The sequence below is a fragment of the Pseudomonas chlororaphis subsp. aurantiaca genome, assembly GCF_013466605.1.
GTDB classification, from domain to species: Bacteria; Pseudomonadota; Gammaproteobacteria; order Pseudomonadales; family Pseudomonadaceae; genus Aquipseudomonas; species Aquipseudomonas chlororaphis_I.
Window position 1 is genome coordinate 55,872 of sequence record NZ_CP059162.1, and the last position, 115,343, is coordinate 171,214.

Here is a 115,343-nt window from a genome sequence, read left to right on the forward strand (position 1 = left end):
TTGGCTGGCGTTTTACCAGGACGTGGAGAAGCTCGGCGCGCTGTCGGCTGAAAAGCGCAAGGCGGCGCTAAAAGCATTGATGGATGGCGCCTGAAAGGTCTCTATCGCGGGCAATCGAGCGTCGACCGGCCGCTCCTGCAGAGGCTCCGCGATAACTATCGGCTCAGCGTTGCAAGAACGCCTGATGCAACTCATCCAGGGTCTGGAAGTGATAGGCCGGCGCCTCGGCGCTCAGTTCTTCGTGGCTGCCGAAGCCATAACCCACCGCCGCCGCATCCAGCCCGTTGCGGCGGGCGCCGATCAGGTCGTGCTTGCGGTCGCCGATCATCAGGGTATCGCTCGGGTCCAGGCCTTCCTCGCTGACCAGGTGGCGAATCAGCTCGACCTTGTCGGTGCGGGCGCCGTCCAGTTCGCTGCCGTAGATCACCTTGAAGTGCCGGGCGAAATCGAAGTGCCGGGCGATCTCGCGGGCAAACACCCACGGCTTGGACGTCGCGATGTACAGCTGGCGGCCTTGCCCGCCGAGGGTTTCCAGCAGGGGCGTGACGCCATCGAATACGCGGTTCTCATACAGGCCGGTGACCTTGAAACGCTCGCGGTAGAAATTCACCGCCTCCCAGGCTCTGGCTTCGTCGAACCCGTAGAACTGCATGAATGCCTGCAACAGCGGCGGGCCGATGAAGTGTTCCAGTTTGCTCAGGTCGGGTTCGTCGATGCCCAGCTTGCCGAGGGCGAACTGGATCGAGCGGGTGATGCCTTCGCGCGGGTCGGTCAGGGTGCCGTCGAGGTCGAACAGAACGGTTTGGTAATGCATGGGGATTCCTGGGCAGTGGGTCGGGGGCTCAAGCCTGGTCGTAGCCTTCGGCCAGGTGCAGGTCCTTGAGCTTCACGTAGTTGGCGGCGCTGTAGGTGAAGAAGGCGCGTTCCTTGTCGGTCAGCGGGCGGGCCTGTTTCACTGGGCTGCCGACATAGAGGAAGCCGCTTTCCAGGCGTTTGCCCGGCGGCACCAGGCTGCCGGCGCCGACGATCACGTCGTCTTCCACCACGGCGCCGTCCATGACGATGCTGCCCATGCCGATCAGCACCCGGCTGCCGACGCTGCAACCGTGCAGCATCACCTTGTGGGCGATGGTCACGTCGTCGCCGATCAGCAGCGGGAAGCCGTCCGGGTTGAAGGGGCCAGCGTGGGTGATGTGCAGCACGCTGCCGTCCTGCACGCTGGTGCGGGCGCCGATGCGGATGCGGTGCATGTCGCCGCGGATCACCGTGAGTGGCCAGACCGAGCTGTCGGCACCGATTTCGACGTCGCCGACCACCACCGCCGAGCTGTCGACGAAGGCCCGCGGGCCAAGGATGGGTGTGTGATTCTGATAGCTGCGAATGGCCAAGTTGGATACCTGCTTTGACATTTATTAATGGGGTCGATAGCTGCGGTGGGCGTCGATTGTAATTAAGATGGCTCAATGTTTCTTCCAGCCAAGGTGCCAACCGTGAGTGTGAACAACCCTCTTCTGCAGCCCTACGACCTGCCGCCGTTTTCGGCGATCCGCGCCGAGCACGTACAGCCGGCCATCAAACAGATCCTGGCTGACAACCGCGCCGCCATCGCTGAAATCCTCAAGAACCAGGGCGCGCAACCGACCTGGGCCGGCCTGGTTCTGGCCATGGACGAACTCAACGACCGCCTGGGTGCGGCCTGGAGTCCGGTCAGCCACCTCAATGCCGTGTGCAACAGCGCCGAACTGCGCGAAGCCTATGAGTCCTGCCTGCCGGACCTGAGCGCCTACGCCACCGAGCTGGGGCAGAACCGTGAGCTGTTCCAGGCCTTCGAAGCCCTGGCGAGCAGCCCGGAAGCCGCCGGTTTCGACGTGGCGCAGAAAACTATCCTGGAACACTCCCTGCGTGACTTCCGCCTGTCGGGTATCGACCTGCCGCCAGAGCAGCAGAAGCGCTACGCCGAAGTGCAGAGCAAGCTTTCCGAGCTGGGCAGCCGCTTCTCCAACCAGCTGCTTGACGCCACCCAGGCCTGGACCAAGCACATCACCGACGAAGCGGCCCTGGCTGGCTTGACCGCGTCGGCCAAGGCGCAGATGGCTGCCGCGGCCCAGGCCAAGGATCTGCAAGGCTGGCTGATTACCCTGGAATTCCCCAGCTACTACGCTGTGATGACCTACGCCGAAGACCGCGCGCTGCGTGAAGAAGTCTACGCCGCCTACTGCACCCGCGCCTCGGATCAGGGCCCGAACGCCGGCCAGAACGACAACGGCCCGGTCATGGAAGAAATCCTCGACCTGCGCCAGGAACTGGCCCAGCTGCTGGGCTACGCCAACTTCGCCGAGCTGAGCCTGGCCACCAAGATGGCCGAGTCCAGCGACCAGGTGCTGAGTTTCCTGCGGGACCTGGCCAAGCGCAGCAAGCCGTTCGCCGCCCAGGACCTGCAACAGCTCAAGGCCTATGCCGCCGAACAGGGCTGCCCGGACCTGCAGAGCTGGGACAGCGGTTTCTACGGCGAGAAGCTGCGCGAGCAGCGCTACAGCGTGGCCCAGGAAACCCTGCGCGCCTATTTCCCGATCGACAAGGTACTGGGCGGCCTGTTCGCCATCGTCCAGCGCCTGTACGGCATCGAGATCGCCGAACTGAAAGGCTTCGACACCTGGCACCCGGACGTGCGCCTGTTCGAGATCAAGGAGAACGGTCAGCACGTGGGCCGCTTCTTCTTCGACCTGTATGCCCGCGCCAACAAGCGTGGCGGTGCCTGGATGGACGGCGCCCGCGACCGTCGCCGCACTTCCGACGGCGTGCTGCAAAGCCCGGTGGCCAACCTGGTGTGCAACTTCACCCCGGCCGACAGCGGCAAGCCTGCCCTGCTGACCCACGATGAAGTCACCACCCTGTTCCACGAATTCGGCCATGGCCTGCACCACCTGCTGACCCGCGTCGAACATGCCGGTGTTTCCGGCATCAACGGCGTGGCCTGGGATGCGGTGGAGCTGCCGAGCCAGTTCATGGAGAACTGGTGCTGGGAGCCGGAAGGCCTGGCGCTGATCTCCGGTCACTACGAGACCGGCGAACCGCTGCCCCAGGACCTGCTGGAAAAAATGCTCGCGGCGAAGAACTTCCAGTCCGGCCTGATGATGGTGCGCCAACTGGAGTTCTCGCTGTTCGACTTCGAACTGCATGCCACCCATGGCGACGGCCGTGCCGTGCTGCAAGTGCTCGAAGGCGTGCGCGACGAGGTCTCGGTGATGCGTCCGCCGGCCTACAACCGCTTCCCCAACAGCTTCGCTCACATCTTCGCCGGCGGTTACGCAGCGGGTTACTACAGCTACAAGTGGGCCGAAGTGCTGTCGGCCGATGCCTTTTCGAGGTTCGAGGAAGAAGGCGTGCTGAATGCCGAGACCGGTCGCGCGTTCCGCGAAGCGATCCTGGCCCGTGGCGGTTCTCAGGAGCCAATGGTGCTGTTCGTCGACTTCCGCGGACGCGCACCGTCGATTGACGCACTCTTGCGCCATAGCGGCCTGACCGAGGACGAAGCGGCATGAGCGAGGGGCCAGTGAAGACGAAAAAACGCTTTATCGCCGGGGCGGTCTGCCCGGCGTGCAGCGAGCAGGACAAGTTGATGATGTGGAGCGAAGACGACATTCCCCATCGCGAGTGCGTGGCCTGCGGCTATTCCGACACCCTGAATGAACAGGGCCTGTCGGTGCCCAAGGAGCTGGGTACGCGGGTCAACACCACGGCCCTCAAGGTGCCGGATGCCAAGGTCCAGTCGGTGCAGTTTTTCCCCAACCCCAAGTTGAAGAAAAAGACCGACGACGCGAAGTAACCCTCAGACTTCCGTAGGAGCCAAGCGTGCTGGCGATCAAGGCGCTGCGGTGTGTCTGATGCACCGCCATCGCCAGCAAGCGATGCTCCTACAGGGTCAACGCTGAAAAAACACGCAGCCGGTCAATTCGCCGGCTTGCTGACGCTCACTGTCTCGAACCAGCTCTTCACCGAACAGGTGGCGAACACGCTGGTGCTGCAATCGCCATTGGCCAGGGCGGTGCGCAACTTGTCGACATCGGCCTGCATCATGTAGCGAATGCCGTCCTTGAAGTGGGAACTGTCGCCAAACCCGCCTCCGGTCATTTCATTCAGCGCCTCCTCCTTGCTCCAGCCCTGAACCACCACTCGATACATCGCCGACATCAGGCCGGTGCGGTCCGAACCGTGCTTGCAGTGCATCAGCACCGGGCCGTCACTTTCGGCGCTCTGGATCGCGCGCAAGGCCGCCAGCACGTCGGCGTCGTCCACATGATTGGTCCGGTAAGGCAATTGCACCTGCTTGATTCCCGGGGCCTGCAGCCAGCTGGCGTCGGACTCCGGCAGGAAGTTGATCACCGTGCCCACCTTGAGTTTTTCCAGCAAAGGCACGGCGCCGCCGTCCGGCAAGGCGCTGCGGTAGAGCGTCGGTGACATCTGGTACAGGTTGTAGTGGGTTTCCACGGGCTGGGCCCACTGGGCCGGGCGGGTCGCGCCGGTTTCGGCGGCCTGCGCCTGGGGCCAGGCAAGCAGCGTCAGCAGGGACAGGCAGAGGGCGGGAAGGGTACGAAAGTTGTGCATGCAGAAGGTCGTGACCGGAAATGGGGTGGAGGGAGCCTAGCTTCCATCCGGACCGGTCAACGCCCTGTGAGGCGCTCGTCAAAGAAACGTGAAGCCGCTGCGATAGAGGTTTTTTCTCGGTAATCGCGACTTTTTTGCAACGCAAACGATTTACTCGATTGCTTAGCCTGCTACCATTTGTAACCAAAATTTGCTGAACTGTGTTTCCCCGGCGCCCCCAATCGCCGCCAGAACGACAAGCCACGCCATGACGCGGCTGCCCAACCCGTGAATGCCTAGTGTGAGGTGCACCCCATGTCTGATCACGATCAAGACAACCCGCGGCGTGAGTTTCTGCGCAAATCCCTGACCTTGATCCCGGTGGTCACGGTCGCCAGTTCCGGCCTGGGCAGCTCGATGCTGATGGCTGCGCCCGAAGCGCCCAAGCCGGTCGAGCCGGCCCGGACCACGGTCAGCACCGAGGCTGACGCTTACCAGCCAAGCTATTTCACCACCGAAGAATGGGCTTTTGTCCAGGCCGCGGTAGAGCGCCTGATCCCGGCCGACGAACAAGGCCCGGGCGCCCTGGAAGCCGGCGTGCCGGAATACATCGACCGGCAGATGAACACCCCCTACGCCGCCGGCGCCCTGTGGTACATGCAAGGCCCGTTCAACGCCGACGCCGCGCCGGAGATGGCCTGGCAGAGCAAGCTGGTACCCAAGGAGATCTATCGCCTGGGCATTGCCGCGACGGATGCTTGGTCGAAAACCTTCAACGGTAAAACATTTGCCGCGCAAGACAGCGCTACCCGAGACGATTTGCTCAAGCAGCTCGAAGCGGGAAAACCCCAATTCGACAGCGTTCCGCCGAAGATTTTCTTCAACCTTTTGCTGCAAAACACCAAGGAAGGGTTCTTCTGCGACCCGATCCACGGCGGCAATAAAGGCATGGTCGGCTGGACGTTGATCGGCTTCCCCGGCGCGCGCGCCGATTTCATGGACTGGGTGGAACGCAACGAGCAATACCCTTTCCCGGCAGTGTCGATTCGCGGCGAGAGGGCTTGAGCATGGCAACGGTAATGAAGAAGGTCGACGCGGTGATCGTCGGGTTTGGCTGGACCGGAGCGATCATGGCCAAGGAGCTGACCGAGGCCGGGCTCAACGTGCTGGCGCTGGAGCGCGGGCCGATGCAGGACACCTACCCGGATGGCAACTATCCGCAGGTGATCGACGAGCTCACCTACAGCGTGCGCAAGAAACTCTTCCAGGACATCTCCCGGGAGACGGTGACCATTCGCCACAGCGTCAACGACGTGGCCCTGCCGAACCGCCAGTTGGGCGCTTTCCTGCCGGGCAACGGCGTCGGCGGTGCCGGCCTGCACTGGTCCGGCGTGCATTTTCGCGCCGACCCGATCGAGCTGCGCATGCGCAGCCACTACGAAGAGCGCTACGGCAAGAACTTCATCCCCAAGGACATGACCATCCAGGACTTCGGCGTCACCTACGAAGAGCTGGAGCCGTTCTTCGACTACGCGGAAAAAGTCTTCGGTACCTCGGGTCAGGCCTGGACCGTGAAAGGCCAGCTGGTCGGTGAAGGCAAGGGCGGCAACCCTTACGCGCCGGACCGTTCGGACCATTTCCCGCTGGAGTCGCAGAAGAACACCTACTCCGCCCAGCTGTTCCAGAAAGCCGCCGGCGAAGTCGGCTACAAGCCGTACAACCTGCCGTCGGCCAACACCTCGGGGCCGTACACCAACCCCTATGGCGCGCAAATGGGGCCGTGCAACTTCTGCGGGTTCTGCAGCGGCTATGTCTGCTACATGTACTCCAAAGCTTCGCCGAACGTGAACATCCTGCCGGCCCTCAAGCCGCTGCCGAATTTCGAGCTGCGCCCCAACTCCCATGTGCTCAAGGTCAACCTCGACAGCACCAAGGCCCGCGCGACTGGCGTCACCTACGTCGACGGCCAGGGCCGCGAGATCGAGCAGCCGGCGGACCTGGTGATCCTCGGTGCCTTCCAGTTCCATAACGTGCGCCTGATGCTGTTGTCCGGCATCGGCAAGCCGTACGACCCGATCACCGGTGAAGGCGTGGTGGGCAAGAACTTCGCCTACCAGAACATGGCCACCATCAAGGCCTACTTCGACAAGGACGTGCACACCAACAACTTCATCGGCGCCGGCGGCAATGGCGTGGCGGTGGACGACTTCAACGCCGACAACTTCGACCACGGCCCGCATGGCTTCGTCGGTGGCTCGCCGTTCTGGGTCAACCAGGCCGGCAGCCGGCCGATCGCCGGGACCTCCAACCCGCCGGGCACCCCGGCCTGGGGCAGCGCCTGGAAGAAGGCCACCGCCGACTACTACACCCACCAGGTGTCGATGGACGCCCACGGCGCCCACCAGTCCTACCGCGGCAACTACCTCGACCTCGATCCGGTGTACCGCGACGCCTACGGCCTGCCACTGCTGCGCATGACCTTCGACTGGCAGGAAAACGACATCAAGATGAACCGCTTCATGGTCGAGAAGATGGGCAAGATCGCCGAGGCGATGAACCCAAAGGCCATCGCGGTGCTGGGCAAGAAGGTCGGTGAGCACTTCAACACCGCGTCCTACCAGACCACCCACCTCAACGGTGGTGCGATCATGGGTACCGACCCGAAAACCAGTGCCTTGAACCGTTACCTGCAGAGCTGGGACGTGCACAACGTGTTCGTCCCGGGCGCTTCGGCCTTCCCCCAGGGCCTGGGCTACAACCCGACCGGCCTGGTGGCCGCGTTGACCTACTGGTCGGCCCGCGCGATCCGCGAGCAGTACCTGAAGAACCCCGGCCCGCTGGTTCAGGCATAAGGAGCGATGACCATGAAAACCCTCGTTATCGCGACCCTGACCCTGCTCGGCAGCGCTTCCCTCTGCGCCGCCGAGACCGATCGGCAAGCCTTGATCAAACAGGGCGAATACCTGGCCCGCGCCGGTGACTGCGTGGCCTGCCACACCGCCAAGGACGGTAAGCTGTTCGCCGGCGGCCTGCCGATGGAAACCCCGATCGGCACGATCTATTCCACCAACATCACCCCGGACAAGACCGGCATCGGCGAGTACAGCTTCGACGACTTCGACAAGGCCGTGCGCCATGGCGTAGCCAAGAATGGCAGCAGCCTGTACCCGGCCATGCCCTACCCGTCCTACGCGCGGGTCAGCGATGCCGACATGCAGGCGCTGTATGCGTACTTCATGCAAGGCGTGGCGCCGGTGGTCCAGGAGAACCGCGACAGCGACATCCCCTGGCCGCTGAGCATGCGTTGGCCGCTGGCGGGCTGGCGCTGGATGTTCGCGCCGAGCGTGGCGGGCCTGCAAGGCAGCGGCCAGGCGCAGGCTGCGCAAGACCCGGTGGTCAGCCGCGGTGCCTACCTGGTGGAAGGTCTCGGCCACTGTGGCGCCTGCCATACGCCGCGCGCCCTGACCATGCAGGAGAAAGCTCTGAGCGCCAGTGAAGGCAACCACTTCCTGGCCGGCAGCGCGCCGCTGGAAGGCTGGATTGCCAAAAGCCTGCGCGGCGACCACAAGGATGGCCTCGGCAGCTGGAGCGAAGAGCAGCTGGTGCAGTTCCTCAAGACCGGTCGCAGCGACCGCGGTGCGGTGTTCGGCGGCATGAGCGACGTGGTGGTGCACAGCATGCAGTACATGTCCGCGGACGACCTGACGGCCATCGCCCGTTACCTCAAGTCGCTGCCGGCTGTGGATGCCAACGACCAGCCGCACCAATACGACAAGGCGGTGGCCGAGGCGTTGTGGAAAGGTGACGACAGCAAGCCGGGGGCGTCGGTGTACGTCGACAACTGCGCGGCGTGTCACCGTACCGACGGCCATGGCTATACCCGGGTGTTCCCGGCGCTGGCGGGCAACCCGGTGCTCCAAAGCGCCGATGCCACGTCGCTGATCCATATCGTGCTCAAGGGCGGCACCTTGCCGGCGACTCACACCGCGCCATCGACCTTCACCATGCCGGCCTTCGCCTGGCGGCTGTCGGACCAGGAGGTGGCCGATGTGGTCAACTTCATCCGCACCAGCTGGGGCAACCAGGGTTCCGAGGTGAACGCCGCGGATGTGGCGGGGCTGCGCAAGGGCGACCTGCAAAGCACCTCGAACGACGATCTGGGGCAAGTGACGAAGCGTAGCGGCGGTTGATCGTGTAGGAGCGAGCGGGCGGCGATCCCACTTGCCCGCGATGCGCGCCGCCAGGCGCGCGCTTCCAGCCCAGCGGCGCTAGGCAGATCCATCTCGCTCCATTACTGTATATGGATACAGTAATGGAGCGCCTCCCATGTTCAGCCCCCTGCCCCCACGCGGCCGTGGCACCGCGACCAACCCGCACAACCGTTTTGCGCCCCGGCGCTCGGTGGCCTTCGACGACGGCTGGTACCAGGAAGCCCCACTGACCCAGGGCACCGAGGTGCGCCTTGAGACGGCGAAATCCATCATTACCCGCAACAGCTCGCCGGACCTGCCCTTCGACCGCTCCATCAACCCCTATCGCGGTTGCGAGCACGGCTGCATCTACTGTTATGCGCGGCCCAGTCACGCCTATTGGGACATGTCGCCGGGGCTGGATTTCGAGACCAAGCTGATTGCCAAGACCAATGCCGCGGAGATGCTGGAACAGCAGCTGTCCAAGCCCGGCTACAAGTGCGTGCCGATCAACCTGGGTTCCAACACCGATCCCTACCAGCCCATCGAGCGCGAACACCAGCTGACCCGCCGGACCCTGGAGGTGTTGCTGCGCTACCGGCACCCGGTGACCATCGTCACCAAGGGCTCGCTGATCCTGCGCGATCTCGATCTGTTGGTCGAATTGGCCGAGCAGCGGCTGGTGGCGGTGATGATCAGCCTGACCACCCTGGACGACGAGCTCAAGCGCATCCTCGAACCCCGGGCGGCAGCACCCAAGGCGCGGTTGCGGGCGATCCGGGTGATGCGCGAGGCGGGGATTCCCGTGGGGGTGCTGTGTTCGCCGATGATTCCGATGATCAACGATAGCGAGCTGGAAAGCCTGCTCGCCGAGGCCGATGCCGCGGGCGCGCAAAGCGCGGCCTACATGATGCTGCGCCTGCCCCTGGAAGTGGCGCCGCTGTTCGAGGAATGGCTCAACGCCCATTACCCGCAGCGGGCGGCCCATGTCCTGAGCCTGATCCGCCAGTGTCGCGGCGGCGAGCTGTACGACAGCCGTTTTGGTGCACGGATGCGCGGCGAAGGCCCCTTCGCGGCCCTGCTGGCGCAGCGTTTCGCCAAGGCCAGCAAACGCCTGGGGCTCGATCGGCGCGAAGGCTACAACCTCGATTGCACGGCCTTCTGTCCGCCGGGTGGGCAGATGTCGTTGCTATAGAAGGTATTGGCCTATGGTGGAGTAGTGCCGGTGCACCTGGCTCTATAGGCTGGTCACCTTTTTGTATCACCAATAGTGGCGTTTTAGAGCGCTCCGTTCAGTTTGAGTTAAGTTTGGAAGGCTACCTTGTTCACCAAGTGACCGATGGGTCGCTGTCAGTGGTCTGGTTGTTTTTTGATCAATCGCTGGCGTCGTGCCGGATAAAACTGGAAAATTCACCTAATCCGTCAAAAGGGGATGAATCATGAGTGACAAGGATAAACAGCCGTTGGCTGCGTCGGCTTCAGCGTCTACAGAGGTCGCCGAAAGCGCCGATGCAGCGCTGCAGATAATCGTTGACGGCTTTTTGCATTTTCACCACGAGGTCTTCCCTCAGCAGGAAGAATTGTTCAAGAAACTCGCCACGGCCCAGCGGCCGCGGGCGATGTTCATTGCCTGCGCGGATTCGCGCATCGTTCCCGAACTGATTACCCAGAGCGCCCCGGGCGACCTGTTCGTGACCCGCAACGTCGGTAACGTGGTACCGCCTTACGGGCAGATGAACGGCGGCGTGTCCACGGCCATCGAATACGCGGTCATGGCGCTGGGTGTGCACCACATTATCGTTTGCGGCCATTCCGACTGCGGCGCCATGCGCGCGGTGCTCAACCCGCAGAGCCTGGAAAAGATGCCGACGGTCAAAGCCTGGCTGCGCCACGCCGAAGTGGCCAAGACCATGGTCCAGGAGAACTGCGACTGCGCCGACGAGAACGCCAGCATGCATGTGCTGACCGAAGAGAACGTCATCGCCCAGTTGCAGCATTTGCGCACCCACCCTTCGGTGGCTTCGCGCATGGCCAACGGCCAGTTGTTCATCCATGGCTGGGTGTACAACATCGAAACCAGCGAAATCAAAGCCTACGACGCGGATCAAGGGTGTTTCCTGCCGTTGGACGGACGCCATCCGATCCCGGTTGCGACGCCTAAAGCGCGCTTCTAAATCCTCCTAAATCCCATTGGGGTTCAGCCATGACTGCCGTCTGCGTGGTCAGGCTTTGCCACGCCTGAAAAAAGTTCGGGAGAATCATCATGCGTGCAGCACAACTGAAAGCTGTTTTGCCACGGGAGCTGCTCGCTTCCGTGGTGGTGTTCCTGGTGGCCCTGCCCTTGTGTATGGGTATCGCCATCGCTTCTGGCATGCCGCCGGCCAAGGGGCTGATCACCGGGATCATCGGTGGCCTGGTGGTGGGCTGGCTGGCGGGCTCGCCCTTGCAGGTCAGCGGTCCGGCCGCGGGCTTGGCGGTCCTGGTGTTCGAGCTGGTGCGCCAGCACGGCATCGCCATGCTCGGGCCGATCCTGCTGCTGGCGGGTTTCCTCCAGCTGGTGGCCGGGCGCCTGCGCCTGGGTTGTTGGTTCCGGGTCACGGCGCCGGCGGTGGTCTACGGCATGCTCGCCGGGATCGGGGTATTGATCGTGCTCTCCCAGGTGCACGTGATGCTAGACGCCCAGCCCCAGGCGTCCGGCCTGGATAACCTCGCGGGCTTCCCTGAGGCGGTGACGCAGGCCCTGCCGAGCCTGGGCGGCGGTTTTGGCTGGCAGGCCGGGTTGCTCGGCCTGTCGACTATGGCGGTGATGTTCCTGTGGGAAAAACTGCGTCCGCATTCGCTGCGCTTTATCCCCGGCGCCCTGCTGGGTGTCGGCCTGGCGACCTTTGCCAGCCTGCTCCTGGCGCTGCAGGTCAAGCGGGTTGAGGTACCGGAAAACCTTGCCGAGGCGATCGACTGGCTGCGCCCGGCCGACCTGCTCAACCTGGCGGACCCGACGCTGCTGGTCGCAGCCTTTGCCGTGGCCTTCATCGCCAGCGCCGAAACCCTGCTGTCCGCCGCCGCGGTAGATCGTATGCACAGCGGTACGCGCTCGGATTTCGACCGTGAACTGTCGGCGCAAGGTATCGGCAACATGCTCTGCGGGTTGCTCGGCGCGTTGCCGATGACCGGGGTGATCGTGCGCAGTTCGGCCAACGTCCAGGCGGGCGCGACCACGCGGTTGTCGGCGATCTTCCATGGCCTGTGGCTGCTGGCGTTCGTGCTGTTGCTGTCCAGCGTGCTGCAAAGTATTCCGGTGGCCAGCCTGGCGGGCGTGCTGGTGTACACCGGGTTCAAGCTGGTGGACCTCAAGTCGTTCCGCAAGCTGGGCCGTTATGGGCCGATGCCGATGCTGACCTACGGCGTGACCGCGCTGGCGATTGTTTTCACCGACCTGCTGACCGGTGTGCTGATCGGTTTCGGCCTGACCCTGGTGAAGCTGGCCTGGGGCGCTTCACGGCTGAAGATCAGCCTGGTGGACCTGCCCGCCGAAGGCGAAATGGAGCTGCGCCTGGTAGGCGCCGCGACCTTCCTCAAGGTGCCGGCCCTGACCCAGGCGCTGGGCAATATCCCGCCGGGTACCACGGTGCATGTGCCGCTCAATAACCTGGGCTACATCGACCATGCCTGTCTGGAACTGCTCGAAGAGTGGGGACGGGCCAATGCGGCCAAGGGCTCGAAGCTGGTGATCGAGTCGCGCGGGTTGAAGCGTCGGCTGGAGGGGCGCTTGCACACCAACGTCGGCGTGAGCCCGGCCTCGAAGCTGGAGGCGAAAGGCTTGAGCCGGGCGTAAGTCTGTAGCCCTGTAGCCGCTGCCGAAGGCTGCGATAAGGTCCGAAGGGCCTTCAGCGTCGGTGATGTCGCTGCGACCGTGCCGGTCGATCGCAGCCTGCGGCAGCGGCTACAGGGCCGCCACCTGCAATCCTCAAGCAGCCGGTTGGTCGAGTTCCAGCTCCACGCCCAGCTGGCGCGACAGGCACGGCCAGCGTTTCCAGGCGGCGTCGGTGTCGGGGCTGTTGAGCTTCTCACGATAGGCCTCGACCGACTCCAGGGCGAAGCTCTCTTCGTCGAGCATCGCGTCGACCGCATGGTGCACCGCTTCGTCCAGCTGGTTGGCGAAGGTTTCGCCGATCAACTGGTGAGCGATCAGGTTGGCCACCGTGGTGTCCAGCGGGATCAGCGGCTGGCCGAAATGGGTGATGTACAGGTCGTTGACCTCTTCCACCAGGCGATGGGCCAGATAGGCTTCGTCCAGCAGGCTGTCCAGGCCTTCGTGGCCGGCCATGATGGCGGGCGGCTGGAGGAAGAACTGCTCGGCGATCTTCAGCACCGGCTTGATCTGCGACTCGATACCGGCTTCGCGCGCGACTTCGTTGGCGGCGTCCAGCAAGTCTGGAACCTGATCGATATAAGCGGCGACAAAACGGGTCATCACCCCCTGGGCGTCCAGTTCGGGGAGCTGGATGGCGGGGTGCAGGTGTGGCAATTGGGTTTCCAGCTGGCGGCGCAAATGCCCGGTGCTGGACTCATGTTGATGGGCTCGTTGGATCTGCTCGCGCAATGCGGCGGTGTTCATGAATACTCCAGGAAACAAGGGCAATTAATTAGGGAAGACATAAGTTAGCCTGCTCACGAAATCGCTTAAGACGTATTTCTCATAATTATTCCATGGTTAGTCGTCTGGGTTATATCGCTTCGCCATCATTCATCCCCTATCCCTTTCCAACCGTGGCCTATAAGGCCGCGGCAAACTGTTTCAGCAGATTTACGGCACCGCGTTGCGAGGTCGAAGTCGCTGTCTATACTCGGGGCTGTATGAAGTTAGCTGATGACGCCCGACTGCATGTGCAGCGAAGGCTCGGCGGTTTAAGTTCGTAGTCTGGGCAGCCGATCCCTTGGCCGCAGGTGAAAGCCGGCGGGATAACAAGAACGATAAGGGGAACCCGCAATGATGCGACATCCACAAGTCTGGATGGGCCTCCTGTTGTGGTCGGTATTCAGCCAGGCGCATGGCGCCTGGACTGTGAATATGGCGCCTGGAGCGACTGATATAAGTCACGCGGTATTCGACCTGCACATGACCATCTTCTGGATCTGTGTGGTGATCGGGGTCATTGTCTTTGGCGCCATGTTCTGGTCGATGATCCTGCACCGCCGCTCCACCGGCCAGGTGGCCGCCAAGTTCCACGAAAGCACGACGGTGGAAATCCTCTGGACAGTGGTGCCGCTGCTGATCCTGGTGGCCATGGCCGTGCCCGCCACCGCGACCCTGATCAAGATGTACGACGCCAGCGAACCGGATGTGGACATCCAGATCACCGGCTATCAGTGGAAGTGGCACTACAAATACCTGGGCCAGGACGTCGAGTTCTTCAGCAACCTGACCACGCCCGCCGAACAGATTCATAACCAGAGCGCCAAGGGAGAGCATTACCTGCTGGAAGTCGATCAGCCGCTGGTGCTGCCGATCGGCGCCAAGGTGCGCTTTCTGGTGACCTCCGCCGATGTCATCCATTCCTGGTGGGTACCGGCCTTCGCGGTCAAGCGCGATGCGATCCCCGGTTTCGTCAACGAAGCCTGGACCCGGGTCGACAAGCCCGGCCTGTATCGCGGCCAGTGCGCCGAGCTGTGTGGCAAGGACCACGGTTTCATGCCGATCGTGGTCGATGTGAAGACCCAGGCCGACTACGACACCTGGCTGGGCGAACGCAAGGCCGAAGCCCTCAAGCTCAAGGAACTGACCAGCAAGGAATGGACCCTCGAAGAGCTGGTCGCCCGTGGCGACAAGGTCTACCACACCACCTGCGTGTCCTGTCACCAGGCCGAGGGCCAGGGCCTGCCGCCGATGTTCCCGGCGCTCAAGGGCTCGAAGATCGCCACCGGGCCGGTGGCGGATCACTTGAATATCGTCTTCCACGGCAAGCCCGGCACCGCCATGGCAGCCTTCGGCAAGCAGCTGTCGGAAGTCGACCTGGCAGCAGTGGTCACCTACGAACGTAACGCCTGGGGCAACAACAAGGGCGACATGGTGACGCCCAAGGATGTCCTGGCTCTGAAACAGGCGGAAAGCAAATGACCCGGTCCATTGCGTGTTCCCGCAGCCGCTCGGGGCGTGCTGCCCTCGATCGTCCAGCCCAACCGTTTACAGGAGACAGGCCATGAACGCTGTGAGCGATGAGCACGGTCATGCAGTCGTTGGCGATCATGACCACACCCACGGCCCCGCCAAGGGCCTGATGCGCTGGGTGCTGACCACCAACCACAAGGACATCGGCACCCTGTACCTGTGGTTCGCCTTCTCCATGTTCCTGCTCGGCGGCTCGTTCGCCATGGTGATCCGCGCCGAGCTGTTCCAGCCCGGGCTGCAGATCGTGCAGCCGGAATTCTTCAACCAGATGACCACCATGCACGGCCTGGTGATGGTCTTCGGCGCGGTGATGCCGGCCTTCGTCGGTCTGGCCAACTGGATGATCCCGCTGATGGTCGGCGCGCCGGACATGGCCCTGCCACGGATGAACAACTTCAGTTTCTGGTTGCTGCCTGCGGCGTTCCTGCTGCTGGTCTCGACCCTGTTCATGCCCGGTGGCGGCCCCAACTTCGGCTGGACCTTCTACGCCCCGCTGTCCACCACCTACGCGCCGGAAAGCGTGACCTTCTTCATCTTCGCCATTCACTTGATGGGCATCAGCTCGATCATGGGCGCGATCAACGTGATCGCCACCATCCTCAACCTGCGCGCCCCCGGCATGACCCTGATGAAGATGCCGCTGTTCGTCTGGACCTGGTTGATCACTGCGTTCCTGCTGATCGCGGTGATGCCGGTGCTGGCCGGCTGCGTGACCATGATGCTGATGGACATCCACTTCGGCACCAGCTTCTTCAGTGCCGCCGGTGGCGGTGATCCGGTGCTGTTCCAGCATGTGTTCTGGTTCTTCGGTCACCCCGAGGTGTACATCATGATCCTGCCGGCCTTCGGCGCCGTCAGCGCGATCATCCCGGCCTTCTCGCGCAAGCCGTTGTTCGGCTATACCTCGATGGTCTACGCCACGGCGAGTATCGCCTTCCTGTCGTTCATCGTCTGGGCGCACCACATGTTCGTGGTCGGCATTCCGCTGGTGGGCGAGCTGTTCTTCATGTATGCCACGATGCTTATCGCGGTGCCGACCGGGGTCAAGGTCTTCAACTGGGTCAGCACCATGTGGCAGGGCTCGCTGACCTTCGAGACGCCGATGCTGTTCGCCGTGGCCTTCGTGATCCTGTTCACCATCGGCGGCTTCTCCGGGCTGATGCTGGCCATCGCCCCGGCGGACTTCCAGTACCAGGACACCTATTTCGTGGTCGCACACTTCCACTATGTGCTGGTGCCGGGGGCGATCTTCGGCATCTTCGCCTCGGCCTATTACTGGCTGCCGAAGTGGACCGGGCACATGTACGACGAAACCCTGGGCAAGCTGCACTTCTGGCTGTCCTTCGTCGGCATGAACATGGCGTTCTTCCCGATGCACTTCGTTGGCCTGGCGGGGATGCCACGGCGGATCCCGGACTACAACCTGCAGTTCGCCGATTTCAACATGGTGTCGTCCATCGGCGCGTTCACCTTCGGCGCCACGCAGATCTTCTTCCTGTTCATCGTCATCAAGTGCATCCGTGGCGGCCAACCCGCACCGGCCAAGCCTTGGGACGGTGCCGAAGGGCTGGAGTGGAGCGTGCCGTCGCCGGCGCCTTACCACACCTTCACCACGCCGCCGGAAGTGAAATGAACAGTCTGGTGCGCTGCCCGCTCGCCTCTGAAACAGCAGGAGGTTGCTGATGGCCGAGGTTTCGATGAAGAAGCTGGTCACCCGCCTGTTGCTGGTGGTGGCGGCGATGTTCGTCTTCGGTTTTGCCCTGGTGCCGATCTACGACGTGATGTGCAAGGCGCTGGGCATCAACGGCAAGACCGGCGGGCAGTATTCCGGCGAGCAGCAGGTGGATGTCTCGCGCCAGGTGCGCGTGCAGTTCCTGTCGACCAACGCGATCGACATGGTCTGGGACTTCTATCCCAAGGCCGACGACATCGTGGTCCATCCAGGCGCGGTGAACGAGATGATCTTCATCGCCCGCAATCCCAGCGACCGCCCGATGAGCGCCCAGGCGATCCCGAGCATTTCGCCGAGTAGCGCCGCGATGTTTTTCCACAAGACCGAATGCTTCTGTTTCACCCAGCAAGTGCTGCAGCCCGGTCAGCAGATCGAGATGCCGGTACGTTTCATCGTTGACCGCGACATGCCCAAGGATGTGAAGCACCTGACGCTGGCTTACACGCTGTTCGATATCACCGCGCGTCATCCACCGGTGGCCCTGAGCACCAACACCGGCGGCTAAGACGTTCAAGCGTGCCCGATAAGGAGAACAATAAATGGCAACTCATGAGCATTATTACGTTCCCGCCCAGAGCAAGTGGCCGATCATCGCCACCGTGGGCATGTTCGTTACCGTGTTCGGCCTGGCCACCTGGTTCAACGACCTCAAGGCCGCGCGCCCGGAATCCCATGGCCCGCTGATTTTCTTCGTCGGTAGCCTGCTGCTGGCCTACATGCTGTTCGGCTGGTTCGGCGCGGTGATCAAGGAGAGTCGCGCCGGCCTGTACAGCGCCCAGCTGGATCGCTCGTTCCGCTGGGGCATGAGCTGGTTCATCTTTTCCGAAGTGATGTTCTTCATCGCCTTCTTCGGCGCGCTGTTCTATGTGCGCCAGGTGTCCGGCCCGGCGCTGGGCGGTGAAGGCAGCAAGGGCATCGCGCACATGCTCTGGCCGAACTTCGAGTTCGTCTGGCCATTGCTCAACAACCCCGATTCCAAGCTGTTCCCGCCGCCCAAGGAAGTCATTAGCCCCTGGGGCCTGCCACTACTCAACACCGTGCTGCTGGTGAGCTCCAGCGTCACTGTGACCATCGCCCACCACGCCCTGAAGAATGGCCACCGCGGCGTGCTGAAAATCTGGCTGGCGATCACCGTACTGCTGGGCTGCGCGTTTCTCGGCTTCCAGGCCGAGGAGTACCTGCACGCCTACCACGAGCTTGGGCTGACCCTGGGTTCGGGCATCTATGGCGCCACCTTCTTCATGCTCACGGGCTTCCACGGCGCCCACGTGACCATCGGCACGCTGATCCTGTTCGTGATGCTGATGCGCATCATGAAGGGGCACTTCGACGCCGAGCATCAGTTCGGCTTCGAGGCGGCCAGTTGGTATTGGCACTTTGTCGATGTGGTGTGGATCGGCTTGTTTGTCTTCGTTTACGTGCTCTGAGCGCGGCGTTACCAGGGCGCGTGCGACACCAGCTGGCCGCTGAAGAAACCCCAGGCGATCAGGCCGACGGTGAGCGCGGCCAGGCACACACGCACGGTCAGCGACCTGACCAGGCGATGGGAGCTGCTGTCGTCCTTGACCAGAAAGAACAGGCCGCTGAACAGGCTGATGAGCGTGGCTATCAGCAACAGGACGATTGCCGCTTTAAGCATGGTGGGCTCCGGGAGAAACGCGATGCGCTTGAGTATAGCCAGTCGATCTCGCCACTTTCGGGCGCTGCCATGAATGGCTTTCGCCCGGGCGTGCTGCCGACCCTGGTGGTGCTGGCGTTGCTGCCGGTGCTGGTGACGCTCGGGTTCTGGCAACTGAACCGGGGCGAACACAAGCGCGAGCTACTGGCCAGCTACGCCGAACGGCGCGTGGCCGAACCTTTGACCGTGGATGAACTGCAGGCTGCCCCTGATCCGGCGTTCCGTCGGGTGCAGTTACATGGCCGCTTCGATGCGGCCCACAGTCTGCTGCTGGATAACCGCATGCATGAGGGCAAGGTCGGGGTCGAGCTGCTGCAACCCTTTCTCGACCAGGCCAGCGGCCAATGGCTGTTGCTCAACCGGGGCTGGCTGCCCTGGCCGGACCGGCGCACGCCACCCGCATTCAACACCCCAGAACAGTCCCTGAGCCTCGACGCCTGGGTCTATGTCGCCCCCGGCGCGACCTTTCAACTGCACGCCGACCCGCTGAATGCCCAGTGGCCGCGGCTGGTGACGACGGTCGAGCCGGCCAGGCTCTGGAGCGAGCTGGGACGCAGCGGCTTTGCCTACGAGCTGCGCCAGGAGGGTGGCCCGGGCGCCTACCTGACCGAATGGCCGGTGGTGGCCATGGGGCCGGAAAAACATCTGGGCTACGCCGTGCAGTGGTTCGCCATGGCGCTGGCCCTGTGCGCTTTGTACCTCTATCTCGGATGGCATAACGCAAGGGAGAAACACCATGGGAGCGGCCATGAATCCACCCAACATTTCTGAGGCCCAGGCGCCGCACAACCGGCGCCGCGGACGCTGGCAACTGCTGCTGATCGTGGCCATGGTGATCGGCCCGATGATCCTCGCCACCGGCATGTACAAATTGCAGTTCTGGGTGCCGGAAAGCCGCAGCTATCACGGCGAACTGATCGGCAACGGCCAGAGTCGCGCCGACATCGGGGTCCAGGCCGACGACAAGCGCTGGCAGATCCTGGTCACCGCACCCCAGGACTGCGCGGTGGATTGCCAGCAACTGGTGTACCTGGCGCGGCAGATCCAGATCTCCCTGGGCCGCGACGCCTCCCGGGCCAGCCACGCCCTGGCCGCCGCCCAGCCGCTGGACGCCGATTACCAGGCCAAGCTGCAGCGCGAATACCCGCAATTGCAGCGTTATCCACTGGACCTGCCGACCTTCACCAAGGGCGCCAGCGACCAGAGCGCGCCGCTACTATGGATAGTAGATCCGCACGGCAACCTGGTCCTGCGCTACGACGCCCGGGTCAAGGGCAAGGACCTGCTCAACGACCTGCGCCATCTGTTGAAACTGTCGAACATCGGATAAGGGCATCGTCATGGCCAAACCTGGATTTCGCCTCGCCTTGTTTGCCACCTTGCTGGCACTGATCGTGGTGCTGCTCGGCGCCTACACCCGACTGACTCACGCCGGCCTCGGCTGCCCGGACTGGCCGGGTTGCTACGGCTTCATCAGCGTGCCGAAAAGCGAAGCCCAGCTGGCCCATGCCGAGCTGCATTTTCCCGACACCCCGGTGCAAGCCCACAAGGGCTGGAACGAGATGATCCACCGCTATTTCGCCGGCACCCTGGGCCTGTTGATCGTATTGCTGGCGGCACGCTCCTGGACCCATCGGCATCATCCCGGGCAACCGTTGAAGTTGCCGCTGTTCCTGCTCTCGGTGGTGTTCGCCCAGGCCTTGTTCGGCATGTGGACGGTGACCCTCAAGCTGTGGCCGCAGGTGGTCACCGCGCACCTGCTGGGCGGCTTCGCCACCCTGAGCCTGCTGTTTTTACTGACACTGCGCCTGTCCGGGGTGCTGCCGGCGCTGATCGTGCCGCGCCGTCTGCAATACTGGGCCACGGCCGGGCTGGTGCTGGTGATCGGGCAGATCGCCCTGGGCGGCTGGGTCAGCTCCAACTACGCGGCGGTGGCCTGCATCGACCTGCCGACCTGCCACGGCCAGTGGTGGCCGGCGGCGGATTTCGCCAACGGCTTTCACCTGACCCAGCACATCGGCCCCAACTACCTGGGCGGGCAGCTCGACAGCGACGCCCGCACCGCCATCCACCTGACCCATCGCATCGGCGCGTTGCTGGTGACCCTGGTGTTGCTCGGCCTGGCCTGGCAACTCAAGCATGTGGGCATGACCCGCCTCGCCGGGCTGGTGCTGGTGGCGCTGGCGGCGCAGATCGGCCTCGGCATCAGCAACGTGCTGTTCCACCTGCCGCTGCCGGTGGCCGTGGCGCATAACGCGGGTGGGGCGGCGCTGCTACTGGCCCTGGTGCTGGTCAACTATCACGCCCGCACCAGCCTGGTCCGCTCCCGCTCGCACCTGCCGCTGGGCTGGCGCCTGAGCCCGCGCAAACACGCCGCCGGGCCCATAACCATTAAAGGAGAAATGCCATGGCGACTCTGATCGGCGAGCGTCACAGCCAGGCGATCTGGCGTGACTACCTGGAGCTGACCAAGCCCAAGGTGGTGGTGCTGATGCTCATCACTTCGTTGGTGGGCATGTTCCTCGCCACCCGCGCCGGGGTGCCGTGGACGGTGCTGGTGTTCGGCAACCTGGGCATCGCTCTGTGCGCCGGCGCGGCGGCGGCGGTGAACCATGTGGTGGACCGGCGGATCGACGCGGTCATGGCGCGCACCCATAAACGGCCGCTGGCCGAAGGCCGGGTATCGCCGGCGGCGGCACTGGGTTTCGCCCTGCTGCTGGCCATCGCCGGGCAAGCCTTGCTGCTGGCGTTCACCAACCCGCTGACTGCCTGGCTGACCCTGGCGTCGTTGCTCGGTTATGCGGTGATCTACACCGGCTTCCTCAAGCGGGCGACACCGCAGAACATCGTGATCGGCGGCCTGGCCGGCGCCGCGCCACCGCTGTTGGGCTGGGTCGCGGCCACCGGCCATGTGACGGCTGAACCGCTGCTGCTGGTGCTGATTATCTTCGCCTGGACCCCGCCGCACTTCTGGGCCCTGGCCATTCACCGCAAGGAGGAATACGCCAAGGCCGATATCCCGATGCTGCCGGTGACCCACGGCGAGCACTACACCAAGGTGCATATCCTGCTCTACACCTTCGCCCTGCTGGCGGTCAGCCTGCTGCCCTATGCGATCCACATGAGCGGCCTGCTCTACCTGATTTGTGCCCTGGGCCTGGGCGCGCGCTTTCTGCAATGGGCCTGGGTGCTGTACCGTGGCAGTCGGCCGCACGCGGCGATCAACACCTTCAAGTACTCTATTTATTACTTGTTCCTGCTGTTTATCGCGCTGCTCGTAGACCACTACCTATTGTTGAACCTATGACTCGAACTCAGAAAACCGTCTTTATTCTCGTGGCGCTGGTGGCCCTGGTGCTGGGGCTCACCGTCAACAAAGTGCTGACCGGCAAGAACCAGGGGGACCCGACCGCACTGATCGACGCCGGGATCATCCTGCTGCCCCAGAGCCGCAACCTGCCGGACGTGAAGATGACCGACCAGGAAGGCCAGCCGGTGGTACTCAATGAGCTCAAGGGCAAGTGGAGCCTGCTGTTCTTCGGCTACACCTTCTGCCCGGACATCTGCCCGACCACTCTCGCCCAGCTGCGCCAGATCAAGAGCGAGCTGCCCAAGGAGGCGGTGGACAACCTGCAGGTGGTGCTGGTCAGCGTCGACCCGAACCGCGATACACCGCAGCAGCTGAAACAGTACCTGGGCTACTTCGACAAGGACTTCAAGGGCCTGACCGCGACCTCGGTGGCGGATGTGCAGAAGCTCGCCAACGCGGTGAGCATCCCGTTCATTCCGGCGGACACCAGCAAGCCCAACTACACCGTCGACCACAGCGGCAACCTCGCGGTGATCGGCCCGGACGGCACCCAGCGCGGCTTCATCCGCGCGCCGCTGAACAACCAGAAGCTGGTGGCCCAACTGCCGGTAATGTTGCAGCGCAAGTAATCCGGGACGCCTGAATCCTGTAGCCGCTGCCGCAGGCTGCGATCGGCTCCGCAGGAGACGTGCTCTTGGGCCTGGGAAGGAGCTCCGCACCTTATCGCAGCCTGCGGCAGCGGCTACAGGGAGCGCAGCAGGTAACGGCAACTGAAACGAAACGGGGCGCCTTGAGGCGCCCCGTTTGTGTTTCTGCAACCGATCAGAACGCCGGAACCACGGCGCCTTTGTACTTCTCGAGAATGAATTGCTTCACCTCCGGGCTGTGCAGGGCGGCAACCAGTTTCTTCATGGCGTCCGAATCCTTGTCATCAGGACGGGCTACCAGGATGTTCACGTAAGGCGAGTCCTTGCCTTCGATCACCAGGGCGTCCTTGGACGGGTCCAGCTTGGCTTCCAGGGCATAGTTGGTGTTGATCAGCGCCAGATCGACCTGGGTCAGCACGCGCGGGATGGTCGCGGCTTCCAGCTCACGGAATTTCAGGTCCTTGCTGTTCTCGGTGATGTCTTTGACCGTGGACAGGATGTTGTTGGAGTCCTTGAGCTTGATCAGGCCGGCCTTGGCCAGCAGCAGCAAGGCGCGGCCGCCGTTGGTGGCATCGTTGGGGATCACTACGTTGGCGCCGCCTGGCAGTTCTTCGAGCTTCTTGAACTTGTTGGAGTAGGCGCCCAGCGGCTCCAGGTGCACGCCGGCGACGCTCACCAGGTGGGTGCCCTTGGCCTTGTTGAACTCATCCAGGTACGGCTGGTGCTGGAAGAAGTTGGCGTCCAGGCGCTTTTCGGCGACCTGTATGTTCGGCTGGATGTAGTCGGTGAAGACCTTGACCTTCAGGTCCACGCCTTCCTTGGCCAGCGCCGGCTTCACGAACTCGAGGATCTCGGCGTGAGGCACCGGAGTGGCGGCCACGGTCAGGGTGTCAGCGGCGTGCGCGGAGAACGCGGCAACGGCGGCGAAAGCGACGAGTAGTTTTTTCATCCAGCTAGCTCCTTGTGAGGCGCCCGGTGCCGGACGCCTGCCGGCCAGGGCCGACTTATTTTCGGGAAAAGTGCACCACCAGCTTGTCGCCGACGGTTTGCAGAACTTGAACCAGCACCAGCAACAGCACCACGGTGACCACCATCACATCGGTCTGGAAGCGCTGGTAACCGAAGCGGATCGCCAGGTCGCCGAGACCGCCCGCGCCTACCACGCCCGCCATGGCGGTGTAGGAAACAAGGGTAATCGCTGTCACGGTAATTGCCGCGAAAATACCCGGACGGGCTTCCGGCAGCAGGGCGTTGGTGATGATCTGCCGGGTGGTCGCGCCCATCGACTGGGTGGCCTCGATGATGCCGCGGTCCACCTCGCGCAGGGCGGTTTCCACCAGGCGGGCGAAGAACGGCGTGGCGCCGACCACCAGGGGCGGGATCGCTCCGGCCACACCCAGGGAGGTACCGGTGATCAGAACGGTGAACGGGATCATCACGATCAGCAGGATGATGAATGGCAGCGAGCGCAGGATGTTCACCATCAGCGACAGCAGGGCGTAGAGGCTCTTCTGCTCCAGCAGCTGGCGTGGGCTGCAGAGGAACAGCAGCACGCCCAGGGGCAGGCCCAGCAGCACGGTGAACAGCAGCGAGCCACCGAGCATCAGCAGGGTGTCGCCGGTGGCCAGCCAGATTTCGTACCAGTCGATATTGGCGAAGAAACTTGTCAGCAGTTCCATTAGCGCAGCACCTCCATATGGACGTCCGCCGCGGTGAAGTGGGCGAAGGCCGCCTCCATGTCACCGCCGGTGATAGCCAGGGTCAGTTGCCCGTAAGGGACGTCTTTGATGCGGTCGATGCGGCCGGCGAGGATGCTGTAGTCCACCCCGGTTTCGCGGGCCACGGTGCCCAGCAGCGGCGCGTAGGTGGCGTCGCCCTGGAAGGTCAGGCGCACGATGCGGCCCGGTACGTGGGCGAAGTCGTCGCGCTGTTCGCTTTCGTCGATCTGCTCGTCTTCCTGGACGAAACGCTTGGTGGTCGGGTGCTTGGGATGCAGGAACACCTCGGCCACCGAACCCTGCTCGACGATCACCCCGGCGTCCATCACCGCCACCTGGTCGCAGACGCGACGGATCACGTCCATCTCATGGGTGATCAGCACGATGGTCAGGTTCAGTTCACGGTTGATCTCGGCCAGCAGTTGCAGGACCGACGCGGTGGTCTGCGGGTCCAGGGCGCTGGTGGCTTCGTCGCACAGCAGGATCTTCGGCTTGGTCGCCAGGGCGCGGGCGATGCCGACGCGCTGCTTCTGCCCGCCGGACAGCTGGGCTGGGTACTTCTTGGCGTGATCGGAGAGGCCGACGCGGGCCAGCAGCTCGGCCACGCGCTGGTCGATCGCGCTGCGCGACAGCTCGCCGGCCAGGGTCAGCGGCAGCGCGACGTTGTCGGCCACGGTCTTGGAAGCCAGCAGGTTGAAGTGCTGGAAGATCATCCCGACCTGCTGGCGGAAGCGGCGCAGGCCGTTGGCGTCCAGGGCGGTGACTTCTTCGTCGTCGACGATGATCTTGCCGCCGCTGGGGTTTTCCAGGCGGTTGATCAGGCGCAGCAGGGTACTTTTACCCGCGCCGGAATGGCCGATCAGGCCAAATACCTGGCCATTCTCGACCTTCAGGCTGGTCGGATGCAGGGCGGGAATATCCTTACCGGCGACCCGGTAGGTTTTATGGACGTTTTGAAACTCGATCACGTAGCGAACCTTGTGGGGCGCGTTAGAAAAGGATCAGCGGTTAGCCGGGCGCGCATTTTAGCCTGTCCGTATAGAGGTTCTTAGCATTTATTTTGTATTCATCCTTCGATTTGGCAATAACGCGATCAAAGGTCATAAAAAAGGAACGGCGCCAAACCTCATCAGTCACTGATTAAGCCACTCGAAAAAAACCAGGTGCCGTGCCTGGAGATTTTGACCGATGGAGCCCCGTCCCGCCGGGGCTTCGCCAACGAGGAGTTTTGCCTGATGAGTAGCAAGAAGCCAAGCGCATCGAAAAGCCAGCTGGCCGGGACCGATACCCTGGATCGCGGCAACACCAACAGCAAGCTGCACAGCCTGGAGACCTTCCGCTCCGACGCCACGGAACAGGCATTGCGCACCAACCAGGGGGTCAAGGTCGCCGATAACCAGAACACCTTGAAGGCCGGCGCCCGCGGGCCATCGCTGCTGGAAGACTTCATCATGCGGGAGAAGATCACGCACTTCGACCATGAGCGGATCCCGGAGCGTATCGTCCATGCCCGCGGCGTGGGTGCCCATGGCTACTTCCAGACCTACGAGAATCATTCGGCCCTGACCAAGGCCGGTTTCTTGCGCGATCCGGGGAAGAAAACCCCGGTGTTCGTGCGTTTCTCCACGGTGCAGGGACCGCGCGGATCCGGCGACACAGTGCGCGACGTGCGTGGTTTTGCCGTGAAGTTCTTCACCGACGAAGGCAACTTCGACCTGGTGGGCAACAACATGCCGGTGTTCTTCATCCAGGACGCGATCAAGTTTCCCGACTTCGTCCATGCGGTCAAACCCGAGCCGCACAACGAAATCCCCACTGGCGGCTCGGCCCATGACACCTTCTGGGACTTCGTGTCGCTGCAGCCGGAATCGGCGCACATGGTGATCTGGGCCATGTCCGACCGGGCGATTCCGAAAAGCCTGCGCAGCATGCAGGGCTTTGGCGTGCACACCTTTCGTTTCATCAATGCCGAAGGCACCTCCAGCTTCGTCAAGTTCCACTGGCGGCCGACAGTGGGGACCTGTTCCCTGGTCTGGGACGAGGCGCAGAAGCTGGCGGGCAAGGACACCGACTTCCATCGCCGCGACCTGTGGGAGTCGATCGAGAGTGGCGATTACCCGGAATGGGAGCTGGGCGTGCAGGTGATAGTCGAGGAAAACGAGCACAAGTTCGATTTCGACATCCTCGACCCGACCAAATTGATACCCGAGGAACTGGTGCCGATCACGCCCCTGGGCAAGATGGTGCTCAACCGCAACCCGGACAACTTCTTCGCCGAGACCGAGCAGGTCGCCTTCTGCCCGGGGCATATCGTGCCGGGTATCGACTTCTCCAATGACCCGCTGCTGCAGGGCCGGCTGTTTTCCTACACCGATACGCAGATCAGCCGCCTCGGCGGGCCGAACTTCCATGAGTTGCCGATCAACCGCCCGCTGGCGCCCTTCCACAACGGCCAGCGCGACGCCATGCACCGCACCACCATCGACAAGGGCCGGGCGTCCTATGAACCCAACTCCATCGATGGCGGCTGGCCGAAAGAGACGCCACCCGCGGCCGAGGACGGTGGTTTCGAGAGCTACAACGAGCGCATCGACGCGCACAAGATCCGCCAGCGCAGCCCGTCCTTCAGCGACCACTTCTCCCAGGCGCGACTGTTCTTCAAGAGCATGAGCACGCATGAGCAGGAGCACATCATCGCCGCCTACAGCTTCGAGCTGGGCAAGGTCGAGCGCGAGTGGATCCGCGCGCGCCAGGTCAACGAGATCCTGGCCAATATCGATCTCGAACTGGCCAAGCGGGTCGCGCAGAACCTCGGGCTGCCGGTGCCCAAGGCAGGCACTGTCGAGGTGCCTGAACCGGCCCTCGATCACTCGCCGTCCCTGAGCCAGGCCAACCTGCTGTCGGGGGATATCAAGACCCGCAAAGTGGCGATCCTGGCGGCGAACGGGGTCGACGGCAAGGCGATCGACGCCTTGAAAAAGGCCCTGCAAGCCGAAGGCGCCCACGCCAAGTTGCTGGGGCCGACCTCGGCGCCCGTGACCACGGCGGATGGCAAGAGCCTGCCGGTGGATGCTTCCATGGAAGGGCTGCCGTCAGTGGCGTTCGACGCGGTGTTCGTGCCGGGTGGGGCCAAGTCGGTACAGGCCTTGAGCGGCGATGGCGTGGCCCTGCATTACCTGCTCGAAGCCTACAAGCACCTCAAGGCGATTGCCTTGCAGGGCGAGGCGCAGCAATTGCTGGATGTGCTCAAGCTGGAAGTGGATGCGGGGTTGATCGTCGGCGGGGATGCCAAGGCGTTGAAGGCGTTCTTTAATGCGATTGCCCATCATCGGGTCTGGGAGCGGGAGCCGAAGGTCAAGGCGATTCCCGCCTGATGCTTTGACGCTTCTGTAGAAGCACAGCTTGCGTGCGAAAGAGTTTGGCTGACACCGCGTCAGCGTTTATCGCGGGCAAGTCGGATCGTCGCCCGCTCGCTCCTACAGACGCGGGCTTGCGGGCGATGGACTTATTGGGGCTTGCGCGGGCTCAGCACCATCTGTGCCGGGATGTGGCGCAGGATCTGCCGTTCGATCTGCAGGTCGTAGTCGGCATCGAGCTTCTTCACCCGCTTGCTCAGCAGGGTCTTCAGCCAGGGGTAATCCTCGGTGCGCGGCGCCTGGATGCTCACGTCGCACTGGTAATTCACCACATCGGCGGCGATCGCATCGAGTTGCCGACGCAGTTGCTTGATATCGCTGAGGTTCAGCGCAATGGTGGTGCTCTCGGCGGCCGGGTCGATCAGCTTGGCCGGGGGCCGGGCTTCAGCGGCCTTGAGCGCGGCTTCGGCTTTTTCCAGCTCGGCTTTACGGGCCTGGGTGATGGCGCCATCGACGCCACCGGTCAGGGCCGGTGCCTTGGGCATCAGCGCGCGGGCGCGGCTCAGGGCCGTGGCGGCGGCGTTGACATCACCCTTTTGCAGCACGATCTGGCTGCGTTGCAGGTAGGCTTCGGCCAGCTGGCGCTGGTATTGCTCGAGCTGCGGGTCGTTGGGCGACTGGGCCTGCAAGGCGCTCAACTGGTCTTCGGCGGTGGCCAGTTCGCTGCTGGCGATATTGTGCTGCAGCTGTGCGATGGCCGTGGCGCGGGCGTCGGGCACTTCAGCCGGCGGCGTGCTCTGGCAGGCGCCCAGCAGCAGGGAAAATGCGACAAGGAGCAGATAACGGGAGGCGAACGGCTTCATTCCTGCGACTCTCTAATTGCGCAAAAAGCGAGCAAGTCTACACCCCTCGACGGGGCAGGACAAAACTCAGCAGAAACAACGCGGCCGCCGTGACCACAATCGACGGCCCCGCGGGGGTGTCCTTGAACCAGGACAACGCCAGCCCGCCACAGACCGCGAGTATGCCCAGCAGGCTTGCGCCCAGCGCCATCTGCTCCGGGGAGCGGGCGTGACGTTGAGCCGCAGCCGCCGGGATGATCAGCAGCGAAGTGATCAGCAATACCCCGACGATTTTCATCGCCACCGCGATCACCACCGCGATCAACAGCATCAGCGCCAGGCGCAGCGACGCCACCGGCAAGCCTTCGACCCTGGCCAGCTCCTCGTGCACGGTGATCGCCAGCAACGGCCGCCACAGGGCCACCAACAGCAGCAGGACCGCGGCGCTGCCGCCGAGAATCCACGCCAGGTCGCCGGGGCTGATCGCCAGCAGATCGCCGAACAGATAGGCCATCAGGTCGATCCGCACGTCATGCATGAAGCTTAGTACCACCAGCCCGAGGGAGAGTGTACTGGGGGCGAGAATCCCCAGCAGCGTATCGGAAGCCAGCGGCTGGCGCTGTTGCAGGGTAACCAGCAGCACCGCCAGCAGCAGGCAGCCGACGGTCACCGCCACCGCCGGGCTGACATCCAGCAGAAAGCCCAAGGCCACGCCGAGCAAGGCGGCGTGGGACAGGGTGTCGCCGAAATAGGCCATGCGCCGCCAGACCACGAACGATCCCAGGGGACCTGCCACCAGCGCCAGCGCCAGACCTGCGAGCAGGGCGTAGAACAGAAAATCAGCCATGCTTGCAGCTATCTCCGTGAACATGAACGTGACCGGCCGCGGCCCCGGTGACTACCGAGCCGTGCAGGTCGTGGGCGTGGTCGTGATGGTGGTGGTAGATCGCCAGGCTCGGCGCGTTCTGGCCGAACAGCTCGACGAAGGCCGGGTCGCCGCTGACCTGTTCCGGGTGGCCGGAGCAGCACACGTGGCGATTGAGGCAGACCACCTGGTCGGTGGTGCTCATCACTAGGTGCAGGTCGTGGGAGACCATCAGCACGCCGCAGCCGTGGCGATCGCGCAAACGGGTGATCAGGCTGTACAGCTCGGCCTGGCCGGCGACGTCCACGCCTTGCACCGGCTCGTCCAGTACCAGCAGTTCCGGCTCGCGCAGCAGGGCGCGGGCCAGCAGCACACGCTGCATTTCTCCACCGGAAATGCTCTGCACCGGGCTGTCGATCACCTGTTCGGCGCCGACTTCGTTCAGCGCGGCCAAGGCTGTCGCGCGGTCCACGCCCGGCACCAGGCGCAGGAAACGCAGCACCGACAGCGGCAATGTCGGATCGACGTGCAGTTTTTGCGGCATATAGCCGACCCGCAGCTTCGGCTTACGCCAGACACTGCCGCTGTCGGGCTTGAGCAGGCCGAGCACGGCGCGCACCAGGGTGGTCTTGCCGGCGCCGTTGGGGCCGATCAGGGTGACGATCTGCCCTGGTTCGACACTGAGCTGGATGTTGTCCAGCACGGTCTGCCCGGCAAAAGTCACCGCGACCTGGTCGAGGCGGATCAAGGCAGTGCTCATCAAGCCCCCTGGCAACCCGAGCAGAGGCCGACCACTTCGACGGTCTGGCCTTCGACGACGAAGCCGACATCGCGCGCGCTGCTGATGATCGCGTCGCTGATGGATTTCTGCTCAAGCTCGATGGCCGCGTGGCAGACGCGGCAGATCAGGAACTGGCCCTGGTGCGCGTGTTCCGGGTGGTTGCAGCCGACGAAGGCGTTGAGCGAGGCGATGCGGTGCACCAGGCCGTTTTCCAGGAGGAAATCCAGGGCGCGGTACACGGTTGGCGGCGCGGCGCGACGACCGTCCTGTTCGCTGAGCACGGCGAGGATGTCGTAGGCACCCAGCGGCTTGTGGCTTTGCCAGACCAGCTCCAGCACCCGGCGACGCAGGGCGGTCAGGCGCAGGCCTTGGCGCGCGCACAGAGCATCGGCCTCGGACAGCGCGCTGTGCACGCAGTGAGAGTGGTCGTGGGGGCGACTGGCGAGGGGGGTTTTAGGCATGAGCGGCGACGATAATTGTGAGAGACGTTATTATGTTACCCGTTCTCGCCTCTTCGAGTGGTCATCGTGTCCCGACTTTTTGCCCTTTTTGTCGCTTTTACCGCCAGTTTGTTCGTGATCAGCTCGGCCCAGGCCGAGGTCCGGGTCCTGACCAGCATCAAACCCCTGCAATTGATCGCCGCCGCCGTCCAGGATGGCATCGCCGTGCCCGAGGTTCTGCTGCCGCCGGGCGCCTCGCCGCACAACTATGCGCTGCGCCCTTCCGACGTGCGCAAGGTGCAGTCGGTGGAGTTGCTGTACTGGATCGGCCCGGACATGGAGAGCTTCCTGCCGCGGGTCCTCAAGGGCCGCACGTTGCCATCGCTGGCGGTGCAAGATCTTCCAGGCCTGGAACTCCGCCATTTTGCCGAAGATAACCACTCGCATGCCGAAGAAGCCGACGAACATGACCACGATCATCGTCCGGGCAGCCTCGATGCGCACTTGTGGCTGTCGCCGGTCAACGCGCGGGTCATCGCCGACCGCATGGCGGCCGACCTGAGCGCCGCGGACCCGGCCAACGCCGCGCGTTACCAGAGTAACGCCAAGGCTTTCGACGCACGCCTGGATGCTCTGGATGCCCGTTTGAAAGCCCGCCTGGCGCCGATCGCCGGCAAGCCTTACTTCGTCTTCCACGAAGCCTTCGATTATTTCGAAGACGCTTATGGCCTCAAGCATGCGGGCGTGTTCAGCGTCGCGGCCGAGGTGCAGCCGGGCGCGCAGCACGTAGCGGCGATGCGCACGCGCTTGCAGGAAGTCGGCAAGACCTGTGTCTTCAGCGAGCCGCCATTGCGCCCGCGCCTGGCCGAAACCCTGGTGGCGGGCTTGCCGGTGAAACTGGCGGAGCTCGATGCGCTGGGCGGCTACACGCCGGCCACCGCGCAGGGGTACGAGCAGGTGCTGGAGAAGCTGGGCAACGATCTGGCGGGCTGCCTGGAATCGCTTTAAAGGCTGCCGATGCTATTGCGGGCAAGCCTCGCTCCTACAAGAGATCGTAGGGGCGGGCTTGCCCGCGATGCTTTCAGATGGCGAACGGCAATGGTGCGCTGACCTGCTGGCGCTGGGCCAGGCGCAGCTGGAACTCCATCGGGTCGTGAATCAGCACGTCCTGTCCGGCGAAGGACTCGGCAGCGATCAGGCGTGACAGCCAGAAGCGCACGCAGGCCACCCGCAACAGGGTTGGCCACAGCTCGGCCTCGGCGGTGGTGAACGGGCGCAGGGCCGCGTAGGCGCCCAGCAGGGCCCGGGTGCGCGAGCCGTCGAGCAGGCCGTCGGCGTCGGAACACCAGTCGTTCAGGGCAATCGCCACGTCATACAGCATCGGCCCGGAGCAGGCGTTGTAGAAGTCGATCAGCCCGGTCAGGTGCGTGCCTTCGAACATCGCGTTGTCGCGGAACAGGTCGGCGTGGATGTTGGCCCGTGGCAGCGCGAGGATCTTCACCTTTTGCTCGGCGATTTCATCCAGCGCCCGCTGCAGCAGATCCCGCGCCTGCGGATCGAGATGCGAGAGCATCCGCGAGCCTTCTTCCTGCATCCAGTCCAGGCCACGATCGGTCTTGCGCTTGATCATGTTGTCCTTGGTCGCCAGGTGCAGATGAGCGAGCAGCTCGCCGACCTGCGCGCAATGCTGGGCATTGGCTTCCTTGATGTGCTTGCCGGCCAGGCGCGGCTGCAGCAGCGCCGGCTTGCCGGCCAGCTCGCGCAGGGCCACGCCGTCGGTGGTGCGCAGGGCGTAAGGCACTGGCAGGTCGGCGTCGTGCAGCACGTCCAGCAGTTCGATGAAGAACGGCATTTCCTGGACCGGGCCGCGCTCGACCAGGGTCAGGACGAACTCGCCCTGTTCCAGGCTGATGAAGAAGTTGGTGTTTTCGCTACCAGCGGCAATCCCCTGGAAGTCAAGCAGGCGGCCGAGCCCGTAAGGGGCGAGAAAGGTTTCCAGCTCGGGCCGAGCCAGGGGAGTAAACACAGACATGGTTAAAAACTGCCAGTACGGGCGCCGCTGTCGAGCCAGCGCCGGTTGAAGTTAGGAGTGGTTTACCACTCGAAAATTTTCCACGCCGGAATCAGCATATCCGGCTGGTCCGAACGAATGAAGTTGCCATCGGAACCGTCGGCGCGCACCAGAAAGTAGGGTTTGCCAACCTTCGGTGTGACCTTGATGGCGTACAGGAAACCGTTCTGGCGGTACTCCTGGATGGTCTTGTCGCCCTCCGTGCGAATGGTCACTTCCGGATCCGCCGATGGCGCATCCTCCGCCGCAATCACGGCCATCGGCGCGATTGCAATCAGGCTGGCCAGCAGCAAGCGATTTAGTGTGCGCATGATAACCTTGTCCCTTTGTCGTCAACGGTCCCGCTATTCTAGCGCCGGACCCGCCGAAAAGGTTGATCCTGCTCATGAGCCAAGCCCCCCTCGTCCTGGTGGACGGTTCGTCCTACCTGTACCGCGCCTTCCACGCGCTGCCACCTTTGACCACTTCCAAAGGCATGCCGACCGGTGCGGTCAAGGGCGTGCTGAACATGCTCAAGAGTCTGCGCAAGCAGTACCCGGACAGCCCGTTCGCCGTGGTGTTCGATGCCAAGGGCGGGACTTTCCGCGATGACATGTACGCCCAGTACAAGGCCAATCGCCCGAGCATGCCCGACGACATGCGGGTGCAGATCGAGCCGCTGCACGCCAGCGTGATCGCCCTGGGTTTTCCGCTGCTGTGTGTCGAGGGCGTCGAGGCGGATGACGTGATCGGCACCCTGGCCCGCAGCAGCGCGGCGGCCGACCGGCCGGTGGTGATCTCCACTGGCGACAAGGACATGGCACAGCTGGTGGACGGGCACATTACGCTGGTCAACACCATGTCCGGTAGCAGCATGGACGTGGAGGGCGTGAAGGAGAAATTCGGCGTCGCTCCCGAGCAGATCATCGATTACCTGGCACTGATGGGCGACTCCTCCGACAACATTCCGGGTGTACCGGGCATCGGCCCGAAGACCGCTTCCGGCCTGTTGGTGGGCGTCAACGGTGGCCTGAACGAGCTGTATGCCCAGCTCGATATCGTCCCCAGCCTGCCGATTCGTGGGGCCAAGACCCTACCGGCCAAGCTTGCAGAGCACAAGGAGATGGCTTTCCTCTCCTATCAGTTGGCGACCATCAAGGTCGATGTGCCGCTGGATATCGGCCTGGACGACCTGCATCTGGGTGAGCCGGATCGCGACAAACTGCTCGAGCTGTACAGCCTGCTGGAGTTCAAGAGCTGGCTCGACGAACTGCAGCGCGATGCCAAGCGCCTGGAGCTGAGTGTCGCCGAGGCGCCCGAGCCGGTGGCCGACCTGTTGACCCAGGCCGAGGCTGAGGTCGAAGCGCCGATGGCCGTTGAAGCGCAGTACGAAACCATTCTCGATCAGGCGCGTTTCGATGTCTGGCTGGAGAAATTGAAGAACGCCAAGCTGTTCGCCTTCGATACCGAAACCACCGGTATCGACGCCCAGCAGGCTCAGCTTGTGGGGCTGTCCTTCGCCGTGCAGGCCAACGAAGCGGCTTATATTCCGCTGACGCACTCTTATATCGGCGCGCCGGAGCAGCTGGACCGCGACACCGTCCTGCGGGCCCTGAAGCCAATTCTCGAAGACCCGAACAAACTCAAGGTCGGCCAGCACGCCAAGTTCGACATGAACATCCTGGCCAACTGCGCCATCGGCGGCGATCAGGCCAACGGCATCACGGTGCGCGGGGTTGCCTTCGACACCATGCTCGAGTCTTACGTGCTCAACTCCACCGCCACCCGGCACGACATGGACAGCCTGGCGGAGAAGTACCTGGGCCATACCACCGTGAGTTTCCAGGACATCGCCGGCAAGGGCGCCAAGCAGCTGACGTTCGATCAGATCGCCCTCGAGCAGGCCGGGCCTTATGCGGCGGAAGACGCCGATGTGACCCTGCGCCTGCATCAGGTCCTGCATGAAAAACTGGCTGCGATCCCGAGCCTGGCCAGCGTGCTCAGCGATATCGAAATGCCCGTGGTGCCGGTACTGGCGCGGATCGAGCGCCAAGGGGCGCTGGTGGATGCAGACCTGCTACGTGTGCAGAGCATCGAGCTAGGCGACAAGATGGTGGCGCTGGAGCAGGAAGCCTTCGAGATCGCCGGCGAAGAATTCAACCTGGGTTCGCCCAAGCAACTGGGAGTGATCCTCTACGACAAGCTCGGCCTGCCGGTGCTGAAAAAGACCGCCAAAGGCCAGCCGTCCACTGCTGAAGAAGTGCTGGCCAAATTGGCCGAGGACGACTACCCGCTGCCCAAGGTGCTGATGCAGTACCGCTCCATGAGCAAGCTCAAGAGCACCTACACCGACCGCCTGCCGGAGCAGATCAACCCGCGTACCGGGCGGATCCACACCTCCTACCATCAGGCGGTCGCGTCTACCGGGCGTTTGTCTTCCAGCGATCCGAACCTGCAGAACATCCCGGTGCGTACCGCCGAGGGCCGGCGCATCCGCCAGGCCTTTATCGCCCCGCCTGGCTACAAGCTGCTGGCGGCGGACTACTCGCAGATCGAACTGCGGATCATGGCGCACCTGTCCCGTGACGAAGGGCTGCTGAATGCCTTCCGTAATAACCTCGACGTGCACACGGCAACCGCGGCCGAAGTGTTCAAGGTCGAGCTCAAGGACGTCAGTTCCGACCAGCGTCGCAGTGCCAAGGCGATCAACTTCGGCCTGATCTATGGCATGGGCGCGCAGAAACTCGGCAAGGACATCGGCGTCGATACCAAGACCGCCAAGGCCTATATCGACACCTACTTCGCCCGCTATCCCGGCGTGCGCGAATACATGGACCGTACCCGCGCCCAGGCCGCGGAACAGGGTTATGTGGAAACCCTGTTCGGGCGCCGCCTGTACCTGCCGGAGATCAACTCCAACAAGCCGCAGGAACGCGCCGGCGCCGAACGTACGGCGATCAACGCGCCGATGCAGGGCACGGCGGCCGACATCATCAAGAAGGCCATGGTGGCGGTGGATAACTGGCTGGCGACCTCAGGCCTGGATGCCAAAGTCATCCTGCAGGTGCACGACGAACTGGTGCTGGAAGTGCGCGAAGACCTGGTGGACCAGGTAAGCGAGGAGATTCGCGGCTACATGAGCAAGGCCGCGACCCTGGATGTGCCGCTGCTGGTCGAGGTCGGGATGGGCAGCAACTGGGATGAGGCGCACTGAGGCGAGAAGGCAGCACTTTGGCCGCGGCATAGTGCCGCGGCGAAGACTGGCGAAGAGCTATTGGTGCGGAAAATTTCATCGACTATTGCCAATAGTTTTTGAAAGCTCCCGGAACTTAATCCGTGAAAGCCCACTCAGAGTAACTGAATGGCTGGTGAAGCCCTTCGATGCTCCTATGTTGTGTTAAGTGTTGGCAGATATCTGGACCCCGCCCTAGCGGTCCGGAACTTGGACCCCGAACTTCCCCTCCCCATACGAAGTCCGGGGTTTTTTTTGCCCTAAAATTGCCTGTGGCGCGATCAGGCAGTTTTACGTATGTCTTTCAGGCTTCGATTTCGGCGCCTTTGTCCGCCAGTTCCATCCAGCCCGCCAGTACAGTGTAGGCCTCTTCCAGGCCCATGCGTTTTGGCGCCGAGAACAGTTGGATGGTGACGTTGTCGCCCCAGCCTTTACGGATTTGCGACTGCACCTTGAGCAGGGTGTTCTTGGCCGCGCCGTAGGTCAGTTTGTCGGCCTTGGTCAGCAGGATGTGCATCGGCATGCCGCTGGCGACGGCCCAGTCGAGCATCAGCAGGTCGAAGTCGGTCATCGGATGGCGGATGTCCATCATCAGAATCAACCCTTTCAGGCTCTCGCGGCTGCCCAGGTAGGCTTCCAGGTGACGCTGCCAGTGTTGCTTGAGCGGGATCGGCACTTTCGCGTAACCGTAACCCGGCAGGTCGACCAGACGGCGATCGTCGTCTAGCTTGAAGAAGTTCAACAGCTGCGTGCGGCCCGGGGTTTTCGAGGTGCGTGCCAGGCTGGCATGGGTCAGGGTATTCAGGGCGCTGGATTTGCCGGCGTTGGAACGCCCGGCGAAGGCCACTTCGAAGCCTTCGTCGTCGGGGCATTGATCGACTTTGGCGGCGCTGAGCATGAAAGTGGACTGTTGGCACAGGCCAAGAATGGGATTTTTGAGTTGCATGGGATTTCCGATAGGGGCGGTGCCGAGAATGGACGCGGCGAGCGGTGTCGTTTCCGTTTCAGTAGCGCCAGTATATAATGCCGCAGATTTTGTGTGCGCTTTGTCCCAGCGTAGGATGAAGTTCACGAGAGCGATAGACCTTGATTGCGCATTAGAACGCAGCACGCTCTCAACCCTGAAAAGGTCGTTTTATGACGAAATGGCTGCTAGCTGCCGGTGTCCTGATACCGCTTTACAGCGCTCAGGCTACACAGGATCCGGAAGCTGTGTACGACCGTGTTTGTGGGGCTTGTCATTCCGGCCAACTACCAACGGCTCCCCGCAAGGGGGACCAGGAAGCTTGGGCGCCGAGGCTGGCGCAAGGTATGGAGACGCTGGTGCAACACGTGACCCAGGGTTTCAAGGCGATGCCGCCGCGTGGTTTGTGCATGGACTGCAGTGCCGAGGATTACCGAGCCATCATCCTTTGGATGAGCGAGTGATCCCGGTCCATAACTCTTAACCCTTAGCCGTAGTTGGATTAGCTGATGAACAAATTACTCGTGAGTCTGCTGTTGACCTTGGGCATCACAGGTGTCGCCCATGCTGCAGGCGACGCTGCTGCCGGTCAGGCGAAAGCCGCCGTATGTGGCGCTTGCCATGGTCCGGATGGGAACAGCATGGCGCCTAACTTTCCAAAGCTGGCGGGTCAGGGTGAGCGTTACCTGAACAAGCAGTTGCACGACATCAAGTCCGGCAAGCGCCAGGTGCTGGAAATGACCGGCCTGCTGACCAACCTGAGCGATCAGGACCTGGCCGACCTCTCCGCCTACTTCGCCAGCCAGAAAGGCAGCGTCGGCGCGGCGGACCCGAAAGTCGTGGCTCGCGGTGAAGAATTGTTCCGTGGCGGCAAGCTGGATCAAGGCATGCCTTCCTGCACCGGTTGCCACTCGCCAAATGGCACGGGTAACGCCGCTGCCGGCTTCCCGCACCTGAGTGGCCAGCACGCTCAGTACGTAGCCAAGCAGTTGACCGACTTCCGCGAAGGCAACCGCACCAACGACGGCGACACCATGATCATGCGCAGCATCGCCGCCAAGCTGAGCAACAAGGACATCGAAGCAGTATCCAGCTACGTCCAGGGTCTGCACTGAGGCCGGCGATCATGTTGCGAAAGGGTCTATCTTGCGCAACGTTAATGATCGATTAATCTGTCGATGAAAGCATAAAGGGTGGCTCAGGCCGCCCTTTTTTATGGCGTCTGCCGCTACACTAGCGAACTCAAGCCCCGCCATGACCTGTCTGCGAACAGGCCGCGCGAGGCGACCTTACTTGTTCAGGAGTAAAGCATGCGTAATCTGATTCTCAGCGCCGCTCTCGTCACTGCCAGCCTGTTTGGCATGACCGCTCAAGCCGCCGAACCCCTTGAAGCCGGTAAACAATACGTAGAGCTGAGCAGCGCCGTTCCGGTTGCGGTGCCTGGCAAGATCGAAGTGGTCGAGCTGTTCTGGTATGGCTGCCCACACTGCTACGCCTTCGAGCCGACCATCAACCCATGGGCTGAAAAACTGCCGGCCGACGTCAACTTCGTACGCATCCCTGCCATGTTCGGCGGTATCTGGAACGTTCACGGCCAACTGTTCATCACCCTGGAAGCCATGGGTGTCGAGCACAAAGTCCACAAAGCCGTATTCGAAGCCATCCATGGCGGCAAGAAACTCGCTTCCCCAGAGGAAATGGCCGAGTTCCTGGCCGGAGAAGGCGTCGACAAGGACAAATTCCTGAGCACCTACAACTCGTTCGCCGTCAAAGGCAAGGTCGAGGACGCGAAGAAGAAGGCCCAGGCCTATCAGATCTCCGGCGTACCGACCATGGTCGTCAACGGCAAGTACCGCTTCGACCTGGGCACCGCCGGTGGTCCTGAAGGCGCCCTGAGCGTCGCCGACCAGCTGATCGCCAAAGAGCGGGCGGCCAAGTAAGCGAGCCCCTGCCATGCGACGTTGGGGTACGGAACGCATCGTTGGCCTGCATGATCCGCGGGTCAACGAGCACCATGTGGCGTCCTCCGGCCTGCCGGCAGACAGCCGTCTGCGGCTGCTCAGTTTCAATATTCAGGTCGGTATCAGTACCGAACGCTACCGGCATTACCTGACCCGTGGCTGGCAGCACCTGCTGCCGCACAACGGGCGCGCCGACAACCTGCAACGGATCGGCGATCTGCTGGGCGACTTCGATCTGGTCGCCTTGCAGGAAGCCGATGGCGGCAGCCTGCGCTCGGGCTACGTCAACCAGGTCGAGCACCTGGCTCAGCTCGGCGCCTTCCCCTACTGGTACCAACAGCTCAATCGCAACCTCGGTCGCCTGGCCCAGCACAGCAATGGCGTGCTCAGCCGCCTGCGCCCCTGGGGGATCGAAGATCATCCGCTGCCAGGCCCCAAGGGGCGTGGGGCGATCCTTCTGCGCTTCGGCGATGGTCCCGAAGCGTTGGTGGTGGTGATGATGCATCTGGCCCTGGGCGCCCGTACGCGCACCCGGCAACTGGCCTATATCCGCGAGATGATTGGCGGCTACAAGCACCAGGTGCTGATGGGCGACATGAACACCCATGCCAGCGATCTGCTGGAACATTCGCCATTGCGCGACCTCGGTCTGCTGGCGCCGCAATTGGAAGCGACGTTCCCCAGCTGGCGCCCGCAACGCTGTCTTGATCATATTTTGCTCAGCCCCAGCCTGACGCTGGAGCGGGTCGAAGTCCTGGCCCAACCGATTTCCGATCACCTGCCGGTCGCGGTAGAGATTCGTCTGCCAGGTTCGCTCACGGCCGATGCATTGCCCGCGCTGAGTCCTGCCCCTCGCGGAACCCATGAATGAGCGACGACGCCCAGCGCTGGAAAGAGAAATACCTCAAAAGTATCGAACAACAGGAAAAACTCGAGCGACGCTGGAATGCCCGCCTCGATCTGCTTCGCCGTGGCCTGGTGCGCAGCACGCTGGCGGCCGAAGGGACTGATCGCGCCGTCGACCAGTGCATGAAGGAAATGCGCGAGGTGGTGCGCACCGACGATATGGACGCGGCCTTGGCGGCCCTGTTGCCGCGCCTGGAAAAAGCCGTGCTGGATTCCGAGCAGCGTCGCGAGACCCGCATCGAGCAAATGAGCACGGCCCTGACTTCTCTGGTCAACCAGTTGCAGAAGCTGCCGTTGCCCCGCGAGGTGAGTCGGCCGCTGAAAAACTTCGCCAAGCAGCTGGATGGTCGCGTCGGGCAGGCCCGGGAAATCCCACTGTTGCTGGGCGAACTGAGCGGCTTGCAAGGCAAGGCGCTTAGCCAGCTGGAAAGCCCCCCGGAGCCGAGCCGCCCAGGTTTGCTGCAGCGCTTGTTTGGTGGTCGTGACGCCGACGAAGCGCCTGCAGCGTCCGCGGATGTGATGCCTGCGGTGGTGGCAGCCCCCACTATGGAGCAGCCGCTGGCAACGGCTGAAAGAGCTGCGGTTGAAACGCCCCCGCCTCGGGTCGAAGTCGCGCCCGTACGGCCGGCCGAAGCCTCGGCGCCGGTGTCCCCGCCTGTGGTCGAGAAGCTTGCTGCTGTCGAGCCACAGCCGCAAACGCTGTCCGAGGTAACCACGGCTGTCCAGGTCGAGGCCTTTGTGCCGCCGGTGCTGGAGTCGGAGAAACCCATCGCCGTCGAGCCTGTACCGCCGATGCCGGATTCGCAGGAAGCGCCGCTGCCAGTCGCGTCTGAACCCGTCGAAGCGCCGCCGTCCGCGCAGCCTCTGGCTGTCGAAGCCAGCCCCTCCAGCCCGGACGAATTGATCGTTGTCGCACCCGCCGAGGCGGCCCCGGCGCCTGTGCTGCTTGACCGCTTGCCGTTGCCGGCGGCCATGGCCGAGGCGCTGGCGGCGGTCGATCCGCAGCAGGCCGAGCAGGATGTGCTGTACGCCCTGCCCGACTCGCCGGAGCCGTCCTACAGTTCGGTGGCCAAGCACATCGAACATACCCTGCTCGGCCTGCTGGACGACTTGAGCCTGCCCGAGCGTCACCGGCCGCAAGCCGAGTCCATGCGCGATCGCTTGCAACATGGATTGAACTGGTACGAATTGCTGCCGATCCTCGACGATCTGGCAGTATTGATGCTGGCGATCACCGACAGCGGCCAGCATGAGTTCGAGGCTTATCTCAAGCGGCTCAACGAGCGCCTGGAATCCTTCCAGAGCAACCTGCAGGCCGCCAGCGAAGGCCATGCCGACAGCAGTTCCGCGGCGCGGGAGATGGACACGCAGATTCGCGAGCAGGTCGATGGCCTGCAAAGCAGCGTTCAGGAGGCGGCGGATCTGGACGACCTCAAGCAGGTCCTGGAAAGCCACCTGGAAGGCCTGCTCGGTACCATGGACCATCACCAGAAGCAGCGTGACGAGCGCGAGAAGGAAGTGGCGGCACGCCTGCAAAGCCTGGCCGAGCGGGTGTCGAGCATGGAGCAGGAAGCCCAGGGATACCGCGAACACCTGGAAGAACAGCGGCAGAAAGCGTTGATCGACCCCCTCACCGGCCTACCCAATCGCGCGGCCTGGAGCGAGCGCCTGGAGCATGAAGTGGCGCAGTGGCAGCAGCATGGCAACACCTTGCTGCTGGCGATGCTCGACCTCGACCACTTCAAGCGCATCAACGACAACTACGGTCACCTGGCCGGCGACAAGGTGTTGAAGATCATTGCCGGCGTGCTGCGCAAGCACCTGCGCGGCAGTGATTTCATCGCCCGTTTCGGCGGTGAGGAATTCGTCCTGCTGATGCCCGATACCACATGGCCGATCGGGGCGCGCCTGGCGGAAACCTTGCGGGCGGCTATCGAAGCCTGTCCGTTCCACTTCAAGGGCGAGCGCGTGACCATCACCATGTCCATCGGCATGAGTGCCTTCAAGCCGGGAGAACGCAGCGATCTGGTGCTCAAAAGAGCCGATCAGGCGCTCTATCGGGCCAAGGAGGCGGGGCGCAACCGGGTGGAACTGGGCTGACGCATAATTTGTTCCATTTTGTATAAACCGGTGTTTTTGCCGGTTTTCCGCAAAGGCAGTACGTTACACTGTTGCATTATTTTCTCCAGCGTACTGCTTCCACCATGAAAGTTCCTGCCCTCGCCTTCTCCCTTCTGTTGCTGGCCGGTTGCGCCAGTGGTCCGCGTTTCGATACCAGCCACCCTTCGGTCAACTTCGATGAGCGGGTGCAATTCGTGGTGGTGCATTACACCTCGGCCTCGATGGAGCGCTCCCTGCAACTGCTGACCCATGGCCAGGTCAGCAGCCACTACCTGATCGGCGACGACAAGGCGGCGACCATCTACAAGCTGGTGGACGAGCAGTACCGCGCCTGGCATGCCGGCGAGAGCCAGTGGCAAGGCCGTACCTGGCTGAACTCCAGCTCCATCGGGATCGAGATCGTCAACCCGGGCTTTCGCGACCTGCCCACCGGGCGTGTCTGGTACCCCTACAGCGAAGCGCAGATCCAGAGCCTGATCGTGCTGCTCAAGGACATCAGCAAGCGCAACAACATCGCGCCACAACACATCATCGGCCACAGCGATATCGCCCCCCTGCGCAAGCTCGACCCGGGCCCGCTGTTCCCCTGGAAGCGTCTGGCCGAAGCCGGGTTGGGCCGGTGGCCGAACGCCCAGGCGGTGGCGCGCCAGGAGGCGTTCTTTGCCGCACAGTTGCCGAGCATCGCCTGGTTCCAGCAAGGCCTGGCGCGTCTTGGTTATGAGACGCCGCAGACCGGCGAACTGGATGTGGCGACCCGTCACGTGCTGGCCGCGTTCCAGATGCATTACCGGCCGTCGCGTTTCGACGGCCAGCCGGATGCGCAAAGCGCTGCGATCCTGCAGGTTCTCAACCAGACAAAATAATGACGCCCGCCCGACGGTCAGGGCTTTTTCTCAATCAGTAGCTATAACTCATTGGTAACCCTCGGATATCCAATGATGCTGGCCGCTCGCGAACCCCTGCGCAGTTGGTTCTATCGCCCCTGGCTGTTGGCGACGTGCGCGGCTGTATTGAGTGCGGCCTTGCTGCTGGCGGTGAGCCTGGGCATTGCGATGCACGAGGCGCAACTGCGCGAAAGCGAGCAGATGAATGCCCAGGGCGAGCGTTTTCTCGAGCGCCTGGAGCAACTGTTCGGCCAGTTGCGCGAAGGCCTGGACGTGCTCGAGGCGCAGCCCCTGCGCGAATGCAGCCCCGAGATGGTCGCGACCCTGCAGCAGATCAGCTTCAGTTATCGCTTCATTTATGAAGCGGCCTACATCGATGCTGCCCAGGCCTGCACCAACTGGCCACGCCAGGACAACCTGGCCGTGATGCGGCCGCCGGATATCCGCGGCCCGACCTACAGCTACTGGCTGAACACTTCCGCCGAACCCAATGAAAACCGCGCGGCGCTGATGCTCGGGCGTGGCAACTTTCGCGTGGCGACGTCTCGCGGGCATCTGACCGATATGGTCGATCTGCCCGCCAACAGCAGCCTGATGGTGGTTCTCGACCATGGCTTGCGGGCCATCCCGGTGCTGGGGCCGGCACTGGACTGGCCGCCGACCGAGCCGTGGCCGCCCGCGGGACGCAGCCCGTTGCTGGTGACCCAGGAGCAGTTGATCTATCGGATGCCCACCCGCAATCCGGAGTATCAGCTGGTACTCGTCAGCCCCCGCACCAACATGCAGCGAGAAATGTTCGAGGGGTGGTGGTGGCTGCTGCCCAGCAGCCTGGCGCTGGCGGTCTTTATCGGCGGCCTGGCCTTTCAACTGGCCGGGCAGCGCCAGTCCCTGGGCGCCGAATTGCAAGGGGCGCTGCGCCGTGGCGAGCTGCAGGTGTTGTATCAACCCATCTTCGATCTACGAACGCGCCAGTGTGTCGGCGCCGAGGCCTTGCTGCGCTGGCGCCGTCCGGACGGCACCCTGACCAGCCCGGAGCTGTTCATTCCCATGGCGGAGAACACCGGACAGATCCGCCCCATCACCGACTTTGTCCTGCAACGCCTGCTCGAGCAGTTGGGGCATCTGTTGCGGGCCAACCCGCAGCTGTACATCTCGGTCAACCTGGCGGCCTGCGATGTCATGGTGCCGCGGATCGGCAAGGTGATGGCGCGCCTGCTGGCGCTGCATCGGGTGGCGGCGCGGCAGATCGCCTTCGAAGTCACCGAGCGCGGGCTGATCGATGTGGTGGTCGCCCGGCATAACCTGCAAGCCTTGCGGGACGTTGGCCATCAGGTGCTGATCGACGACTTCGGCACGGGGTATTGCAGCCTGGCCTACCTGCAGACCCTGCCGGTGGATTACCTGAAGATCGACAAGGCATTCATCGATGCCCTGGGGCATGACGCCGCCAGCAGCGGCGTCGCCCCGCATATCATTCGCATGGCCCATGCCCTGGAGCTCAAGGTGATTGCCGAGGGTATCGAGTTCGAGGATCAGGCGTTGCTGCTGAGCAGCGAGGGCGTGCGTTTTGGCCAGGGCTGGCTGTTTGCCCATGCGCTGAGCGCAGTGCAGTTCATCGACCTGATTACCCGCGGACGCCGCCTGGGTTCGCGGCGTCTGGACGACGAGGTCTAGCCCCTAAAGAGGCAAGGCCAGATAGAACTGGGTCCCCTGCCCGGGCCGCGAATAGACGCCCATGCGCCCGCCGTGCAGTTGCACGATTTCCTTGCACAGCGCCAGGCCCAGGCCGGCCCCTCCTTTCTTGCGCCCGACCTGGACGAAGGGTTCGAAAATCCGCCCCTGCTGCCCGTAGGCGATGCCTTCGCCGTTGTCTTCGACGCTGATGATCACCCGCTCGCCATGCCGGCGCGCCTGCAAGCGGATCAAGCCGCCTTTGGCGGTATGCCGCAGGGCATTGTCGATCAGGTTGTCCAGCACTCGTTCCAGTTGCATGCGGTCGGCATGCAGCCGCGGCAGCGGCTCCTGCAGCTCTACCAGCAGCTCGATGCCCTGCGCCGTGGCAGCGCCGACGAAGCGGTTGCGCGCCTGCTCCAGCAACTCTTCGAGGGAACAGGGTGCCAGGGTGAGTTTCTGCAGGCCGTTCTGATAGCGCGAGAAGTTCAGCAGGTCGTTGATCAGCTGCATCAGCCGCTGCATTTCTTCGTTGACGGTGTTCAGCAGGTCGGCTTCGCGGGAGTCCTCAGGGAAGCGCAGGCGTTCCTGCAACAGGCCGAACGCCATGTGCATGCCGGTGACCGGGGTGCGCAATTCATGGGAGGCACGCAATACGAACTCGCTGCGCACGCGCTCGAAGGCCCGCTGCTCGGTGACATCGTGCAGCACCATCACCGCGCCGAGGATATGCCCCTGGGGATGACTGACCGGCGTCAGGCTGTACGTCAGCAGGCGCGATTCGCCGTCGACCTCGATGCTGAGGTCTTCTGGCGCCCGTTCCAGAGTGCCGCCGCGCAGCACCAGTTGCAGCTGCTCGTCCAGCTCTGGTCGCTGCAGGGCGCTGCCCAGCCCTTGTCCAAGGCGTTCCTCGTCCCAGCCCAGCTGACGTTGCGCCACCGGGTTGAGGTGTTCCAGGTGACCCTGGCGGTCGATCATCAGCAAGCCGTCGTCGATGCTGTCGAGCACCGATTGCAGGCGCTGCTGGCCGGCGAGCAGTTCATGGACATTGGTGGCCTGATGCTCGCGCAGGGCTTGGGCCATGATCCCGAAGCGCCGGGTCAGCAGGTTCATCTCGGCTGCCGAAGACAGGGGCAGGGTCACGTCGAAGTTGCCCTGGCCGATATTGTCGGCGGCCTTGGCCAGGGCTTCGATGGGCCCGCCAAAGCGCCGGGCGATGCCGTGGGCGGTGATGAAGCCGATGATCAGCACGGCCAGCCCGACCAGACCGAGCAGGCCGGCGATCAGCAAGGCGCGATTGCGGCCCTGGTGTTCGATGTCATTGATGTTGTCCAGGGCCTGCTGGTGCTCGCTGATCAAGCCATTGCGCAGGGTATTGAAGCGGTGGGTCAGCTCCGTATTACCATTGACCCCTGCCGAGGTCCCGCCGGCATGCTCGAAGGCTTCGAAGAAACGCTGATAGTCGTCGCGTGCCTGGGTGAAGCCGTTGCGCACATTGTTTTGCCGTTCATGCTCGATGCCCTGCTCGAGCAGGGCCAGGTATTCCTGCCTGGAGTCGTCCAGCGCCGCCCGGTCGGGGTTGTGGTTGAGCATGATGATCAGCTGGTCGCCCAGGCTCTGCCGCAGCTTGAGCCCCAGGTCCAGGGTGATGAAGTTATTGCGGATCAGCGCTTCCTGGGTCTTGGCCATCTGCATCACGCTGACCAGCCCGAGCAGCAGGCCGAGCAGCGCCACGGTGATCAGCGCCGAGATGCTCAGAAACAGTCTCGTGCGCAGTTTCATCGCTAACTTCATGAGGTGCGGCTCACAGGTTGTACTGTTTGCGTTTGCGGTACAGCGTCGAGGCGTCGATGCCAAGCGTCTTGGCGGCCTGGTCGAGGGTATCGCTGGTGGCCAGCACGGCGCCGATATGGGCTTTCTCCAGCTCGTCCAGGCTCAAGGCGGCACCGATGCGTGGGGTGTTGTTGGTGGGTTGCTCGGCCATGCCCAGGTGGCTGATCTCCACCTTCTCCTGGGGGCAGATGATGCTGGCGCGTTCCACCACGTTGCGCAGCTCGCGGATATTGCCCGGCCAGCGGTAGTTGAGCAGCGCTTCGCGGGCCTCGTCGCTGAAGCCTCGGGCGGGACGGGCGTATTCCTTGACGAAGCGCGCGAGAAAGCGGTCGGCCAGGGTCAGGATGTCTTCGCTGCGTTCGCGTAGCGGCGGCAGGTGCAGGGTGATCACGTTCAGGCGGTACAGCAGGTCTTCACGGAAGCGCCCGTCGCGCACCATGTCCTCGAGGTTGAGGTTGGTCGCGGCGAGGATGCGCACGTCGGCGCGGCGGGTCACCGGGTCGCCGACCCGTTCGTATTCCTTGTCCTGGATGAACCGCAGCAACTTGGGTTGCAGGGTCAGCGGGAAGTCGCCTATTTCGTCGAGGAACAGCGTGCCGCCGTCAGCCTGGTTGACCCGGCCAAGGGTGCTTTCGCTGGCGCCGGTGAAGGCTCCGCGGCTGTGACCGAACAACTCGCTCTCCATCAGCTCGGCGTTCAGCGACGGGCAGTTGATGGTGACGCAGGATTTCTTGGCGCGCTTGCTCCAGCCGTGAATGGCCCGGGCCAGTTCACCCTTGCCGGTGCCGGATTCGCCGAGGATCAGGATGTTGGCGTCGGTGCCGGCGACCTGGCGGGCGGTTTCCAGCACCACTTTCATCGCCGGACTGTGGGAGTCCAGGCCGTCCTTGGGTTTGCGCACTTCGCCTTCGAGGGCCTCCAGGCGTGCCGAGAGCTGGCGGACTTCCAGCTGCTTGGCGGTTGCCAGGCGCAGTTGGTCGGGGCTGCAGGGCTTGACCAGATAGTCGGCGGCGCCGGCCTGGATCGCGTCTACCGCAGTATCGACGGCCGAATGGGCGGTGACTATCACCACCCGCATCCAGGGGGCCTGGATGCGCATCTGGGCCAGCACGTCCAGGCCGTTGTCCTCGCCCAGGCGCAGGTCGAGGAAACACAGATCGAACACCTGGCGTTGCAGCAAGGCCTCGGCCTGAGCGGCGCTATTGGCCGTGGCAACGGTATAGCCCTCGTCTTCCAGGCAATAACGGAAGGTACGCAGGATTGCGGACTCATCATCTACCAGAAGAATGCGGCCTTGATTTTCCGGTGCTGATTCCATGTCCGAGGCTCCTGAAGTGAGTGATCTTATTTAGTCCCGGAAAAATCGGGCAAGTTGCATGGTTAATTCTCATCGGTTCCCAGGCGTGCAGGTTAGCTATCTCCGGGGTGTATTGCTAATCGATTGAAAATAATAGGTTTTTTATTGATTTTAGGACTTTGCCGGAATTCTTTCCCGATTTCGTCACTGTACTCCATGCGTTTTCAGCCGCGTTTTTTTCCTTAAGTATCAGTCCAATCGTGCAATTCGCACGGTATCCAGGGTGGCATCGTGCAGGATGGCGTATCGGAAATCTCTCTGTTTGATATCAAGCCGTTGTTTTTATTGAATTTATTTCAATCGTGAAAGCTGGCATGCAGGCTGCAACAACCTGATCAGGCTCGGCTGAACAAGCCGCAGGCGCAGCAACAAGCGCTTGAGAACAATGACCCGCATGGGAGGAGCTTCCGGATGAAATGCCAACGTCTCGCCCCATTGTTTGTTTCGCCCCTGCACCTGCAGCAGGGACTGCTCGCCATCCTGGCATTGCTGGTGACCTTGATTGGTGGTCAGCAGTTTTCACGTTGGGAGCAGAGCCAACAGCAAGAGGCTGTGAGGTTGCCGGTTTATCACACCACTCAAACCCACTTCAGTGCAGTCAGCACTCGGTTTGCCGATTCCGCCCCGCTGCATCTGATGGACGTCGAGCAGGCTCAGCCTGCCGCCGACACGGCTTATCAGGAGCGCTGGGTGTTCTAGGCAGGACAGCCGGTACGCAACTGCGGGCCGGCTAAGCAGTACCTCTAAATAGAAGCGTAAGGAGAATGACCATGTTGAGCTGGGCAATCACATTCCTGATCATTGCCATCATCGCCGCGGTACTGGGCTTTGGTGGTATCGCGGGCACCGCCACGGGTATCGCCAAGATTCTCTTTGTCGTTTTCCTGGTGATGTTCATTGTTTCCTTCTTCTTTGGCCGTCGTGGTCGAGGTTGAACATGAGCGTGTCTTTGAAAGCATTGGCCGCCGCCCTGGTGCTGGGCGGCGCGATCACGGCGATGGCGGCCAACGACGGTCAGACCCGAGTCAACGAGTTGTTGAACAGTGACCCGCAATACCGTGAAACCTGGCAGGAAGTCGTCGAAAAGGAAGAGCGCCTGCCGGAATGGGTGATGAACCTGTCCGGTGATGCGCAGCAGATGAATGCGCTGGAAGAAGACGGTGACCAGTACCTGGTCGGTCCGCTTTGCGAAACCCCCGATACCTGTCGCAACCAGCGCCTGATCGTGGCGTTCAGTTTCGACAAGAAACACGCCTACGCCATGTTGGTCGAAGTGCCGGCGGGCCTGCCCGCGGACAAATCGCCGACCCGCCATGCCGAATACCGTTTTCTCGGCAAGCCGGACGCTGGCATGCAGGGCTTGCTCAGGGAACAGCTGAAAAAGGACCCGAACTGGTACTGAGTTGGCGGTTCGAAAGGTTCGATCATGGAAAGCGAGTGCCCAGCGGGCCTTGCTTTCCGTTGCACCGCCCCGAGGAAGGGCAGCGCATGACCAGGGGGCCGGGACGTTCTGATCGAAACCGGATCGGAGTGACCTAGGGGTACAGGGAGTGCCTCCGCGAGGGCCGGGTCAGGGAAAACTGCGGCGCAAGCTCGCAAGCCGTTCAGGCTTGATGACTTGCGTCGTGTTTGAATGCCACAAACCTTTGTCGCGGAGCGGTGCCTGCCTTTTCAGGCAGGGATTCGCGACAAATATTCCGAATTGCCTGGCCTAACCGTTTCACGGTGTTTCTTTGCGACCGTACATCGAGAAACTTTTGGCTTTTTCCAGATGAGATTTCTGGTTCTAACGTAAGAACTTTCCCTTCTTTCAAGGGTCATTCCGAGCCCGCCCAAAAGCGCTGAATGCCGCCTGAAATGGCCGTTTCACGGTAGATGGCCAGGCCGAAATGTCGCATTCGAACCGGTTGGGACGCCCGTTTCGTTTAGAAAAACTCATGCCGATTCGACATAGGGTAGGCGTTTACGGCATTAGACGCGCCCCCCTTGCGTCGGAATAGTTGCGCCTTTTTTCGCCTGCAGAGAGCCGTAAATGCTCGCTCGGGGTGACCTTATACGGGGGCCGATGCACAGACTTTTCCGCCATTGAGCGTTCCAGTTCGCGCATCAGCCCGAGTCCAACTGAAGTAAGGGTAATGATATGAAGAAGGCAAAACTAAGCCTCGCCTGGCAGATCCTCATCGGTCTGGTGCTGGGGATTGCAATTGGTGCGCTGCTCAACCATTTCAGTGCCGAAAAAGCCTGGTGGATCAGCAACGTCCTGCAACCTGCGGGCGATATCTTTATCCGCTTGATCAAGATGATCGTGATCCCGATCGTGATCTCCTCGCTGATCGTCGGTATCGCCGGCGTGGGCGATGCGAAGAAACTCGGGCGTATCGGCCTGAAGACCATCATCTACTTCGAAATCGTCACCACCATCGCGATCCTGGTCGGCCTGGTGCTGGCCAACGTGTTCCACCCGGGCGCCGGCATCGACATGAGCACCCTGGGTACCGTGGATATTTCCAAGTACCAGGCGACCGCCGCCGAGGTACAGCATGAACACGCGTTCATCGAAACCATCCTCAACCTGATCCCATCGAACATCTTCGCGGCCATGGCCCGCGGCGAGATGCTGCCGATCATCTTCTTCTCGGTGCTGTTCGGCCTCGGTCTGTCGAGCCTGCAGGCCGACCTGCGCGAGCCGCTGGTGAAGATGTTCCAGGGCGTCTCGGAAAGCATGTTCAAAGTCACCCACATGATCATGAACTACGCCCCGATCGGCGTATTCGCCCTGATCGCGGTGACCGTGGCCAACTTCGGTTTCGCCTCCCTGCTGCCGCTGGCCAAGCTGGTGATCCTGGTTTACGTGGCCATCGCTTTCTTCGCCTTCGTGGTCCTGGGCCTGATCGCTCGCCTGTTCGGCTTCTCGGTGATCAAGCTGATGCGCATCTTCAAGGATGAGCTGGTGCTGGCCTACTCCACCGCCAGCTCGGAAACCGTGCTGCCGCGGGTGATCGAGAAGATGGAAGCCTACGGTGCGCCGAAAGCCATCTGCAGCTTCGTGGTGCCGACCGGTTACTCATTCAACCTCGACGGTTCGACCCTGTACCAGAGCATCGCGGCGATCTTCATCGCCCAGCTGTACGGCATCGACCTGTCGATCAGCCAGCAACTGCTGCTGGTCCTGACCCTGATGGTCACCTCCAAAGGCATCGCCGGCGTGCCGGGCGTGTCCTTCGTGGTCCTGCTGGCGACCCTGGGCAGCGTGGGCATTCCGCTGGAAGGCCTGGCCTTCATCGCCGGTGTCGACCGCATCATGGACATGGCCCGTACTGCCCTGAACGTGATCGGCAACGCCCTGGCGGTACTGGTCATCGCTCGTTGGGAAGGCATGTACGACGACGCCAAGGGCCAGCGCTACTGGAACTCCTTGCCGCACTGGCGCAGCAAGGAGCCGCTGCCGGCTGGTGAAGTCACCAAAGGCTGATACCTGTAGCCGCTGCCGAAGGCTGCGATAAGTTCCGAAGGAACTTCGCGATCCGGACCGCGGCGCCTCCTGCGCAGGCGAGCGCAGCCTGCGGCAGCGGCTACCAATGTTCTGCTCTGTCATCATCGACAAACCCCGGTCAATCCGGGGTTTGTCGTTTCTGTCCGCCCCGCTATCATTCGCCGCATCTTCTGGGGGAATAACTGATGCTCAATGGCCTGTGGCTTGGCTTCTTCATCGTGGCGGCCGTTTCAGCGCTGGCGCAGTGGCTGGTTGGCGGTAACGCCGGGATCTTCTCGGCGATGGTGGAAAGCATCTTCGCCATGGCCAAGCTGTCGGTGGAAGTGATGGTGCTGCTGTTCGGCACCCTGACCCTGTGGCTGGGCTTTTTGCGGATCGCCGAAAAGGCCGGGATCGTCGACTGGCTGGCCAAGGCCCTGGGCCCGCTGTTCACTCGCCTGATGCCGGACGTGCCGCCAGGGCACCCGGCCATCGGCCTGATCACCCTGAACTTCGCGGCCAACGGCCTGGGGCTGGACAACGCCGCCACGCCGATCGGCCTCAAGGCCATGCGCGCCCTGCAGGACCTCAACCCCAGCGAGACCACGGCGAGCAACGCGCAGATCCTGTTCCTGGTGCTGAACGCCTCGTCCCTGACCCTGCTGCCGGTGACCATCTTCATGTACCGCGCCCAGCAGGGCGCCGCCGACCCGACCCTGGTGTTCCTGCCGATCCTGCTGGCCACCAGCGCCTCGACCCTGGTCGGCCTGCTGTCGGTCGCGGTGATGCAGCGCCTGCGCCTGTGGGACCCGGTGGTACTGGCCTACCTGATTCCCGGCGCCCTGGCCCTGGGCGGCTTCATGGCCCTGCTGGCTACCCTGTCGGCCACCGCGCTGGCGTCGCTGTCCTCGATCCTGGGCAACCTGACGTTGTTCGGCCTGATCATGCTGTTCCTGGTGATTGGCGCGTTACGCAAGGTCAAGGTCTACGAGGCCTTCGTCGAGGGCGCCAAGGAAGGTTTCGACGTCGCCAAGAACCTGCTGCCGTATCTGGTGGCCATGCTCTGCGCGGTAGGCGTATTGCGTGCCTCCGGCGCCCTGGACTTCGGCCTGGACGGCATTCGGCATCTGGTTGAATGGGCTGGCTGGGACACGCGTTTCGTCGATGCCCTGCCGACGGCTCTGGTCAAGCCATTCTCTGGCAGTGCCGCGCGGGCGATGCTGATCGAAACCATGCAGACCCAAGGCGTGGACAGTTTTCCGGCGCTGGCCGCGGCGACTATCCAGGGCAGTACCGAGACCACCTTCTACGTGCTGGCGGTGTACTTCGGTTCGGTCGGCATCCAGCGCGCGCGCCATGCCGTCGGCTGCGCCCTGCTGGCCGAGCTGGCCGGCGTGGTGGCGGCGATTGCGGTGTGCTACTGGTTCTTCGGTTAAGGCGCGGATCGATTCGCGGCCAGGCCCTGCTCCTGCGAGGACGATAAAAATCCCTAGGAGCGAGGCCTGCCCTCGATCAGGCCGTCAGCGCCTGACCAGCTGGCTGCCCTGCTTCACCGTCCACTCCACCACCTGCCGGTTCAGGGCATCCCCCGCCTGGCCAAATCCGGCGACCACCGCCGGCACCTTGGTGTCGCTCAGCGGCTGGCGCACTTCGAAGCGCTGGCTGGCCAGGATCTTCTGGTCGTAGCCGCGCACCAGGCGCGCATCCAGGCGGATCACCACCGCCACGGCCTTGCCCTGGTATTCGCTCTGGAATGCCTGCAGGTTGCCGCCCAGTTCGAGATCGGTCTGCACATCGCTGTCGTCGGTGCCCAGCAGTTGCACCCGACCGTCGGCGAGGAATCCGTCCAGCAGCCGATTGCGCAGCAGCACCGGCGCCGGATCGCTCCAGCGCGCGTCCTTGTAGCTGCTGATCACATCGCCCTGGGGGATCACAGCGATTCTCGCGCTGTTCAAGGCGTCGCTCGCCAGGGGTTTGGTCAGGCGCAGGGACCAGGGCTGTGCGTGGCCCTGAGGCTGGGCTGCGGCGCCCTGGGCCGTGGGCAGGCGATAGATATCCACCGGGTCGGCCTGGGGCAGGATCGAGCAGGCGCCGCTCAAGGCGAAGCCGGCGGCCAGGGCCAGCCGGCCGAATGGGCGATAGGCACGCTTCATGGCGTGAACTCCTTGTTCTTGTCACTGCCCAGCAGGTAGCCGCTGGGGTTGGCTTCCAGGCGACGCGAAATGGCCCGCAGCGAGCTCAGGGTGTCGCGCAGCTCGCGCACCGCCGGCGCCAGGCCATTGAGGCCCTGGATGCCGTTGTTCAGCGAGTCCTGGTTGTCGGTCAGCAGTTTGTTGATGGTGGCGCTGCTCTGTTGCAGCGATTGCATGGCCAGCTCGGCGCTGCCGAACATCTGCTTGCCCTGCTCGTTGAGCAGGCCGTTGGCGTTGCGCATCAGCGCGGTGGTCTGTTCCAGGGTGGCGCTGGCCTGCTTGCCGATGGACGCCAGTTGCTGCATGGCCAGGCGCACGTCGCCGCGCTGTTCGGCGATGGCCCCGGTGGTCTGTTCCAGGTGTTCGAGGGTGTTGCCGATACGCTCGACGTTCTCTGGCGAGAACATGCCGTTGGCGTTGTGCAGCAGCAGGTTGACGCTGGTCATCAGGTCTTCGCTGTTGTTCAGCAGGCGGGCGATCGGCGATGGCGAAGCGACGATCACCGGCAGTTTGCCGTCCTTGCCCAGAAGCGGCTGGCTTTGTGGAGTACCGCCACTGAGCTGGATGATCGAAGTCCCGGTGATGCCGGTCAGGGTCAGTTTGGCCTGGGTGTCTTCCTTGATCGGGGTTTCGCCGCTCAGGCGGATCCGCGCCAGGACCCGGCGCGGATCGTTCGGGTCCAGGCGCAGGCTGACCACATCGCCGACCTTGATCCCGCTGTACTGCACGGCGCTGCCTTTGGACAGGCCGCTGACGGCCTCGTTGAAGATGATCTCGTAGTCCTTGAACTCCGTGTCGACGCTGGACTTGGCCAGCCACAGGCCGAACAGCAGGGCGCCGACCACCACAATCACGGTGAACAGGCCGATCAGTACATGATGGGCTCGGGTTTCCATGTCATACCTCGTTGAGCTGTGTAGCGGCCTGATACGCCGCGCGGCCGCGAGGGCCATGGAAGTACTCGTGAATCCAGGCGTCGTCGGTCTCGGCGACCTGGTCGATGGCATCCGCCACCAGCACCTTTTTCTGCGCCAGCACCGCCACCCGGTCGGTGATGGTGTACAGCGTATCCAGATCGTGGGTGACCAGGAACACGCTCAGGCCCAGGGCGTCACGCAGGGTCAGGATCAATTGGTCGAACGCCGCGGCACCGATCGGGTCGAGGCCGGCGGTGGGTTCGTCGAGAAACAGGATGTCCGGGTCCAGGGCCAGCGCCCGGGCCAGGGCGGCGCGCTTGATCATGCCGCCGGACAGCGAGGCCGGGTATTTGTCGGCCGCCGACAGCGGCAACCCGGCCAGCGCCAGCTTCACCGCCGCCAGGTGCTCGGCGTCGGCGCGGCTCAGGCCGGCGTGCTCGATCAGCGGCAGGGCGACGTTTTCGGTCACGGTCAGCGACGAGAACAGCGCGCCCTTCTGGAACAGCACGCCGAAGCGCCGTTCGATCAGCGAGCGCTCATGTTCCGCCAGGCTCGGCAGGTTCTGGCCGAACACCCGCACCGAACCTTCGCTGGGCTGGCGCAGGCCGATGATGCTGCGCAGCAGCACCGACTTGCCGCTGCCCGAACCGCCGACCACGGCGAGGATCTCGCCCTTGTACAGGTCCAGGTCGAGGTTTTCGTGCACGCTCTGCGGGCCGAAGCGATTGCACAGGCCGCGGACTTCGATCACCGCCTCGCTGGGCGGACGCACTGAACGGTTCACCAGCCCATCTCCATGAAGAACAGCGCGGCGACGGCATCGAGGACGATCACCACGAAGATCGATTGCACCACGCTGGAGGTGGTGTGGGCCCCCACCGACTCGGCGCTGCCGCTGACCTTGAAGCCTTCCAGGCAGCCGATGGCGGCGATCAGGAAGGCGAAGATCGGCGCCTTGACCATGCCCACCAGGAAGTGCTGCACGCCGATGTCCGATTGCAGCAAGGCAAGGAACATCGCTGGCGAGATATCCAGCGACAGCGCACAGACCACCCCGCCGCCGACAATCCCCGAGAGCATCGCCAGGAAGGTCAGCATCGGCAGCGCCACCAGCAGCGCCAGGACCCGCGGCAGCACCAGCAATTCCATCGGGTCCAGGCCCAGGGTGCGGATGGCGTCGATTTCTTCGTTGGCTTTCATCGAGCCGATTTGCGCGGTAAAGGCGCTCGCGGTCCGGCCGGCCATGAGGATCGCAGTAAGCAGCACGCCGAATTCGCGCAGGAAGGAGAACGCCACCAGGTCCACGGTAAAGATGCTGGCGCCGAAACTCTGCAGCACCGTGGCGCCGAGGAAGGCCACCACGGCGCCCACCAGAAAGGTCAGCAGGGCGACGATGGGCGCGGCGTCGAGACCGGTCTGCTCGATATGCGCGACCATCGGCGTGATGCGCCAGCGCTTGGGATGCAGCAGGCCACGGACCAGGGTTTCCAGGATCAGGCCGACGAAACCCAGCAGCTTCAGGCTGTCCTGCCAGATGGCATCGACCGCCTTGCCGATCCGGGTCAGCAACAGGATGCCGACCGATACTTCCGGTTCCTTGAGCGGCACGCAGAAGTCGCTCAGCGAGCAGTAGACGGTCTGCAGCAGCGCGCGGTCGGCCGAAGACAGGGTGCAGTCGGGGTGCTCGGTGGACTTGCCGAGACGCTCGGAGCCCAGCAGCTCGACCAACAGCGAGGCGCCCGCGGTATCCAGGGCGCCGAGGCCGTTGAGGTCGATGTGGGTGCTGGTGTCGTATTGTCCGGTGAGCTTTTCGCAGAGGTGCTTGAGCTCGGTGTAATGGACGAGCGTCCAGTCCCCCGTGACTCGCAACCGCGAGGGGGAACTCGACGTATCCAGTTGGGCACTGCCGGCCGTCGTGCTCTGGGTCATAAGCTCCGTGCTTGTATGGTTTTTACGCAGTGCTACGTAATACCACGATCGAGACGACTTTGCCTTGTACTAAGGTGCTGAGTTTTGTCCGTTGGTGCCGGTGATCTTGAAGCGCAGCACGCCGATCACCTGCCCGTCTTCGGTCAGCACCCGGACCTGCCAGCTGCCGGTCGGATCGCCAGGGAAATTCTGCTTGTGCGACCAGGCGCGGTAGCCCTCCTTGCGCCCGCCGTGGATGTCCAGGGCCACCCGGTCGACCTCTTTGCCGTTGAATTGCCAGACGTGATAAATGCGCTCGTCCAGCCCGCGCGGCGCATTGATCGCGGTGTAGGCATACAGCCCGGCGCTGCGCACGTCGTTGGCGCTGACTTCCTTGAGGCTGGCGCCGGGGGTGCGGTCCTGCAACTGGGTGCTGATGGCTTCCTCGGCGATCCACAAGGTCGCCGGCGGAACCCAGGAGCGCAGCAGCCAGCCGGTGCCGCCGATGGCCAGGGTCATGCCCAGCAGCATCAGCGCGCCGCGCAGGTTGCGGATCGGGAAGATCGATGCAAGGCTGGGGAACGACAGCAGCATGGCGATGCCCAGGGCCAGCTTGAAGCTTTGCGCGGTGGTCAGGTGCAGGATGATCGGCAGCGCGGTCAGCAACGCGGCGAACAGTGTCAGGGTGTGCAGGGCGAGGAACAGCCAGCGCCGCGGGGCCAGCCATTTGTAGTACAGCGGGTCGATGATCGAGACCAGCGCCGAGGCGCCCAGCAGGCCGGTGAATACCAGCTGTCCGCTGTTCCAGGCGGTGGTGATGAAGAAGAACGGCAGGACGAAAAACAGACTTTCCTGGTGAATCATCTGCGTTGCATAACGCAGCAGCGGCTGGGGGATTTCCCGCTTGAAGATCTTGGTGAACAGCTGGGTCAGGCTGTTTTCCAGCATCAGCCAGATCCAGCTCACCAGCATGATCACGGCGATCCAGGTGGCCAGGCCCTGTTGGCGGTCCACCAGGATGAAACTGCCGACACCGGAAATGAAACCGCCGAGCGCAATGACCCCTGGGTAGCGCTTCATCAGTTCCAGGATGCGCTGCATGTAATGAGTCAGGTTTGGCATTCGGCGATTCACACTAGAAAAAATCCCCGACAGAATAACGGTTTAGCATGACAAATGACGCATCAGCCACGGATTCGTTTGCGATAAGCGCGCCAGCCGAACAGCGCCAAAATGATCAATAGCAATGCGCCGAGGAGCAGCCCGCTCAAGGCCGCGTAGCTCAGCAGCGGTTTTTCGATCCGCAGGTAGCCGGGCTGCTCCAGCAGCTTGCGCATGGCCTGGTTGGCCTGCTTCAGGCTGACGGCTTTCAGGCGCTTGGCCGGGTCGCTGAAATGTCCGTCTGCGTAGTCGCTCAAGGCGCCCCAGTAGTAATCCGCCAGGGCGCTGTTGCCCTGCACCGTCCAGGCCTGGCGAGCAATGGCGGCCTGTTGCAGGCGGGCGAAGGTGGCCGGCTCCAGGCCGTCCTTGAGCAGTTGCGCCTTGAGCTCATCGATCGCTTGCCGGGCCTGGGGCACGTCCGCGCGCTCCAGGTCGGCATTCAGGCTGAGAAAGCCGACGCCGCCAAACACCTCGCGCTCGCTGTTCGGTCCGTAGGACAGCTCGTGTTGCAGGCGCAGCTTTTGGTAGAGCGCCCAGTCCAGGTAATCCTTGAGCAGGTCGAAGGTTTCATCGTGCTGCCGGTCGAGGGTCGGCTCGGGGAACAGCCAGTGCAGCTTGGCGCTGTCGCCGACCCAGCCGTGGATCAGGCTGCGCTCGGCGGCGGCCGTTTGTTGAATGTCCGGCAGGCCCTGGTGCTCGCTGGGCTCCACCGGTTCCAGCGCGCCGTAGCTGCGCTCCAGGTAGGCCGGCAACAGGCGGTCAAGGTCGCCGACGACGATCAGGGTCATGTTGTTCGGCGCGTACCAGTCCTTGCGCAGTTGCTCCAGCTGTTGCAGGGTCAGTTGGTCGACCTCGGCCCGTTCGGCGCACTTCAGGCCCAGCTCCACCGCCAGCTGGTTGCTGGCGGTGTGGCCGAGGTCCTGGTGGTCCAGCCAGCGTTGCAGGTGCGAGTAGTGCCCGCCGTCCTCGCGTTCGACCACCCGTTTCGCCGTTTGCAGTGCGTTGTCGTCGAGTTCGGTGCGGGTCAAGAGGGCCAGTAGCAGGTCCAGTACCTTGCGCTGGTTTTTCGCCGGGGCCTCGATGACGAACGTGGTGTCGGCATTGCTGGTGTAGGCGTTCCACTCGCCGCCCAGGGCTTGCATGCGCTCCTCCAGCCCGCCCTCGCCGCTGGCGTCGATGCCGCTGAACAGCAGGTGTTCGAGCAGGTGCGGCAGCTCCTTGTCGGCGCAGCCGAAGTCGTCCAGCCCTACCCCGACCACCAGGCGAATCGCCACGTGGCCGCGCTCGCTGCCCGGCTTGAGCAGCAACTGCAGGCCGTTGGGCAGCATGTAGCCCTCGACCTGGAAGCGATCCAGGGCAAACGAGTGGGCTGATCCGAGCAGCAGACAGGCGAATAACAGGCAACGCATAACAGGCTTCCTTACGACGGGCGTAAGTTCTACAGACTTCGAGTAACTGTGGACGTTCAGGGTGAATGGGTGATGTCAGCCATATCGTCCACGGCGAGCGCGCCGGTTTCGGAGGAACCCAGCACCACGTAGGCGCTGCCGCAGAACAGTGAATTCAAGCGTTTCATATCGGCGATCAGCTCCAGGTGCAGCGAACTGGTCTCGATGCTCTGGACGATTTTACGTTGCAGGCGGCTGACATGGGCATGGGCCAGGCGACGTTCCTGAGCGCGAAAGCGGCGTTTTTCCCGCAGCAGCTGCCGGGCGCTTTCCGGATCGGCGCTAAGAAACACCGAAAGCCCGAGGTGCAGGTTGGCGGTCAGCTGTTCATGCAGGCCGGCCAGTTCTTCGAGGCCGACTTCGGAAAACGAGCGACGTTGCGCGGTCTTCTGCTGCTGGACCTTGCGCAGCATGCGTTCGATCAGGTCGCTGGCCAGTTTCAGGTTGATCGCCAATTCGATGATTTCGGCCCAGCGCCGGCTGTCCTGTTCGCCCAGGTCTTCCCGGGGCATCTGCGCCAGATAGAGCTTGATCGCGTTATAGAGCACTTCGACGTCGTCGTTGAGGTTGCGCATTTCCTGGGTGATCGCGGTCTGCTTGCCGTGCAGCACATCGCGCACGGCTTCGAGCATGTTATCGATCAGGTCACCGATGCGCAGGGTTTCCCGCGCCGCGTTGGCCAGGGCCAGGCTGGGGGTGGCCAGGGCGGTCGGGTCGAGGTGGCGAGGCTTGGCCCGGCCGTTGGTTTCCGGGCGCTCCGGCAGCAACCAGGCGCAGACCTTGGCCATCGGCCCGACCGTCGGCAGCAGCACCAGGCAACGCAGGGTGTTGTAGAGCAGGTGGAAACCGATCACCACCTCTTGCGGGCTGAAGTCCAGGCTGTCCATCCACTGGGCGAGCGGGTCGAGCACCGGAATGATCAGCAGCAGGCCGATCAGCTTGTACAACAGGCTGCCCAGCGCCACCTGGCGGCCGGCGGCGTTCTGCATGTTGGTGCTGAGAAAGGCCAGCACCCCGCTGCCGATGTTGGCGCCGATCACCAGGCCGATGGCCACCGGCAGGCTGATCACGCCGGCCCCGGCCAGGGTCGCGGTGAGCAGCACGGCGGCCAGGCTGGAGTAGGAAATCATGGCGAACAGCGCACCCATCAGGGCATCGAGCAGGATGTCGCCGGTCAGCGAGGCGAACAGGACTTTCACGCCCTGGGCATGGGTGATGGGCGCGGCAGCTTCGACGATCAGTTGCAGCGCCAGGATGATCAGCCCCAGGCCGATCCCTACCCGCCCGAGCTGGCCGGCGCGGGTCTGTTTGCGCGACAGGAAGAAGATCACCCCGAGAAAGATCAGCAGCGGCGACAGCCAGGACAGGTCGAAGGTCAGCACCCGGGCCATCAGCGCGGTACCGACGTCGGCGCCGAGCATGGTCGCCAGGGCGGGTGTCAGGGCCATCAGCCCCTGGCCGACGAACGAGGTGACCAGCATCGCCGTGGCGTTGCTGCTCTGGACCATGGCGGTGACCAGGATCCCGGCGATGAAGGCCAGCGGACGCTTGGCCATGTTCTGGCCGATGAGGTGACGCAGGTTCGAGCCATAGACCCGCAGGATGCCGGTGCGGACGATATGCGTGCCCCAGATCAGCAAGGCCACGGCGGACAGCAAATTGAGCAGGGTGAGCATAACGGCCCCCTGTGGTGAATAGCGCCCCAGAGGGGCAAGTTAACGGTGCCGCGCGTCGTTCTACGTTCTGTACTTAAGCTGTAGTTGGCTAACGGTCTGTGCGCCAGCATCGCATAGCTGATGCGGCGATTGAAACAAAACTGTCATGAAAAAAGCGGCTTTTCGCAGGCGTGAAAAAGGGGCTCGAAAGCCCCTTTTTCTGCTGCGCTCTCGGGTTATTGACCCGGGATGTCCTTGCGCAGTTTCACCGGGTCCTGCTGCTTTTTCTTTTTCGCGATGGCAGTGCGCATCTTGATGTTGATCGCCTCCACCGCCAGCGAGAAGGCCATGGCGAAGTAGACGTAGCCTTTTGGTACGTGCACTTCGAACGCCTCGGCGATCAGTACGGTACCGACCACCAGCAGGAACGACAGCGCCAGCATCTTCAGCGAGGGGTGCTTGTCGATGAACTCACTGATGGTGCCGGAAGCCAGCATCATCACCAGCACCGCGACGATGATCGCCGCGACCATGACCGGTACATGGGAGACCATGCCGACGGCGGTGATCACCGAGTCCAGGGAGAACACGATGTCGATGATCGCGATCTGGATGATGGTGTAGAGGAAGTTGCCGCCCTTGCCGCTTGGTTCTTCCGCGGTTTCGTCCTCGCCTTCCAGGGCGTGGTACATCTCCTGGGAACTCTTCCAGAGCAGGAACAGGCCACCGAAGAACAGGATCAGGTCACGCCCGGAAATACCCTGGCCGAAGACCACGAACAGGTCGGCGGTCAGGCGCATGACCCAGGTGATCGACAGCAGCAGGAGGATCCGCGTGATCATGGCCAGCGCCAGGCCGAAAATCCGGGTCCGTGCCTGCATGTGCTTGGGCATGCGGCTGACCAGGATCGAGATCATGATGATGTTGTCGATACCCAGGACGATTTCCAGGGCGGTCAGGGTAAAGAAGGCAACCCAGATTTCCGGGTTGGTCAGCCATTCCATGTGTATTCCTTTGAGCGAGTGTTGTACCGCGCCAGTCGAGATTTCAGAGAGCGAAGTCTAGTGGCCGACGCGGTGAGTCATTGCTTTTTATAGAGTGCTGAACAGCGGAAAGATCCCCATCAGCAAGGCGGCGAACATTATGCACAGGCAAACCAGTACTGCCCACTTGAGGGTGAAGCGCTGGTGATCGCCGAACTCGATACCGGCCAGGGCCACCAGCAGGTAGGTGGATGGTACCAGCGGGCTGAGCAAGTGGACGGGTTGGCCGACGATCGAGGCACGTGCCATTTCCACCGCGGTGATGCCGTAGTGACTGGCGGCCTCGGCGAGAACGGGCAACACGCCGTAATAGAAGGCATCGTTGGACATGAAGAAGGTGAACGGCATGCTCACCAGCGCGGTGATCACCGCCAGGTACGGGCCCAGTGCATCCGGGATCACGGCCAGCAGGCTCTTCGACATGGCGTCGACCATGCCGGTACCGGACAGGATGCCGGTGAAGATACCGGCGGCGAAGATCAGCCCGACCACCGCCAGTACGCTGCCAGCGTGGGCCGCGACGCGGTCCTTCTGCTGTTGCAGGCATGGGTAGTTGACGATCATTGCGATACTGAAGGCCACCATGAACAGCACTGGCAGCGGCAACAGGCCGGCGATCAGTGCGCACATCAGGGCGAAGGTCAGGGCGCCGTTGAACCAGATCAGCTTCGGACGGCGGGCGTCCGGGAATTGCGAAACGCTGATTTCGCTGTGGTCGATCTCGTCGCCCTGCAGGTGCAGTTCACCCAGGCGCGCACGTTCGCGCTTGCCGTACATATAGGCGATCGCCAGGATCGCCACCACGCCGGCCAGCATTGCCGGGATCATCGGCACGAAGATGTCCGACGGGTCGACATGCAGCGCACTGGCGGCACGGGCGGTCGGGCCACCCCAGGGGGTCATGTTCATCACGCCACCGGCCAGGATGATCAGGCCGGCCATGATCCGCGGGCTCATGCCGATGCGGCTGTACAGCGGCAGCATGGCCGCCACGCAGATCATGTAGGTGGTGGCGCCGTCGCCGTCCAGGGACACCACCAACGCGAGCACGGCGGTACCGACCGAGACCTTGAGCGGGTCACCCTTGACCAGCTTGAGGATCTTGCGCACGGCCGGGTCGAACAGGCCGGAGTCGATCATCAGGGCGAAATACAGGATGGCGAACATCAGCATCACGCCGGTCGGTGCCAGCTTGGTGATGCCTTCGAGCATCATCGGGCCGATCTTCGGGGCGAAGCCGCCGAACAGCGCGAACAGGATAGGAATGATGATCAGGGCGATCAGCGCGGACAGGCGCTTGGTCATGATCAGGAACATGAAGGTGATGACCATGGCGAAGCCAAGGAAAGTCAGCATGGGAATACTCCAGGCGTAGCGCGGCTAGGGAATGGCGAACCGGTTGGGGTCAGCGCAGAACGGGAAGCGCGGGACGTGGAGGAAGCGGGGCGAAAAGGCGGGTACGAACGGACATCAGAATCACCATTGTTGTTAATTGGGCCTGGAGGCGTGAAAACGCCCATTGGCCAACCGGTCTGTTGCCGGCAGTGGTGGCGATCCTAATCGCGGAAGCTTTCAGCTACCTTTCGTTGTAGAAAGCAATGATCGGATGCGTCGCAAGCCGACGTGCGGTTAAAAAACAACCAGATCGGCCTGCTGGCCGGAGTTTTCCGCTGCCATTCGATGGGAGGTTTTTGTATGAGCCTGTTGCATACCGGCGGTTGCCATTGCGGCCAGCTGCGTTATCAGTTCAGCGGGCCGTTGCGCGATATCGCCCATTGCCATTGTTCTATCTGCCGACGGGTCAGCGGCGGCCTGGTGACCACCTGGATCACCCTGCCCCGCCCGGCTTTCCAGTGGCTGGCCGGGACGCCGGCGTGCTACCACTCCTCGCCCGGCTGTGCGCGGTATTTCTGCCCGAACTGCGGTGCCCATCTGGCGCTGATTACACAACTGAGCCCGGACAGCATCGATGTGACCATCGCTACCCTGGATCATCCGGAACTGGCGCCGGCCGAGCGGCATATCTGGATCGACAGCCGTTTGCCCTGGCTGCACCTGGATGAGCAGTTGCCGGGAGAGGCCGAGGAGACGTTGTAAGGTTGCGGGAGCGCTTCGTGGGCCAGCTATGAAGGAGGGCTGGCCCGCGATGCGGGATCAGGGCAGTTCCAGCCCGCCCGCGGCCTTGTGCAAGGCCCGCAGGTGTTCGCCCAGCTGTTTCAGGTTGGCTTCGTTGGCGGCGATTTCGGCAGCGCGGCTCGGTTCCAGCAAGGCCCGCACTTCCTTGTCCAGATCGCCGGTCAGGGCTTGCAGCTGTTTCTGGCGCAGGCTGCTTTCCGACTCCAGGCGTTGCCATTCGCTTGGCTGCGGCAGGCCATAGCCGCTGCTACCGAGCAACTCGGCCGGGCGACTGAGGAAACCGCTGTTGGCGAGGATTTCCTGCAGGGTCTTGTTGGCCTTGTCCATGCCGCCGTTCTGCAGGTCGCGAGCGCCCAGATAACGCTGCTTGACCTCGTCCTGGGCCAGAAGCAACTGGCGCCGGAAGCTCGCCTGTTCGAGCAGCAGCAAGGCAGCGCTGGTGCGCAGGTCCGCTTGGTCGAACCACTGGCGGCGCTGCGCGGCACTCAGGGACAGCCAGTCTTCGACGCTGTTCTGTTTGATCGGCAGGTGCTTTTTCAATACCTCGAACATTGCCTGGTAACGGTCGCGGAAGGAGTCGAAGCGATACCCCAGGCGCAAGGCTTCGCGAGGATCGTCCAGCACGCTGGTATCGGCCAGGCCACGGCCCTTGAGCACTTCCAGCAGGCCGTTGGGCATGATGCTGTCGAGCCCGGTGAGCTGGGCATTGTTGCTGCCACTGCGCAGCAGCTTCAGGCTTTCCACGGCGCAGTTATTGGACAGGAAGTAATAGTTGCCGTCGTAGCTCCAGTGCATCTCGGCGGCGCGCTCGACCACTTCTTCGATCTCGTTGCGCGACAGGTTCAGCGGCACCGAAGCCAGGCTGCGCAGCTCGGTCTTGGTGTATTCATCGATGACCTGGGCCAACGGCAGGATAAACAGGCGGGACGGGTATTTGCCGACCAGGCCGTCCCAGCTCGACAGCTGCACGTCACCGACAAAGGCGCGGTAGGACAACACCAGGTGCTGCTCGAGGTCCAGCCGGCAATCCGGCCCGCGCGGCCGGCCGGGGGCGCAGATCACCAGGCGCAACATGCTGTGCCCCCAGCGGCTGACCCAGTTCTGGTTGGCTTCGGCCAGCAGGTAATCCACGGCATAGACTCGCTCCGGGTCGACTTTGCCCAGCGGCTGCTTGGCGAAGTCGTTGCCGGCGTTGAGGAAGGCGAAGGACTGGGTGCAGGTGTCCTTGGCCTTCGGCGCCCAGCCGAAGTGTTCCTGGTAGTAGCGGTACAGCGCCGGCCGGCGGCAGGCGTAGCTCGGGTCCAGGAGGAAGTACTCCATGTTCACCGCGACGAACTCTTTCGGGTTGGTCGTTTCGTAGATATCCGGGCTGCGGGCGACCTGGCGGTTGTACTGCTCGCGTTCGCCGCGGCGGCCGACGTATTGCGGCCAGCCGGCGAGGTCGAGCAGGCGCGGGTCGTCGCTGAGGGTGAAGCGGCGCGAAGTCTGGCCACGGCACTGGTCCGGCAGCCCGATCAGGCCCGAGGCACTGTTCTGGCGGCTGCAACGCTGGATCAGCGTGCGCTCGGCGCCCGACCACAGGCGCGAACGGTCATAAATATGGGTGAGTTCATGCAGCACGGTGGCGAGCATTTCCCGGCGCACGGTGCCATGGGGGCGATGGGTTTTCTGGGTGGCCGCGCTGCCGTCGGTGAGGCTGGCCAGCAGCTTGCGATTCAGGTCGAGTTCGTCGACCAGCGATGCCTGGCCGTAGGCGTTGTGAGGCATGTCGTCGGTCCAGCCGACATCGATGCGACGGTCCAGTTGCTCGATGAAGCGCGGCGGCAGCGCTTGCATCGCTTCATCCAGCAGCGCCTGGCTGGCGTGCTGCTGTTCCGGGCTCAAGCCTTCGGTCTTGAGCCGCAGTTGCAGGCCGGCCTGAGCGCTGTTGCCCAAGAGTAACAGCGCTGCGCCCAGCAGCCAGGCAGCGAGCGGCCTCACAGTGCGAGGATGGCTTCGGCGAGCACCTGATCACTGGCGTCGCGGGCTTCCGGCACGCGGTTACGCAAGGTATCGAAGGCGGCTTCCAGCTGGGCGCCACGAATATCGCCGTCGCTGGCGACGAAGCTGGCGGCGTCGTCATGGGCGGCACGTACGATTTTCGAGTCGCGGATGGAGGTGGTGGTGTCCGAGGTGAAATCGATGGTACGACCAAAGGCTCGAACGATGATGTTACTGGTGGCTACCAGGGTTTGCGCCTGGGCCACATCAGCCAACAGCAACAGGCCAAGGGTGGCAGCAATCAGCGGGCTACGCATGGAACGACTCCGGGATGACAGGGATAGTTATTGGACGAGAATTGCCTGCGCCAGTTCAAGGTCGCCGGCATGAAGTTGTGGCTGGGTTTTACGCAGGTATTTCAAGGCTGATTCCAGCCGGGCTCCGCGCAGGTGGCCGTCAGTGGCAATGAACGCCGCGGCATCATCCTGGGCAGCCAGTACGCGTTTGTTGTCGAAAGGCGCGGAGGTCACCTTGCTGGTGGCGTAGCCAGTGATGACCAGGCCTTGTGTGCTCAGGTCGAAAGCAGCGACCGAGCCTGTCCAGCAAACGGCAATCAACGAAGGGACGGTAAGCAGGGATCTGAAAAAACGCATGAGTCTCGACAGCTGAAAAACCAGCGGCAAGGCTAGCGCAATGCCCGGGCGAGAGCCAGCGCCCAGGGTTTCGGGTGCGTTGGGCGCACCCGTCACCGGACCGGCGGTCAGATCGTCAGGATGGCCTGAGCGAGCTGGGCGTCAGTAGCGCTCAGTTGTGGCAACTGTTGGCGGATATGGTCAAACGCGCTTTCCAGCTTCACACCGCGAATGGCGCCTTCGGTGGCGACAAAACTGGCGGCATCGTCACGAGCGGCGCGCACGATTTTGTTGTCACGGAACGAGGAGGTGACGTCGGAGGTCGCATCGGAAGTGGCCTTGAGTGCGCCGACAACCGCATCGGTGGTGACGATAAAGCTGGAGGCGTGGGCGTTGGAGGCCAAGGCCAGCAAGGCAGCAGCGCTGAGCAGGCGAAGACGGGACATAGGTAAAACTCCTTGATAACAGATAGGGTGGTGCTGAGTGGGCACCGGGTAGTCACTGTGGGGCAGATGAATCAGACGCCCCTTCAGGAAAATCGCTACACGCTACTGGATATTAGGCCCACCCCATCTGTTCGAATAGCCCTCTTCTGCTGTCTTGGCGCGAACTAGCGCCAGAAGGGTTTCTCCAGTTCAGCCATGCGGTCGCTATGGCTGATGCCTACATCGGACAATTGCTGATCGTTGAGCCCTGCCAGTACGCGGCGTGTCCGGGCGTTCTGCTGCATTTGGCACAAGGCTCGGTACAAGCGTTTCCACGCGCTTATCTGAGGATGGGAGAAGCTGAGAGGTGCGATACGTCCTGGTATGTGGTTCATGGTGCGGTCCTTTCGGCAGGCCGAAGTCAGGGACTTGGGACACCATGTTGCTATTCACGCAGGCATGTATACAGATACACCAGTATGAAATTGTACTGGTCCAGTTTTGTTTATATTTAAACTGTACCTATCTAGCCTTACCCTTTCTGTACCGGCGGCTTCCAGCCATTGCCAGACCTAAAACGACAAAACCCGTCGCGGTTGCCCGCGACGGGTTTTGTTTTTTCAATTCGGGGTGCTGGCGGTGGACCCGGTGGGTCAGGGCCAGCGACGCTAACTTAGCGCCAGAACGGCTTGCTCAGCTCTTCGTAGCGTTGAGCTTCGCTGATACCTGCGTCAGCCAGCAGACGCGAATCCAGGCGAGCCAGTTGATGGCGGCTGGAGATGCGGCGCTGCCACAGCATCAGGTTGGCGAGAACGCGCAGAGGCAGGGAGGCCTGGGTTTTTGCAGCTTTGTCTTCGAAGAACAGTTCGGAACTGAGTGTACGTTCCATGGTGTGCATCCTTCCGCTTGTGGCGGGATTAGGTAGTGGTTTAACTGATGCCCATGATCCTCCTCTCGCGCCAGTCTCTGTAGATACAGTTCATCTGTATTGTGAGGGACCAGTTAACTGTTTATAGATGCTGTACTGTTCGGAAATGATGCAACTGTACCTGTTAGCACCATTTAGGTGCGTTTTAGGACGGTTTCTTGAAAAAGGTTGGGTTTTGAGGGGGTAAAACACCAGTACAGCAGTACAGTTTTTGACAAGTGCTTAAGGGTTGCCGATGAGCTGACACAACTGTGCTTGCGTCAGCCATCGACTGTACCCATCACACAGCGAGCATGCGCCCGGTTTCTTCCAGGTTCATGTGCCAGCGCAGGGCATCGCGCAGGATGTGCGGCGTGTGGCCGCCCAAGGCGCAGGCTGCGGTGAAGTAGTCATTCAGGGGCTGGCGATAGTCCGGGTGTACGCAGTTGTCGATGATCACCCGTGCCCGCTCCCGTGGCGCCAGGCCACGCAGGTCGGCCAGGCCGACTTCGGTCACCAGGATGTCGACGTCGTGTTCGGTGTGGTCGACGTGGCTGACCATCGGCACCACGCTGGAAATCGCCCCGCCCTTGGCAATGGACTTGGTGACGAAGATCGCCAGGTGCGCGTTGCGAGCGAAGTCACCCGAACCGCCGATGCCGTTCATCATCCGCGTGCCGCAGACGTGGGTGGAGTTGACGTTGCCGTAGATGTCGAACTCCAGGGCGGTGTTGATGCCGATGATGCCCAGGCGACGCACCACTTCCGGATGGTTGGAAATCTCCTGCGGGCGCAGCACCAGTTTGTCCTTGTAGCGCTCCAGGTTGCCGAACACATCGGCGTTGCGACGGCTCGACAGGGTGATCGAGCTGCCCGAAGCGAAGCTCAGCTTTCCGGCGTCGATCAGGTCGAAAGTCGAATCCTGCAGCACTTCGGAGTACATGGTCAGTTCTTCGAACGGCGATTCGATCAGGCCGCACATCACCGCGTTGGCGATATTGCCGATACCCGCCTGCAGCGGGCCCAGCTTGTTGCTCATGCGCCCAGCGTCCACTTCCTGCTTGAAGAAGTTGATCAGGTGGTTGGCGATCCCCTGGGTTTCGCTGTCTGGCGTCGAAACGGTGGATGGCGAGTCCGTTTGGTTGGTGATGACAATCGCGACGATCTTCTCCGTCGGGATCGGGATAGCGGTGCTGCCGATACGGTCGTCGACCTTCACCAGCGGGATAGGCGTGCGGGTCGGCCGGTAGGTCGGGATATAGATGTCGTGCAGGCCTTCCAGGTTCGGGTTGTGCGCCAGGTTGATCTCGACGATCACGTGCTTGGCGAAGATCGCGAAACTGGCGGAGTTGCCCACCGAGGTGGTCGGTACGATATGGCCCTGCTCGGTGATCGCCACGGCTTCGATGACGGCGATGTCCGGCAGCTTGAGCTGCTGGTTGCGCAGCTGTTCCACGGTTTCCGACAGGTGCTGGTCGATGAACATCACCTCGCCGGCATTGATCGCCTTGCGCAGGGTGCTGTCGACCTGGAACGGCATGCGTCGGGCCAGGACACCGGCCTCGGTGAGTTGCTTGTCAAGGTCGTTGCCCAGGCTGGCGCCGGTCATCAGGCTGATTTTCAGTGGGGTTACCTTGGCGCGCTCGGCCAACGCATGGGGCACGGCCTTGGCTTCGCCGGCGCGGGTGAAGCCGCTCATGCCGACGGTCATGCCGTCCTGAATCAGAGCGGCAGCGTCGGCGGCGCTCATCACCTTATCCAACAACGAAGGCAAGCGGATACGATCACGGTACATGGATTGTTATCTCGGGCAGCGGAAGCAAGATGCGCAGTCTAGTGATTTCAAAAAAATTCGTCCCGCTACCAAGGTCGAATGAAAGGCCGCGATTTAGAGCCTTTTGTCGGGTTTGTGCGGGAAATAAAAAACCCCAGCCTACTAAAGGCTGAGGTCTTGGGTGTTGCGCTGGAGCAGGTTTTATTCGACGGCTTTGACCATGTCCTCGATGACTTTCTTGGCGTCGCCGAACACCATCATGGTCTTGTCCAGGTAGAATAGTTCGTTGTCCAGGCCGGCATAGCCGCTGGCCATCGAACGCTTGTTGACGATGACGGTCTTGGCCTTGAACGCTTCGAGAATCGGCATGCCAGCGATCGGCGATTTCGGATCGTTCTTCGCCGCCGGGTTGACCACGTCGTTGGCGCCGAGCACCAGCACTACGTCGGCCTGGCCGAACTCAGAGTTGATGTCTTCCATCTCGAATACTTGGTCGTACGGTACTTCGGCCTCGGCCAGCAGTACGTTCATGTGGCCGGGCATGCGCCCCGCTACCGGGTGGATCGCGTACTTCACGGTTACGCCGTGGTGGGTCAGCTTCTCGGTCAATTCTTTCAGCGCGTGCTGGGCCCGCGCGACCGCCAGGCCGTAACCCGGAACGATGATCACAGTGTCGGCGTTGGTCAGCAGGAAGGTAGCGTCGTCAGCCGAGCCGGACTTCACCGGACGGGCCTCTTGCGCGCCCGCCGGGCCACCGGCGTCTGCAGTGTTGCCGAAGCCGCCAAGCAGTACGTTGAAGAACGAACGGTTCATCGCCTTGCACATGATGTACGACAGGATCGCACCGGACGAACCCACCAGGGAGCCGGCGATGATCAGCATCGAGTTGTTCAGCGAGAAACCGATCCCCGCCGCTGCCCAGCCCGAGTAGCTGTTGAGCATCGACACCACTACCGGCATGTCGGCACCGCCGATCGGGATGATGATCAGCACGCCCAGCACGAAGGCCAGGACCAGCATCAGGGCGAAGGTGCCGAGGTTGCCGGTGAGCATGAAGGTCACGCCCAGGCCCAGGGTCGCCAGGCCGAGAATCAGGTTCAGTTTGTGTTGGCCGCCGAACTGTACCGGTGCGCCCTGGAACAGACGGAACTTGTACTTGCCCGATAGCTTGCCGAAGGCGATCACCGAACCGGAGAAGGTGATGGCACCGATGGCCGCGCCGAGGAACAGTTCCAGGCGGTTACCGGCTGGAATCGAATCCCCCAGTTGCTTGACGATGCCCAGGGACTGCGGCTCGACCACGGCGGCGATGGCGATGAACACTGCCGCCAGACCGATCATGCTGTGCATGAAGGCCACCAGCTCCGGCATCTTGGTCATTTCCACGCGCTTGGCCATGATCGAACCGGCGGTGCCGCCGATCAGCAGGCCGACGATCACGTAGCCGATGCCGACAGTCGCCAGTTCCGAGCCCAGCTTGAACACCAGGCCGACGGTGGTGACGATCGCCAGGGCCATGCCGAGCATGCCGAACAGGTTGCCGCGGCGCGAAGAGGTCGGGTGCGACAGGCCTTTGAGGGCCTGGATAAAGCAGATTGACGCGATCAGGTAGAGCGTCGTTACCAGATTCATGCTCATTACTTGGGCGCCTCTTCTTTTCCGGCTTTCGGGGCTTTTTTCTTGAACATCTCAAGCATGCGGCGGGTTACCAGGAAGCCGCCGAACACGTTGACCGCGGCCAGGGCCACGGCCAGCGTGCCCATGGTCTTGCCCAGCGGCGTCACGGTCAGGGCGGCGGCCAGCATGGCACCGACGATGACGATCGCCGAAATGGCGTTGGTCACCGCCATCAGCGGGGTGTGCAATGCGGGTGTAACGTTCCAGACCACGTGATAACCGACATAAATCGCCAGCACGAAGATGATCAGGTTGTAGATACCGGGGGAGATAAGCTCTTCCATCGTCTGAATCCCTGCTTAGGCGTTTTTACGGATGACTTGGCCGTTGCGGCACATCAGGCACGCGGCGACGATGTCGTCTTCTAGGTTGACCTCGAACTGACCTTCTTTGGTGAAGACGAGCTTCAGGAAGTCCAGCAGGTTGCGGGCGTACAGCGCCGAGGCATCGGCAGCGACAGCGCCGGCCAGGTTGGTCGGGCCGACAATGGTCACGCCATTCTCGACCACCACCTGATCCGCCACGGTCAGCGGGCAGTTGCCGCCCTGGGCCGCGGCGAGGTCGACGACCACCGAGCCTGGCTTCATCTGGGCCACGGTTTCGGCGCTCAGCAGTACCGGCGCCTTGCGGCCTGGAATCAGGGCGGTGGTAATCACGATATCCGCCTGTTTGGCGCGTTCGTGCACGGCTTGGGCCTGGCGCTGCATCCAGCTGGCAGGCATCGGGCGCGCGTAACCACCGACGCCGACGGCGCATTCGCGCTCTTCATCGGTCTCGTAAGGCACGTCGACGAACTTGGCCCCCAGGGATTCGATCTGTTCCTTGACCGCCGGACGCACGTCCGAGGCCTCGATCACGGCGCCCAGGCGCTTGGCGGTGGCGATGGCCTGCAGGCCGGCAACCCCGGCACCGAGAATCAGCACGCGAGCGGCTTTCACGGTGCCCGCGGCGGTCATCAGCATCGGCATGAAGCGCGGGTAATAGTGGGCAGCCAGCAGCACCGCCTTGTAACCGGCGATGTTGGCTTGCGAGGACAGCACATCCAGGCTCTGGGCCCGCGAGGTACGTGGCGCTGCTTCCAGGGCAAAGGCGGTGATGCCGCATTCGGCCATCTTGGCAATGGTTTCATTGCTGAACGGATTGAGCATGCCCACCAGGACAGTGCCGCTTTTGATCAGGGCCAGCTCGCTATCACTGGGAGCCACGACCTTGAGAATCAGCTCTGCGCCGAATGCATCGTTGGCGCTGCCAATGGTTGCACCTGCCGCTTCATAGGCACTGTCGACAACACTGGCGTTGATGCCGGCGCCGCTCTGCACAGTGACTTTATGACCCTGGCCGATCAGTTTCTTGATGGTTTCCGGGGTTGCAGCAACCCGTGTTTCACCCGTTTGGGTTTCGAGAGGAACACCAATGTGCACGTCAAATCTCCTGCTTGATCTTATTGCTTTCGATCTTTTCTAGAAGGCCAGCGCACTACGGATGGTGCAGCTGGGGCGGCCGATCAGCATGATCCCGCCAGAATCAAGGCGGGGCGCGGCATTTTGCAGGCGAACATTACGCCCTTCAAGGGATTATGAGGGGTGACGGAAAATTAACTACAAGTCACCCTGTGACCGAATGTCGCAAGGGTCGGGTTCAATCCCTTGTAAGCCGTGACCTGTAAGGATTTCGACGGAAAATAAAACAATTTTCACATTGGTCATGTGAATGAGCGTTCATGGCCCCCAAAAAGCCCTACAAGCCACGTGGTTAGGCGCTTATAGGACGGTTGTTCCGCTTATTGATACAGTCTGTCTAAATGCGACATTTAGTTATATCTGTAGTGTTTTGCTTTATCTGACTACCGGGTCAATTTATCGTTCTGCCCTGCTATTTCTCAAGGCTGTAGCTTTGTGCCTGCTCCACCAGCCAATCGCGAAAAGCCCGTAAAGACGCTGATTCCACCTTGCGCTCGGGAATCATCAGGTAATACGCCTTGATGCTCGCCAGAGCTTCGGGGTTGGCGATCACCAGGCGCTTTTCCCTCAGCTCCCTCTGAATAAGGAATGGCGGGATCAGGGCGATGCCCATGTCGTGCATGGCGGCCTGCGCCAGCATGGAGAATAGTTCGTAACGCGGACCTGTCATGTCCCGTGGGATATTCAGGTGCTGTGAGTTGAACCATTGCCGCCAGGCATAGGGGCGTGTGGTCTGCTGCAGCAGCGGCAGCTCGGCGATTTCTTCGGCGCTCAGCCGGGTGCGGTTGCCCAGGGTTGCGGGGCTGCACACTGGCATCGGGTTCTCTCCCATCAGGCGATGGGATTGGGTGCCCGACCAGTCGGCATCGCCAAAGTAAATCGCGGCGTCGAAGTCGGTATCGGCGAACAGGAAAGGCCGGGTGCGGTTGGTCAGGTTGACCGTGACTTCCGGGTGTCGCTGCTGAAAATCCTTGAGTCGGGGCAGCAGCCATTGGGTGCCAAAGGTCGGGACCACCGCCAGCTCGATGACGTTGGCGCCCTGCTGGCCCATGACGGAAAGCGTGTCGCGTTCAACTGCGTCCAGTTGGGTGGCCACGCGGCGGCTGTAGGAGAGTCCGGCCTCGGTCAGCTTGACGCCGCGTCGGGATCGGCGGAATAGCTCGACCCCGAGAAACTCTTCCAGGCTGGCGATCTGTCGGCAAATGGCACCTTGTGTCAGCGAAAGCTCCTGCGCCGCCTTGGTAAAGCTCTCGTGGCGTGCGGCGGCTTCGAAGCTGATGAGGGCGGCAGTGCTGGGGATCTTTCTGCGCATGTACGGCAATCTCACTAATGGAATCGCTAAAAGCCGCTTACGGCTGTTGTGGAGTGAGAAAATAGCACAACAGTATGCGAAATCCTCGTTTGCCGCGCCCGCAAAGCCGGCCTAGGATCAGTCCACGAACGTTGACCTACTTCACGAGGACTCACTCATGGGCGGTAAAGCAAGCTTCAACTGGATCGATCCCCTTTTGCTGGATCAACAGCTCACTGAAGAAGAGCGCATGGTGCGCGACAGTGCCGAGCAATTCGCTCAAGGCAAGCTGGCGCCGCGTGTGCTCGAAGCTTTCCGTCATGAAAAGACCGACCCGGCGATCTTCCGCGAAATGGGTGAAGTCGGCCTGCTGGGTGCCACCATTCCCGAGCAGTACGGCGGCAGTGGTCTGAACTATGTCTGCTACGGCCTGATTGCCCGTGAAGTGGAGCGTGTGGATTCCGGCTACCGCTCGATGATGAGCGTGCAGTCCTCCCTGGTGATGGTGCCGATCAACGAATTTGGTACCGAAGCCCAGAAGCAAAAGTATTTGCCGAAGCTGGCCTCTGGCGAGTGGATTGGCTGCTTTGGTCTGACCGAACCCAACCATGGCTCCGACCCGGGTGCGATGGTTACCCGTGCTCGCAAGGTGGATGGCGGTTACAGCCTGACCGGCAGCAAGATGTGGATCACCAACAGCCCAATTGCTGACGTGTTCGTGGTGTGGGCCAAGGACGATGCTGGCGATATCCGTGGCTTCGTACTGGAAAAAGGCTGGAAAGGTCTGAGTGCTCCGGCGATTCACGGCAAGGTTGGTCTGCGCGCTTCCATCACCGGCGAAATCGTCATGGACAACGTCTTTGTTCCGGAAGAGAACATCTTCCCGGATGTGCGTGGTCTGAAAGGTCCGTTCACCTGTCTGAACTCTGCCCGCTACGGTATTTCCTGGGGCGCTCTGGGTGCGGCCGAATTCTGCTGGCACACCGCTCGCCAGTACACCCTGGACCGTCAGCAGTTCGGTCGCCCGTTGGCGGCTACCCAACTGATCCAGAAAAAACTGGCGGACATGCAGACCGAGATCACCCTCGCCCTCCAAGGCTGCCTGCGTCTGGGGCGGATGAAGGATGAAGGCACGGCGGCGGTGGAAATCACCTCGATCATGAAGCGCAACTCCTGCGGCAAATCGCTGGACATCGCTCGCATGGCCCGCGACATGCTGGGCGGTAACGGCATCTCCGACGAGTTCGGCATCGCCCGTCACCTGGTCAACCTGGAAGTGGTTAACACCTACGAAGGGACCCATGACGTCCATGCCCTGATCCTGGGGCGCGCGCAGACTGGCATCCAGGCGTTCTACTAATAGGAGAGCGACCATGGGCGCGTTATCTCATTTGCGGGTGCTGGACTTGTCGCGAGTGCTGGCCGGGCCTTGGGCCGGTCAGATCCTAGCGGACCTGGGGGCCGAGGTGATCAAGGTCGAGCGTCCGGGCAATGGTGACGATACGCGCGCCTGGGGGCCGCCTTTCCTCAAGGACGCTTATGGCGAGAACACTACGGAGGCTGCCTATTACCTGTCGGCCAACCGTAACAAGCAATCGGTGACCATCGACTTCACTCGACCGGAGGGGCAGCGCCTGGTGCGCGAGCTGGCGGCCAAATCCGACATTCTGATCGAGAACTTCAAGGTCGGCGGCTTGGCGGCCTATGGGTTGGACTATCAGTCGCTGAAGGCGCTCAACCCTGACCTGATCTATTGCTCCATTACTGGCTTCGGCCAGACCGGGCCTTATGCCAAGCGTGCCGGCTACGACTTCATGATCCAGGGGCTGGGCGGGCTGATGAGCCTGACCGGGCGTCCCGAGGGCGATGAAGGCGCCGGGCCGGTGAAGGTCGGCGTGGCGTTGACGGACATCCTGACGGGGCTGTACTCGACTGTGGCGATTCTTGCCGCGCTGGCGCATCGGCAGCACAGCGGTGGCGGGCAGCGCATCGATATGGCGCTGCTGGATGTGCAGGTTGCGTGTCTGGCCAACCAGGCGATGAATTACCTGACCACCGGAGTCGCTCCCAAGCGCCTGGGTAATGCTCACCCGAATATCGTGCCTTATCAGGACTTTCCTACGGCGGATGGCGATTTCATCCTTACCGTGGGGAATGACGGGCAGTTCCGCAAGTTTGCCGAGGTGGCGGGCCAGCCGCACTGGGCGGACGATCCGCGTTTTGCGACTAATAAGCTGCGGGTTGCCAATCGGGCGGTGCTGATTCCGCTGATCCGTCAGGCCACGGTGTTTAAGACCACCGCTGAGTGGGTTACCCAGTTGGAGCAGGCGGGAGTGCCTTGCGGCCCTATCAACGACCTGGCGCAGATGTTCGAGGACCCGCAGGTCAAGGCGCGCGGGTTGGCGATCGAACTGCCTCATGCGTTGGCCGGGTTGGTGCCTCAGGTGGCGAGTCCGATCCGGCTCTCCGAAACGCCGGTCGAGTATCGTCATGCTCCTCCTTTATTAGGAGAGCATACCGCCGAGGTTCTACGGCGGGTGTTGGGGCTTGAGCTTGAGTCCGTGGATGCCTTGCGAGCCTCAGGCGTGCTGTGAATGTGCTCTTCTATATAGAGAGCATCTGATCCCTCTTATTTATGAGTCTTGGAAACACCCCTTTTGGGGTGTTTTCAAGTTTATTCATAGCAAAAGCAAATTAGGGGTTGACGGCAGATTCTGGAAGTCTATAATTCGCCCCACTTCCGGCGCAGCCGAAACGGAAAACTCCTTGAAATTCAACGAGTTACGCAGTTTTCGACAGCGGTTGCGCTTCAGTTCATCGAAGCCCGAAGGAGTTGGTAAGGTGTCTTGTTTTCGCCTTATTGACGGTTCGATCTTCTCGGTCGAAAGCGGAGAAAAAGAGGTGTTGACAGCAGTGTGTAACGCTGTAGAATTCGCCTCCCGCTGACGAGAGATCGGAAGCGCAAGTGGTTGAAGTTGCAAAGGAAACTTTGAAAACTTCTTAAAATAACCGCTTGACAGATATAGGGGCTGCTGTAGAATGCGCGCCTCGGTTGAGACGAAAGACTTAGCCAACCGCTCTTTAACAACTGAATCAAGCAATTCGTGTGGGTGCTTGTGGAGTCAGACTGATAGTCAAAAAGATTATCAGCATCACAAGTTACTCCGCGAGAAATCAAAGATGTAACCAACGATTGCTGAGCCAAGTTTAGGGTTTTCTCAAAACCCAAAGATGTTTGAACTGAAGAGTTTGATCATGGCTCAGATTGAACGCTGGCGGCAGGCCTAACACATGCAAGTCGAGCGGTAGAGAGAAGCTTGCTTCTCTTGAGAGCGGCGGACGGGTGAGTAATGCCTAGGAATCTGCCTGGTAGTGGGGGATAACGTCCGGAAACGGACGCTAATACCGCATACGTCCTACGGGAGAAAGCAGGGGACCTTCGGGCCTTGCGCTATCAGATGAGCCTAGGTCGGATTAGCTAGTTGGTGAGGTAATGGCTCACCAAGGCGACGATCCGTAACTGGTCTGAGAGGATGATCAGTCACACTGGAACTGAGACACGGTCCAGACTCCTACGGGAGGCAGCAGTGGGGAATATTGGACAATGGGCGAAAGCCTGATCCAGCCATGCCGCGTGTGTGAAGAAGGTCTTCGGATTGTAAAGCACTTTAAGTTGGGAGGAAGGGTACTTACCTAATACGTGAGTATTTTGACGTTACCGACAGAATAAGCACCGGCTAACTCTGTGCCAGCAGCCGCGGTAATACAGAGGGTGCAAGCGTTAATCGGAATTACTGGGCGTAAAGCGCGCGTAGGTGGTTCGTTAAGTTGGATGTGAAATCCCCGGGCTCAACCTGGGAACTGCATCCAAAACTGGCGAGCTAGAGTATGGTAGAGGGTGGTGGAATTTCCTGTGTAGCGGTGAAATGCGTAGATATAGGAAGGAACACCAGTGGCGAAGGCGACCACCTGGACTGATACTGACACTGAGGTGCGAAAGCGTGGGGAGCAAACAGGATTAGATACCCTGGTAGTCCACGCCGTAAACGATGTCAACTAGCCGTTGGGAGCCTTGAGCTCTTAGTGGCGCAGCTAACGCATTAAGTTGACCGCCTGGGGAGTACGGCCGCAAGGTTAAAACTCAAATGAATTGACGGGGGCCCGCACAAGCGGTGGAGCATGTGGTTTAATTCGAAGCAACGCGAAGAACCTTACCAGGCCTTGACATCCAATGAACTTTCCAGAGATGGATTGGTGCCTTCGGGAACATTGAGACAGGTGCTGCATGGCTGTCGTCAGCTCGTGTCGTGAGATGTTGGGTTAAGTCCCGTAACGAGCGCAACCCTTGTCCTTAGTTACCAGCACGTTATGGTGGGCACTCTAAGGAGACTGCCGGTGACAAACCGGAGGAAGGTGGGGATGACGTCAAGTCATCATGGCCCTTACGGCCTGGGCTACACACGTGCTACAATGGTCGGTACAGAGGGTTGCCAAGCCGCGAGGTGGAGCTAATCCCATAAAACCGATCGTAGTCCGGATCGCAGTCTGCAACTCGACTGCGTGAAGTCGGAATCGCTAGTAATCGCGAATCAGAATGTCGCGGTGAATACGTTCCCGGGCCTTGTACACACCGCCCGTCACACCATGGGAGTGGGTTGCACCAGAAGTAGCTAGTCTAACCTTCGGGAGGACGGTTACCACGGTGTGATTCATGACTGGGGTGAAGTCGTAACAAGGTAGCCGTAGGGGAACCTGCGGCTGGATCACCTCCTTAATCGACGACATCAGCTGCTTCATAAGCTCCCACACGAATTGCTTGATTCATTGAAGAAGACGATTGGGTCTGTAGCTCAGTTGGTTAGAGCGCACCCCTGATAAGGGTGAGGTCGGCAGTTCGAATCTGCCCAGACCCACCAATTACTGGTGCACCCTGTAGCGATACGGGGCCATAGCTCAGCTGGGAGAGCGCCTGCCTTGCACGCAGGAGGTCAGCGGTTCGATCCCGCTTGGCTCCACCATTACAGATTGGTGTCCATCGTTTAAAGCTTAGAAATGAGCATTCCGCTAAAGTGGCGATGAATGTTGATTTCTGATCTTTATCAGAATCGTTCTTTAAAAATTTGGGTATGTGATAGAAAGATAGACTGGATAGCACTTTCACTGGTGTTTATTCAGGCTAAGGTAAAATTTGTGAGTTTAATCGCGAATTTTCGGCGAATGTCGTCTTCACAGTATAACCAGATTGCTTGGGGTTATATGGTCAAGTGAAGAAGCGCATACGGTGGATGCCTTGGCAGTCAGAGGCGATGAAAGACGTGGTAGCCTGCGAAAAGCTTCGGGGAGTCGGCAAACAGACTTTGATCCGGAGATGTCTGAATGGGGGAACCCAGCCATCATAAGATGGTTATCTTGTACTGAATACATAGGTGCAAGAGGCGAACCAGGGGAACTGAAACATCTAAGTACCCTGAGGAAAAGAAATCAACCGAGATTCCCTTAGTAGTGGCGAGCGAACGGGGACTAGCCCTTAAGTGGCTTTGAGATTAGCGGAACGCTCTGGAAAGTGCGGCCATAGTGGGTGATAGCCCTGTACGCGAAAGTCTCTTAGTCATGAAATCGAGTAGGACGGAGCACGAGAAACTTTGTCTGAATATGGGGGGACCATCCTCCAAGGCTAAATACTACTGACTGACCGATAGTGAACTAGTACCGTGAGGGAAAGGCGAAAAGAACCCCGGAGAGGGGAGTGAAATAGATCCTGAAACCGTATGCGTACAAGCAGTGGGAGCAGACTTTGTTCTGTGACTGCGTACCTTTTGTATAATGGGTCAGCGACTTATATTCAGTGGCGAGCTTAACCGAATAGGGGAGGCGTAGCGAAAGCGAGTCTTAATAGGGCGTTTAGTCGCTGGGTATAGACCCGAAACCGGGCGATCTATCCATGGGCAGGTTGAAGGTTAGGTAACACTGACTGGAGGACCGAACCGACTACCGTTGAAAAGTTAGCGGATGACCTGTGGATCGGAGTGAAAGGCTAATCAAGCTCGGAGATAGCTGGTTCTCCTCGAAAGCTATTTAGGTAGCGCCTCATGTATCACTGTAGGGGGTAGAGCACTGTTTCGGCTAGGGGGTCATCCCGACTTACCAAACCGATGCAAACTCCGAATACCTACAAGTGCCGAGCATGGGAGACACACGGCGGGTGCTAACGTCCGTCGTGAAAAGGGAAACAACCCAGACCGTCAGCTAAGGTCCCAAAGTTATGGTTAAGTGGGAAACGATGTGGGAAGGCTTAGACAGCTAGGAGGTTGGCTTAGAAGCAGCCACCCTTTAAAGAAAGCGTAATAGCTCACTAGTCGAGTCGGCCTGCGCGGAAGATGTAACGGGGCTCAAACCATACACCGAAGCTACGGGTATCACGTAAGTGATGCGGTAGAGGAGCGTTCTGTAAGCCTGTGAAGGTGAGTTGAGAAGCTTGCTGGAGGTATCAGAAGTGCGAATGCTGACATGAGTAACGACAATGGGTGTGAAAAACACCCACGCCGAAAGACCAAGGTTTCCTGCGCAACGTTAATCGACGCAGGGTTAGTCGGTCCCTAAGGCGAGGCTGAAAAGCGTAGTCGATGGAAAACAGGTTAATATTCCTGTACTTCTAGTTATTGCGATGGAGGGACGGAGAAGGCTAGGCCAGCTTGGCGTTGGTTGTCCAAGTTTAAGGTGGTAGGCTGGAATCTTAGGTAAATCCGGGGTTCTAAGGCCGAGAGCTGATGACGAGTTACCTTTCAGGTGACGAAGTGGTTGATGCCATGCTTCCAAGAAAAGCTTCTAAGCTTCAGATAACTAGGAACCGTACCCCAAACCGACACAGGTGGTTGGGTAGAGAATACCAAGGCGCTTGAGAGAACTCGGGTGAAGGAACTAGGCAAAATGGCACCGTAACTTCGGGAGAAGGTGCGCCGGTGAGGGTGAAGGACTTGCTCCGTAAGCCCATGCCGGTCGAAGATACCAGGCCGCTGCGACTGTTTATTAAAAACACAGCACTCTGCAAACACGAAAGTGGACGTATAGGGTGTGACGCCTGCCCGGTGCCGGAAGGTTAATTGATGGGGTTAGCTAACGCGAAGCTCTTGATCGAAGCCCCGGTAAACGGCGGCCGTAACTATAACGGTCCTAAGGTAGCGAAATTCCTTGTCGGGTAAGTTCCGACCTGCACGAATGGCGTAACGATGGCGGCGCTGTCTCCACCCGAGACTCAGTGAAATTGAAATCGCTGTGAAGATGCAGTGTATCCGCGGCTAGACGGAAAGACCCCGTGAACCTTTACTATAGCTTTGCACTGGACTTTGAATTTGCTTGTGTAGGATAGGTGGGAGGCTTTGAAGCGTGGACGCCAGTTCGCGTGGAGCCATCCTTGAAATACCACCCTGGCAACTTTGAGGTTCTAACTCAGGTCCGTCATCCGGATCGAGGACAGTGTATGGTGGGTAGTTTGACTGGGGCGGTCTCCTCCTAAAGAGTAACGGAGGAGTACGAAGGTGCGCTCAGACCGGTCGGAAATCGGTCGTAGAGTATAAAGGCAAAAGCGCGCTTGACTGCGAGACAGACACGTCGAGCAGGTACGAAAGTAGGTCTTAGTGATCCGGTGGTTCTGTATGGAAGGGCCATCGCTCAACGGATAAAAGGTACTCCGGGGATAACAGGCTGATACCGCCCAAGAGTTCATATCGACGGCGGTGTTTGGCACCTCGATGTCGGCTCATCACATCCTGGGGCTGAAGCCGGTCCCAAGGGTATGGCTGTTCGCCATTTAAAGTGGTACGCGAGCTGGGTTTAGAACGTCGTGAGACAGTTCGGTCCCTATCTGCCGTGGACGTTTGAGATTTGAGAGGGGCTGCTCCTAGTACGAGAGGACCGGAGTGGACGAACCTCTGGTGTTCCGGTTGTCACGCCAGTGGCATTGCCGGGTAGCTATGTTCGGAAAAGATAACCGCTGAAAGCATCTAAGCGGGAAACTTGCCTCAAGATGAGATCTCACTGGAACCTTGAGTTCCCTAAAGGGCCGTCGAAGACTACGACGTTGATAGGTTGGGTGTGTAAGCGCTGTGAGGCGTTGAGCTAACCAATACTAATTGCCCGTGAGGCTTGACCATATAACACCCAAGCAATTTGCTTAAGAGCGAATTGCGGTGTGTGAAGACGAAACGAACCGAAAGTTCGAGAAAACACACAAAGCTATTACATACCCAATTTGCTGAAACGTCGAAAGACGAGTCGGCACACCGAATTTCTTGACGACCATAGAGCATTGGAACCACCTGATCCCATCCCGAACTCAGAAGTGAAACGATGCATCGCCGATGGTAGTGTGGGGTTTCCCCATGTGAGAGTAGGTCATCGTCAAGATTAAATTCCGAAACCCCAATTGCGAAAGCAATTGGGGTTTTGTTTTTGTAGAAGTTCCCGATTTTGCTGGCACGTTCGGCCCTTGAGCCAACGGTCCGGCCACCGAATTTCTTGACGACCATAGAGCATTGGAACCACCTGATCCCATCCCGAACTCAGAAGTGAAACGATGCATCGCCGATGGTAGTGTGGGGTTTCCCCATGTGAGAGTAGGTCATCGTCAAGATTAAATTCCAAAACCCCAATTGCGAAAGCAGTTGGGGTTTTGTTTTTGTACGTCTGAAAGCTTCTGGGCTTACATATGAGCCAGGCCTCCAGGTCACCCAGCAGGGAATGACAACATCCAACCTCTGCTTCAGAACGTCAGCACAGAGCGAAGCACCTCCGCTCTATCCCTCACCTTACCTCACCGCTGACGCATCTTGCTGCTTCTGCGAGCCAGCCATTTACGCCACCAGATATAGATCCCGGTGGCGGACAACATCGCAATCACCAATCCCAGCACCGCAATCAGCACCTGCCCGGTAAAGCCAATGATCCGGCCACCATGGATCGGCAGTTGTAGCCGATAAAAGCGTTCGCCCAAGGTGCCTTGCCCGGCAATCTCCTGCCCCAGCAGGCGCCCATCCGTGCCATGAAAGAACAGCCACGACTTACCATGGGCCTCGGTATCGTGCTGGCCGAAACCGGCGCCATAGAAGTTGTATTCGAAGCTGTAATACAGCTCGCCGATCGCTGCCGTCAGGCCCAGCCGTTTGCCTTCTTCCTGGGCCCGTTCATAAGCCTGTTGATAGGTGAGTCGGGTAACCCCCAACTGATCGCTGGGCATGCGCCCACGGGCTTCATAGACGCTCGGTTCGATCGGCGAGAGCAGGGATACCACCGGCTTGAACACCTGGCTCGGCAGGTTCATCGCCACGCTGCTGATGGCGATCGGCAGCAGCAGTAACCACAGCCATAACCCACCGGCCCGATGCAGATCCATGTTGAGACGATAGGCGTGCCCGCCCTTGATCTTCCAGGCGGTCGACCACTTCTTCCAGAACGGCCGGCCACGGGGCAGGGTGAGGAACAGGGCAATGAAGCAATCGACGACCCAGAAGATTGCCACCAGCCCCATCAACACCAGCCCCCAGTTACCCGGCAGTGTCAGGTTGTAGTGGAACTCGAGAATGAAGGGGATGAGGTTCTCCCGTTGAAAACAGCAGGCGCCCCAGAGCCGCTTGCCGGTCTGCTCGCCACTGGCCGGGTCCAGATAGAACACTTGGTTGGGTTCGTCGAACGGTTTGCCCGTGGCCGGGTCGTTACGCGGCACTGCGGCGAGCAGTGCGGTATGCCCGGGCTCGTTGGGGTACTCTATGTACCAGACCTGCAGGCGCGGATGCAGCGCCTGCACCTGGTCGACCAGGGTTCCAGGCGGCAATGCCCGACCCTCCGCAGGGGCCTCGTAGAACCCCGGGTTGAGCCACTCGTCCAGCTCGTGATTGAAGGCCAGCAGGCTGCCGGTCAGCCCCGCCAGCAGAAGAAACACCGCGGTGGCCAGGCCGATATAACGATGCAGTAGAACCAGAATTGCGCGCATGGAATTTTCCCGTAGAGACGACAAAGCCAGCGCGTGCGCTGGCTTCGGGGGAATCGACAAATGATCAGAACTGATAGCTGACCGTGGCGGCGACGTTCCGCTCCTCGCCCATGTAGCAGAAGCTCAGGCTGGCACAGGAGGCTATGTAGGATTCGTTGGTCAGGTTGTTGGCGTTGAGCCGGACATCCACCCCCTTCAGGCCGACTTTGCCCAGGTCATAGCCGATGGAGGCATCGAACAACATGTAGGACGGCACCTTCATGGTGTTCTCCGCATCCGCCCAGCTGTAGCCCACATACCGCACACCGCCACCCAGGCGCAGGCCGTCGAGCGACCCGCTGTCGAACTTGTAGTCAGCCCACAGCGAAGCCATGTGGCGCGGCGCCTGGGTCGGCGAGTTGCCCTTGTTTTCGATGATGTCGGTGGCGGTGCTCAGGGTGCTGATCATCGACTTCGAGTACTCGATATCGGTGAAGGTGTAGCTGCCGAGCACCTTGAGGTTGTCGTTCAACTGCATGTGCGCTTCCAGTTCCAGGCCCTGGGAGCGTACGGCGCCGACCGCACGATAGAAGTTTTCCTGGGGCAGCTTGGTGGCCAGGCTCTCCTGGTCTATGCGGAACAGGGACGCGGTGTACAGGTTATCCGTGCCCGGTGGCTGGTACTTCAGGCCCAGTTCCCATTGGGTGCCATCGGTAGGCGCCAGCGGGTTGCCGGCGCTGTCCGCGTAGGAGTTGGGGTTGAAGGACTCGGAGTAGCTGATGTAAGGCGCCAGCCCGTTATCGAACAGGTACAGCGCCCCGGCGCGGCCCGTCAGCTTGGTGCGCTTGTCATTGATCTCGGTGCCCACCGGGCGCGAGGCCTCGGCCAGGCGGTTCTCGTCCGAAGTCTCCACCCAGTCCTGGCGCAGGCCCAGGGAGAAGCGCCACTTGTCCATCTCGATCAGGTCTTGCAGATAGACGCCGGTCTGCTCGAGGCGACGCAGATAGCTGAGCGGGTCGTAGTAAGTGATGGCCGAGTTGCCATAGACCGGATCGAACGCATTGATCGGCGCCACCGAGCCGCTGGTCCAGTCCACTACCGTCTTGCGCCGCTGGTAATCCGCGCCCATCAGCACCGTGTGCTTAGTCGCGCCAGCGAGAAATTCGGCCTGCAGCATGTTGTCGACGATGAACGCATGCAGCTTCTCGTCGCCGCCGGTGTAGTAGCGGTTCAGCTCGTTGCTGGTCGGGGTGGTCCAGCCGTAGCCGTAGACCTGATCGAGCTTCACCTTGGAGTCGAGGTAGCGGAAGTTCTGCCGCGCGGTGAAGACATCGTTGAAGCGATGTTCGAATTGATAACCGAACGACTGCTGATCACGCTCATAACGATCGATGCCCGGTTCGCCTTCGAAGAAATTCTCGGAAATCCGCTGGCCGTTGCGTTGGTGCAGCGCGCCGTCGGCCGGCATGCCGCTGTGGTAGCCGCCATCCGGATCGTGTTGCAGGTACGCCTGCAGGGTCAGCGAGGTGTCATCGGTGAAGCCGATGCTCAGGGTCGGTGCCAGGGCGTAGCGTTTTTCCTTGTTGTGGTCGAACTGAGTGTCGGAGCGATCCGCCAGCCCGGTCAGGCGATAGGCGATGCGCTTGTCGTCGTCCACCGGGCCGCTGAAGTCGAAGCCCATGCCGCGCTGGCCCTGGGTGCCGACCATGGCCTGGATCTGATGGTAGGGCTCGAACAGCGGTTTCTTGCTGGTCAGTGCCACCAGGCCGCCGGGGGAGCTGCGGCCGTAAAGCACCGACGAAGGTCCCTTGAGAATGTCCACCCGCTCCAGGAAGTACGGGTCGACCTGCATGGTGCTGTAGGTGCCGCTGTCGCCCATGGACTTGAGGCCGTCGAGGTAGATGTTGTCCACCGAGCCGTCGTTGAAGCCGCGCATGGCCACGTAGTCATACCTGTGGGTCGCGCCGTAGGGGTTGGTCAGCACGCCGGGGGTGTAGCGCATGGTCTGGGAGACGGTTTGCGAACCCTGGTCGTCCATTTGTTCGCGGGTCACCACCGACACGCTTTGCGAGGTTTCCAGCAGCGCGGTACTGGTCTTGGTGGCGATCTGGCTGTGGGTGGCGTTGTAGCCTTCCATGCTGCCCAAGGCATTGCCCAGGGCGAAACCCTTGATGTCGGTGGTCGGCAGCGCCAGGGCGCTGGTCTCGGGCAAGGCCCGCAGCACATAGCTGCTGCCGTCCTGGCTCAGCGCTTCCAGGCCGGAGCCGTTGAGCAACTGGCCCAGGGCCTGATCGGTGGAGTACTCGCCCTTCAGGCCGGCGGACTGACGGCCCTGGAGCTGCGCCGGGGTCATCGACAGGGTGATGCCGGCCTCGCGGGCGAAGCGGTTGAGTACGTCGCTCAGAGCGCCACCAGGAATGTTGTAGCTGTGGCTGAGGCTGGCCGCGCCCGTCTCGGCTGCCTGTGCCAGGCAAGGCAAGGCGGCGACGCCCAGCGCCGAGGAAAGCAGGGCCACGCGCACGGCATGGCGCAGGCCGAGGGCGGGCCGTGCAGAAGAGAAGTGGTGGAAGTGCACAGTCATGGAAGGGTTCCGTTGAGTCGCTGAAGGCAGATGGAAGTGCTTACTGTCTAAGCCGGACTCACGGGAAAAAGCCGCCAAAAAATTTCAACGAGTTGCAGCGCCTCAGGCGAGACGCTCCAGGGTGACCCACCAGCGGGTGCGATAACGCAGGCGCACGGGCAGGGTTTGCGGGAGGATCGCCAGCAGTTTGTCGGTGTCTTCCAGGCGGAACACGCCGGACAGGCGCAGGTCGCCGATCTCGTCGGCACAGCCCAGGTAACCGTGGCGATAACGCCCGACCTCGTGAATGAAGTCGGCCAGCCGCATGTTGCGGGTGACGATCAGGCCATCGGCCCAGGCGCCCACGTCCATGTCCAGCGGCGGCACCGGCAGCGCCTGGGACGCACTGACCCGATAGCTTTGCCCGGCCTGTACCCGGGGCGAGGCGCCATCGGCGGTGTGCGGCGAGTGAATGGCGACGCTGCCGGCGGTGACGCTCAGGCGCGTGCAGCCGCCTTCCATGCGCACCACGAAACTGGCGTCGAACCCCTCGAACAGGCCGTGGCGAGTCCGTACCAGCAGCGGCCTGGAAGGGCTTGCCTGCGAGTCTGGCCCGCAGGTCAGCATGATTTCCCCACGGCTGAGCCGGATCAGCCGTTGCTGGGCATTGAAGTCCATGTCGGCGGCGCTGTCGGTGTTGAGCTCCAGGCGCGAGCCGTCCGGCAGCTGGAAGCCGCGGCGTTCGCCGGTGGCAGTGGCGAAGTCGGCGCTCCATTGCTGCCAGGCCAGTTGCTCCTTGCCCAGCCACGCGGCGCAGCCCACCAGCATGACGCCGCCGAGCAGCTTCAGGGCCTGGCGCCGGCCGAGGCGCTGGGCGCTGTTTTCCAGGGTATCGAAGGCCACCTGGGCACCGGGCACTGCCCGCAGGTTGCTGTGCAATTCCTGTTGCAGCGATTGCACCCGTTGCCAGGCCAGCTCGTGCTCATGGTGGGCCGCGCGCCAGGTATCGCATTGCTGCAGCAGCCGGGGATTACCAGCGTTGTTGCGCAGGCGCAGCATCCAGTTGATGGCCTGCTTGACCACCAGGTGCCTGGGGTCCACGGGCCGGCGCAGATTGATCGAGGGGTTATCCACAGCGCTCACGCCTCATAGCGCAGCAGGTAGCAGTGGAACAGCGCGTCGGCCACGTAACGCTCCACCGAACGCAGGGACAACCCCATCTGTTCGGCGATCTGCTTGTGGGTCAGGCCTTCGCACTGGGCCAGCAGGAACGCCTTGCGCACCTTCGGCTTCAGGCCTTCGAGCATGCGCGCGATGCTTTCCAGCAGTTCCAGCACCAGGGCACGGGCTTCCTCGCTGGGGGCTTCGGCTTCTGGCAGATGGGCGATGGTTTCCAGGTAGGCGCGTTCGATTTCCTCGCGGCGCCAGTGGTCGATCACCAGGCCGCGGGCGATGGTCCGCAGGAAAGCGCGCGGGGCCTTGAGTTCGAGGCGTTCGGTGCGCTGCAACAGGCGCACGAAAGTGTCCTGCGCCAGGTCGGCCGCATCGGCGGCGTTGCCCAGCCGGCTGCGCAACCATGTGTTGAGCCAGCCATGGTGATGGCTGTAAAGCGCCTGTACCGCGAACTCAGGTGATGACATGGATGCGACTGCCCGGGTGTCACAAATGATAATTAGTCGCATTGTCATCAAGGGTTTCGGATTTTGCAACAGCCGCAGGGCGACAGGCTACGGAAAAGTCCGATGCGACCGCTCTAGCCTGCCGTTCAGCGGGTTTCTTGCAGATAACACGTACATTTCTGACAAATCGCTAAGATTTATCCGGCTCGTGCCGACAGACAGTGAGACCCATGCGTGCACCAAAGTAGAGCGGTCGTAGAGCGCCGCCTGCGCTGTTACATGGAAAGTTGCATCCCGTACGCATCCCCACTTTCGGCATAAGAAGTCCCATGACATGAATCTCAAGTTCAGCCATAAAATCCTTTTGGCCGCCTCCGGTGTAGTGGTTCTGGCATTCGCGTTGTTCACTTTGTACAACGACTATCTGCAGCGAAACACCATTCGCCAGAACCTCGAATCGTCCATCCAGCAGGCGGGTGACCTCACTTCCAGCAGCGTCCAGAACTGGATGAGCGGACGCATCCTGGTGCTCGAGAACCTCTCGCAGAATGTCGCCCACCAGGGCGCCAACGCCGACTTCCCGGGGCTGGTGGACCAGCCGGCGTTAACCACGAACTTCCAGTTCACCTACGTGGGCCAGGTCAACGGTGTGTTCACCCAGCGGCCTGACGCGAAAATGCCCGACGGCTACGACCCGCGTCAGCGGCCCTGGTACAAGCAGGCCGTGGCGGCCGACAAGACCATGCTGACCCCGCCCTACATGGCGGCCGTTGGCGGTCTGGTGGTGACCATCGCCATGCCGGTGAAAAAGGACGGCCAGCTGCTGGGCGTGGTGGGGGGCGACCTGAGCCTGGAAACCCTGGTGAAGATCATCAACTCGGTGGACTTCGGCGGCCTGGGCCATGCCTTCCTGGTCAGCGCGGACGGGCAGGTGATCGTCAGCCCGGACAAGGACCAGGTGATGAAGAACCTCAAGGATGTCTACCCGGGCGCCAACGTGCGCATTCAGAAGGGCACCCAGGAAGTACTGCTCAACGGCCAGGAACGCATCCTGTCGTTCACCCCGGTGACCGGCCTGCCGAATGCCGAGTGGTATATCGGCCTGTCCATCGACCGCGACAAGGCTTTCGCCCCGCTGAGCAAGTTCCGCACCTCGGCGCTGCTGGCGATGTTCATCGCCGTGGCCGCGATTGCCGTGCTGCTGAGCCTGCTGATCCAGGTGCTGATGCGTCCGCTGACCACCATGGGCCGCGCGATGCAGGACATCGCCCAGGGCGAGGGCGACCTGACCCGTCGCCTGGTGGTGGAGAGCAAGGACGAATTCGGCGTACTGGGCGGCTCGTTCAACCAGTTCGTGGAACGTATTCACGCGTCGATTTGCGAAGTGTCCTCGGCCACCCGCCAGGTGCACGACCTGTCCCAGCGCGTGATGGCGTCGTCCAACGCCTCGATCATCGGTTCCGACGAACAAAGCGCGCGCACCAACAGCGTGGCCGCGGCGATCAACCAGCTGGGCGCCGCCACCCAGGAAATCGCCCGCAACGCCGCCGATGCCTCGCAGCACGCCAGCGGCGCCAGCGAGCAGGCCGACGATGGCCGCCAGGTGGTTGAGCAAACCATCCTGGCCATGACCGAGCTGTCGCAGAAGATCAGCCTGTCCTGCACCCAGATCGAAACCCTGAACGCCAGCACCGACAACATCGGCCACATCCTCGATGTGATCAAAGGCATCTCCCAGCAGACCAACCTGCTGGCGCTCAACGCGGCCATCGAAGCGGCGCGTGCCGGTGAAGCCGGTCGCGGTTTCGCGGTGGTGGCCGACGAGGTCCGCAACCTGGCCCATCGCACCCAGGAATCGGCCGAGGAGATCCACAAGATGATCACCTCGCTGCAGATCGGCTCCCGCGAAGCGGTAGCGACCATGAACGCCAGCCAGGCGTCCAGCGAAGAGAGCGTCGAAGTGGCCAACCAGGCTGGTGCGCGGCTGGTCAGCGTGACCCAGCGCATCACCGAGATCGACGGCATGAACCAGTCGGTGGCCGCCGCCACCGAAGAGCAGACCGCCGTGGTGGAAACCCTCAACGTCGACATCAGCCAGATCAACATGCTGAACCAGCAGGGCGTGGCCAACCTCAACGAAACCCTGAAGGATTGCGACGCCCTGTCGCTGCAGGCCAACCGCCTGAAGCAACTGGTGGACAGCTTCAAGATCTGACCCCGCTGCAACAAAACGCTGGGGCCGCAACGGCCCCGGCGTGTTTCACCGCAGGCTGTCTACGGCCTACTCGAACATCCTGCGCACATTGCCCAGCGCCTCATCGGCAAACCCCTGCAGGAACCCCTGGAAGGCCGCGACCTCGGCACCGCCTTCGGCCGGGTCGGCGACGATGCGCCAGGTGGCGCGCGCCCGTTCGCCGGGCAAGGCTTCGACGCTCATGGCCGCCCACAGGTTGCCGATGCCCAGGGTGTCGTAGATCAGGCTCCAGGTCATGTACAGCTCAAGATCGTCCCGTGAGTTGAGTTGTTCGATGACGATGTTGCCGTCGTGGAAGAACTTCTTGCGCACCGAGCGCACGCCCTCGCCCATCATCTCGATATGCGACAGCGCGGGAATGAAGGCCGGGAAGCCGGCGAAGTTGCCGACGATGGCCCAGACGCTTTGGGCATCGGCACCGATGTCCACCATGGACAGGACCTCGCAGGCGCTCGGGTTCTTGATCAGGGTGTCGGGTTGCAGGTTTTTCATGGTGTTCTCCAGCGTGGGTGGGTTCAGATAAAGCGGATGTCTTTCAGGTACTGGCAGCCCTTGCGCAGCAGCGCCGGGTCCTTGGGCGGGTAGTCGGCGCCCATGCGCCGCACCCCGGCCTCGGCGTTGGCATGGCCGATCAGCGAGATGTCACCGATGTCTTCCTCGAAGCCGTTGAGGTAGAAGCCGAGGACGCCGAACAGCGCGTTGTCGCGGTCGACCCGGCCCAGCTGGCGCTGCCAGTCGGCGACGCTGACCATGCGGAACTCGCGCCCGGCCTCGCGGAACGAGGCGACATAGGCCTCCCAGCTCAAAGGCTGCGGGTTGTGCAGGTTGAACACCGCGTGGGCCGGCTGATAACGGCTGGCATGGAAGGCGATGAAGCGGGCGAGGAAGTCCACCGGCATCAGGTCGAAGTTCATCGCCAGCTGCGGCACCTGGCCCAGTTGCAGCGAGCCCTTGAGCATCAGCATCAGGCGGTTCCGGTGGGGCTGGCAGACCCCGGTCTGGCTGTTGAAACTGATGTTGCCCGGGCGATAGAGATTGACCCACACCCCCTGTTCGCGAGCCCGTTGCAGGATCCGCTCGCCGACCCACTTGGACAGGTTGTAGCCGTTACGGATGTAGATCGGCGGGGTGGCCGCGGGCGGTTGTTCCAGCACCCGGCCCTGGGCGTCGACGCTGCTGGAGGCGGACAGGGTCGAGACGAAGTTGAAGACCTTCTTGCTGCGCCCTTCGCACAGGCGCAGGCACTCGAACAGCGGCTCGACGTTGTCGCGCGCCAGCGCCGGGTAATCCAGCACGTGGTTGACGTTGGCGGCGTTGTGCACCAGCGCGCCGTACTCGCGGTCGATGCGTTCGTACACCTCTGCCGTCAGCCCCAGCCGTGGCTGGCTGATATCGGTGGCATGCACCCGCACCCGGCTCAGGTCCAGATGCTCCAGGCGGTTGTCGCGCAGGGCCTGGGCGAAACGTTCGGCGGCCGATTGCGTGGGCGTTTCCCGCACCAGGCACGCCACCTCGCTGGCGCCCCATTCCAGCAGTGCTTCGACTATGTGCACGCCGAGAAAGCTGTTGGCGCCGGTGACCAGCACCTTGTGCACATCGCCCAGCTGGCTGATGGGCAACACCTCCAGGTCGAGTTCGGCATTGGCATCGGCGAACACCTGGTCGAGGGCCGCGTCCGGGCCGTCGTCGGCGGCGCCGTCGATCAGGGTCGCCAGGTTGCTCAGGGTCGGCGCCTCGATAAAGCGGTTGATCGACAGGCTGCGGCCGAACTGTTCACGAATCGCCAGCAGCAGGCGCGACAGCAGGATCGAGTGGCCGCCGAGGTTGAAGAAGCTGTCGTCGGTGCCGATATCCTCGGCCGGCAGTTCCAGCAGCTCGGCCCACAGCTCCAGCAAGCGCTGTTCGTTGGCGTTCCGCGGCAGGCGTGGCTGGCGGTTGCTGCCCGGGGTACGCGGCAGGGCCAGGAGGGCGCGGCGGTCGACCTTGCCGTTGGCGGTGTAGGGCATGCTCGGCAGTTCGATGTAGGCGCTGGGCCGCATGTAGTCCGGCAACCGCTGGCGCACCTGTTCGCGCAGGGTTTGCAGTGCGTCGTCGGCACTTGGCTGGGCCAGGTAGGCGAGGATCCGCCTCTGCTCGTCGATCACCACCGCCACCTGGCGGAACAGTTGGCCGTCGCGCAGGCAGTGTTCGATCTCTTCCGGCTCGACCCGGAACCCGCGGATCTTCACCTGATTGTCCCGCCGCCCGCAGATCTCGATGCCGCTGTCGGTCCACTGGCCGATATCCCCGGTGCGATAGACCCGCAGTCGGCGCCCGTCCGGCAGGTCCAGGGTCAGGTAGCGTTCGGCGCTCAGCGCCGGGTTGTTCAGGTAGCCGAGGCCGACACCGGGCCCGGCCAGGTACAGCTCGCCGGGGGTACGCTCGGGCACCGGTTGCAGCCGTTCGTCGAGGATCAGTACCTGGCTGTTGGCGATGGGCAAACCGAGGTTGCGCGGGTTGTCGCCGACCCGCAGGCGGCGGGTGGTGGCCAGCACCGTGGTTTCCGTCGGGCCGTAGATGTTGTGCAGCGCGCACTGGTCGGCCAGGCGCTGGATGACGAAGGGTTCGCAGACGTCGCCGCCGGTCACCAGATGCTCCAGGCCCAGCGGCAGCTCCAGGGGCAGGATGCTCAGCAGCGCGGGCGGCAGGAAGGCATGGCTGACCCGCTGACACTGGAGCAGGGCCAGCAGTTGCTGCGGGTCGCGCCGCTGGTCCTGGTCGGGGACCACCAACAGTGCGCCGCAGAGGAAGGTGGGCAGGATATCCAGCAGCGAGGCGTCGAAGTTGATGGTGGAGAACTGCAGCACCCGGCTATTTTGCTCCAGCTCGACATGGCCGATGTACCAGGCGCAGAAGTGGCTGAGATTGCCCTGGCTGAGCAACACGCCCTTGGGCTGGCCGGTGGTGCCCGAGGTGTAGATCGCCACGCAGGGCGCCTCTGGCGGTGGTGCCTGGCATAGCAGCGGGAGGGCGTCCTCGGCGTCGTCATGCAGCAGGGTGCGTACATCGAGTTGCGCCAGGTCGAGGTCGCCCAGGTCTTCGCAGCCGTCGTGCAGCAGCAGGACCGCACCGGCATTATCGAGAATGTAGCGCCGCCGTTGCGCCGGATGCTCCGGGTCCAGCGGCAGGTACACCGCGCCACAGCCCAGGGTCGCGAGAATGGCGGCATAGAGCGCCGCCGACTTGGGCAGGCACAGGCCGATCACCGGCGGTTGGCCAGGGCAGGCAGGCAGGTGTCGCAGCATCTGTCGCAGCAGGTTGCGGCTCAGGCGATGCAGGGCCTGGTAGCTGTAGTCGATGCCCTGGATGTTCAACGCCGGGCGCTGGGCGAAGGCCAGCAGGCTCTGGTCGATGCGCTGGGCGATCGGCACCTGCATCTCCCGCAGCAAGGCCGGTGCCGGCTGTTGGTTGTGCCGGTGCTCGAAGGCCAGCGAGTCCAGGCGCTCCAGGCCCAGCAGCGGTTCGCTGGGCTCATCCAGAGTCGCGAGCTGGTGGAAAAACGCCGCGCCGCGGGAAAAGCCGCTGACCAGCCGCGCGGTGCTGGCGACCAGCCTGGCCACGGCACTGCTACGCAGGGCCTGGCCGTTGCCGCTGGCTTCCGGCGGCAGGGTCGCCTGCTCGATCAGCCGGGTTCCGTGGCGGTGGAACAGGCGCACCTGTGGCAGCCCGCAAGCCGCTTGGGCGATCAGGGCGATGCGCAGTTCCAGGCGCGCGGTGTCCGCCGCGAGGATGGGTGAATCACCCAGGGTGCCATCATCGATCAGCAGATGGGGCGCCAGCCCTTCGGCGTTGGCGATGGCTTGCGGCGAGTCCAGCCGCCGCACCAGATGGCCGTGGCGCTCCAGCTCCATGGCCAGTTCGTTCAGGGCCTGGCTGCGGCCCGTCAACACAATGTCGAGGCGTCTCATGCTCGGGTCCCTCCGTTAGGGCAGGTAGTCGGCCAGTGCGTCCTGGACGCAGGCCGAATCCAGCATCGAACTGCTGCGGAAGAAGCGCAGGATGTTGGCGATCAGGGGGTGATGGCGGTTGATCGGGTAGGCCAGGGCGGCCGCCTCCTCGCGTAGCGCCTGCTTGATCGGGGCGGCGACGGGCAGTTGCTCGATCAGCCGCAAGTCGAAGTCTTTCTGAATGTCATTGGTCAGGTACTGAGCGATGAACACCGGCAGCACCCGGGCGATCTCCGCGCGGTCGGCATCGCTGGCGCCGTGCCAATAGATGCGCACCAGCCGCGACCAGAAGCCCGAATGCCGGCCTTCGTCTAGCAGGTGGTCGGCCATCAGGCCCTTGATCGACGGCTTGACCGTGTCGTCCTTGGCGAAGGCGGCGACATCGTTGGTCACGGTGTTCTCTGCGATGGCCACGCAGATCAGTTCCACCGCGTCGCGCAGGTGTTCGGGCGCCCGCTGCAGGGCCGTGGGGATGGCCCGGCTGAGTTCGATTTCCCGGGGCAGCTCGATGGGCTCGATGCCGCTCATGGCGATGGTCTGCTGCATGAAGTCCATCGCCACCAGCGCGTGGTAGTCCTCGTCCACCACCACGGTCATGGCGTCGTAGCGACAGGCGAAGGGAAAGGCGATGGCGAAGCGGTTCTTGGCGATGTTGCGGGCGGTCTTGTCCACCAGCTCGGTCTCGAAGATCACCACGTCGTTGATGAACTTGTAGAGGCTTTGCACCAGCACGAAATCCCGCAGGTGGGCGCAGTGTTCGAGGAAGCCCTGGCTGTGCACCAGCGGCTGGCGGCTCAGGGGGTAGATCAGCTTGTCGTCGTCCTCGAGCATGCGCCGAGGGCGGGTACGGATGGTCGCGCGCTCTTCCCAGGTGTCGGCGAAGGACTGGTAGTCGAGGGCGTTCATGCGCTCACCCCGATCGGCGATTCCGCCATGCTCAGGCGCAGCCCGTCCCACAGGGCGATGCGGCTGTCCACCGCGGCGATGGCCGCCGCGTACACCTCCTGCTGGCGTTGCGGGTCGCCAGCCACCAGCCGCTGCAGCAGCTGTTCCGCGGCCGGGCCGTGGTCGTCGGAGTCGACCTCGATATGGCGTTGCAAGTAATAGCGAAAGGTCGGCGCCTGCTCGATGCCGATGCCCCAGTCGTCGAGGATGCGCTGGAACATCTGCGGGATGACGCTTTCCCGGCCATGGAGAAAGGCCGCCGCCACGCAATGGGCCGGCGCCTGCAGGGCGGTGTGCACGGTCTGGCGGACAAAGGCGCTGGCAGCCGGATCGGTGTCGACGCTTTGCAGGGCGGTGTCGAAGCTCACACCTTCCTGCTGCAACGCGACGAAGCGTTCCACCACCCGGGTGGCGGCGCCGACCTCGCGCATGGCGTCCAGGTACAGCTCGAAATGGCTGTAATGGCCTTGCCCGGGACGATCGTCGGACTCTTCGCCGAGCACGATCTCGTTGATCAGGCGCGCGGCGCGTGGGTCCCGCGGTGGTAGCCAGGGCAGGCGTACGCAGGTCAGTTCCTGTTGCAGGCGCTTGGTCAGCGACATGAAGTCCCACACGGCGAAAACATGGGTCTGCATAAAGCGTTGAAGAACGGCAAGTGTGTTGATTTCGGCAAAAATGGGATGGGCGCTGAGTGTGGCTTTCTTGGCGTCGAGAAGTTCTTTGCTGGCGTTCATTTAGGCTACCTGTCTGAGATGTTCAAGTGTGTTTGATTGGCCGATAAGTTGCGGCTCGTATAGATGTTTTAATCAGTGCTTATTTGTTGCGGGCGAGCAGGGGCCTCAAACCTGAGTTGATAATCTGAAAAGTTATATAGTGCTGGCCGGTCTATCCGATAAGGAACCGTTGCCTTGGCTTTATGGGCTTTCAAGAGACCATAAAGCCAAGGCTTGCCAGGTGTTCATAACCGAGTAGTCGACGTTGTTTAAACGCCGACGGAGAAAAAGCTAATACAGGGGAAAGTGTCGGGCAAGTTGTTTTTATAATACTTTTCAAACTTGTATTTTTATTGCGCGACAAGTTGCTGCAAAACTTCTTGTTCAAGTTTTGTTGAGATGAAGTTGCCCCTTCCGACTTATATGAGTCAGAATTTTTAACGCTGAGTGAATGCCTCACTCGAAGCAAACTTCGAAGCGCTGAATTGAAGTCGTTGAATATCTGGGAGAAGGCATGCGGGAGCCGATCCCGGTCATGCCCTCCAGTCTCTGGGCTCCTTGCGTGGGTCTGCAGATCGACGTGTGCGGACAAGCCTGTGTGCCGCTCACGTCCCTTTTTCAGTCGGCGACAGCAAGAGTGGGCCCAAATCGACGGCTGAGCCATCGTCGGCGGGCCTGTGAGGGCAGGAGCGGAGGAGAAAAACGGCGGATTATTCGCCGAGCAGGCCCAGGTGGATGTTGATGATCTGCAGCAGGCGCTGGCGCTGGGACTTGATGAAGAAGTGATTGCCGGCCACCTCGATCAGCTCGAACTCACGGTGGGTGAACTCTCGCCAGTTGGCCATGTTGCTGGCGGGGGCCAGCGGGTCCTCGCTGCCATAGAAGGCGGTGAGGGGAATGTCGAGGTTGCCGCTCGACAGATCGCGCCAGGATTCGAACAGCTTCAGGTCGGCGCGTAGCAGCGTCTCGTACTGGTTCCGGCTGGCCTGGTCGCGGGGGATTTCGATCGGCGTGGCGCCCAGCGACAGCATGGCTTCCTGGAAGGGCGCCGCGGGCAGCACGTGCAGCAACGGCCGGGACGACGGGTAATCGGGGCTACGGCAGGCGGAAATGAACAGGTGGCGGGTCTGGCCGGGGTAGTGCGCCTGGGCGTGCTTGGCGGTTTCGTAGGCCAGCATCCCGCCCAGGCCATGGCCGAACAGGGCGTGGGGCTTGGCCAACAGTGGGCGCAGGGCGCAGAAGGTATCGTCCAGCAGCCGCGGCCAGTCGTCGAGCGGTGTTTCGGCCTGGCGACTGCCGTGGCCGGGCAGCCGTACCAGCACCAGCTCGATGTGCCCGGCCAGCCCCGTGGACCAGTTGCGCAGCTGTTCCGGGTCCGCGCCGGTCTGCGCAAAGCAGATCAGCCGGGTTTTCGCCGGCTCGCCGGAGTTGAGCACCATCAGCCATTTGTCATTGCGCGCGTGCACTGCTTTTCCTTAAGCCGGGGTGCCGGTCATTGAGTGTTGCAGGGTGGCCGCGTCATGCCGCCGTTACCACTGTCAGCTCTCGGCGGACCGTTCGAGGTAGTCGCGAATGGTCTTCGCGGCCTTTTCCAGATGGCCCTGCAGCACCTCCACCGCCCGCTCGACGTCCTTGGCCTCGGCGGCGTCGGTCATGGCGTTGTGGTCGTCCTGGGTCAGCTTGCCCAGGCCCATGGAGGACAGGTGGAACCGCAGGAAGCGTTCTTCCTCGTTCAATTCGAGCTCGATCAGGCGCAGCAGCTTCTGGTTCGGCGCCCGGTGGTACAGCGACATGTGGAACAGGCGATTGAGCCGGCCGATTTCGGCGTGGTCGGTCTCGCTTTCCAGCTGCGCGATGTAACTGCGGGCCTGGGCGATGTCCTCGGCGTCGAGCAGCGGGATCGACAGGCGCAGCGCCTCCAGCTCCAGCAGCAGGCGCAGGTCGTAGGTTTCCACCGCGTCATAGCCGATCAGCTCGGCGACCACCGCGCCTTTGTGCGGCACCACGTGCAACAGCGATTGCGCTTCGAGCTGGCGCAAGGCCTCGCGCACCGGCATGCGGCTGACGCCGAAGAGGTCGGCCAGGTCCTGCTGGCGCAGCGCCGTGCCGCTGGGCAGGCGGCCGTCGAGAATCGCCGCGCGCAGGGTTTCCTCGATCACCGAGCGCGCGAGGTGGGCGGGGATCGGCCCGCTGACTGCGATCTTGCTCAAGGGTCTCGGTTTTTCTGTCACGTTAACGCTATCCTGTTTTCTATGGAATTTGGATCCAATGGACGCTAGATAGCGCCCTGCAGCTTGTCAAACCAGCCGCCTGAGCCCTGTCATGGATTTTGCCGGCGCTGATTCTCGGGGCAGCCCTCCTGCCGCTCAAGCACTGGCCGATAAACGAACAGGTGCCTGCTTTCAGCTTAGCGTCTCCAGAGGGGCTGTGATTGTAAGGTGCCATTGTCTTTTGGCGGACCAACCTGCACCATCCTTCGACCCACGACAGCTCCCATGGACTCTTCGCATTGGCGGTACGTTTAGCTCTTTCTCGGACCCTGCGCTGGCTGTTTTCGGCGCTGCTGCTGGCCGGCTTGCTGCTGGGCGGCCTGCAGGCCGATTGGGACTTTTCCCAGATCAGCCGCCGCGCCACGGCGCTGTACGGGCCGCTGGGCGAAGGGCAGAAGCGCATCGACGCCTGGCAGCAGCTGCTGGCGACCCAGAACCAGGCTAGCGAGATAGAACAGCTCAAAGTGGTCAACCTGTTCTTCAACAAGAACATGCGCTATGTGGAAGACATCGACCTGTGGCATCAGGTGGATTATTGGGAAACCCCGGTCGAGGCCCTGTGGAAGGGCGCCGGCGATTGCGAGGACTATGCGATCGCCAAGTATTTCAGCCTGCGTCACCTCGGCGTTTCCAGTGACAAGCTGCGCATCACCTACGTCAAGGCCTTGCGCCAGAATCGCGCGCACATGGTGTTGACCTACTATTCAAGCCCGGAGGCCATGCCGTTGGTCCTCGACAGCCTGATCGACGCCATCCAGCCGGCCAGCCAGCGTACCGACCTGCTGCCGGTGTACTCCTTCAATGCCGAGGGCCTGTGGCTGCCCGGCAAGGGCAGCAAGAAAGTCGGTGACACCAAGCGCCTGTCCCGGTGGCAGGACGTGTTGAAGAAAATGCAGGCCGAAGGTTTTCCGGTCGAGACGACTCACTAGGAGCACGAGCTCAGATGTCTTTGTTCAAACAACTGTTGATCGCAATCTGTCTGTTCCTGGTGGTCGCCTTCAGCGGCAGCTTCATGGTCAGCCTGGAAAGTTCGCGTACCCAGTACGTCAACCAGCTGCGCTCCCATGCCCAGGACGCGGCCACGGCGCTGGCCTTGTCCCTGACCCCGAACATCGACGACCCGGCGATGGTCGAGCTGCTGGTCAGCTCGATTTTCGACAGCGGCTATTACTCGAGCATCCGCGTGGTCAACCAGGTCACCGAAGAGGTCATGGTCGAACGCAGCGGCACACCCGAGGTCAGCAACGTGCCGGACTGGTTCGTCAAGCTGATCGGCCTGGAGCCGGCCGGCGGCGACGCCCTGGTCAGCCGTGGCTGGCAGCAGGCGGCGCGGGTCGAGGTGATCAGCCACCCGATGTTCGCCGTCGCCAAGCTCTGGCAAAGCGCCCTGGGCAGCCTCGGCTGGCTGCTGCTGTGCGGGGCCGTGAGCGCGGTGCTGGGGGCCTTGCTGCTGCGGCGCCAGCTCAAGCCGCTGGACTACATGGTGCAGCAATCCCACGCCATTGCCCGTCGCGAGTTCCTCAGCCTGCCCGAGCTGCCGCGTACGCCGGAACTGCGCCGCGTGGTGCAGGCGATGAACCAGATGGTCGAGAAGCTCAAGGCGCTGTTCCAGGAGCAGGCCGAGCGCAGCGAAAAGCTGCGGGTCGAGTCCTACCAGGACAACCTGACCGGCCTGGCCAACCGCCGTTATTTCGAGATGCAGCTCAACGCCCGGGTGAGCAACCCGGAGCAGGCCAGTTCCGGTTACCTGCTGTTGCTGCGGGTCAAGGACCTGGCCGGCCTGAACCAGCGCCTGGGCGGGCAGCGCACCGACCAGCTGTTGCAGGCGGTGGGCGAACAATTGCAGCGTGAGTGCGCGCGGTACCCGGAAACCCATAACCTGGTGACCCGTATCCGCGGCGGCGAATTTGCCGTGTTGGCGCCGGGGCTGGTGCGCGAGGAGGCCCTGCAGCTGGCGCAGAATCTGGAGAATGCCTTGGCCAGCCTGCATGCCACTGGCGCCACCGACGTGGCGTCCGTGGCCTCCATCGGCCTGGCGCCCTTCGTTCATGGCGACTCGCCGCAGGCGGTGCTGAGCCTGGGCGACCAGGCCCTGGCCCAGGCCGAAGCCCAGGGCGACACGAGCTGGGCCTGCCTGGAGCATGGCGCGGCGGCCAGCGTCGGCGACGACCATCACGCCTGGCACACCCTGCTGGACGGCGCCTTGAGCCAGCAGCGGTTCGAGCTGTACTTCCAGCCGGTGGTCGCGACCCGCGATACCGCGCTGGCGCTGCACTACAAGGTGCTGTCGCGCTTGCTCGACGAGCAGGGCCAGACCATCGCCGCCGGGCGCTTCCTGCCGTGGCTGGAGCGTTTTGGCTGGACCTCGCGCCTGGACCTGCTGATGCTCGAGCAGGTACTCAAGCAGATGGACGCGCATCAGGACTCGCTGGCGTTGAACCTGTCGGCCGCGACCCTGGCCGACCCGCAGGCCTTGAACAAGGTGTTCGAGATCCTGCGCCAGCACTCCAACCTGGGGCCGCGCCTGACCCTGGAGATCGGCGAAGAGCAGTTGCCTGAACAGGCGCTGCTGGAACAACTGACTCGGCGCCTGCGCGAACTGGGTTTCTCCCTGAGCCTGCAGCGTTTCGGCGGACGCTTCAGCATGATCGGCAACCTGGCGCGCCTGGGCCTGGCCTACCTGAAGATCGACGGCAGCTACATCCGCGATATCGACCAGGAAAGCGACAAGCGCCTGTTTATCGAAGCCATCCAGCGCGCCGCCCACAGCATCGACCTGCCGCTGATTGCCGAGCGCGTGGAGACCGAAGGGGAATTGCAGGTGATTCGCGAGATGGGCCTGTACGGCGTCCAGGGCCGCCTGTTCGGCGAGCCCGCACCCTGGCGCTGAGGCGCTGCACGAAGATCGCCGGCCAGCAGCCGGCGACGGATCAGATCAGGCCGGTTTCGTCGTCGTTGATCAGGTGGCTCAGGCCGCCCAGCGCTTCACGCGCCTGGGTCCGGTCCATCAGCTTGGCCTGGGCCGCCGGTGGCAGGTCGGTAACGCGGATCACCCCCTTGCTGGTCAGCACTTGAATCAAGTCGTCGAGTACCCGGATCATTTCCAGGTCGCTCTGCTTGAGTTGTTTCAGGCTGACTTCCACCACCTCGTTGGCGAACCACTGCTGGATCTCACTGTGGTCGGCCGGCAGTGTTTCCGTGGCCTCGGCGTAAGGCGTGGCCTCCACGCGAACCAGCTGGCCCTGTGCATCGCGTTGCACGTAGAACATGGGGAATCCCTCTAGATATGGTCCGGCATCATGCTGTCAGCAGCATAGGCCAACGGTGCGCTTTGGTCGCGAGTATGCGACGTGGCGGCAAAATCGTCACGGTGGGAAGAACCGGCCACCCAGGGCGGGTGGCCGGTCGACCGTGGATCAGCTGTTGTTGTGATCGATCTTGATGGTCGGGTCGCTACCGGCGATCAGCGAGTTGATGTTGGTGTTGGACCAGTTGTTGCCCTCCAGCTTGATCGTCACATCCGCGTTGGCGATGCCGCCAGCTGCGTTGAGCTTGCCTTCGGAACTGACCTGCAGGGTCGAGGTGCCGTCCACCGTGGTGATCTTCAGGAAGTTGTCGATGGTGCTGGCGCTCTCGCCCTGCAACAGGTCCCGCAGGTCGATACGGTCGCCTTCGCTGGCCTTGAAGTCCTTGATCACATCGTTGCCAGTATCGCCGGCCTTCCAGACGAAGGTGTCGGCACCCGAGCCGCCAATCAGGATGTCATTGCCCGCGCCACCGATCAGCGTGTCGTTGCCGGTACCGCCCAGCAGGATGTCGTTGCCCTTGCCACCGTCGAGCAGGTCGTTGCCGCCCTGGCCGAAGATGATGTCGTTGCCGGCGCCACCCAGCAGCGTGTCATTGCCGTCATGGGCACCGGAGACATCGAAGTCGGTGTAGTGTTCGCTGATGTACTGGTGCACGTTGCTGGTGGTGACGCTGCTCGCGGCCACGCCGGTCTTCTGCGCCACGAAGGCCTGCATGGCCTGGTAGCCCTCGCCGGCGATGCCGTTGAAGCTCACCAGATCGCCGAAGATGATGTCGTTGCCGTTGCCGCCGTTGACGGTATCGGCGCCCGGCATGGTCGCTTCGGTATGGCCGAGGATCGCATCGGCCAGGTTCGACGGGTCGATATTGGTCTGTGGGGTGCTGTCGGTGTCGTACGGCCTCAGGTCGTTGAGGCTGACGTCGTTGTTCAGGCCGATCGCTTCCACCTGCGACAGATTGCTCAGCAGGGTGAAGCTGCTGGTGGAATTGGTGGTGGTGGCGTTGTTGGTGTAGCTGCCCGCGCCGGCCAGGCTGGACAACTCATAGGTGCCATCGCCCTGGGCGTGCAGGGTGCCGGCGTTGTAACTGGACCAGCTACCCCAGGCCTGCGTCCAGACAGTGACGCTGCCGCTGCTGTTGATATCGATCAGGTGAGTACTGTCCGGTTGCAGTCGAACGGTATCGCCCAGCTGATAGTTGCTGGTCGTGATCACACTGTCGAGCCTGACGCTGCCGTACAGGATCGGGTTGGTCTGCTCGCCGGACTGATAGAACGTCGGTTTGCCGTCGGTGATGAAGTACGTCAGGTTGGTGGCGCTGGTGTTGCTGGTGGCCGCGCTGCTCTGGAAGAAGTTGGCCGTGGCCTTGAACACGTCCTCGTAGTTGGTGCCGCCGCCGGACGCCATGGAGTCCAGGACCGACTTGAGCAGGGTCAGGGCGTTCGGATCGTTCAGGTTCACCGAAATCTGCTTGTTGACCTGGGTATCGAAGTCCGCCAGGAAGATGTTCACGGTGCCCGAGGTGCTGCTGCCCAGGCTGTTCTTCAGGGTGTTGAACACCGTAGTCAGCGAGTTCTTGGCGGCGGTGAGCGAGGCATTGCTCATGCTGCCGGAGCTGTCGACCATGAACGCGATGTTGTAGTTCTTGCCTTGCACCACGTTCAGGCCGGCGACGTCGGCGACCATGATGTCGTTGCCCTCGGTGCCGACGAAGTTGTCATCGCCCGCCGTGGCGACGCTGGCGCTGTAGGTCGCCGGGTACACCGTGACCGGGATCTGCGCCGTGCTACTGGCCGAACCGCCCAGGGACTCGGTGGAGGTCGAGGTCACGGTCAGGTTGAACGAGCCGTTGTAGTGCGACGGCGGGGTGATCGTCAGCGTACCCAGGTTCCAGCCGGTGACATTGACCTCGCCGACGCTGGTGCTGGCGGTGAAGGTATGACCGGCGCCATCGCTGAGCACCGAACCTGCCGGAATGCCGCCGATCTTCACGCTCAGGCTTTCCGAGCCGTCGGTATCGGTCAGGGCGGTGGTGATCTTCGACAGCTTGACGCTGCCACCCTCGGCACCTTCGTTGAGCTTGTAGCCGTCGTAGTAGCCCTCGCCGTCGCTTCCGTGCAGCTCGGAAAGGGTGACGCCGGCATTGTTCAGCGCGGTTTCGCTCGGGTACATCGGGATGTTGGCGTTGCTCAGGTCGACCGGCGTGCTGCCATTGACCGAGAGGTTGACGTCATAGCTGCCCGGGCCGCTCTGGTTGGCGTGGTAGATGTCCAGGGTGTAGTAGCCGCTGGTGGTCGGGGTGAACGAACCGCTGATGCTGCCGCCGGCCCCCCAGGTCGCGGTGGCCACGTTCTTGCCGCCGATGGTGATCAGCAGGCTGTCGTCGCCGACACCGCTGAAGCTGTAGGTCTTGCCGGCTTCCAGGTAGATCAGGCCGGAGGTTTTCGAGCCGCTGCCGCCGGTCACGCTGGCGTCGGACTGGGCGTTGGTCACCACCGAGCTGCTGGTCGGGTTGCCGGAGTTGTTGAAGACGGTTTTCAGCGCATCGCCGGTGATGCCGTTGCCGTTGGTGCCCAGGCCGCTGAGGCTGGTCCAGGACTCCTTGAGCAGGCCGATGGAGTTCACGCTGTTGCTCGCCACGCCCAGGGTCGGCGCATCGGCCACCGGGGTGATGTCGATCTTCACGGTGCCGGTGCTGCCCAGGGCCTGGCCGTCGGTTGGCTGGAACTTGATCTGCGCGTAGTCGGCCTGCTGGTTGCCCACGCCGCTGCCGTTGTAGCCGTCGACACCCGACTCGTTGGCATCCGGGGTGAAGCGCAGCTTGCCGGCGTCGATATCGGCCTTGCTGAAGGTCTGGTTGGTGGCCACGTCCTTCCAGGTCGAGCCGTCGAGGTACTGCAGCTTGCCGTCGCCCGGCAGCTGGGTGATTTTCACCCCGAGGCTGGCCGCGGGGCTGTCGACGTCGCTGACGCCGAAGGTGGCCCAGGTCAGGGTCAGGGCGGTGTCCTCGGTGCCGGTCACGGCGCCGCCGGTGGCCACTGGCGCGTCGTTCACCGCCACCACGTTGACCGTGGTGGTGGCGACGTTGGAGTAGTTGCTGCCATCGGTCACGGTCACGGTGATGGTCCGCGGCGTGGTGCTCGGGTCCTCACTGCTGTTGGTGAAGGTGATGTTCTTGATCTGCTGCATGTAGTCGGCCAGCGTCGCATTGCCGGACAGGGTCAGGGTGATGGTGCCCGCCTGGCTGTTGGCATTGATGCTGATGCCGTTGACGCTGGTGCCCAGGTTCAGCGAGTCGCCCGGCTGACGGTTGGTCAGCACGATGGTGGCGCCGGTCAGCATGGTGCTGTCCGGGTCGGTGATGCTCAGGTCGGTGTCGGCGATCGACACGCCTGCGCCCGGGGTGTTTTCGGTGAAGGTCACCTTGTAGTCGGCCCCGGTGGCGCCGCTGGAGTTGTTGGCATCCAGGTCGAGGACCGGTGGCGCATCGTTGTCGATGATCGAGGTGGTGACGCTGCCGTTGGTGCCGCTGACCACCAGGTTCTCGAAGTTGCCGCCGGTGGCCGAGTCGATCTTGACCACGAAGTTTTCCGTGCCCTCGGTGATCTTGTCGTCGAGGGTGGCGACGTTGAAGCTGGCGCTGCTGGCGCCGGCCGGGATCTTCACGGTGTACACGCCGGTGAAGTCCGAGCCGTCGGCGGCGGTGCCGCTGTAGCTGATCTTCAGGGTGACCTCGGTTTGCGCCGGGCTGGTCAGGCTGACGGTGTAGGTCGCGGCCTGGCCTTCGGTGACCGAGGTGCTGCCGTTGATGCTCGCCGTGGTGGTGTTGATGGTGTCGGTGACGCTGGTCACGGCCGGCGTGGTGCTTGGCACCAGGTTCTCGAAGTTGCCGCCGGTGGTGCTGGCGATACTGGCGCTGACGTTGCCGGCGTCGATGTACACATCGTCGGTCGGCGCGGCCACGGTCACGGTGCCGGTGGTGGCGCCGGCCGCGATACTGATCACCGCGCCATTGCTCAGGGTCACGGTCATGGCCGTGCCGGCGGCGTTGGTCAGGGTCGCGGTGTAGACGATCGAACCGCCTTCGGCCACGGTGCTGGTCGCGCTGAGCGACAGGTTGGTGGTGTCCGGGGTGTCGGTCACGGTGGTGCTGACCGGCGTCTTGTCGGCCACCAGGTTCTCGAAGTTGCCGCCGCTGACGGTGCTGATCGAGTTGCTCAATGGCGTGTGGCCAACCAGCACATCGTTAGGCGCGGTGATGCTCACCGAGCCGGTGGTCTGGCCGACCGCGATGGTGATCTTCTCGCCATTGGCCAGGGTCACCACGACCGGGCTGCCGGTGACCGGCGAGGTCACGGTGGCGGTATAGGTCACGGCGCCGCCTTCGACCGCCGATGGCGTCGTTTTCAGGCTGACGGTCGAGGTGTCGATAGTATCGGTGACGTTGGTGACCGCCGGCGTGGTGCTCGGTACCAGGTTTTCGAAGTTGCCGCCGGTGGCGGTCTGGATCGTGGCTTGCACAGTGCCGGCGTCTTTGTAGACGTCGTCGCTCGGCGCGGCCACGGTCACGGTGCCGGTGGTGGCACCGGCGGCGATGTTGATCACCGCGCCGTTGCTCAAGGTCACGGTCACTGGCGTGCCCGCGGCATTGGTCAGGGTCGCGGTGTAAACGATCGAACCACCCTCGGCCACGGTGTTGGTGGCGCTGAGGGTCAGGGACGTGGTGTCCGGCGTATCGGTGACCGTGGTGTTGGCCGGATTGCTATCGATCGCCAGTTTTTCGTAGTTGCCTCCGGTGGCGTTGGTGATGGTGGTGCTCAAGGAGCTACCGCCCGCCAGGGCATCGTTAGGGGCCACGAAATTCACGGTACCGCTGCTGGCACCGACCGGAATGGTGATGGTCTGGCCGTTGGACAGGGTGACCACGACTGGCGAGCCGGTGACCGGAGCGGTGACCGACGCGGTGTAAACCACGGTACCGCCTTCGGCCACATTCGAGGTCGCGGTGAGGCTGACGGTCGAAGTGTCGATGGTGTCGGTGACGTTGGTCACAGCCGGTGCAGTGCTCGGCACCAGGTTTTCGAAGTTGCCGCCGGTGGCGGTCTGGATCGTGGCTTGCACGGTGCCGGCGTCTTTATAGACGTCGTCGCTCGGCGCGGCCACGGTCACGCTGCCGGTGGTGGCGCCGGCTGCGATGTTGATTACCGCGCCGTTGCTCAAGGTCACGGTCACTGGCGTGCCCGCGGCATTGGTCAGGGTCGCGGTGTAAACGATCGAACCGCCCTCGGCCACGGTGTTGGTGGCGCTGAGGGTCAGATTGGTAGCGTCCGGCGTATCGGTCACCGAGGTGTCAGCCGGCTTGCTGTCGACGTCGAGCTTCTCGTAGTTGCCGCCAGTCGCGCCGGTGATGGTGGTGCTCAAGGAGCTGCCGCCCGCCAGTGCATCGTTCGGCGCAGTGAAATTCACAGTGCCGGAAGACTCACCCACAGGAATGGTGATGGTCTGACCGTTGGACAGGGTGACCACGACTGGCGAGCCGGTGACTGGAGCTGTCACGGACGCGGTGTAGACCACAGTGCCGCCTTCAGCCACGGACGGCGTTGCCGTCAGCGAAACGGTGCTGGTGTCGATGGTGTCGGTCACATTGGTGACCGCAGGCGTAGTGCTTGGCACCAGGTTTTCGAAGTTGCCGCCAGTAGCCGTCTTGATTGTGGCTTCTACGGTACCAGCATCTTTGTAGACGTCGTCCGCAGGAGCGGCCACGGTCACGGAGCCCGTGGTGGCGCCGGCTGCGATGGTAATCACCGCGCCGTTCGACAGAGTCACGGTGACTGGAGTACCGGCAGCATTGGTCAAGGTCGCGGTGTAAACAATAGAACCACCTTCAGCGACAGTGTTAGTCGCGCTGAGGGTCAGATTGGTGGTGTCCGGCGTATCGGTGACCGTGGTGTCGGCAGGCTTGCTGTCGACGTCGAGCTTCTCGTAGTTGCCGCCAGTCGCACCGGTGATGGTAGTGCTCAGGGAGCTACCGCCCGCCAGGGCATCGTTTGGTGCGGTGAAGTTCACGGTACCGGACGACTCGCCCACCGGAATGGTGATGGTCTGACCGTTGGACAGAGTGACGACTACCGGGGAGCCGGTTACTGGAGCGGTGACCGACGCGGTGTAAACCACGGTGCCGCCTTCAGCCACGGACGGAGTTGCCGTCAGGCTGACAGTCGAAGTGTCGATGGTGTCAGTCACATCGGTAACGGCTGGCGTGGTGCTCGGAACCAGGTTCTCGAAGTTGCCGCCAGTAGCCGTTTTGATTGTGGCTTCTACGGTACCGGCATCTTTGTAGACGTCGTCCGCAGGAGCGGCCACGGTCACGGAGCCGGTGGTGGCGCCTGCAGCGATGGTGATGATCGCACCATTGCTCAAGGTAACCGTCACTGGCGTACCAGCGGCATTGCTCAGAGTGGCGGTATAAACAATCGAGCCGCCTTCTGCCACGGTATCGGTCGCTGTCAGGCTGAGGGTAGTGGTATCCGGAGTATCGGTAACCGATGTGTCGGCAGGCTTGCTGTCGACATCGAGTTTTTCGTAGTTACCGCCAGTCGCGCCGGTGATGGTGGTGCTCAAGGAGCTGCCGCCAGCCAGGGCGTCGTTTGGTGCAGTGAAGTTCACGGTGCCGGAGGATTCACCTACCGGGATGGTAATGGTCTGTCCGTTGGACAGGGTGACAACCACAGGCGAACCAGTGACTGGAGCCGTTACGGAGGCGGTGTAAACCACGGTACCGCCTTCAGCTACCGACGGAGTAGCCGTCAGCGAAACAGTACTGGTGTCGATGGTGTCGGTCACATCGGTGACAGCTGGCGTAGTGTTCGGTACCAGGTTCTCGAAGTTACCGCCTACGGCGTCTTTGATGCTGACTTCAACTTTGCCGGCATCCTTGTACACATCATCAGCTGGAGCCGCGACGGTGACGGAACCAGTGGTGGCGCCGGCAGCAATGGTGATCACTGCGCCGTTCGACAAGGTCACGGTCACTGGAGTGCCAGCGGCATTGGTCAGAGTGGCGGTATAAACAATCGAGCCGCCTTCTGCCACGGTATCGGTTGCTGTCAGGCTGAGCGTGGTCGTGTCCGGGGTATCGGTAACCGAGGTGTCAGCTGGTTTGCTGTCGACATCGAGTTTTTCGTAGTTACCGCCAGTCGCGCCGGTGATGGTGGTGCTCAAGGAGCTGCCGCCCGCCAGTGCATCGTTCGGAGCCGTGAAATTCACAGTGCCGGAAGACCCGCCCACAGGAATGGTGATGGTCTGGCCATTCGACAGGGTTACGACTACAGGCGAGCCAGTAACCGGTGCAGTGACCGACGCGGTGTAAACGACAATGCCACCTTCAGCAACGCTAGGCGTGGCAGTCAGGCTGACAGTCGAAGTGTCGATGGTGTCAGTGACGTCGGTCACCGCTGGCGTGGTGCTTGGCACCAGATTTTCAAAGTTGCCGCCGGTGGCGTCCTTGATGGTCGCCTCGACCTTGCCGGCATCCTTGTATACATCGTCAGCAGGCGCTGCGACGGTCACGGAGCCCGTGGTGGCGCCAGCTGCGATGGTGATCACCGCGCCGTTCGACAGAGTCACGGTTACCGGCGTGCCGGCCGCATTGGTCAGGGTGGCGGTGTAAACGATCGAGCCACCCTCGGCGACAGTGTCAGTCGCCGTCAGGCTCAGAGTAGTAGTGTCCGGGGTGTCGGTAACCGAGGTTTCGGCCGGCTTGCTATCAACGTCCAGCTTCTCGTAATTACCGCCGGTAGCTTCCTTGATGGTGGTGCTCAGAGAGCTGCCGCCCGCCAGGGCGTCGTTAGGCGCGACGAAATTCACGGTACCGCTGCTGGAGCCGACTGGAATGGTGATGGTCTGGCCATTCGACAGGGTGACCACGACCGGCGAGCCAGTCACTGGCGCAGTCACGGACGCGGTGTAAACGACAACGCCCCCTTCAGCAACACTAGGCGTCGCGGTCAGGCTGACAGTCGAAGTATCGATGGTGTCAGTGACGTCAGTAACGGCTGGAGTAGTGCTCGGAACGAGGTTCTCGAAGTTGCCACCGGTGGCGTCCTTGATGGTCGCTTCAACCTTGCCGGCATCTTTGTAAACGTCGTCAGCTGGTGCCGCGACGGTGACGGAACCTGTGGTCGCACCGGCGGCGATGTTGATCACCGCGCCGTTGCTCAAGGTCACGGTTACCGGCGTGCCGGCCGCATTGGTCAGGGTGGCGGTATAAACGATCGAGCCACCCTCGGCGACAGTGTCAGTCGCCGTCAGGCTCAGAGTAGTAGTGTCCGGGGTGTCGGTAACCGATGTCTCGGCAGGCTTGCTGTCGACATCGAGCTTCTCGTAGTTGCCACCCGTTGCACCAGTGATGGTGGTGCTCAAAGAGCTGCCGCCCGCCAGTGCATCGTTTGGCGCAGTGAAGTTCACGGTGCCGGACGATTCGCCTACCGGGATAGTGATGGTCTGGCCGTTGGACAAGGTCACGACTACAGGCGAGCCAGTCACTGGTGCTGTCACGGAGGCGGTGTAAACCACAACACCGCCTTCAGCCACGGACGGAGTAGCGGTCAGGCTGACAGTCGAAGTGTCGATGGTATCGGTCACGTCGGTGACAGCCGGAGTGGTGTTCGGCACCAGGTTTTCAAAGTTACCGCCTACGGCGTCCTTGATGCTGACTTCAACTTTGCCAGCGTCCTTGTACACATCGTCAGCAGGCGCTGCGACGGTGACGGAGCCGGTAGTAGCACCGGCGGCGATAGTAATCACGGCACCGTTGCTCAGGGTTACGGTCACCGGAGTGCCCGCGGCGTTGGTCAAGGTAGCTGTATAAACGATCGAACCACCCTCGGCGACGGTTTCAGTCGCCGCCAGGCTCAGAGTGGTGGTATCTGGGGTATCGGTAACCGAGGTTTCAGCAGGTTTGCTGTCAACGTCGAGTTTTTCGTAGTTGCCACCGGTGGCTTCCTTGATGGTGGTGCTCAAGGAGCTACCGCCCGCCAGGGCATCGTTAGGGGCCACGAAGTTCACAGTGCCGCTGCTGGCACCGACTGGAATGGTAATGGTCTGGCCATTTGACAGGGTGACGACAACCGGCGAACCGGTGACCGGAGCGGTGACGGACGCGGTGTAAACCACGGTGCCGCCTTCGGCGACGCTAGGCGTAGCGGTCAGGCTGACAGTCGAGGTATCGATGGTGTCAGTGACGTCAGTAACGGCTGGAGTAGTGCTCGGCACCAGGTTTTCAAAGTTGCCGCCAGCGGCGTCCTTGATGCTGACTTCAACCTTGCCAGCGTCTTTGTAGACGTCATCGGCAGGGGCGGCCACGGTCACGGAGCCTGTGGTTGCACCCGCGGCGATGGTAATCACCGCGCCATTCGACAATGTCACGGTTACCGGAGTGCCGGCCGCGTTGGTCAGGGTGGCGGTATAAACGATCGAACCACCTTCAGCCACCGTGTCTGTCGCACTGAGCGTCAGGTTAGTGGTGTCTGGCGTATCGGTAACCGAGGTTTCAGCCGGTTTGCTGTCAACGTCCAGCTTCTCGTAGTTGCCGCCCGTTGCACCGGTGATGGTGGTGCTCAGAGAGCTGCCGCCCGCCAGCGGGCTGTTCGGGGCAACGAAGTTCACCGACCCGCTGCTTTCGCCTACCGGGATGGTAATGGTCTGGCCGTTCGACAGAGTCACTACCACCGGCGAGCCGGTCACTGGAGCAGTAACCGATGCGGTGTAGACCACGGTTTCGCCTTCGGCGACGGTCGCGGTTGCGGTCAGGCTGACGGTCGAGGTGTCGATGGTATCGGTCACATCGGTGACGGCAGGCATGGTGCTTGGCACCAGGTTTTCAAAGTTGCCGCCGGTAGCGTCCTTGATGGTCGCTTCGACCTTGCCGGCGTCCTTGTAGACGTCATCGGCCGGTGCGGCCACGGTCACGGAGCCTGTGGTTGCACCTGCAGCGATGGTAATCACCGCACCGTTGCTCAGAGTTACGGTGACCGGCGTACCGGCGGCGTTGGTGAGGGTCGCGGTGTAAACGATCGAACCGCCTTCGGCCACGGTTTCGGTGGCGCTCAAGGTCAGGCTGGTGGTGTCCGGGGTGTCGGTCACCGAGGTGTCGGCAGGTTTGCTGTCGACATCCAGTTTTTCGTAGTTGCCGCCAGTCGCGCCGGTGATGGTGGTGCTCAAGGAGCTGCCGCCCGCCAGGGCATCGTTTGGCGCAGTGAAATTCACAGTGCCGGACGATTCGCCAACCGGGATGGTGATGGTTTGGCCATTGGACAGGGTGACCACGACCGGAGAACCAGTAACCGGAGCAGTCACGGACGCGGTGTAGACCACAGTGCCGCCTTCAGCCACGGATGGCGATGCCGTCAGGCTGACGGTCGAGGTGTCGATGGTATCGGTGACATCAGTCACGGCTGGAGTCGTACTTGGAACCAGATTTTCAAAGTTGCCACCGGTGGCGTTCTGGATGGTCGCCTCGACCTTGCCGGCATCCTTGTATACATCGTCAGCAGGCGCTGCGACGGTGACAGAGCCAGTGGTAGCGCCAGCTGCGATGGTAATCACTGCACCGTTCGACAGAGTCACGGTTACAGGCGTGCCGGCCGCGTTGGTCAGGGTCGCGGTGTAAACGATCGAACCACCTTCGGCGACGGTATCAGTCGCTGTCAGGCTGAGGGTAGTGGTGTCAGGCGTATCGGTCACCGATGTGTCGGCAGGCTTGCTGTCGACGTCGAGCTTCTCGTAGTTGCCGCCGGTAGCCCCGGTGATGGTGGTGCTCAGAGAGCTGCCGCCCGCCAGTGCATCGTTCGGCGCAGTGAAATTCACAGTGCCGGAAGACTCGCCCACAGGAATGGTGATGGTCTGACCGTTGGACAGGGTTACGACTACAGGCGAACCAGTCACTGGAGCGGTTACGGACGCGGTGTAAACCACGGTGCCGCCTTCGGCCACAGATGGAGTGGCAGTCAGGGAAACAGTGCTGGTATCGATGGTATCGGTGACGTCAGTAACTGCTGGGGTAGTGCTCGGAACCAGGTTCTCGAAATTACCGCCAGCGGTCTCTTTGATACTGACTTCAACCTTGCCAGCGTCCTTGTACACATCGTCAGCTGGAGCGGCGACGGTGACAGAGCCGGTTGTTGCGCCAGCAGCGATGGTGATCACCGCGCCGTTCGACAGAGTCACGGTGACTGGAGTACCGGCAGCATTGGTCAGAGTAGCGGTGTAAACGATCGAACCGCCTTCAGCAACGGTGTCAGTCGCTGTCAGGCTGAGGGTAGTGGTGTCAGGCGTATCGGTCACCGATGTGTCGGCAGGCTTGCTGTCGACGTCGAGCTTCTCGTAGTTGCCGCCGGTAGCCCCGGTGATGGTGGTGCTCAGAGAGCTGCCGCCCGCCAGTGCATCGTTCGGCGCAGTGAAATTCACAGTGCCGGAAGACTCGCCCACAGGAATGGTGATGGTCTGACCGTTGGACAGGGTTACGACTACAGGCGAACCAGTCACTGGAGCGGTTACGGACGCGGTGTAAACCACGGTGCCGCCTTCGGCCACAGATGGAGTGGCAGTCAGGGAAACAGTGCTGGTATCGATGGTATCGGTGACGTCAGTAACTGCTGGGGTAGTGCTCGGAACAAGGTTCTCGAAGTTGCCGCCAGTAGTCTCTTTGATGCTGACTTCAACCTTGCCAGCGTCCTTGTACACATCGTCAGCTGGAGCGGCGACGGTGACAGAGCCGGTTGTTGCGCCAGCAGCGATGGTGATCACCGCGCCGTTCGACAGAGTCACGGTGACTGGAGTACCGGCAGCATTGGTCAAGGTCGCGGTGTAAACGATCGATCCACCTTCAGCGACAGTGTCGGTCGCAGTCAGGCTGAGGGTGGTGGTATCCGGAGTATCGGTAACCGACGTGTCGGCAGGTTTGCTGTCGACATCGAGCTTTTCGTAGTTGCCACCCGTTGCGCCGGTGATGGTGGTGCTCAAGGAGCTGCCGCCTGCCAGGGCGTCGTTTGGTGCAGTGAAGTTCACGGTGCCGGACGATTCGCCTACCGGGATGGTAATGGTCTGGCCATTCGACAGGGTTACGACTACAGGCGAGCCAGTAACCGGTGCAGTGACCGACGCGGTGTAAACGACAATGCCACCTTCAGCAACGCTAGGCGTGGCAGTCAGGCTGACGGTCGATGTATCGATGGTATCGGTGACATCAGTCACGGCTGGGGTAGTGCTCGGAACCAGGTTCTCGAAATTACCGCCAGCGGTCTCTTTGATACTGACTTCAACCTTGCCAGCGTCCTTGTACACATCGTCAGCTGGAGCGGCGACGGTGACAGAGCCGGTTGTTGCGCCAGCAGCGATGGTGATCACCGCGCCGTTCGACAGAGTCACGGTGACTGGAGTACCGGCAGCATTGGTCAGAGTAGCGGTGTAAACGATCGAACCGCCTTCAGCAACGGTGTCAGTCGCTGTCAGGCTCAGATTGGTGGTATCCGGAGTATCAGTAACCGAGGTCTCGGCAGGCTTGCCGTCGACGTCCAGCTTCTCGTAGTTGCCACCAGTCGCACCGGTGATGGTCGCGCTCAGTGAGCTGCCGCCTGCCAGGGCGTCGTTTGGTGCAGTGAAGTTCACGGTGCCGGACGATTCGCCTACCGGGATGGTAATGGTCTGGCCATTCGACAGGGTTACGACTACAGGCGAGCCAGTAACCGGTGCAGTGACCGACGCGGTGTAAACGACAATGCCACCTTCAGCAACGCTAGGCGTGGCAGTCAGGCTGACGGTCGATGTATCGATGGTATCGGTGACATCAGTCACGGCTGGGGTAGTGCTCGGAACCAGGTTCTCGAAATTACCGCCAGCGGTCTCTTTGATACTGACTTCAACCTTGCCAGCGTCCTTGTACACATCGTCAGCTGGAGCGGCGACGGTGACAGAGCCGGTTGTTGCGCCAGCAGCGATGGTGATCACCGCGCCGTTCGACAGAGTCACGGTGACTGGAGTACCGGCAGCATTGGTCAAGGTCGCGGTGTAAACGATCGATCCACCTTCAGCGACAGTGTCGGTCGCAGTCAGGCTGAGGGTGGTGGTATCCGGAGTATCGGTAACCGACGTGTCGGCAGGTTTGCTGTCGACATCGAGCTTTTCGTAGTTGCCACCCGTTGCGCCGGTGATGGTGGTGCTCAAGGAGCTGCCGCCTGCCAGGGCGTCGTTTGGTGCAGTGAAGTTCACGGTGCCGGACGATTCGCCTACCGGGATGGTAATGGTCTGGCCATTCGACAGGGTTACGACTACAGGCGAGCCAGTAACCGGTGCAGTGACCGACGCGGTGTAAACGACAATGCCACCTTCAGCAACGCTAGGCGTGGCAGTCAGGCTGACGGTCGATGTATCGATGGTATCGGTGACATCAGTCACGGCTGGGGTAGTGCTCGGAACCAGGTTCTCGAAATTACCGCCAGCGGTCTCTTTGATACTGACTTCAACCTTGCCAGCGTCCTTGTACACATCGTCAGCTGGAGCGGCGACGGTGACAGAGCCGGTTGTTGCGCCAGCAGCGATGGTGATCACCGCGCCGTTCGACAGAGTCACGGTGACTGGAGTACCGGCAGCATTGGTCAGAGTAGCGGTGTAAACGATCGAACCGCCTTCAGCAACGGTGTCAGTCGCTGTCAGGCTCAGATTGGTGGTATCCGGAGTATCAGTAACCGAGGTCTCGGCAGGCTTGCCGTCGACGTCCAGCTTCTCGTAGTTGCCACCAGTCGCACCGGTGATGGTCGCGCTCAGTGAGCTGCCGCCTGCCAGGGCGTCGTTTGGTGCAGTGAAGTTCACGGTGCCGGACGATTCGCCTACCGGGATGGTAATGGTCTGGCCATTCGACAGGGTTACGACTACAGGCGAGCCAGTAACCGGTGCAGTGACCGACGCGGTGTAAACGACAATGCCACCTTCAGCAACGCTAGGCGTGGCAGTCAGGCTGACGGTCGATGTATCGATGGTATCGGTGACATCAGTCACGGCTGGGGTAGTGCTCGGAACCAGGTTCTCGAAATTACCGCCAGCGGTCTCTTTGATACTGACTTCAACCTTGCCAGCGTCCTTGTACACATCGTCAGCTGGAGCGGCGACGGTGACAGAGCCGGTTGTTGCGCCAGCAGCGATGGTGATCACCGCGCCGTTCGACAGAGTCACGGTGACTGGAGTACCGGCAGCATTGGTCAGAGTAGCGGTGTAAACGATCGAACCGCCTTCAGCAACGGTGTCAGTCGCTGTCAGGCTCAGATTGGTGGTATCCGGAGTATCAGTAACCGAGGTCTCGGCAGGCTT

General features: G+C 62.2%; 89 protein-coding genes, 2 tRNA genes and 4 rRNA genes (2 of these 95 cut by a window edge). 45 read left to right on the top strand and 50 right to left on the bottom strand.

The genetic code is table 11. The annotated features are described in order from the left end of the window. Positions 1-94 carry the 3' end of an aminopeptidase gene (locus H0I86_RS00270; RefSeq protein WP_180923442.1) on the top strand. Its footprint begins 986 nt before the window's first position, so 94 of the gene's 1,080 nt are visible here — the last part of the coding sequence; the start codon falls outside the window, past its left edge; its stop codon occupies positions 92-94. Between the two features lie 69 nt (positions 95-163). Here the strand turns inward: H0I86_RS00270 and H0I86_RS00275 are convergent, their stop codons facing one another. Beyond that, the gene (locus H0I86_RS00275) at positions 164-814 is read right to left on the bottom strand and encodes an HAD family hydrolase (RefSeq protein ID WP_180923443.1); all 651 of its coding nucleotides are present in this window, start codon (positions 812-814) and stop codon (positions 164-166) included. 28 nt (positions 815-842) lie between these two features. After that, positions 843-1,388 (bottom strand): gamma carbonic anhydrase family protein, encoded by a 546-nt coding sequence (locus H0I86_RS00280; protein ID WP_180923444.1) that lies wholly within the window; start codon positions 1,386-1,388, stop codon positions 843-845. A 75-nt stretch (positions 1,389-1,463) separates the two neighbouring features. On the opposite strand from H0I86_RS00280, the gene prlC reads away from it, so the two are divergent. After that, positions 1,464-3,542, top strand: a complete 2,079-nt coding sequence (gene prlC / locus H0I86_RS00285) for an oligopeptidase A (RefSeq protein ID WP_180923445.1) — start codon at positions 1,464-1,466, stop codon at positions 3,540-3,542. Further along, positions 3,539-3,826, top strand: coding sequence for a YheV family putative zinc ribbon protein (locus H0I86_RS00290; protein ID WP_180923446.1), 288 nt, complete (start codon positions 3,539-3,541; stop codon positions 3,824-3,826). The genes prlC and H0I86_RS00290 overlap by 4 nt, the downstream gene beginning before the upstream one ends. A gap of 122 nt (positions 3,827-3,948) precedes the next feature. On the opposite strand, the gene H0I86_RS00295 is transcribed toward H0I86_RS00290, so the two are convergent. Continuing rightward, the gene (locus tag H0I86_RS00295) at positions 3,949-4,605 is read right to left on the bottom strand and encodes a phosphatase domain-containing protein (RefSeq protein ID WP_180923447.1); all 657 of its coding nucleotides are present in this window, start codon (positions 4,603-4,605) and stop codon (positions 3,949-3,951) included. A 294-nt stretch (positions 4,606-4,899) separates the two neighbouring features. Between H0I86_RS00295 and H0I86_RS00300 the strand changes: the two genes are divergently transcribed. The 6 genes from H0I86_RS00300 to H0I86_RS00325 all read left to right on the top strand — a co-directional run bounded on the left by H0I86_RS00300 (position 4,900) and on the right by H0I86_RS00325 (position 12,606). Continuing rightward, a complete protein-coding gene (locus H0I86_RS00300; RefSeq protein WP_180923448.1) occupies positions 4,900-5,649 on the top strand; it encodes a gluconate 2-dehydrogenase subunit 3 family protein in 750 nt (249 codons plus the stop codon). 2 nt (positions 5,650-5,651) lie between these two features. Further along, entirely contained in the window at positions 5,652-7,436 is a 1,785-nt protein-coding gene (locus H0I86_RS00305) for a GMC family oxidoreductase (RefSeq protein ID WP_180923449.1), read from the top strand. A 12-nt stretch (positions 7,437-7,448) separates the two neighbouring features. Beyond that, a complete protein-coding gene (locus tag H0I86_RS00310; RefSeq protein ID WP_180923450.1) occupies positions 7,449-8,774 on the top strand; it encodes a cytochrome c in 1,326 nt (441 codons plus the stop codon). Positions 8,775-8,910: 136 nt separating this feature from the next. Next, positions 8,911-9,969 (top strand): PA0069 family radical SAM protein, encoded by a 1,059-nt coding sequence (locus H0I86_RS00315; protein ID WP_180923451.1) that lies wholly within the window; start codon positions 8,911-8,913, stop codon positions 9,967-9,969. A 244-nt stretch (positions 9,970-10,213) separates the two neighbouring features. Next, a complete protein-coding gene (locus H0I86_RS00320) occupies positions 10,214-10,948 on the top strand; it encodes a carbonic anhydrase (RefSeq protein ID WP_009046260.1) in 735 nt (244 codons plus the stop codon). Between the two features lie 89 nt (positions 10,949-11,037). Continuing rightward, the gene (locus H0I86_RS00325; protein WP_180923452.1) at positions 11,038-12,606 is read left to right on the top strand and encodes a SulP family inorganic anion transporter; all 1,569 of its coding nucleotides are present in this window, start codon (positions 11,038-11,040) and stop codon (positions 12,604-12,606) included. 132 nt (positions 12,607-12,738) lie between these two features. Here H0I86_RS00325 and H0I86_RS00330 read toward each other — a convergent pair whose 3' ends face one another. Beyond that, entirely contained in the window at positions 12,739-13,389 is a 651-nt protein-coding gene (locus H0I86_RS00330) for a hypothetical protein (RefSeq protein ID WP_081363101.1), read from the bottom strand. A gap of 372 nt (positions 13,390-13,761) precedes the next feature. Between H0I86_RS00330 and coxB the strand changes: the two genes are divergently transcribed. The 4 genes from coxB to H0I86_RS00350 all read left to right on the top strand — a co-directional run bounded on the left by coxB (position 13,762) and on the right by H0I86_RS00350 (position 18,099). Beyond that, positions 13,762-14,889 (top strand): cytochrome c oxidase subunit II, encoded by a 1,128-nt coding sequence (coxB, locus tag H0I86_RS00335; RefSeq protein WP_180923453.1) that lies wholly within the window; start codon positions 13,762-13,764, stop codon positions 14,887-14,889. An 82-nt stretch (positions 14,890-14,971) separates the two neighbouring features. Next, a complete protein-coding gene (gene ctaD, locus H0I86_RS00340) occupies positions 14,972-16,573 on the top strand; it encodes a cytochrome c oxidase subunit I (RefSeq protein WP_009046264.1) in 1,602 nt (533 codons plus the stop codon). A gap of 49 nt (positions 16,574-16,622) precedes the next feature. Next, a complete protein-coding gene (locus tag H0I86_RS00345; protein WP_180923454.1) occupies positions 16,623-17,177 on the top strand; it encodes a cytochrome c oxidase assembly protein in 555 nt (184 codons plus the stop codon). A 34-nt stretch (positions 17,178-17,211) separates the two neighbouring features. Further along, complete coding sequence (locus H0I86_RS00350) at positions 17,212-18,099, top strand: cytochrome c oxidase subunit 3 (protein WP_180923455.1); 888 nt, start codon at positions 17,212-17,214, stop codon at positions 18,097-18,099. 8 nt (positions 18,100-18,107) lie between these two features. Here the strand turns inward: H0I86_RS00350 and H0I86_RS00355 are convergent, their stop codons facing one another. Next, positions 18,108-18,311: a twin transmembrane helix small protein gene (locus tag H0I86_RS00355; RefSeq protein ID WP_016703917.1), complete on the bottom strand. Its 204-nt coding sequence runs from the start codon at positions 18,309-18,311 to the stop codon at positions 18,108-18,110. Between the two features lie 69 nt (positions 18,312-18,380). On the opposite strand from H0I86_RS00355, the gene H0I86_RS00360 reads away from it, so the two are divergent. From H0I86_RS00360 to H0I86_RS00380, 5 genes are read left to right on the top strand one after another with little or no spacing between them, the layout of a single operon-like run. Further along, the gene (locus tag H0I86_RS00360; protein ID WP_180923456.1) at positions 18,381-19,121 is read left to right on the top strand and encodes an SURF1 family protein; all 741 of its coding nucleotides are present in this window, start codon (positions 18,381-18,383) and stop codon (positions 19,119-19,121) included. Further along, positions 19,087-19,680 carry a PA_0111/PP_0108 family redox-active disulfide protein gene (locus tag H0I86_RS00365; RefSeq protein WP_180923457.1) on the top strand — a complete coding sequence of 198 codons (594 nt, stop codon included), beginning with the start codon at positions 19,087-19,089 and terminating at the stop codon, positions 19,678-19,680. Before H0I86_RS00360 ends, H0I86_RS00365 begins: the two co-directional genes overlap by 35 nt. A 10-nt stretch (positions 19,681-19,690) precedes the next feature. Continuing rightward, a complete protein-coding gene (locus tag H0I86_RS00370) occupies positions 19,691-20,770 on the top strand; it encodes a COX15/CtaA family protein (RefSeq protein ID WP_180923458.1) in 1,080 nt (359 codons plus the stop codon). After that, a complete protein-coding gene (gene cyoE / locus H0I86_RS00375; RefSeq protein WP_180923459.1) occupies positions 20,758-21,657 on the top strand; it encodes a heme o synthase in 900 nt (299 codons plus the stop codon). Before H0I86_RS00370 ends, cyoE begins: the two co-directional genes overlap by 13 nt. Next, complete coding sequence (locus tag H0I86_RS00380; protein ID WP_009041520.1) at positions 21,654-22,289, top strand: SCO family protein; 636 nt, start codon at positions 21,654-21,656, stop codon at positions 22,287-22,289. The genes cyoE and H0I86_RS00380 overlap by 4 nt, the downstream gene beginning before the upstream one ends. Positions 22,290-22,482: 193 nt before the next feature. Here the strand turns inward: H0I86_RS00380 and H0I86_RS00385 are convergent, their stop codons facing one another. From H0I86_RS00385 to H0I86_RS00395, 3 genes are read right to left on the bottom strand one after another with little or no spacing between them, the layout of a single operon-like run. Continuing rightward, positions 22,483-23,256: a MetQ/NlpA family ABC transporter substrate-binding protein gene (locus tag H0I86_RS00385; protein ID WP_180923460.1), complete on the bottom strand. Its 774-nt coding sequence runs from the start codon at positions 23,254-23,256 to the stop codon at positions 22,483-22,485. A gap of 55 nt (positions 23,257-23,311) precedes the next feature. Then, positions 23,312-23,986: a methionine ABC transporter permease gene (locus H0I86_RS00390; protein ID WP_009046271.1), complete on the bottom strand. Its 675-nt coding sequence runs from the start codon at positions 23,984-23,986 to the stop codon at positions 23,312-23,314. Next, positions 23,986-24,993 (bottom strand): methionine ABC transporter ATP-binding protein, encoded by a 1,008-nt coding sequence (locus tag H0I86_RS00395; RefSeq protein WP_009046272.1) that lies wholly within the window; start codon positions 24,991-24,993, stop codon positions 23,986-23,988. Before H0I86_RS00395 ends, H0I86_RS00390 begins: the two co-directional genes overlap by 1 nt. Before the next feature lie 267 nt (positions 24,994-25,260). Between H0I86_RS00395 and katE the strand changes: the two genes are divergently transcribed. Beyond that, positions 25,261-27,399: a catalase HPII gene (katE, locus tag H0I86_RS00400; RefSeq protein ID WP_373369396.1), complete on the top strand. Its 2,139-nt coding sequence runs from the start codon at positions 25,261-25,263 to the stop codon at positions 27,397-27,399. 131 nt (positions 27,400-27,530) lie between these two features. Here the strand turns inward: katE and H0I86_RS00405 are convergent, their stop codons facing one another. The 4 genes from H0I86_RS00405 to zur are packed head-to-tail and all read right to left on the bottom strand — an operon-like array spanning position 27,531 to position 30,330. Next, complete coding sequence (locus tag H0I86_RS00405) at positions 27,531-28,244, bottom strand: PA5502 family lipoprotein (RefSeq protein WP_180923462.1); 714 nt, start codon at positions 28,242-28,244, stop codon at positions 27,531-27,533. Positions 28,245-28,281: 37 nt separating this feature from the next. Beyond that, on the bottom strand, positions 28,282-29,070 hold the full coding sequence (znuB, locus tag H0I86_RS00410; RefSeq protein WP_009046274.1) for a zinc ABC transporter permease subunit ZnuB: 789 nt from the start codon (positions 29,068-29,070) through the stop codon (positions 28,282-28,284). Further along, positions 29,063-29,848: a zinc ABC transporter ATP-binding protein ZnuC gene (gene znuC / locus H0I86_RS00415; protein WP_038583270.1), complete on the bottom strand. Its 786-nt coding sequence runs from the start codon at positions 29,846-29,848 to the stop codon at positions 29,063-29,065. The genes znuB and znuC overlap by 8 nt, the downstream gene beginning before the upstream one ends. Further along, entirely contained in the window at positions 29,848-30,330 is a 483-nt protein-coding gene (gene zur, locus H0I86_RS00420) for a zinc uptake transcriptional repressor Zur (RefSeq protein WP_007924301.1), read from the bottom strand. Before zur ends, znuC begins: the two co-directional genes overlap by 1 nt. Before the next feature lie 57 nt (positions 30,331-30,387). Here zur and H0I86_RS00425 point away from each other — a divergent pair, with 57 nt between their 5' ends. Continuing rightward, positions 30,388-31,317 (top strand): zinc ABC transporter substrate-binding protein, encoded by a 930-nt coding sequence (locus H0I86_RS00425; protein ID WP_219637311.1) that lies wholly within the window; start codon positions 30,388-30,390, stop codon positions 31,315-31,317. Positions 31,318-31,390: 73 nt separating this feature from the next. Here the strand turns inward: H0I86_RS00425 and H0I86_RS00430 are convergent, their stop codons facing one another. Both H0I86_RS00430 and H0I86_RS00435 read right to left on the bottom strand, forming a co-directional pair. After that, on the bottom strand, positions 31,391-32,341 hold the full coding sequence (locus tag H0I86_RS00430; protein ID WP_180923464.1) for a homoserine kinase: 951 nt from the start codon (positions 32,339-32,341) through the stop codon (positions 31,391-31,393). 62 nt (positions 32,342-32,403) lie between these two features. Beyond that, positions 32,404-32,691: a DUF2782 domain-containing protein gene (locus H0I86_RS00435; RefSeq protein WP_007924295.1), complete on the bottom strand. Its 288-nt coding sequence runs from the start codon at positions 32,689-32,691 to the stop codon at positions 32,404-32,406. A gap of 74 nt (positions 32,692-32,765) precedes the next feature. On the opposite strand from H0I86_RS00435, the gene polA reads away from it, so the two are divergent. Further along, positions 32,766-35,573, top strand: a complete 2,808-nt coding sequence (gene polA, locus H0I86_RS00440; RefSeq protein ID WP_180923465.1) for a DNA polymerase I — start codon at positions 32,766-32,768, stop codon at positions 35,571-35,573. A gap of 322 nt (positions 35,574-35,895) precedes the next feature. Here the strand turns inward: polA and yihA are convergent, their stop codons facing one another. Then, a complete protein-coding gene (gene yihA, locus H0I86_RS00445) occupies positions 35,896-36,537 on the bottom strand; it encodes a ribosome biogenesis GTP-binding protein YihA/YsxC (protein WP_023967622.1) in 642 nt (213 codons plus the stop codon). A 191-nt stretch (positions 36,538-36,728) separates the two neighbouring features. Between yihA and H0I86_RS00450 the strand changes: the two genes are divergently transcribed. The 7 genes from H0I86_RS00450 (at position 36,729) to H0I86_RS00480 (ending at position 44,101) form a co-directional block, all read left to right on the top strand. Further along, on the top strand, positions 36,729-37,019 hold the full coding sequence (locus H0I86_RS00450; RefSeq protein WP_023967621.1) for a c-type cytochrome: 291 nt from the start codon (positions 36,729-36,731) through the stop codon (positions 37,017-37,019). 45 nt (positions 37,020-37,064) lie between these two features. Beyond that, the gene (locus H0I86_RS00455; protein ID WP_180923466.1) at positions 37,065-37,670 is read left to right on the top strand and encodes a c-type cytochrome; all 606 of its coding nucleotides are present in this window, start codon (positions 37,065-37,067) and stop codon (positions 37,668-37,670) included. A 195-nt stretch (positions 37,671-37,865) separates the two neighbouring features. Next, positions 37,866-38,495 carry a thiol:disulfide interchange protein DsbA/DsbL gene (locus H0I86_RS00460; protein WP_009041530.1) on the top strand — a complete coding sequence of 210 codons (630 nt, stop codon included), beginning with the start codon at positions 37,866-37,868 and terminating at the stop codon, positions 38,493-38,495. Between the two features lie 13 nt (positions 38,496-38,508). Next, positions 38,509-39,387 (top strand): endonuclease/exonuclease/phosphatase family protein, encoded by an 879-nt coding sequence (locus H0I86_RS00465; protein WP_180923467.1) that lies wholly within the window; start codon positions 38,509-38,511, stop codon positions 39,385-39,387. Next, positions 39,384-41,522, top strand: a complete 2,139-nt coding sequence (locus tag H0I86_RS00470) for a GGDEF domain-containing protein (protein WP_180923468.1) — start codon at positions 39,384-39,386, stop codon at positions 41,520-41,522. Before H0I86_RS00465 ends, H0I86_RS00470 begins: the two co-directional genes overlap by 4 nt. A gap of 104 nt (positions 41,523-41,626) precedes the next feature. Then, positions 41,627-42,406 carry an N-acetylmuramoyl-L-alanine amidase gene (locus tag H0I86_RS00475; RefSeq protein ID WP_180923469.1) on the top strand — a complete coding sequence of 260 codons (780 nt, stop codon included), beginning with the start codon at positions 41,627-41,629 and terminating at the stop codon, positions 42,404-42,406. A 72-nt stretch (positions 42,407-42,478) separates the two neighbouring features. Then, positions 42,479-44,101 carry an EAL domain-containing protein gene (locus tag H0I86_RS00480; RefSeq protein ID WP_180923470.1) on the top strand — a complete coding sequence of 541 codons (1,623 nt, stop codon included), beginning with the start codon at positions 42,479-42,481 and terminating at the stop codon, positions 44,099-44,101. Between the two features lie 3 nt (positions 44,102-44,104). Here H0I86_RS00480 and H0I86_RS00485 read toward each other — a convergent pair whose 3' ends face one another. Next, positions 44,105-45,892: a KinB sensor domain-containing domain gene (locus H0I86_RS00485; protein WP_180923471.1), complete on the bottom strand. Its 1,788-nt coding sequence runs from the start codon at positions 45,890-45,892 to the stop codon at positions 44,105-44,107. Between the two features lie 10 nt (positions 45,893-45,902). Then, positions 45,903-47,249: a sigma-54-dependent response regulator transcription factor AlgB gene (gene algB, locus H0I86_RS00490; RefSeq protein ID WP_009046287.1), complete on the bottom strand. Its 1,347-nt coding sequence runs from the start codon at positions 47,247-47,249 to the stop codon at positions 45,903-45,905. Between the two features lie 450 nt (positions 47,250-47,699). On the opposite strand from algB, the gene H0I86_RS00495 reads away from it, so the two are divergent. From H0I86_RS00495 to H0I86_RS00515, 5 genes are all read left to right on the top strand, one after another. Then, entirely contained in the window at positions 47,700-47,987 is a 288-nt protein-coding gene (locus H0I86_RS00495; RefSeq protein ID WP_180923472.1) for a hypothetical protein, read from the top strand. A gap of 71 nt (positions 47,988-48,058) precedes the next feature. After that, entirely contained in the window at positions 48,059-48,223 is a 165-nt protein-coding gene (locus H0I86_RS00500) for a DUF1328 domain-containing protein (protein WP_009041538.1), read from the top strand. A gap of 2 nt (positions 48,224-48,225) precedes the next feature. Further along, on the top strand, positions 48,226-48,690 hold the full coding sequence (locus tag H0I86_RS00505) for an inhibitor of vertebrate lysozyme family protein (RefSeq protein ID WP_180923473.1): 465 nt from the start codon (positions 48,226-48,228) through the stop codon (positions 48,688-48,690). 738 nt (positions 48,691-49,428) lie between these two features. Next, entirely contained in the window at positions 49,429-50,760 is a 1,332-nt protein-coding gene (gene gltP, locus H0I86_RS00510) for a glutamate/aspartate:proton symporter GltP (RefSeq protein ID WP_007924276.1), read from the top strand. A gap of 206 nt (positions 50,761-50,966) precedes the next feature. Next, on the top strand, positions 50,967-52,196 hold the full coding sequence (locus H0I86_RS00515; RefSeq protein ID WP_009046290.1) for a spore maturation protein: 1,230 nt from the start codon (positions 50,967-50,969) through the stop codon (positions 52,194-52,196). An 84-nt stretch (positions 52,197-52,280) separates the two neighbouring features. Here H0I86_RS00515 and H0I86_RS00520 read toward each other — a convergent pair whose 3' ends face one another. From H0I86_RS00520 to H0I86_RS00560, 9 genes are all read right to left on the bottom strand, one after another. Then, entirely contained in the window at positions 52,281-52,913 is a 633-nt protein-coding gene (locus tag H0I86_RS00520) for an ABC-type transport auxiliary lipoprotein family protein (RefSeq protein ID WP_180923474.1), read from the bottom strand. Then, positions 52,910-53,848 carry an MlaD family protein gene (locus tag H0I86_RS00525; protein ID WP_180923475.1) on the bottom strand — a complete coding sequence of 313 codons (939 nt, stop codon included), beginning with the start codon at positions 53,846-53,848 and terminating at the stop codon, positions 52,910-52,912. Before H0I86_RS00525 ends, H0I86_RS00520 begins: the two co-directional genes overlap by 4 nt. Before the next feature lies 1 nt (position 53,849). Continuing rightward, complete coding sequence (locus H0I86_RS00530; RefSeq protein WP_081363083.1) at positions 53,850-54,653, bottom strand: ABC transporter ATP-binding protein; 804 nt, start codon at positions 54,651-54,653, stop codon at positions 53,850-53,852. Continuing rightward, complete coding sequence (locus tag H0I86_RS00535) at positions 54,650-55,798, bottom strand: ABC transporter permease (protein WP_180923476.1); 1,149 nt, start codon at positions 55,796-55,798, stop codon at positions 54,650-54,652. Before H0I86_RS00535 ends, H0I86_RS00530 begins: the two co-directional genes overlap by 4 nt. A gap of 69 nt (positions 55,799-55,867) precedes the next feature. Beyond that, the gene (locus H0I86_RS00540) at positions 55,868-56,899 is read right to left on the bottom strand and encodes a DUF5924 family protein (protein WP_180923477.1); all 1,032 of its coding nucleotides are present in this window, start codon (positions 56,897-56,899) and stop codon (positions 55,868-55,870) included. A gap of 62 nt (positions 56,900-56,961) precedes the next feature. Further along, positions 56,962-58,347: a M16 family metallopeptidase gene (locus H0I86_RS00545; RefSeq protein ID WP_180923478.1), complete on the bottom strand. Its 1,386-nt coding sequence runs from the start codon at positions 58,345-58,347 to the stop codon at positions 56,962-56,964. Positions 58,348-58,403: 56 nt separating this feature from the next. Continuing rightward, entirely contained in the window at positions 58,404-60,062 is a 1,659-nt protein-coding gene (locus tag H0I86_RS00550) for a Na/Pi cotransporter family protein (protein WP_180923479.1), read from the bottom strand. 215 nt (positions 60,063-60,277) lie between these two features. After that, positions 60,278-61,045 (bottom strand): TerC family protein, encoded by a 768-nt coding sequence (locus H0I86_RS00555; protein WP_009046297.1) that lies wholly within the window; start codon positions 61,043-61,045, stop codon positions 60,278-60,280. Between the two features lie 87 nt (positions 61,046-61,132). Next, complete coding sequence (locus H0I86_RS00560) at positions 61,133-62,440, bottom strand: CitMHS family transporter (RefSeq protein WP_180923480.1); 1,308 nt, start codon at positions 62,438-62,440, stop codon at positions 61,133-61,135. A gap of 339 nt (positions 62,441-62,779) precedes the next feature. On the opposite strand from H0I86_RS00560, the gene H0I86_RS00565 reads away from it, so the two are divergent. Then, positions 62,780-63,181 (top strand): GFA family protein, encoded by a 402-nt coding sequence (locus H0I86_RS00565; RefSeq protein WP_180923481.1) that lies wholly within the window; start codon positions 62,780-62,782, stop codon positions 63,179-63,181. Positions 63,182-63,238: 57 nt separating this feature from the next. On the opposite strand, the gene H0I86_RS00570 is transcribed toward H0I86_RS00565, so the two are convergent. The 11 genes from H0I86_RS00570 to H0I86_RS00620 all read right to left on the bottom strand — a co-directional run bounded on the left by H0I86_RS00570 (position 63,239) and on the right by H0I86_RS00620 (position 73,387). Continuing rightward, on the bottom strand, positions 63,239-65,200 hold the full coding sequence (locus tag H0I86_RS00570) for a DUF7844 domain-containing protein (RefSeq protein ID WP_180923482.1): 1,962 nt from the start codon (positions 65,198-65,200) through the stop codon (positions 63,239-63,241). Then, complete coding sequence (locus H0I86_RS00575; protein ID WP_009046300.1) at positions 65,197-65,517, bottom strand: DUF2388 domain-containing protein; 321 nt, start codon at positions 65,515-65,517, stop codon at positions 65,197-65,199. The genes H0I86_RS00570 and H0I86_RS00575 overlap by 4 nt, the downstream gene beginning before the upstream one ends. A gap of 27 nt (positions 65,518-65,544) precedes the next feature. Then, positions 65,545-65,853 carry a DUF2388 domain-containing protein gene (locus tag H0I86_RS00580; protein ID WP_180923483.1) on the bottom strand — a complete coding sequence of 103 codons (309 nt, stop codon included), beginning with the start codon at positions 65,851-65,853 and terminating at the stop codon, positions 65,545-65,547. 107 nt (positions 65,854-65,960) lie between these two features. Then, positions 65,961-66,278 carry a DUF2388 domain-containing protein gene (locus H0I86_RS00585; RefSeq protein WP_007924251.1) on the bottom strand — a complete coding sequence of 106 codons (318 nt, stop codon included), beginning with the start codon at positions 66,276-66,278 and terminating at the stop codon, positions 65,961-65,963. A gap of 164 nt (positions 66,279-66,442) precedes the next feature. Further along, a complete protein-coding gene (locus tag H0I86_RS00590) occupies positions 66,443-66,652 on the bottom strand; it encodes a DUF1127 domain-containing protein (RefSeq protein ID WP_016703898.1) in 210 nt (69 codons plus the stop codon). A 278-nt stretch (positions 66,653-66,930) separates the two neighbouring features. After that, positions 66,931-67,146, bottom strand: coding sequence for a DUF1127 domain-containing protein (locus H0I86_RS00595; protein ID WP_007924247.1), 216 nt, complete (start codon positions 67,144-67,146; stop codon positions 66,931-66,933). Positions 67,147-67,465: 319 nt separating this feature from the next. Then, on the bottom strand, positions 67,466-68,959 hold the full coding sequence (scpC, locus tag H0I86_RS00600) for a succinyl-CoA:acetate CoA-transferase ScpC (RefSeq protein WP_180923484.1): 1,494 nt from the start codon (positions 68,957-68,959) through the stop codon (positions 67,466-67,468). Positions 68,960-69,139: 180 nt separating this feature from the next. Next, positions 69,140-70,576 carry an NAD(P)(+) transhydrogenase (Re/Si-specific) subunit beta gene (locus H0I86_RS00605; RefSeq protein ID WP_180923485.1) on the bottom strand — a complete coding sequence of 479 codons (1,437 nt, stop codon included), beginning with the start codon at positions 70,574-70,576 and terminating at the stop codon, positions 69,140-69,142. Further along, positions 70,576-70,899, bottom strand: a complete 324-nt coding sequence (locus H0I86_RS00610; RefSeq protein ID WP_180923486.1) for an NAD(P) transhydrogenase subunit alpha part 2 — start codon at positions 70,897-70,899, stop codon at positions 70,576-70,578. Before H0I86_RS00610 ends, H0I86_RS00605 begins: the two co-directional genes overlap by 1 nt. A 15-nt stretch (positions 70,900-70,914) precedes the next feature. Then, positions 70,915-72,036: a Re/Si-specific NAD(P)(+) transhydrogenase subunit alpha gene (locus tag H0I86_RS00615; protein WP_180923487.1), complete on the bottom strand. Its 1,122-nt coding sequence runs from the start codon at positions 72,034-72,036 to the stop codon at positions 70,915-70,917. 451 nt (positions 72,037-72,487) lie between these two features. Beyond that, positions 72,488-73,387, bottom strand: coding sequence for a LysR family transcriptional regulator (locus H0I86_RS00620; protein ID WP_009046306.1), 900 nt, complete (start codon positions 73,385-73,387; stop codon positions 72,488-72,490). 157 nt (positions 73,388-73,544) lie between these two features. Between H0I86_RS00620 and H0I86_RS00625 the strand changes: the two genes are divergently transcribed. Further along, the gene (locus H0I86_RS00625) at positions 73,545-74,726 is read left to right on the top strand and encodes an acyl-CoA dehydrogenase (RefSeq protein WP_009046307.1); all 1,182 of its coding nucleotides are present in this window, start codon (positions 73,545-73,547) and stop codon (positions 74,724-74,726) included. Between the two features lie 13 nt (positions 74,727-74,739). Beyond that, the gene (locus H0I86_RS00630; RefSeq protein ID WP_180923488.1) at positions 74,740-75,960 is read left to right on the top strand and encodes a CaiB/BaiF CoA transferase family protein; all 1,221 of its coding nucleotides are present in this window, start codon (positions 74,740-74,742) and stop codon (positions 75,958-75,960) included. An 84-nt stretch (positions 75,961-76,044) separates the two neighbouring features. Here H0I86_RS00630 and H0I86_RS00635 read toward each other — a convergent pair whose 3' ends face one another. Further along, positions 76,045-76,467 (bottom strand): hypothetical protein, encoded by a 423-nt coding sequence (locus H0I86_RS00635; RefSeq protein WP_258019381.1) that lies wholly within the window; start codon positions 76,465-76,467, stop codon positions 76,045-76,047. 136 nt (positions 76,468-76,603) lie between these two features. On the opposite strand from H0I86_RS00635, the gene H0I86_RS00640 reads away from it, so the two are divergent. The 6 genes from H0I86_RS00640 (at position 76,604) to rrf (H0I86_RS00665) (ending at position 81,995) form a co-directional block, all read left to right on the top strand. Beyond that, positions 76,604-78,140: ribosomal RNA gene (locus H0I86_RS00640) — 16S ribosomal RNA — on the top strand. 65 nt (positions 78,141-78,205) lie between these two features. Then, positions 78,206-78,282, top strand: a tRNA-Ile gene (locus tag H0I86_RS00645). Positions 78,283-78,308: 26 nt separating this feature from the next. Continuing rightward, positions 78,309-78,384 (top strand) — tRNA-Ala (locus H0I86_RS00650). A gap of 240 nt (positions 78,385-78,624) precedes the next feature. Continuing rightward, positions 78,625-81,516 (top strand): 23S ribosomal RNA (locus H0I86_RS00655). A 137-nt stretch (positions 81,517-81,653) separates the two neighbouring features. Beyond that, positions 81,654-81,769: ribosomal RNA gene (rrf, locus tag H0I86_RS00660) — 5S ribosomal RNA — on the top strand. A 110-nt stretch (positions 81,770-81,879) separates the two neighbouring features. Beyond that, positions 81,880-81,995, top strand: a 5S ribosomal RNA gene (rrf, locus tag H0I86_RS00665). The 16S, 23S and 5S rRNA genes sit together here with 2 tRNA genes alongside, the layout of an rRNA operon. 180 nt (positions 81,996-82,175) lie before the next feature. Here the strand turns inward: rrf (H0I86_RS00665) and H0I86_RS00670 are convergent. The 4 genes from H0I86_RS00670 to H0I86_RS00685 form a co-directional block, all read right to left on the bottom strand. Continuing rightward, complete coding sequence (locus H0I86_RS00670) at positions 82,176-83,351, bottom strand: PepSY-associated TM helix domain-containing protein (protein ID WP_180923489.1); 1,176 nt, start codon at positions 83,349-83,351, stop codon at positions 82,176-82,178. Positions 83,352-83,415: 64 nt separating this feature from the next. Further along, positions 83,416-85,911, bottom strand: coding sequence for a TonB-dependent siderophore receptor (locus H0I86_RS00675; protein ID WP_180923490.1), 2,496 nt, complete (start codon positions 85,909-85,911; stop codon positions 83,416-83,418). A gap of 102 nt (positions 85,912-86,013) precedes the next feature. Continuing rightward, positions 86,014-87,024, bottom strand: coding sequence for a FecR domain-containing protein (locus tag H0I86_RS00680; protein ID WP_180923491.1), 1,011 nt, complete (start codon positions 87,022-87,024; stop codon positions 86,014-86,016). A 5-nt stretch (positions 87,025-87,029) separates the two neighbouring features. Next, positions 87,030-87,530: a sigma-70 family RNA polymerase sigma factor gene (locus tag H0I86_RS00685; RefSeq protein ID WP_016705108.1), complete on the bottom strand. Its 501-nt coding sequence runs from the start codon at positions 87,528-87,530 to the stop codon at positions 87,030-87,032. Positions 87,531-87,843: 313 nt separating this feature from the next. Here H0I86_RS00685 and H0I86_RS00690 point away from each other — a divergent pair, with 313 nt between their 5' ends. Continuing rightward, positions 87,844-89,724, top strand: a complete 1,881-nt coding sequence (locus H0I86_RS00690; RefSeq protein WP_180923492.1) for a methyl-accepting chemotaxis protein — start codon at positions 87,844-87,846, stop codon at positions 89,722-89,724. A gap of 66 nt (positions 89,725-89,790) precedes the next feature. Here H0I86_RS00690 and H0I86_RS00695 read toward each other — a convergent pair whose 3' ends face one another. The 6 genes from H0I86_RS00695 to H0I86_RS00720 all read right to left on the bottom strand — a co-directional run bounded on the left by H0I86_RS00695 (position 89,791) and on the right by H0I86_RS00720 (position 97,638). Beyond that, a complete protein-coding gene (locus H0I86_RS00695; RefSeq protein ID WP_180923493.1) occupies positions 89,791-90,255 on the bottom strand; it encodes an SRPBCC family protein in 465 nt (154 codons plus the stop codon). A 23-nt stretch (positions 90,256-90,278) separates the two neighbouring features. Next, complete coding sequence (locus tag H0I86_RS00700; RefSeq protein WP_180923494.1) at positions 90,279-93,710, bottom strand: non-ribosomal peptide synthetase; 3,432 nt, start codon at positions 93,708-93,710, stop codon at positions 90,279-90,281. A 15-nt stretch (positions 93,711-93,725) separates the two neighbouring features. Continuing rightward, a complete protein-coding gene (locus H0I86_RS00705; RefSeq protein WP_180923495.1) occupies positions 93,726-94,655 on the bottom strand; it encodes a diiron oxygenase in 930 nt (309 codons plus the stop codon). Next, positions 94,652-95,428: a DUF3050 domain-containing protein gene (locus H0I86_RS00710; protein ID WP_180923496.1), complete on the bottom strand. Its 777-nt coding sequence runs from the start codon at positions 95,426-95,428 to the stop codon at positions 94,652-94,654. Before H0I86_RS00710 ends, H0I86_RS00705 begins: the two co-directional genes overlap by 4 nt. 689 nt (positions 95,429-96,117) lie before the next feature. After that, complete coding sequence (locus H0I86_RS00715; RefSeq protein ID WP_180923497.1) at positions 96,118-96,873, bottom strand: thioesterase II family protein; 756 nt, start codon at positions 96,871-96,873, stop codon at positions 96,118-96,120. A gap of 72 nt (positions 96,874-96,945) precedes the next feature. Continuing rightward, the gene (locus H0I86_RS00720; RefSeq protein WP_180923498.1) at positions 96,946-97,638 is read right to left on the bottom strand and encodes a GntR family transcriptional regulator; all 693 of its coding nucleotides are present in this window, start codon (positions 97,636-97,638) and stop codon (positions 96,946-96,948) included. A gap of 278 nt (positions 97,639-97,916) precedes the next feature. On the opposite strand from H0I86_RS00720, the gene lapG reads away from it, so the two are divergent. Both lapG and lapD read left to right on the top strand, forming a co-directional pair. Then, entirely contained in the window at positions 97,917-98,606 is a 690-nt protein-coding gene (gene lapG, locus H0I86_RS00725) for a cysteine protease LapG (protein ID WP_180923499.1), read from the top strand. Between the two features lie 14 nt (positions 98,607-98,620). Next, positions 98,621-100,567 carry a cyclic di-GMP receptor LapD gene (gene lapD / locus H0I86_RS00730; RefSeq protein ID WP_180923500.1) on the top strand — a complete coding sequence of 649 codons (1,947 nt, stop codon included), beginning with the start codon at positions 98,621-98,623 and terminating at the stop codon, positions 100,565-100,567. A 40-nt stretch (positions 100,568-100,607) separates the two neighbouring features. On the opposite strand, the gene H0I86_RS00735 is transcribed toward lapD, so the two are convergent. Then, positions 100,608-100,946 (bottom strand): hypothetical protein, encoded by a 339-nt coding sequence (locus H0I86_RS00735; RefSeq protein WP_009046323.1) that lies wholly within the window; start codon positions 100,944-100,946, stop codon positions 100,608-100,610. Positions 100,947-101,093: 147 nt separating this feature from the next. Beyond that, positions 101,094-115,343: the 3' portion of a LapA family giant adhesin gene (locus H0I86_RS00740; RefSeq protein ID WP_180923501.1), read on the bottom strand. The gene runs 2,589 nt beyond the window's last position; only the last 14,250 of its 16,839 coding nucleotides appear in the window; its start codon lies off the right edge, out of view; it ends in the stop codon at positions 101,094-101,096.

Excerpts from the sequence above, each read along its gene's own strand:
- zur (WP_007924301.1), bottom strand. The coding sequence starts at position 30,330 with ATGCCTAAAACCCCCCTCGCCAGTCGCCCCCACGACCACTCTCACTGC.
- H0I86_RS00690 (WP_180923492.1), top strand. The coding sequence starts at position 87,844 with ATGAATCTCAAGTTCAGCCATAAAATCCTTTTGGCCGCCTCCGGTGTA.
- H0I86_RS00315 (WP_180923451.1), top strand. The coding sequence starts at position 8,911 with ATGTTCAGCCCCCTGCCCCCACGCGGCCGTGGCACCGCGACCAACCCG.
- H0I86_RS00540 (WP_180923477.1), bottom strand. The coding sequence starts at position 56,899 with ATGCCAAACCTGACTCATTACATGCAGCGCATCCTGGAACTGATGAAG.
- H0I86_RS00700 (WP_180923494.1), bottom strand. The coding sequence starts at position 93,710 with ATGAGACGCCTCGACATTGTGTTGACGGGCCGCAGCCAGGCCCTGAAC.
- H0I86_RS00535 (WP_180923476.1), bottom strand. The coding sequence starts at position 55,798 with ATGACCCAGAGCACGACGGCCGGCAGTGCCCAACTGGATACGTCGAGT.
- H0I86_RS00310 (WP_180923450.1), top strand. The coding sequence starts at position 7,449 with ATGAAAACCCTCGTTATCGCGACCCTGACCCTGCTCGGCAGCGCTTCC.
- znuC (WP_038583270.1), bottom strand. The coding sequence starts at position 29,848 with ATGAGCACTGCCTTGATCCGCCTCGACCAGGTCGCGGTGACTTTTGCC.
- H0I86_RS00590 (WP_016703898.1), bottom strand. The coding sequence starts at position 66,652 with ATGAACCACATACCAGGACGTATCGCACCTCTCAGCTTCTCCCATCCT.
- H0I86_RS00365 (WP_180923457.1), top strand. The coding sequence starts at position 19,087 with ATGGGAGCGGCCATGAATCCACCCAACATTTCTGAGGCCCAGGCGCCG.
- H0I86_RS00705 (WP_180923495.1), bottom strand. The coding sequence starts at position 94,655 with ATGAACGCCCTCGACTACCAGTCCTTCGCCGACACCTGGGAAGAGCGC.
- cyoE (WP_180923459.1), top strand. The coding sequence starts at position 20,758 with ATGGCGACTCTGATCGGCGAGCGTCACAGCCAGGCGATCTGGCGTGAC.
- H0I86_RS00470 (WP_180923468.1), top strand. The coding sequence starts at position 39,384 with ATGAGCGACGACGCCCAGCGCTGGAAAGAGAAATACCTCAAAAGTATC.
- H0I86_RS00380 (WP_009041520.1), top strand. The coding sequence starts at position 21,654 with ATGACTCGAACTCAGAAAACCGTCTTTATTCTCGTGGCGCTGGTGGCC.
- H0I86_RS00345 (WP_180923454.1), top strand. The coding sequence starts at position 16,623 with ATGGCCGAGGTTTCGATGAAGAAGCTGGTCACCCGCCTGTTGCTGGTG.
- H0I86_RS00330 (WP_081363101.1), bottom strand. The coding sequence starts at position 13,389 with ATGAACACCGCCGCATTGCGCGAGCAGATCCAACGAGCCCATCAACAT.
- H0I86_RS00625 (WP_009046307.1), top strand. The coding sequence starts at position 73,545 with ATGGGCGGTAAAGCAAGCTTCAACTGGATCGATCCCCTTTTGCTGGAT.
- H0I86_RS00480 (WP_180923470.1), top strand. The coding sequence starts at position 42,479 with ATGATGCTGGCCGCTCGCGAACCCCTGCGCAGTTGGTTCTATCGCCCC.
- H0I86_RS00295 (WP_180923447.1), bottom strand. The coding sequence starts at position 4,605 with ATGCACAACTTTCGTACCCTTCCCGCCCTCTGCCTGTCCCTGCTGACG.
- H0I86_RS00550 (WP_180923479.1), bottom strand. The coding sequence starts at position 60,062 with ATGCTCACCCTGCTCAATTTGCTGTCCGCCGTGGCCTTGCTGATCTGG.
- H0I86_RS00695 (WP_180923493.1), bottom strand. The coding sequence starts at position 90,255 with ATGAAAAACCTGCAACCCGACACCCTGATCAAGAACCCGAGCGCCTGC.
- H0I86_RS00360 (WP_180923456.1), top strand. The coding sequence starts at position 18,381 with ATGAATGGCTTTCGCCCGGGCGTGCTGCCGACCCTGGTGGTGCTGGCG.
- H0I86_RS00710 (WP_180923496.1), bottom strand. The coding sequence starts at position 95,428 with ATGAACGCCAGCAAAGAACTTCTCGACGCCAAGAAAGCCACACTCAGC.
- H0I86_RS00735 (WP_009046323.1), bottom strand. The coding sequence starts at position 100,946 with ATGTTCTACGTGCAACGCGATGCACAGGGCCAGCTGGTTCGCGTGGAG.
- H0I86_RS00275 (WP_180923443.1), bottom strand. The coding sequence starts at position 814 with ATGCATTACCAAACCGTTCTGTTCGACCTCGACGGCACCCTGACCGAC.
- ctaD (WP_009046264.1), top strand. The coding sequence starts at position 14,972 with ATGAACGCTGTGAGCGATGAGCACGGTCATGCAGTCGTTGGCGATCAT.
- H0I86_RS00525 (WP_180923475.1), bottom strand. The coding sequence starts at position 53,848 with ATGGAAACCCGAGCCCATCATGTACTGATCGGCCTGTTCACCGTGATT.
- H0I86_RS00520 (WP_180923474.1), bottom strand. The coding sequence starts at position 52,913 with ATGAAGCGTGCCTATCGCCCATTCGGCCGGCTGGCCCTGGCCGCCGGC.
- H0I86_RS00685 (WP_016705108.1), bottom strand. The coding sequence starts at position 87,530 with ATGTCATCACCTGAGTTCGCGGTACAGGCGCTTTACAGCCATCACCAT.
- H0I86_RS00355 (WP_016703917.1), bottom strand. The coding sequence starts at position 18,311 with ATGCTTAAAGCGGCAATCGTCCTGTTGCTGATAGCCACGCTCATCAGC.
- H0I86_RS00475 (WP_180923469.1), top strand. The coding sequence starts at position 41,627 with ATGAAAGTTCCTGCCCTCGCCTTCTCCCTTCTGTTGCTGGCCGGTTGC.
- H0I86_RS00575 (WP_009046300.1), bottom strand. The coding sequence starts at position 65,517 with ATGCGTAGCCCGCTGATTGCTGCCACCCTTGGCCTGTTGCTGTTGGCT.
- H0I86_RS00675 (WP_180923490.1), bottom strand. The coding sequence starts at position 85,911 with ATGACTGTGCACTTCCACCACTTCTCTTCTGCACGGCCCGCCCTCGGC.
- H0I86_RS00630 (WP_180923488.1), top strand. The coding sequence starts at position 74,740 with ATGGGCGCGTTATCTCATTTGCGGGTGCTGGACTTGTCGCGAGTGCTG.
- H0I86_RS00350 (WP_180923455.1), top strand. The coding sequence starts at position 17,212 with ATGGCAACTCATGAGCATTATTACGTTCCCGCCCAGAGCAAGTGGCCG.
- H0I86_RS00565 (WP_180923481.1), top strand. The coding sequence starts at position 62,780 with ATGAGCCTGTTGCATACCGGCGGTTGCCATTGCGGCCAGCTGCGTTAT.
- H0I86_RS00290 (WP_180923446.1), top strand. The coding sequence starts at position 3,539 with ATGAGCGAGGGGCCAGTGAAGACGAAAAAACGCTTTATCGCCGGGGCG.
- lapD (WP_180923500.1), top strand. The coding sequence starts at position 98,621 with ATGTCTTTGTTCAAACAACTGTTGATCGCAATCTGTCTGTTCCTGGTG.
- H0I86_RS00460 (WP_009041530.1), top strand. The coding sequence starts at position 37,866 with ATGCGTAATCTGATTCTCAGCGCCGCTCTCGTCACTGCCAGCCTGTTT.
- yihA (WP_023967622.1), bottom strand. The coding sequence starts at position 36,537 with ATGCAACTCAAAAATCCCATTCTTGGCCTGTGCCAACAGTCCACTTTC.
- H0I86_RS00505 (WP_180923473.1), top strand. The coding sequence starts at position 48,226 with ATGAGCGTGTCTTTGAAAGCATTGGCCGCCGCCCTGGTGCTGGGCGGC.
- H0I86_RS00320 (WP_009046260.1), top strand. The coding sequence starts at position 10,214 with ATGAGTGACAAGGATAAACAGCCGTTGGCTGCGTCGGCTTCAGCGTCT.
- H0I86_RS00385 (WP_180923460.1), bottom strand. The coding sequence starts at position 23,256 with ATGAAAAAACTACTCGTCGCTTTCGCCGCCGTTGCCGCGTTCTCCGCG.
- H0I86_RS00305 (WP_180923449.1), top strand. The coding sequence starts at position 5,652 with ATGGCAACGGTAATGAAGAAGGTCGACGCGGTGATCGTCGGGTTTGGC.
- H0I86_RS00430 (WP_180923464.1), bottom strand. The coding sequence starts at position 32,341 with ATGTCTGTGTTTACTCCCCTGGCTCGGCCCGAGCTGGAAACCTTTCTC.
- H0I86_RS00370 (WP_180923458.1), top strand. The coding sequence starts at position 19,691 with ATGGCCAAACCTGGATTTCGCCTCGCCTTGTTTGCCACCTTGCTGGCA.
- H0I86_RS00450 (WP_023967621.1), top strand. The coding sequence starts at position 36,729 with ATGACGAAATGGCTGCTAGCTGCCGGTGTCCTGATACCGCTTTACAGC.
- H0I86_RS00560 (WP_180923480.1), bottom strand. The coding sequence starts at position 62,440 with ATGCTGACTTTCCTTGGCTTCGCCATGGTCATCACCTTCATGTTCCTG.
- znuB (WP_009046274.1), bottom strand. The coding sequence starts at position 29,070 with ATGGCTGATTTTCTGTTCTACGCCCTGCTCGCAGGTCTGGCGCTGGCG.
- H0I86_RS00455 (WP_180923466.1), top strand. The coding sequence starts at position 37,065 with ATGAACAAATTACTCGTGAGTCTGCTGTTGACCTTGGGCATCACAGGT.
- H0I86_RS00555 (WP_009046297.1), bottom strand. The coding sequence starts at position 61,045 with ATGGAATGGCTGACCAACCCGGAAATCTGGGTTGCCTTCTTTACCCTG.
- H0I86_RS00325 (WP_180923452.1), top strand. The coding sequence starts at position 11,038 with ATGCGTGCAGCACAACTGAAAGCTGTTTTGCCACGGGAGCTGCTCGCT.
- scpC (WP_180923484.1), bottom strand. The coding sequence starts at position 68,959 with ATGTACCGTGATCGTATCCGCTTGCCTTCGTTGTTGGATAAGGTGATG.
- H0I86_RS00605 (WP_180923485.1), bottom strand. The coding sequence starts at position 70,576 with ATGAGCATGAATCTGGTAACGACGCTCTACCTGATCGCGTCAATCTGC.
- algB (WP_009046287.1), bottom strand. The coding sequence starts at position 47,249 with ATGGAATCAGCACCGGAAAATCAAGGCCGCATTCTTCTGGTAGATGAT.
- polA (WP_180923465.1), top strand. The coding sequence starts at position 32,766 with ATGAGCCAAGCCCCCCTCGTCCTGGTGGACGGTTCGTCCTACCTGTAC.
- H0I86_RS00390 (WP_009046271.1), bottom strand. The coding sequence starts at position 23,986 with ATGGAACTGCTGACAAGTTTCTTCGCCAATATCGACTGGTACGAAATC.
- H0I86_RS00585 (WP_007924251.1), bottom strand. The coding sequence starts at position 66,278 with ATGTCCCGTCTTCGCCTGCTCAGCGCTGCTGCCTTGCTGGCCTTGGCC.
- H0I86_RS00545 (WP_180923478.1), bottom strand. The coding sequence starts at position 58,347 with ATGCGTTGCCTGTTATTCGCCTGTCTGCTGCTCGGATCAGCCCACTCG.
- H0I86_RS00620 (WP_009046306.1), bottom strand. The coding sequence starts at position 73,387 with ATGCGCAGAAAGATCCCCAGCACTGCCGCCCTCATCAGCTTCGAAGCC.
- H0I86_RS00300 (WP_180923448.1), top strand. The coding sequence starts at position 4,900 with ATGTCTGATCACGATCAAGACAACCCGCGGCGTGAGTTTCTGCGCAAA.
- H0I86_RS00580 (WP_180923483.1), bottom strand. The coding sequence starts at position 65,853 with ATGCGTTTTTTCAGATCCCTGCTTACCGTCCCTTCGTTGATTGCCGTT.
- H0I86_RS00435 (WP_007924295.1), bottom strand. The coding sequence starts at position 32,691 with ATGCGCACACTAAATCGCTTGCTGCTGGCCAGCCTGATTGCAATCGCG.
- H0I86_RS00500 (WP_009041538.1), top strand. The coding sequence starts at position 48,059 with ATGTTGAGCTGGGCAATCACATTCCTGATCATTGCCATCATCGCCGCG.
- H0I86_RS00610 (WP_180923486.1), bottom strand. The coding sequence starts at position 70,899 with ATGGAAGAGCTTATCTCCCCCGGTATCTACAACCTGATCATCTTCGTG.
- gltP (WP_007924276.1), top strand. The coding sequence starts at position 49,429 with ATGAAGAAGGCAAAACTAAGCCTCGCCTGGCAGATCCTCATCGGTCTG.
- H0I86_RS00670 (WP_180923489.1), bottom strand. The coding sequence starts at position 83,351 with ATGCGCGCAATTCTGGTTCTACTGCATCGTTATATCGGCCTGGCCACC.
- H0I86_RS00495 (WP_180923472.1), top strand. The coding sequence starts at position 47,700 with ATGAAATGCCAACGTCTCGCCCCATTGTTTGTTTCGCCCCTGCACCTG.
- katE (WP_373369396.1), top strand. The coding sequence starts at position 25,261 with ATGAGTAGCAAGAAGCCAAGCGCATCGAAAAGCCAGCTGGCCGGGACC.
- H0I86_RS00485 (WP_180923471.1), bottom strand. The coding sequence starts at position 45,892 with ATGAAGTTAGCGATGAAACTGCGCACGAGACTGTTTCTGAGCATCTCG.
- H0I86_RS00595 (WP_007924247.1), bottom strand. The coding sequence starts at position 67,146 with ATGGAACGTACACTCAGTTCCGAACTGTTCTTCGAAGACAAAGCTGCA.
- H0I86_RS00465 (WP_180923467.1), top strand. The coding sequence starts at position 38,509 with ATGCGACGTTGGGGTACGGAACGCATCGTTGGCCTGCATGATCCGCGG.
- prlC (WP_180923445.1), top strand. The coding sequence starts at position 1,464 with ATGTTTCTTCCAGCCAAGGTGCCAACCGTGAGTGTGAACAACCCTCTT.
- coxB (WP_180923453.1), top strand. The coding sequence starts at position 13,762 with ATGATGCGACATCCACAAGTCTGGATGGGCCTCCTGTTGTGGTCGGTA.
- H0I86_RS00515 (WP_009046290.1), top strand. The coding sequence starts at position 50,967 with ATGCTCAATGGCCTGTGGCTTGGCTTCTTCATCGTGGCGGCCGTTTCA.
- H0I86_RS00405 (WP_180923462.1), bottom strand. The coding sequence starts at position 28,244 with ATGAAGCCGTTCGCCTCCCGTTATCTGCTCCTTGTCGCATTTTCCCTG.